Annotated in this window: 103 protein-coding genes, 2 pseudogenes and 1 riboswitch (2 of these 106 running past the window's edge); of the genes and pseudogenes, 44 read left to right on the forward strand and 61 right to left on the reverse strand. The window is 44.8% G+C overall.

Annotated features, from left to right (window positions below; all coding sequences use genetic code 11):
* Window positions 1-625 carry the 5' portion of a glycine betaine/L-proline ABC transporter ATP-binding protein gene (locus R7Z10_RS05505; protein WP_318104248.1) on the reverse strand. 605 nt of this gene lie to the left of the window's left edge, so the window shows 625 of its 1,230 coding nt (coding positions 1-625); the start codon lies at window positions 623-625; the stop codon falls past the left edge of the window.
* The gene (locus R7Z10_RS05510) at window positions 618-1,517 is read right to left on the reverse strand and encodes a proline/glycine betaine ABC transporter permease (protein ID WP_318104251.1); all 900 of its coding nucleotides are present in this window, start codon (window positions 1,515-1,517) and stop codon (window positions 618-620) included. The genes R7Z10_RS05505 and R7Z10_RS05510 overlap by 8 nt, the downstream gene beginning before the upstream one ends.
* A gap of 500 nt (window positions 1,518-2,017) precedes the next feature.
* Here R7Z10_RS05510 and R7Z10_RS05515 point away from each other — a divergent pair, with 500 nt between their 5' ends.
* Genes R7Z10_RS05515 through nqrM form a run of 3 tightly spaced genes read left to right on the forward strand, consistent with a single transcriptional unit; the run spans window position 2,018 to window position 3,022 of the window.
* Window positions 2,018-2,308, forward strand: a complete 291-nt coding sequence (locus tag R7Z10_RS05515) for a DUF134 domain-containing protein (protein WP_005373924.1) — start codon at window positions 2,018-2,020, stop codon at window positions 2,306-2,308.
* Window positions 2,305-2,811 carry a NifB/NifX family molybdenum-iron cluster-binding protein gene (locus tag R7Z10_RS05520; protein WP_005373923.1) on the forward strand — a complete coding sequence of 169 codons (507 nt, stop codon included), beginning with the start codon at window positions 2,305-2,307 and terminating at the stop codon, window positions 2,809-2,811. The genes R7Z10_RS05515 and R7Z10_RS05520 overlap by 4 nt, the downstream gene beginning before the upstream one ends.
* 1 nt (window position 2,812) lies before the next feature.
* The gene (nqrM, locus tag R7Z10_RS05525) at window positions 2,813-3,022 is read left to right on the forward strand and encodes a (Na+)-NQR maturation NqrM (protein WP_005373922.1); all 210 of its coding nucleotides are present in this window, start codon (window positions 2,813-2,815) and stop codon (window positions 3,020-3,022) included.
* Here nqrM and R7Z10_RS05530 read toward each other — a convergent pair.
* Window positions 3,000-3,812, reverse strand: coding sequence for an aminoglycoside phosphotransferase family protein (locus R7Z10_RS05530; protein WP_085569197.1), 813 nt, complete (start codon window positions 3,810-3,812; stop codon window positions 3,000-3,002). The genes nqrM and R7Z10_RS05530 overlap by 23 nt on opposite strands.
* 187 nt (window positions 3,813-3,999) lie before the next feature.
* Between R7Z10_RS05530 and R7Z10_RS05535 the strand changes: the two genes are divergently transcribed.
* Entirely contained in the window at window positions 4,000-4,194 is a 195-nt protein-coding gene (locus R7Z10_RS05535) for a hypothetical protein (protein ID WP_005373920.1), read from the forward strand.
* Window positions 4,195-4,269: 75 nt separating this feature from the next.
* Here the strand turns inward: R7Z10_RS05535 and fusA are convergent, their stop codons facing one another.
* The 5 genes from fusA to R7Z10_RS05560 all read right to left on the reverse strand — a co-directional run bounded on the left by fusA (window position 4,270) and on the right by R7Z10_RS05560 (window position 10,981).
* The gene (gene fusA, locus R7Z10_RS05540) at window positions 4,270-6,294 is read right to left on the reverse strand and encodes an elongation factor G (RefSeq protein WP_029853012.1); all 2,025 of its coding nucleotides are present in this window, start codon (window positions 6,292-6,294) and stop codon (window positions 4,270-4,272) included.
* Window positions 6,295-6,587: 293 nt separating this feature from the next.
* The gene (gene dgcA, locus R7Z10_RS05545) at window positions 6,588-7,580 is read right to left on the reverse strand and encodes an N-acetyl-D-Glu racemase DgcA (protein ID WP_318104258.1); all 993 of its coding nucleotides are present in this window, start codon (window positions 7,578-7,580) and stop codon (window positions 6,588-6,590) included.
* A gap of 50 nt (window positions 7,581-7,630) precedes the next feature.
* Complete coding sequence (dgcN, locus tag R7Z10_RS05550) at window positions 7,631-8,635, reverse strand: N-acetyltransferase DgcN (RefSeq protein WP_318104338.1); 1,005 nt, start codon at window positions 8,633-8,635, stop codon at window positions 7,631-7,633.
* A 101-nt stretch (window positions 8,636-8,736) separates the two neighbouring features.
* Window positions 8,737-9,618 (reverse strand): LysR family transcriptional regulator, encoded by an 882-nt coding sequence (locus R7Z10_RS05555; protein ID WP_005387199.1) that lies wholly within the window; start codon window positions 9,616-9,618, stop codon window positions 8,737-8,739.
* 154 nt (window positions 9,619-9,772) lie between these two features.
* Window positions 9,773-10,981, reverse strand: coding sequence for an MFS transporter (locus R7Z10_RS05560; protein ID WP_017635140.1), 1,209 nt, complete (start codon window positions 10,979-10,981; stop codon window positions 9,773-9,775).
* Between the two features lie 201 nt (window positions 10,982-11,182).
* Here R7Z10_RS05560 and soxR point away from each other — a divergent pair, with 201 nt between their 5' ends.
* The gene (soxR, locus tag R7Z10_RS05565) at window positions 11,183-11,617 is read left to right on the forward strand and encodes a redox-sensitive transcriptional activator SoxR (protein ID WP_005373898.1); all 435 of its coding nucleotides are present in this window, start codon (window positions 11,183-11,185) and stop codon (window positions 11,615-11,617) included.
* A gap of 9 nt (window positions 11,618-11,626) precedes the next feature.
* Here soxR and R7Z10_RS05570 read toward each other — a convergent pair whose 3' ends face one another.
* Window positions 11,627-12,022, reverse strand: coding sequence for a DUF2391 family protein (locus tag R7Z10_RS05570; protein WP_005373896.1), 396 nt, complete (start codon window positions 12,020-12,022; stop codon window positions 11,627-11,629).
* Window positions 12,023-12,035: 13 nt separating this feature from the next.
* On the reverse strand, window positions 12,036-12,881 hold the full coding sequence (locus R7Z10_RS05575; protein ID WP_005373890.1) for a tetratricopeptide repeat protein: 846 nt from the start codon (window positions 12,879-12,881) through the stop codon (window positions 12,036-12,038).
* A 200-nt stretch (window positions 12,882-13,081) separates the two neighbouring features.
* Between R7Z10_RS05575 and R7Z10_RS05580 the strand changes: the two genes are divergently transcribed.
* Window positions 13,082-13,552 (forward strand): ASCH domain-containing protein, encoded by a 471-nt coding sequence (locus R7Z10_RS05580; protein WP_017635141.1) that lies wholly within the window; start codon window positions 13,082-13,084, stop codon window positions 13,550-13,552.
* Between the two features lie 54 nt (window positions 13,553-13,606).
* Here R7Z10_RS05580 and R7Z10_RS05585 read toward each other — a convergent pair whose 3' ends face one another.
* Window positions 13,607-14,194, reverse strand: coding sequence for a bifunctional 2-polyprenyl-6-hydroxyphenol methylase/3-demethylubiquinol 3-O-methyltransferase UbiG (locus tag R7Z10_RS05585; protein ID WP_215810474.1), 588 nt, complete (start codon window positions 14,192-14,194; stop codon window positions 13,607-13,609).
* A 91-nt stretch (window positions 14,195-14,285) separates the two neighbouring features.
* On the reverse strand, window positions 14,286-15,803 hold the full coding sequence (locus R7Z10_RS05590; protein ID WP_318104265.1) for a phospholipase D family protein: 1,518 nt from the start codon (window positions 15,801-15,803) through the stop codon (window positions 14,286-14,288).
* A 518-nt stretch (window positions 15,804-16,321) separates the two neighbouring features.
* Between R7Z10_RS05590 and R7Z10_RS05595 the strand changes: the two genes are divergently transcribed.
* The 4 genes from R7Z10_RS05595 to R7Z10_RS05610 all read left to right on the forward strand — a co-directional run bounded on the left by R7Z10_RS05595 (window position 16,322) and on the right by R7Z10_RS05610 (window position 22,486).
* On the forward strand, window positions 16,322-17,479 hold the full coding sequence (locus tag R7Z10_RS05595; protein WP_025767993.1) for an efflux RND transporter periplasmic adaptor subunit: 1,158 nt from the start codon (window positions 16,322-16,324) through the stop codon (window positions 17,477-17,479).
* Window positions 17,480-17,492: 13 nt separating this feature from the next.
* Complete coding sequence (locus R7Z10_RS05600) at window positions 17,493-20,651, forward strand: efflux RND transporter permease subunit (RefSeq protein ID WP_318104268.1); 3,159 nt, start codon at window positions 17,493-17,495, stop codon at window positions 20,649-20,651.
* 324 nt (window positions 20,652-20,975) lie between these two features.
* Window positions 20,976-21,242 (forward strand): hypothetical protein, encoded by a 267-nt coding sequence (locus R7Z10_RS05605; RefSeq protein WP_191115800.1) that lies wholly within the window; start codon window positions 20,976-20,978, stop codon window positions 21,240-21,242.
* Window positions 21,243-21,637: 395 nt separating this feature from the next.
* The gene (locus R7Z10_RS05610) at window positions 21,638-22,486 is read left to right on the forward strand and encodes a DNAase (protein WP_318104271.1); all 849 of its coding nucleotides are present in this window, start codon (window positions 21,638-21,640) and stop codon (window positions 22,484-22,486) included.
* Between the two features lie 498 nt (window positions 22,487-22,984).
* On the opposite strand, the gene R7Z10_RS05615 is transcribed toward R7Z10_RS05610, so the two are convergent.
* The 9 genes from R7Z10_RS05615 to R7Z10_RS05655 all read right to left on the reverse strand — a co-directional run bounded on the left by R7Z10_RS05615 (window position 22,985) and on the right by R7Z10_RS05655 (window position 33,507).
* Complete coding sequence (locus R7Z10_RS05615; RefSeq protein ID WP_318104274.1) at window positions 22,985-26,086, reverse strand: efflux RND transporter permease subunit; 3,102 nt, start codon at window positions 26,084-26,086, stop codon at window positions 22,985-22,987.
* Window positions 26,083-27,411 (reverse strand): HlyD family secretion protein, encoded by a 1,329-nt coding sequence (locus tag R7Z10_RS05620; protein ID WP_318104276.1) that lies wholly within the window; start codon window positions 27,409-27,411, stop codon window positions 26,083-26,085. Before R7Z10_RS05620 ends, R7Z10_RS05615 begins: the two co-directional genes overlap by 4 nt.
* Window positions 27,398-28,054, reverse strand: a complete 657-nt coding sequence (locus tag R7Z10_RS05625; RefSeq protein WP_213891515.1) for a TetR/AcrR family transcriptional regulator — start codon at window positions 28,052-28,054, stop codon at window positions 27,398-27,400. The genes R7Z10_RS05620 and R7Z10_RS05625 overlap by 14 nt, the downstream gene beginning before the upstream one ends.
* A gap of 192 nt (window positions 28,055-28,246) precedes the next feature.
* Complete coding sequence (locus R7Z10_RS05630) at window positions 28,247-28,906, reverse strand: HAD family phosphatase (RefSeq protein WP_017633566.1); 660 nt, start codon at window positions 28,904-28,906, stop codon at window positions 28,247-28,249.
* A gap of 2 nt (window positions 28,907-28,908) precedes the next feature.
* The gene (locus R7Z10_RS05635; protein ID WP_318104278.1) at window positions 28,909-29,928 is read right to left on the reverse strand and encodes an ABC transporter ATP-binding protein; all 1,020 of its coding nucleotides are present in this window, start codon (window positions 29,926-29,928) and stop codon (window positions 28,909-28,911) included.
* Window positions 29,925-30,713, reverse strand: a complete 789-nt coding sequence (locus R7Z10_RS05640) for an ABC transporter permease (RefSeq protein ID WP_017633567.1) — start codon at window positions 30,711-30,713, stop codon at window positions 29,925-29,927. The genes R7Z10_RS05635 and R7Z10_RS05640 overlap by 4 nt, the downstream gene beginning before the upstream one ends.
* Window positions 30,714-30,715: 2 nt before the next feature.
* Window positions 30,716-31,606, reverse strand: a complete 891-nt coding sequence (locus R7Z10_RS05645) for an ABC transporter permease subunit (protein ID WP_017633568.1) — start codon at window positions 31,604-31,606, stop codon at window positions 30,716-30,718.
* Entirely contained in the window at window positions 31,603-32,427 is an 825-nt protein-coding gene (locus R7Z10_RS05650) for an alkaline phosphatase family protein (RefSeq protein WP_005373854.1), read from the reverse strand. Before R7Z10_RS05650 ends, R7Z10_RS05645 begins: the two co-directional genes overlap by 4 nt.
* 12 nt (window positions 32,428-32,439) lie before the next feature.
* Window positions 32,440-33,507 carry an ABC transporter substrate-binding protein gene (locus R7Z10_RS05655; protein WP_005373851.1) on the reverse strand — a complete coding sequence of 356 codons (1,068 nt, stop codon included), beginning with the start codon at window positions 33,505-33,507 and terminating at the stop codon, window positions 32,440-32,442.
* Between the two features lie 210 nt (window positions 33,508-33,717).
* On the opposite strand from R7Z10_RS05655, the gene R7Z10_RS05660 reads away from it, so the two are divergent.
* Window positions 33,718-34,446, forward strand: coding sequence for a UTRA domain-containing protein (locus R7Z10_RS05660; RefSeq protein WP_318104281.1), 729 nt, complete (start codon window positions 33,718-33,720; stop codon window positions 34,444-34,446).
* Window positions 34,447-34,508: 62 nt separating this feature from the next.
* Here R7Z10_RS05660 and R7Z10_RS05665 read toward each other — a convergent pair whose 3' ends face one another.
* Window positions 34,509-36,095 (reverse strand): BCCT family transporter, encoded by a 1,587-nt coding sequence (locus R7Z10_RS05665; protein ID WP_005373846.1) that lies wholly within the window; start codon window positions 36,093-36,095, stop codon window positions 34,509-34,511.
* A gap of 303 nt (window positions 36,096-36,398) precedes the next feature.
* Here R7Z10_RS05665 and R7Z10_RS05670 point away from each other — a divergent pair, with 303 nt between their 5' ends.
* Window positions 36,399-38,807 carry a glycoside hydrolase family 2 protein gene (locus R7Z10_RS05670; protein ID WP_318104285.1) on the forward strand — a complete coding sequence of 803 codons (2,409 nt, stop codon included), beginning with the start codon at window positions 36,399-36,401 and terminating at the stop codon, window positions 38,805-38,807.
* Between the two features lie 101 nt (window positions 38,808-38,908).
* On the opposite strand, the gene R7Z10_RS05675 is transcribed toward R7Z10_RS05670, so the two are convergent.
* Entirely contained in the window at window positions 38,909-39,163 is a 255-nt protein-coding gene (locus R7Z10_RS05675; RefSeq protein WP_005387084.1) for a hypothetical protein, read from the reverse strand.
* A gap of 166 nt (window positions 39,164-39,329) precedes the next feature.
* Between R7Z10_RS05675 and R7Z10_RS05680 the strand changes: the two genes are divergently transcribed.
* Window positions 39,330-39,695 carry a DUF6559 family protein gene (locus tag R7Z10_RS05680; RefSeq protein WP_054576155.1) on the forward strand — a complete coding sequence of 122 codons (366 nt, stop codon included), beginning with the start codon at window positions 39,330-39,332 and terminating at the stop codon, window positions 39,693-39,695.
* A gap of 137 nt (window positions 39,696-39,832) precedes the next feature.
* Window positions 39,833-40,867: a PotD/PotF family extracellular solute-binding protein gene (locus R7Z10_RS05685; RefSeq protein WP_064369399.1), complete on the forward strand. Its 1,035-nt coding sequence runs from the start codon at window positions 39,833-39,835 to the stop codon at window positions 40,865-40,867.
* A gap of 107 nt (window positions 40,868-40,974) precedes the next feature.
* On the opposite strand, the gene tyrS is transcribed toward R7Z10_RS05685, so the two are convergent.
* The 4 genes from tyrS to ppsA all read right to left on the reverse strand — a co-directional run bounded on the left by tyrS (window position 40,975) and on the right by ppsA (window position 46,639).
* Entirely contained in the window at window positions 40,975-42,234 is a 1,260-nt protein-coding gene (tyrS, locus tag R7Z10_RS05690; protein WP_318104288.1) for a tyrosine--tRNA ligase, read from the reverse strand.
* A gap of 82 nt (window positions 42,235-42,316) precedes the next feature.
* Window positions 42,317-43,123, reverse strand: coding sequence for a response regulator transcription factor (locus tag R7Z10_RS05695; protein WP_021707696.1), 807 nt, complete (start codon window positions 43,121-43,123; stop codon window positions 42,317-42,319).
* A gap of 193 nt (window positions 43,124-43,316) precedes the next feature.
* The gene (locus R7Z10_RS05700) at window positions 43,317-44,096 is read right to left on the reverse strand and encodes a hypothetical protein (protein WP_005373824.1); all 780 of its coding nucleotides are present in this window, start codon (window positions 44,094-44,096) and stop codon (window positions 43,317-43,319) included.
* 170 nt (window positions 44,097-44,266) lie between these two features.
* On the reverse strand, window positions 44,267-46,639 hold the full coding sequence (ppsA, locus tag R7Z10_RS05705) for a phosphoenolpyruvate synthase (protein WP_005373822.1): 2,373 nt from the start codon (window positions 46,637-46,639) through the stop codon (window positions 44,267-44,269).
* Between the two features lie 251 nt (window positions 46,640-46,890).
* Between ppsA and R7Z10_RS05710 the strand changes: the two genes are divergently transcribed.
* Window positions 46,891-47,727, forward strand: a complete 837-nt coding sequence (locus R7Z10_RS05710; RefSeq protein ID WP_005373820.1) for a pyruvate, water dikinase regulatory protein — start codon at window positions 46,891-46,893, stop codon at window positions 47,725-47,727.
* Between the two features lie 76 nt (window positions 47,728-47,803).
* Here R7Z10_RS05710 and ansB read toward each other — a convergent pair whose 3' ends face one another.
* Window positions 47,804-48,868: an L-asparaginase 2 gene (ansB, locus tag R7Z10_RS05715; RefSeq protein WP_054702553.1), complete on the reverse strand. Its 1,065-nt coding sequence runs from the start codon at window positions 48,866-48,868 to the stop codon at window positions 47,804-47,806.
* A 370-nt stretch (window positions 48,869-49,238) separates the two neighbouring features.
* Entirely contained in the window at window positions 49,239-50,495 is a 1,257-nt protein-coding gene (locus tag R7Z10_RS05720) for an adenylosuccinate synthase (protein WP_017819812.1), read from the reverse strand.
* 105 nt (window positions 50,496-50,600) lie between these two features.
* On the opposite strand from R7Z10_RS05720, the gene R7Z10_RS05725 reads away from it, so the two are divergent.
* From R7Z10_RS05725 to R7Z10_RS05735, 3 genes are all read left to right on the forward strand, one after another.
* Window positions 50,601-51,470, forward strand: coding sequence for a LysR family transcriptional regulator (locus tag R7Z10_RS05725; protein ID WP_005373812.1), 870 nt, complete (start codon window positions 50,601-50,603; stop codon window positions 51,468-51,470).
* A 19-nt stretch (window positions 51,471-51,489) separates the two neighbouring features.
* Window positions 51,490-51,882, forward strand: coding sequence for a ribosome recycling factor family protein (locus tag R7Z10_RS05730; RefSeq protein ID WP_017819813.1), 393 nt, complete (start codon window positions 51,490-51,492; stop codon window positions 51,880-51,882).
* A gap of 77 nt (window positions 51,883-51,959) precedes the next feature.
* On the forward strand, window positions 51,960-52,574 hold the full coding sequence (locus R7Z10_RS05735) for a LysE family translocator (RefSeq protein ID WP_017633575.1): 615 nt from the start codon (window positions 51,960-51,962) through the stop codon (window positions 52,572-52,574).
* A gap of 93 nt (window positions 52,575-52,667) precedes the next feature.
* Here the strand turns inward: R7Z10_RS05735 and R7Z10_RS05740 are convergent, their stop codons facing one another.
* The 6 genes from R7Z10_RS05740 to doeA all read right to left on the reverse strand — a co-directional run bounded on the left by R7Z10_RS05740 (window position 52,668) and on the right by doeA (window position 59,335).
* Window positions 52,668-53,189, reverse strand: coding sequence for a DUF2058 domain-containing protein (locus R7Z10_RS05740; RefSeq protein WP_054574550.1), 522 nt, complete (start codon window positions 53,187-53,189; stop codon window positions 52,668-52,670).
* A 172-nt stretch (window positions 53,190-53,361) separates the two neighbouring features.
* Window positions 53,362-54,765, reverse strand: coding sequence for an aspartate aminotransferase family protein (locus R7Z10_RS05745; RefSeq protein ID WP_053304591.1), 1,404 nt, complete (start codon window positions 54,763-54,765; stop codon window positions 53,362-53,364).
* Window positions 54,766-54,806: 41 nt separating this feature from the next.
* Window positions 54,807-56,327, reverse strand: coding sequence for an NAD-dependent succinate-semialdehyde dehydrogenase (locus R7Z10_RS05750; protein ID WP_213987123.1), 1,521 nt, complete (start codon window positions 56,325-56,327; stop codon window positions 54,807-54,809).
* A gap of 155 nt (window positions 56,328-56,482) precedes the next feature.
* Complete coding sequence (locus R7Z10_RS05755) at window positions 56,483-56,962, reverse strand: Lrp/AsnC family transcriptional regulator (RefSeq protein ID WP_005387046.1); 480 nt, start codon at window positions 56,960-56,962, stop codon at window positions 56,483-56,485.
* 123 nt (window positions 56,963-57,085) lie between these two features.
* Window positions 57,086-58,093, reverse strand: coding sequence for a N(2)-acetyl-L-2,4-diaminobutanoate deacetylase DoeB (gene doeB, locus R7Z10_RS05760; RefSeq protein ID WP_115386511.1), 1,008 nt, complete (start codon window positions 58,091-58,093; stop codon window positions 57,086-57,088).
* Between the two features lie 54 nt (window positions 58,094-58,147).
* Complete coding sequence (gene doeA, locus R7Z10_RS05765) at window positions 58,148-59,335, reverse strand: ectoine hydrolase DoeA (RefSeq protein ID WP_318104293.1); 1,188 nt, start codon at window positions 59,333-59,335, stop codon at window positions 58,148-58,150.
* A gap of 271 nt (window positions 59,336-59,606) precedes the next feature.
* Here doeA and R7Z10_RS05770 point away from each other — a divergent pair, with 271 nt between their 5' ends.
* A complete protein-coding gene (locus tag R7Z10_RS05770) occupies window positions 59,607-61,040 on the forward strand; it encodes a PLP-dependent aminotransferase family protein (RefSeq protein WP_081248204.1) in 1,434 nt (477 codons plus the stop codon).
* Between the two features lie 68 nt (window positions 61,041-61,108).
* Here the strand turns inward: R7Z10_RS05770 and R7Z10_RS05775 are convergent, their stop codons facing one another.
* On the reverse strand, window positions 61,109-62,083 hold the full coding sequence (locus tag R7Z10_RS05775) for an AraC family transcriptional regulator ligand-binding domain-containing protein (RefSeq protein WP_318104295.1): 975 nt from the start codon (window positions 62,081-62,083) through the stop codon (window positions 61,109-61,111).
* Between the two features lie 131 nt (window positions 62,084-62,214).
* On the opposite strand from R7Z10_RS05775, the gene R7Z10_RS05780 reads away from it, so the two are divergent.
* From R7Z10_RS05780 to R7Z10_RS05790, 3 genes are read left to right on the forward strand one after another with little or no spacing between them, the layout of a single operon-like run.
* A complete protein-coding gene (locus tag R7Z10_RS05780) occupies window positions 62,215-62,976 on the forward strand; it encodes an SDR family NAD(P)-dependent oxidoreductase (RefSeq protein WP_132937006.1) in 762 nt (253 codons plus the stop codon).
* 40 nt (window positions 62,977-63,016) lie between these two features.
* Window positions 63,017-63,529, forward strand: coding sequence for a 2,4'-dihydroxyacetophenone dioxygenase family protein (locus R7Z10_RS05785; protein WP_132937007.1), 513 nt, complete (start codon window positions 63,017-63,019; stop codon window positions 63,527-63,529).
* A gap of 4 nt (window positions 63,530-63,533) precedes the next feature.
* Window positions 63,534-64,592, forward strand: coding sequence for a zinc-binding dehydrogenase (locus tag R7Z10_RS05790; protein WP_318104299.1), 1,059 nt, complete (start codon window positions 63,534-63,536; stop codon window positions 64,590-64,592).
* An 82-nt stretch (window positions 64,593-64,674) separates the two neighbouring features.
* Here the strand turns inward: R7Z10_RS05790 and R7Z10_RS05795 are convergent, their stop codons facing one another.
* Both R7Z10_RS05795 and grxB read right to left on the reverse strand, forming a co-directional pair.
* Window positions 64,675-65,799, reverse strand: a complete 1,125-nt coding sequence (locus R7Z10_RS05795; RefSeq protein ID WP_005498138.1) for an alkene reductase — start codon at window positions 65,797-65,799, stop codon at window positions 64,675-64,677.
* A 10-nt stretch (window positions 65,800-65,809) separates the two neighbouring features.
* The gene (gene grxB / locus R7Z10_RS05800) at window positions 65,810-66,439 is read right to left on the reverse strand and encodes a glutaredoxin 2 (protein ID WP_104980458.1); all 630 of its coding nucleotides are present in this window, start codon (window positions 66,437-66,439) and stop codon (window positions 65,810-65,812) included.
* A 198-nt stretch (window positions 66,440-66,637) separates the two neighbouring features.
* Between grxB and R7Z10_RS05805 the strand changes: the two genes are divergently transcribed.
* Entirely contained in the window at window positions 66,638-67,573 is a 936-nt protein-coding gene (locus R7Z10_RS05805; protein ID WP_170893103.1) for a LysR family transcriptional regulator, read from the forward strand.
* Here R7Z10_RS05805 and R7Z10_RS05810 read toward each other — a convergent pair.
* Window positions 67,526-68,437, reverse strand: coding sequence for a LysR family transcriptional regulator (locus R7Z10_RS05810; protein ID WP_171342633.1), 912 nt, complete (start codon window positions 68,435-68,437; stop codon window positions 67,526-67,528). The genes R7Z10_RS05805 and R7Z10_RS05810 overlap by 48 nt on opposite strands.
* Before the next feature lie 220 nt (window positions 68,438-68,657).
* Between R7Z10_RS05810 and R7Z10_RS05815 the strand changes: the two genes are divergently transcribed.
* The gene (locus R7Z10_RS05815) at window positions 68,658-71,537 is read left to right on the forward strand and encodes a Six-hairpin glycosidase-like protein (protein ID WP_318104304.1); all 2,880 of its coding nucleotides are present in this window, start codon (window positions 68,658-68,660) and stop codon (window positions 71,535-71,537) included.
* 106 nt (window positions 71,538-71,643) lie between these two features.
* Here the strand turns inward: R7Z10_RS05815 and R7Z10_RS05820 are convergent, their stop codons facing one another.
* Window positions 71,644-73,212, reverse strand: a complete 1,569-nt coding sequence (locus R7Z10_RS05820; protein WP_318104307.1) for a DEAD/DEAH box helicase — start codon at window positions 73,210-73,212, stop codon at window positions 71,644-71,646.
* 286 nt (window positions 73,213-73,498) lie between these two features.
* Window positions 73,499-74,209 (reverse strand): lipoate--protein ligase, encoded by a 711-nt coding sequence (locus R7Z10_RS05825; RefSeq protein ID WP_238762621.1) that lies wholly within the window; start codon window positions 74,207-74,209, stop codon window positions 73,499-73,501.
* Window positions 74,210-74,433: 224 nt separating this feature from the next.
* Here R7Z10_RS05825 and R7Z10_RS05830 point away from each other — a divergent pair, with 224 nt between their 5' ends.
* Window positions 74,434-74,760 (forward strand): DUF4156 domain-containing protein, encoded by a 327-nt coding sequence (locus R7Z10_RS05830; protein ID WP_025767966.1) that lies wholly within the window; start codon window positions 74,434-74,436, stop codon window positions 74,758-74,760.
* Between the two features lie 79 nt (window positions 74,761-74,839).
* On the opposite strand, the gene R7Z10_RS05835 is transcribed toward R7Z10_RS05830, so the two are convergent.
* Entirely contained in the window at window positions 74,840-75,868 is a 1,029-nt protein-coding gene (locus R7Z10_RS05835) for a hypothetical protein (protein WP_158173391.1), read from the reverse strand.
* A gap of 411 nt (window positions 75,869-76,279) precedes the next feature.
* Entirely contained in the window at window positions 76,280-77,428 is a 1,149-nt protein-coding gene (locus tag R7Z10_RS05840) for a PLP-dependent aminotransferase family protein (protein WP_017819834.1), read from the reverse strand.
* A gap of 125 nt (window positions 77,429-77,553) precedes the next feature.
* Between R7Z10_RS05840 and R7Z10_RS05845 the strand changes: the two genes are divergently transcribed.
* Both R7Z10_RS05845 and R7Z10_RS05850 read left to right on the forward strand, forming a co-directional pair.
* Window positions 77,554-78,423: a GyrI-like domain-containing protein gene (locus R7Z10_RS05845; RefSeq protein WP_005387011.1), complete on the forward strand. Its 870-nt coding sequence runs from the start codon at window positions 77,554-77,556 to the stop codon at window positions 78,421-78,423.
* An 80-nt stretch (window positions 78,424-78,503) separates the two neighbouring features.
* Window positions 78,504-79,406 carry a LysR family transcriptional regulator gene (locus tag R7Z10_RS05850; RefSeq protein WP_318104312.1) on the forward strand — a complete coding sequence of 301 codons (903 nt, stop codon included), beginning with the start codon at window positions 78,504-78,506 and terminating at the stop codon, window positions 79,404-79,406.
* Window positions 79,407-79,483: 77 nt separating this feature from the next.
* Here the strand turns inward: R7Z10_RS05850 and R7Z10_RS05855 are convergent, their stop codons facing one another.
* On the reverse strand, window positions 79,484-80,287 hold the full coding sequence (locus R7Z10_RS05855) for an SDR family NAD(P)-dependent oxidoreductase (protein WP_182015827.1): 804 nt from the start codon (window positions 80,285-80,287) through the stop codon (window positions 79,484-79,486).
* 228 nt (window positions 80,288-80,515) lie between these two features.
* On the opposite strand from R7Z10_RS05855, the gene R7Z10_RS05860 reads away from it, so the two are divergent.
* A complete protein-coding gene (locus R7Z10_RS05860; RefSeq protein ID WP_005373737.1) occupies window positions 80,516-80,755 on the forward strand; it encodes a YdcH family protein in 240 nt (79 codons plus the stop codon).
* Window positions 80,756-80,828: 73 nt separating this feature from the next.
* Here the strand turns inward: R7Z10_RS05860 and R7Z10_RS05865 are convergent, their stop codons facing one another.
* Window positions 80,829-81,500 (reverse strand): cupin domain-containing protein, encoded by a 672-nt coding sequence (locus R7Z10_RS05865; RefSeq protein ID WP_171345898.1) that lies wholly within the window; start codon window positions 81,498-81,500, stop codon window positions 80,829-80,831.
* Between the two features lie 208 nt (window positions 81,501-81,708).
* Here R7Z10_RS05865 and R7Z10_RS05870 point away from each other — a divergent pair, with 208 nt between their 5' ends.
* From R7Z10_RS05870 to fabG, 4 genes are all read left to right on the forward strand, one after another.
* Window positions 81,709-82,851, forward strand: a complete 1,143-nt coding sequence (locus R7Z10_RS05870; protein ID WP_171345897.1) for a hypothetical protein — start codon at window positions 81,709-81,711, stop codon at window positions 82,849-82,851.
* The gene (locus tag R7Z10_RS05875) at window positions 82,841-83,767 is read left to right on the forward strand and encodes a metal ABC transporter solute-binding protein, Zn/Mn family (protein WP_171342629.1); all 927 of its coding nucleotides are present in this window, start codon (window positions 82,841-82,843) and stop codon (window positions 83,765-83,767) included. The genes R7Z10_RS05870 and R7Z10_RS05875 overlap by 11 nt, the downstream gene beginning before the upstream one ends.
* A 3-nt stretch (window positions 83,768-83,770) precedes the next feature.
* Window positions 83,771-84,565 (forward strand): metal ABC transporter permease, encoded by a 795-nt coding sequence (locus R7Z10_RS05880; RefSeq protein ID WP_318076048.1) that lies wholly within the window; start codon window positions 83,771-83,773, stop codon window positions 84,563-84,565.
* A 300-nt stretch (window positions 84,566-84,865) separates the two neighbouring features.
* Window positions 84,866-85,585: a 3-oxoacyl-ACP reductase FabG gene (fabG, locus tag R7Z10_RS05885; RefSeq protein WP_206970363.1), complete on the forward strand. Its 720-nt coding sequence runs from the start codon at window positions 84,866-84,868 to the stop codon at window positions 85,583-85,585.
* 257 nt (window positions 85,586-85,842) lie between these two features.
* Here the strand turns inward: fabG and R7Z10_RS05890 are convergent, their stop codons facing one another.
* The gene (locus tag R7Z10_RS05890) at window positions 85,843-87,447 is read right to left on the reverse strand and encodes a S8 family peptidase (RefSeq protein WP_318104316.1); all 1,605 of its coding nucleotides are present in this window, start codon (window positions 87,445-87,447) and stop codon (window positions 85,843-85,845) included.
* A 394-nt stretch (window positions 87,448-87,841) separates the two neighbouring features.
* Between R7Z10_RS05890 and R7Z10_RS05895 the strand changes: the two are divergent.
* The 5 genes and pseudogenes from R7Z10_RS05895 to R7Z10_RS05915 all read left to right on the forward strand — a co-directional run.
* Window positions 87,842-88,108, forward strand: a pseudogene (locus tag R7Z10_RS05895) (IS1-like element transposase); the annotation flags it as partial.
* A 253-nt stretch (window positions 88,109-88,361) separates the two neighbouring features.
* Window positions 88,362-89,315, forward strand: a complete 954-nt coding sequence (locus R7Z10_RS05900; protein WP_017819843.1) for a LysR family transcriptional regulator — start codon at window positions 88,362-88,364, stop codon at window positions 89,313-89,315.
* 151 nt (window positions 89,316-89,466) lie between these two features.
* A complete protein-coding gene (locus R7Z10_RS05905; protein ID WP_318104318.1) occupies window positions 89,467-91,410 on the forward strand; it encodes a TonB-dependent receptor in 1,944 nt (647 codons plus the stop codon).
* Window positions 91,411-91,442: 32 nt separating this feature from the next.
* Complete coding sequence (locus R7Z10_RS05910) at window positions 91,443-92,321, forward strand: alpha/beta hydrolase (protein ID WP_017819845.1); 879 nt, start codon at window positions 91,443-91,445, stop codon at window positions 92,319-92,321.
* Between the two features lie 740 nt (window positions 92,322-93,061).
* Complete coding sequence (locus R7Z10_RS05915; RefSeq protein WP_318104339.1) at window positions 93,062-94,435, forward strand: carbohydrate porin; 1,374 nt, start codon at window positions 93,062-93,064, stop codon at window positions 94,433-94,435.
* Window positions 94,436-94,498: 63 nt separating this feature from the next.
* Here the strand turns inward: R7Z10_RS05915 and R7Z10_RS05920 are convergent, their stop codons facing one another.
* Window positions 94,499-95,485, reverse strand: a complete 987-nt coding sequence (locus R7Z10_RS05920) for a LacI family DNA-binding transcriptional regulator (protein WP_017633789.1) — start codon at window positions 95,483-95,485, stop codon at window positions 94,499-94,501.
* A 235-nt stretch (window positions 95,486-95,720) separates the two neighbouring features.
* Between R7Z10_RS05920 and R7Z10_RS05925 the strand changes: the two genes are divergently transcribed.
* The 3 genes from R7Z10_RS05925 to R7Z10_RS05935 all read left to right on the forward strand — a co-directional run bounded on the left by R7Z10_RS05925 (window position 95,721) and on the right by R7Z10_RS05935 (window position 99,735).
* Complete coding sequence (locus R7Z10_RS05925; RefSeq protein WP_025767958.1) at window positions 95,721-97,160, forward strand: sucrose-specific PTS transporter subunit IIBC; 1,440 nt, start codon at window positions 95,721-95,723, stop codon at window positions 97,158-97,160.
* Between the two features lie 165 nt (window positions 97,161-97,325).
* Window positions 97,326-98,249, forward strand: coding sequence for an aminoimidazole riboside kinase (locus tag R7Z10_RS05930; protein WP_017819849.1), 924 nt, complete (start codon window positions 97,326-97,328; stop codon window positions 98,247-98,249).
* Between the two features lie 31 nt (window positions 98,250-98,280).
* Complete coding sequence (locus R7Z10_RS05935; RefSeq protein ID WP_132937021.1) at window positions 98,281-99,735, forward strand: sucrose-6-phosphate hydrolase; 1,455 nt, start codon at window positions 98,281-98,283, stop codon at window positions 99,733-99,735.
* A 64-nt stretch (window positions 99,736-99,799) separates the two neighbouring features.
* On the opposite strand, the pseudogene R7Z10_RS05940 reads toward R7Z10_RS05935, so the two are convergent.
* Window positions 99,800-99,919 (reverse strand): annotated as a pseudogene (locus R7Z10_RS05940) (dihydrofolate reductase); the annotation flags it as partial.
* A gap of 253 nt (window positions 99,920-100,172) precedes the next feature.
* Here R7Z10_RS05940 and yghU point away from each other — a divergent pair.
* The 3 genes from yghU (at window position 100,173) to R7Z10_RS05955 (ending at window position 104,006) form a co-directional block, all read left to right on the forward strand.
* The gene (yghU, locus tag R7Z10_RS05945) at window positions 100,173-101,030 is read left to right on the forward strand and encodes a glutathione-dependent disulfide-bond oxidoreductase (protein ID WP_130546397.1); all 858 of its coding nucleotides are present in this window, start codon (window positions 100,173-100,175) and stop codon (window positions 101,028-101,030) included.
* 1,186 nt (window positions 101,031-102,216) lie between these two features.
* A complete protein-coding gene (locus R7Z10_RS05950) occupies window positions 102,217-103,386 on the forward strand; it encodes a D-alanyl-D-alanine carboxypeptidase family protein (protein ID WP_053304564.1) in 1,170 nt (389 codons plus the stop codon).
* Between the two features lie 212 nt (window positions 103,387-103,598).
* Entirely contained in the window at window positions 103,599-104,006 is a 408-nt protein-coding gene (locus tag R7Z10_RS05955; protein WP_005373701.1) for an SPOR domain-containing protein, read from the forward strand.
* Between the two features lie 50 nt (window positions 104,007-104,056).
* Here the strand turns inward: R7Z10_RS05955 and R7Z10_RS05960 are convergent, their stop codons facing one another.
* From R7Z10_RS05960 to R7Z10_RS05980, 5 genes are all read right to left on the reverse strand, one after another.
* A complete protein-coding gene (locus tag R7Z10_RS05960) occupies window positions 104,057-104,530 on the reverse strand; it encodes a peroxiredoxin (RefSeq protein WP_005373699.1) in 474 nt (157 codons plus the stop codon).
* Between the two features lie 126 nt (window positions 104,531-104,656).
* A complete protein-coding gene (locus R7Z10_RS05965) occupies window positions 104,657-105,673 on the reverse strand; it encodes an adenosine deaminase (protein WP_017819853.1) in 1,017 nt (338 codons plus the stop codon).
* Between the two features lie 89 nt (window positions 105,674-105,762).
* A riboswitch (purine riboswitch) is annotated at window positions 105,763-105,862 on the reverse strand.
* Window positions 105,863-106,099: 237 nt separating this feature from the next.
* Window positions 106,100-106,240, reverse strand: a complete 141-nt coding sequence (locus tag R7Z10_RS05970; protein ID WP_017633782.1) for a PA3496 family putative envelope integrity protein — start codon at window positions 106,238-106,240, stop codon at window positions 106,100-106,102.
* A gap of 50 nt (window positions 106,241-106,290) precedes the next feature.
* A complete protein-coding gene (locus R7Z10_RS05975; protein WP_005373692.1) occupies window positions 106,291-106,500 on the reverse strand; it encodes a hypothetical protein in 210 nt (69 codons plus the stop codon).
* 239 nt (window positions 106,501-106,739) lie between these two features.
* Window positions 106,740-106,949, reverse strand: a complete 210-nt coding sequence (locus R7Z10_RS05980; RefSeq protein ID WP_005373691.1) for a cold-shock protein — start codon at window positions 106,947-106,949, stop codon at window positions 106,740-106,742.
* Window positions 106,950-107,350: 401 nt separating this feature from the next.
* Between R7Z10_RS05980 and R7Z10_RS05985 the strand changes: the two genes are divergently transcribed.
* On the forward strand, window positions 107,351-108,199 hold the full coding sequence (locus tag R7Z10_RS05985) for a pirin family protein (protein ID WP_017635146.1): 849 nt from the start codon (window positions 107,351-107,353) through the stop codon (window positions 108,197-108,199).
* Window positions 108,200-108,341: 142 nt separating this feature from the next.
* Here R7Z10_RS05985 and R7Z10_RS05990 read toward each other — a convergent pair whose 3' ends face one another.
* The 8 genes from R7Z10_RS05990 to R7Z10_RS06025 form a co-directional block, all read right to left on the reverse strand.
* Window positions 108,342-109,190 carry a patatin family protein gene (locus tag R7Z10_RS05990; protein ID WP_213963456.1) on the reverse strand — a complete coding sequence of 283 codons (849 nt, stop codon included), beginning with the start codon at window positions 109,188-109,190 and terminating at the stop codon, window positions 108,342-108,344.
* 257 nt (window positions 109,191-109,447) lie between these two features.
* Entirely contained in the window at window positions 109,448-109,786 is a 339-nt protein-coding gene (locus R7Z10_RS05995; protein ID WP_017635147.1) for a hypothetical protein, read from the reverse strand.
* Window positions 109,787-110,478: 692 nt separating this feature from the next.
* Window positions 110,479-110,910, reverse strand: a complete 432-nt coding sequence (locus R7Z10_RS06000) for a YccF domain-containing protein (protein WP_005373685.1) — start codon at window positions 110,908-110,910, stop codon at window positions 110,479-110,481.
* 218 nt (window positions 110,911-111,128) lie between these two features.
* Entirely contained in the window at window positions 111,129-112,061 is a 933-nt protein-coding gene (locus R7Z10_RS06005) for a Gfo/Idh/MocA family oxidoreductase (RefSeq protein ID WP_318104322.1), read from the reverse strand.
* Between the two features lie 123 nt (window positions 112,062-112,184).
* On the reverse strand, window positions 112,185-113,840 hold the full coding sequence (locus tag R7Z10_RS06010; protein ID WP_085569161.1) for a phosphoethanolamine transferase: 1,656 nt from the start codon (window positions 113,838-113,840) through the stop codon (window positions 112,185-112,187).
* 21 nt (window positions 113,841-113,861) lie between these two features.
* On the reverse strand, window positions 113,862-114,218 hold the full coding sequence (locus R7Z10_RS06015) for a diacylglycerol kinase (RefSeq protein WP_318104325.1): 357 nt from the start codon (window positions 114,216-114,218) through the stop codon (window positions 113,862-113,864).
* A 127-nt stretch (window positions 114,219-114,345) separates the two neighbouring features.
* Complete coding sequence (locus R7Z10_RS06020; protein WP_005385575.1) at window positions 114,346-114,738, reverse strand: hypothetical protein; 393 nt, start codon at window positions 114,736-114,738, stop codon at window positions 114,346-114,348.
* Between the two features lie 119 nt (window positions 114,739-114,857).
* Window positions 114,858-115,343: the 3' portion of an ATP-binding protein gene (locus R7Z10_RS06025; protein WP_017819858.1), read on the reverse strand. The gene runs 813 nt beyond the window's last position; the window shows 486 of its 1,299 coding nt (coding positions 814-1,299); its start codon lies off the right edge, out of view; the stop codon is at window positions 114,858-114,860.

Below are 115,343 nucleotides of genomic sequence, written 5' to 3' on the forward strand. Positions count from 1 at the left end.
CCAACTGATCTTGCATTTCGCTCCGAATCAGAGGGTCCAATGCTGAGAAAGCCTCGTCCATCAACAGTATTTCGGCGTCGGTAGCCAGTGCCCGTGCAAGGCCCACACGCTGTTGCTGTCCACCCGATAGTTGAGCAGGATACTGGTGCTCATAACCCGTCAGTCCAACGGTTTCTAACCATTCATTTGCTTTTTCTAAGCGCTCCTCTTTACTCATTCCCTGAACTTCCAAACCATATGCGATGTTGTCGATAACAGTGCGATGAGGCAGCAAGCCAAAGCGTTGGAACACCATAGACATCTTGTGACGGCGAAACTGTTCAAGTTCTTTGTTAGAAAGTTGCATGACATCCACCCCTTCTACCAAGATCTGCCCCATGGTTGGATCGATTAATCTATTGAAGTGGCGAATCATGGTGGATTTTCCAGAACCGGATAATCCCATAATGACAAAAATTTCACCCTTTTGAATTTGCAGGTTGATGTCTTTTAGTCCGACCGTGTGGCCCGTTTCCGCTAAAACCTGCTCTTTACTATGTCCCAACTTAACGCGCTCAATCACGCTATTGGGTTTGGGGCCGAAGATTTTATAAAGACCGCTGATTTCGATAAGTGGACTAGTCATTTTTTGAATCTCCTAAATGAGCTTGAGTGCGTTTCGCATACGCTTGTGAAGCACGATCAAAAAGGATTGCTAGGGCGACAATTGCTAAACCATTGAGAAGACCAAGAGTGAAATATTGATTGGTAATAGACTTTAGAACAGGCTGACCTAAACCTTTTACCCCAATCATTGATGCGATGACCACCATTGACAGTGCCATCATGATCGTTTGGTTAATTCCCGCCATGATGGTTGGCATTGCAAGCGGAAGCTGAACTCCAAAAAGCCGTTGCCGAGTGCTGGCACCAAATGCGGTTGCGGCTTCCAATACTTCTTTATCAACTAGACGAATGCCCAAATTGGTTAAACGAATAACCGGTGGAATCGCGTAGATCACTACTGCGATAAGGCCAGGAATTTTCCCGATGCCCAATAACATCACAACTGGAATGAGATACACAAATGCCGGCATGGTTTGCATGACGTCGAGTAATGGTGTTACCACCGACTGAATGCGATTAGAGCGCGCCATAGCGATGCCGATAGGGATACCAAGTGCGATGGCAAGCATGGTACATACAGTGATGATACTGAGCGTGCGCATAGTGTCTTCCCACATTCCAAAATAGCCAATCAGAATCAGCGAACCAAAACATGCAGCGGCCAGTTTCCAAGAGCGGCTGGCGGCATAAACGAGAGTGGTGCAGACACCTAAAATAATGAACCAAGGTGTAGAAATCAGAAGTTTTTCAAACCAGACAAGAAACGTAAGGAGCGGATCAAACAGAGACTCAATGAGTTCACCATACTCGCGAGAGAAATCTCTGTAGGCGCCGTCGAGTGTTTTGCGAATCGCCCTGAGATCAGAGGCATCCATTTCCGGGAATTCGCTGAGCCAATTTGAGTCAGACATATGTACTTCCTTTTTCTGATATACCTAAGCGCTCTCAAGAAACTTAATTTGGCAAGAAGAGTAGGGCACCTAGGCCAAGTAATGGTCGTTCGACAGGTTCTGTATCGAAAGTATTACCCTTTAAGCTCAGGCCAATGTCGTCAAACTTCTCTTTTTCGTTTCTTAGGTATACATCCTTTTAAATAAAACAATCATTAGTGTTCAAACTAATGATTTGCTTGGATTATAGTTTTTCTTCTTCAATAAAATGAACACATTAGCGTGTATTTGTATGAAAAATCTGCGCAAACTAACGTTTTTATTATCCGGTTAATTAGAATTGATCTTTTTGTTCGTTTGTCATCAAAATTCCTAAATTATTAGATGTCTAATTAATGCTGATGTATTACGTATTTGTCGTGTTGATTTTTGCAAACTTAGTTTATTGGCATATGCTAAAAATGTTATTGGCATATGCCAGTTTAAGGCGTAATTTGACTCTGTGTTTTTGAGGGACAATGATGGCAAGACCAAAGATAGAAAGACGAATATGCGGACGTGCGGCTCACCATTGCTTTAAGCCCAATGGCATTCCATTTAATCAGTTGGAGCAAGTCGCCATATTACCAGAAGAGTTAGAAGCGCTACGTTTAGCCGACTTAGAGGGGCTTAGCCAGCAGCAAGCTGCGGAGCAGATGGGCGTTTCTAGACAAACTTTTGGTAACACAGTAAAAAGTGCAAGATTGAAAGTCGCAAAAAGTTTAGTTGAAGGTCATGCATTAGTTTTTCCGAATGAGGAGTCAAACTTATGATTTATGCTATTCCTAATGATGGTGAGCGGGTGGCAAACCACTTTGTAAAAGCACCATACATTGCTATTTATTCTGATACTGACGGTATGCTAAAAAACTTAGCGAACATTGCTTCTATGCCACAAGCGGGTTGTAATGCGAAGTCTCAGTTGATTCAGTCTCTACAAGGGTACAATGTGGATGCTGTTCTTGTGCGAAATATTGGTGAACGTGTATTGGCAAAGCTACTTAGCAGTGGCACGCCAGTATTTAGGCTGTCTACTCGTAGTTCATTGGAAGATGTGCTTGCGGTTCCAAGAGAGCCTTTGATTGAGCCCTCTCAAGGACGCCCATCAAACAATCATAAGAAAAGTGTTCACAAACAAAAAGGCGGCTGCGGCTCCTGTGGTTGTGGTGGCCAAAAATCAAAAACCTCCTTGTTGGCAAGACCTAAAGCGCTACTCAAAGCAACATCTAGCCCTGCTATACTTAAGCTAGAGTCGATGGCTAATAAGGCAGGCTAATATGGTTTGGTTATTTACCTTTCTTGGTTTTCTCGCAATCATTTTGTTGATGTCACTTGGCGTCATTTTTCATAACAAGCGTATTCAAGGAAGTTGCGGCGGTTTAAACAACGTCGGTGTTGATAAAGTATGCAACTGCGAAACCTCATGCGCAGAACCTGAAAGGCGTTTATATCAAATCTCAGAGCCTAACTCATCACCTGAGCACTAAGGCTTTTGGCCCATTGCGGCAAGGTTTGCCGAAACCAGTCCAAATATTTGCTGGTCTGCGGATTCTCTCTGGAGACCAGTATGTTGACTACCTCGACAACGATCCACGCTTTTGCTAGTCCGATATCGCGCGCCAATTCTGTTGTTTCACCTCTCTCTGCGCACTTTATATATTTGTCTGCTACGTTCAAGTAATCATCAAATGTGCCCATGCCCTCGATGAGCGGCGCTAAATCTATCGCGACATGCCCTGTAGAAAAGCGCTCCCAGTCGAACAGCACCAGCTCGCCATTTTCGCGCTGTCCCCAGTTTCCTGCATTGGTGTCTCCGGAGATCAAGTTCCGCCTATCAAAAAGGTGCGCCGATCGTTGTTGTAGCTGGTGGAAGAACTGTTCTGTCTCTGAGCCCAGCTTAAGTGTAGTGAGTGCTTGTTGAGTCGCTTGTGGTGTCCACTGGTGGCGGTGATAAACACCATCTGATGTTGGTGGAAGTTGGTGCAGTTTGACGAGTTGTTCAATGACTCGATCATCTTCAAGTAAGAATGCTTGCTCGACTGCGTGGGGAACGTATTCAATGTGCAGAACGTTTTTCTGGTCGTCGAATTGAATCAAGCGCGGTACGTGTATTCCAAGCGCGTTAAACTGTTCGGCATAGCGTTGATAAAACGCGACTTCTATTTGAGTAGGGTTACGTTTTTCTATTACTTGGACGCCATCTTTTTCGATGAGAAAAACTTTGGCACTGCCCATTTGGTTGAGTTCTTGCTGCGACACCGGACTTCCTGTCTTCATGTAGAGAGAGCTCACCTTAATCGCTGCACTCACGTTTGCCAATAGCCACGACAAAGTGCCTCAAAAATATTAAATGCAACTGTTTAAATATGATTTTGTCGTTGGTGTCTAAATTTTACACAGTTACGCCTGTACTCCGATAAATTCGTTCTACGCTTACTATTCGTCTTAATAAAGGAGAACCAAAATGGCTGTAATGAAGCAGGATATTCCAAATCGTGTAACGGTTTACCATGACAATATCGATCAAGAACAAGAGCTGAAAAATGCGATGCTGCCAGAGAAACCGCGCTACTTTAACGGTGCTCCGACTTACAAAGCGAACAGCATCGAAGAGTTTGAAAGCAAAATCAGTCAGATAGGTTTGTCTCTCGATAAATAATTTTTCTTTTACCTAAAAGCGCCCTCAAAATGAGGGCGCTTTTTTGTTTATGTGATTGATTTGAATCTTAGGGAATTAACCTTGTTGTGTACTGCCTTGGCAGACCTGTTTTTGCACTGCTGGTGGCGCAGGCTCGTAATGGCTTAAGGTCATACTAAAGCTGCCTTCACCACCAGTGATAGAGCGTAATCGACGAGCGTAATCTTGCAGCTCGTTTACAGGTGACTTGGCTCTGAGTAAGGTGAAGCTGCTGTCGATTGGCTCGGTGCCTTCGATTAAGCCTCGGTTTCCAGATAAATCTCCAGAAACATCGCCAACGTTCGCGGTTGGGATGTGCAGTTCCATCTGGACAATGGGTTCTAGCACAATAGGATCTGCGTTGTTAATCGCATCTAAAAAGGCTTTCTTACCTGCGATGACAAACGCAATTTCTTTCGAATCGACGGAGTGATATTTACCGTCATAAACGGTGACTTCCACATCCTTAATTGGGTTGCCAGAAATCGCGCCTTCCTCTAACGCTTGCAAAATACCTTTTTCTACAGCAGGAATGAGCGCGGTTGGAATGGCGCCACCCACCACTTTGTTGATGAACTTAAATCCGGCACCACGTTCGAGTGGACGAACCTTCAATTGCACTTCACCAAACTGGCCTGCACCGCCACTTTGTTTTTTGTGTCGATAATGCCCTTCGGCAGGTTTGGTGATGGTTTCAAAGTATTCGACGCTTGGTTGGCAGGTTTCGACGTCCAGTTTGTACACGTTCGCCATCTTTTCTAATGCGACTTTGAGGTGAAACTCCCCTTGGCCGCTGATGATGGTTTCGTTGGTGCGAGCGCGATGTTCGATGCGCAGCGAAGGATCTTCACTGGCAATTTTATTCAGCACATCTCCTAATTTTTGCTCATCTCCACGCTTAAGAGGCTTCAAGCACAAAGAATACATGGAGTCAGGAAGGTCCAACGTTTTGAGTTGAACTCCATCTTCTTCGTGAGAGTCATGAACGATTGAATCGAATTCGAGATCATCCACTTTGGCTAAAACGCAGAAGTCGCCTGCAAGCGCGCGAGGGATCTCGGTTCTATCTTTGCCCTGCAGTTGATATAAGTGCCCAACTTTAAATGCCTTGTTGCTTTCGCCAATATAAAGCTGGCTGCCCGCATTGATTTCACCCTGATACACACGTAAGTAGGCAAGTTTTCCCATATATGGGTCGACGCTGACTTTGTACACGTGTGCGACGGTGTGCTCTAAGGTTTCGCAATTTACTTTGATTTTTTTGCCGTTCTTTTCCAGTAGAGGAGGGTTACCCTCGTTTGGCATGGGCATGATCTCCGCCAAGGTGCGCAGCAGCAACTCGACGCCCGCGCCGGTTTGTGCTGAGACAAAACAGACCGGAATCACATGTCCAGTTCTCAGTGCTTCTTCAAACGGATCATGCAGTTGCTCTGCGGTGAGTTCGGAGCCTTGTTCCAGATACAGTTCCATCAGTTCTTCATCGACTTCGATGACTTGGTCAATTAAGGTCTCATGAGCTTCATCTACCGTTGCAAGTAAGGTTTCTCGTCCCAATTCTGGTTCGAAATAGCAGTCAACTACAGATTCCCCGTCAGCCGAAGGTAAGTTGATCGGCAAGCAGTGGTCACCAAAATGCTCAACGATGTTCTCCATCAATCTTTCTAACTGATTACCGTGGTTATCGAGCTTATTGATAATGATCATCTGACATTTTTGCTGCTCTTTAGCAAAGGTGAATAAGCGATCGGAAGTTTGGTTAAGTGGGGTTTGAGGGTCGATGACAAGGGCAGATGTTTCAACGGCAGGAAAAACGCTGATAGTACGGCCAAGTAACTCGTTTTGTCCCGGAGTGTCGATGATATTGAGCCGGTGTTTATTCCAGCGCAGTGCGACTGGCGTTGCTTCAATACTGTGTTGATATTGGATGGATTGAGGGTCGAAGTCGGTAACGGTATCGCCTTTTTCTACGCTGCCTAAATGGTGCGTGGCATCGCAGGTGAAGAGCAGTTTTTCTATCAGCGTGGTTTTACCGGTCCCGGTTTGGCCGACAAAAGCGATATTGCGTATTTTGTTGATAGGCATAGAGCCTCCTTGCAAGATGGCGTGAAAAACCTACGAATTGCTAGGAAGTGGGTTGTTATAGAAACCCACGCACTGCATTGGAGTAGGGCGGGATTACCGCCTATTCGTTTTCCACGTCATTTTCCGGATGACTCGATGCATAAGACCACCTTCTTGGACTACTGGAATCTTAGCATGCCTCAATAACCATATAATTTATGTGACTTATTTCATGATGGAGCTGATTGTTTTTTAATCGAGATCATAAACTCAGAGGTTCTGACTTTTGGAGCAAAACCTCTGGATTGTTTAGGCTATTTGGAAAGAACGATTTCGCCGTCGCAATAAACCAAGCTTGGCGTTACATCTTGTCCGAGCAGCAACGGGCCATCAAGATCGACAACGCTTGCCTGAGCAGCAATGGGTAAGGCAGCACGCATCGCAAGCGACGTCCCCAACATACAACCGGACATGAGGCGAAAACCGAGTTTTTGGGCGTCGTCGGATAATAATAGTGCTTCAGTGAGCCCGCCAGTTTTATCTAGCTTAATGTTCACCATTTCATATTTGCCAACCAACTGATGCAATTGCTCTCTGGTGTGACAACTTTCATCGGCGCAAAGTGGAATGGGGTGCGGAATGCTGGCGAGTACGTCGTCGCAGTCTTGTGGCAACGGTTGCTCGATCATGGTGATATTAAACGGTTCGAGTTGAGCAAATACCGTCGCGAGGTCGAGGTTTTGCCACGCTTCATTCGCATCTAAGACAATTTGTGCGTGCGGCGCGGCATCGCGTACTGCTGCAACGCGCTCAATCACGTTTTCACCATCCAGTTTTACCTTAAGCAGTTTTGCGCCTTGGCTAAGGTAAGCTTGTGCCTGTTTTGCCATCGCTTGCGGCTTGTCGATAGAAACCGTCATCGCCGTCACAATCGCCTCGGGCAACGTAAAGAGGTCGTGAACCTGCTGCTTTTGGCTCAAAAGCGCGTGAAGATGCCAAAGGGCGCAATCCAATGCATTTCTTGCCGCCCCTGCGGGTAATAACGATTGAAGCTGGCTTTTGAGAACCATGACATCAGCTTCGCCTTTGGCATACAAACTTTGCAGTTCATGTGCGGCGTGAGAAATCGCCTTAATCACCGATTCAACCGATTCACCATAACGAGGGTATGGCGTGCATTCACCTTGGGCGGTCATGCCTCGATGTTCAATTGTCACTCGGACTACGTGGCACTCTGTCCGACTGCCGCGAGAGATGCGAAATGGTGTCGCCATGGCAAGCGTGACAGGTTCTACATGAATTTTCATCTCACTAGTTTTCCCTAAACCACAGTTATTTTCTAAACCGTAAATGTTTCTTAAATCGTAAGGAGCCTATCTGCAACCGCATCAACGCCAAAACGTACAGGGTCGGTGACGGGCACTTGGTATTTGTCGCTCCAATCCTGGCATAACTGGGCTGCATCTTCTTCGCTGAGCGCCGAAGTGTTTAAGCAAATACCCACTAATTGAGCGTTTGGATTTGTTAGGCGAGCAGCGGCCAGATTCGCTTCTATCGTTTGTTCAATGGTTGGCAAGCTCGCATGTGGTAAGTTGCGGATGTGCGGGCGACCAATCTCATGGCACAGTATCAGAGCGTCAGCTTGTGCGCCGTGAAGTAAGCCCAAACTTACGCCAGCAAACGAAGGGTTAAACAATGAACCTTGCCCTTCGATGATGTCCCAATCGTGATCGGTGAACTTAGGGCTGATCGCTTCTACTGCGCCGGAGATAAAATCGGCAACTACGGCATCAATCGAAATGCCACTGCCTGCGATGAGAATTCCGGTTTGACCCGTTGCTTTGAACTCTGCACGACAGTTTTTACGCTTCAATGCATGCTCAATGGCAAGGGCAGAGTACATTTTGCCAACGGAGCAATCTGTCCCTACAGTAAGTACTCGCTTGCCTGCACGAGCTTTGCCATTGCCGACCTTGAGCGGGGCATCATAATGGCGAACATCATACAGTTTGGTTAATCCGCGTTGTTCTAGATCGGCAAGAGGAGCAAATTCCGCCAAACGTTGGTGCATGCCCGATGCAATTTCAAATCCCATTTCTGCGGCTTCAAGTAAGGTTGTTTGCCAAGCTTCGGGAATGACGCCTCCTGGATTTGCAGTGCCAAGCACCAGCGTTTTTGCTCCTTGCTGCTGCGCTTGTTGTAGTGTCATGTCGGTTAAACTAAGCGATACGGTTTCTGGCGTCAGGCGGATTTGGCCAAGACAAATCTCAGGTCGCCATTGATATATGCCACGCGCGGTTTTTGCTGCGAGTGGATCGGTTACATCGCCAAGAAAAAGTAGGTAAGGTTGAGCAATTTGCATGATGGTTCCCTTCGTCATCGTTATTGCTCATTAATGTAGCCAGACTGATTTAGGAAACCGAATGCTTATTTGTTAGGCAGGTATAACTTCAGGTTATACCTTTAAACCATCTGTTGTTTTAGGGCGGTGATAAATTGCTTTGTCGCAATGGATTGAGGTGTGTGCTCTGCGAATAAAATAGAGACAGAGAAGGACATATTTGGCTCCAAAGCATGCACGGAAACGGCATTATCTTGGCGATATTGTTTTGCAGTCCAAGGGTCTACAATCGCGAATCCTGCTTCGTTTTTCACCAGTTCAGCCGCCGCGGAGTAGCTGCGGACGGTAATGGCATGTTGATAATGCTCGTCACGCGCTGACAAGGTTTGATGTAACAGCAAGCCCAGAGGGTCTCGGCTATCTAAACCGATAATGGGTAAATCGTGACTGATGAGTTCTTCTAAAATGACGGTTTTTTCTGCGGGTATCGCTGCGCTTTTAGGAGCGATCAGTGCTAAGTTTTCTTTCAATAACACGTGCCCCATGATCGCTGGTGGTGTTTCTTCACCGAACGCAATGGCGACATCCAGTTCATGTTTCAGTAAACCTGAGCACAGCTCATCGCGATTGGCCGTTAAGAGCTCAAAGGAGATGCTGTGCTCTTTCGATAACAACGCGACAGTCGGCGCTAACAAGTGTGCGGCCAAAACAGGCGGAGCACCAACTCGTAAATGTTGAGTTCCCTGTTTGACTTTGTTGGTCAGAGAGCGAAATTGTCCGAGTTGTTGATAGACTTTTTCAGCCTCTGGCAATAAGGCTTTGGCTTCTTGAGTGGGAACGAGACGGCCCTTTACACGCTCAAATAAAGCGAAGCTCAGTTGTTGTTCTGTATGGGCGAGAACTCGAGTGACATTAGGTTGGGAAACGTGCAGTAAGCGAGCCGCGCCTGACACCGTTCCTGCTTGCATAATGGCGTAAAAGACTTCTAATTGCCTTAAGTTCACTGCGATTTCCCCCTGCTCATGTTGGTCACTTCAGAATACCCAACCTTGCTGATAAGCGATAGAGGCAAAAGTGCTGGCGTAAAAAATAGGAAGACGATGTTGGTTGCCTTCCTATCTCGCTTTTTCAATTTCTCAACTTCTCAATTTCTATGCTTCACTTTGCTGCTGCATGAAGGGGCAGGTCGTTAAACGGCTCGACGTCTCGACTGAGTAATCCCATCAAAATCACTGCTAACACCATGACAGCAGCTGCGATTGCAAAACCGTATTGTGTTAGTTCGTAATGACTCAACATTGCAATCAGGACGTAACTGAGAGATTGAATGGTGGTGGCAAACATGCTGATGCCGCCATCGACGCGACCTCGTTGATGAACCGCTACGGTGTGATGCATCCAGTTGACTCTCGCAATGCGATTTAGCGCGTTAAATACGCCAAACAGCGCCGTAAACAATAAGATGGTCAGCGGGCTCATCGCAAAACTCATCCCGATAAGCGCAAAAGATACCATAACCATCGAAGCGAACATAATGTGGCTATGGGAGGCACGGCTTAGCACTTTGGTGACAATAAAGCCGGTTAGCAACGAACCGAGGCCAAAACTGATGTTGAACCCTGCAAACCAATCGCCAGAGATGCCTTGTTCAGAAAACCAAATCGGCACCAGTTTGCTCAAATACGTCAATGCAGGATAAGAGAGGCAAGAGAGCAGAATAAAGCCATAAAATCGGGGTTCGAGACGGAATATTTGTTTGCTCTCTTTGAGTTGCGCGATGAAAGCAACGGATTTTGACGCCCTTAATTGTTGGGTATAAGGCGTCAGAATATAGAACATCGCTGCTAACGCAGAGGCGCTGGCCGCAAACAAAGCAAACTCTTTCATACCCCACATTTCAAGCAAAACAATACCCAACGCGCCAGCTCCGAGGGTTGTGGATTGCATTACAATTTCTTGCTGACCCGAAATTTTCGCATACTCATGGTGCTGATAATTTTCTTGGGTGAAGGCGTTGTTGGTCGTCCATGCAAAATTACTCGAAACCCAATACACCAATTGCGCAAAAGCCAGCAACCAGTGTGACTCAAACCCTAACCAATAAGCAATGAACACCACCAAAGCCATACCCGATTGAATCCATTGATTGAGCACGAGTAGTACTTTGCGTGAATGTCGGTCAATTAAAGTGGAAAAGAAAGGCGTTGCTAGAAAAGAAATCGCGGTGCAGCTCAGAGAAACTAAAGCTACGAAAGTGCCCATGTTAGGTTCGGAAAGCATGACCCATGGCAGCGCCATCATGAATAAGCCAGAGGAGATACTGTCGAAGAAGCGGCCAGCTAAGTACGGCTGAGTTTTATTTTTCATTATGTTTGCCTCTAACTCCCGATGGATTTCAAAAGGTTGATGTCCAACTGTCTTGTGGTTAACAACCAAGTCGTTCGCGCTGAATACATTATCTTGAGATCGCCGGGGTTTAGCGTTAATTAAGATGGTGCAACTTTAAAACCTCAAGTAAACTTGAGGTAAAGCATTTTTTTAACAAAATTGATACGCAGGGAGTCAAGGATGGAAATCAGCGTAGGAGAAGTGGCAAAACGTTCTGGAGTGAAAGTATCTGCCCTACATTTTTACGAGCAAAAAGGACTGATTTCGAGCTGGAGAAATCAAGGTAATCAGCGTCGCTACCATCGCAGTGTGTTGCGCCGTGTTGCGGTGATCAAAGCAGCGCAGCAAGTTGGGTTGTCGTTAGAAGAAATTAAACATGCGTTAGATGAACTGCCGAAACACCAAGCCCCTAACAAAGCGCAATGGGAAGAAATGGCAAGCCATTGGCATGAACAGTTAGAACAAAAGATTCAAAAACTTAAAGCGTTGCAAAACGATTTAGGCGGATGCATTGGCTGCGGGTGCTTGTCGTTAGAAACCTGCGCACTGCGAAACCCAGAAGATGTATTAGGGAAAGACCACTCGGGGTCGAACTTAACGTTAGAAGAAGAGTAGCGATTATCTCTATTCTTTGTCGAAACTGTCGACTACGATCGCGCCCATCGAAGCAGGCATTGTGATGACGATAACGCGCTTTATCGCAACCAAAGGCTCATTCATGAGTGGCAGCTTATCAAGACAGAAAAGAACTAACGCTACCACAACGGCCGCAATGAGGTACGCGATAACCACACGAAAAATAAAGATGGATACGCGATTCTTGATGTGGCTTTGAAACACGCTTTGATACGCGAAAAAACTGAGGAAAATGACAGAAAGACTTAACAGCATGAGCAAGTTTGCCATTGGTAGGCTCTCACCCAATCGCCACGCCTCCTCCGAAAATGAGATCGGGACTGCTAGGGCAAAAGCACCAACCAATACTTGGCTAGCGTCTTCTAGATTAAAGTGGCTGCTCATGCTGTTTATTCCATTATTCGCTTGCTAGATGTAAGAGCTTTTCAAAACGCTCATTACCGTGCAGCAATTCGAGGTCTCGTTCTTCGGCAAGTAAATCACGAATGGATGGGCTGTATTCAATTGCGCGTTCCAAGTCTTCAATAGCTTGCTCTTCGATACCAAGGCGAGAGTATGCACACGCGCGTTGATACAGTGCAGGGCCGTTGGTGTAATCGACTTCAAGTACGCGGTTACAAATGCTAAGTGCCCAATGGTATTCGTTGATTTCCATCGCTGCGTCGGCTTTGTAAGTCAACGCTTCTAAATCACCTGGACGAATTAATAAGATTTCATCATAGATTTCAATACGTTGTTCTGGAGTTTGAGAGCTTTGTGCACGTAGCCATAAGTTATGGATCTCGTTGATTTTCTCAATCTCTTTGTTGTTTTCACTGATAATGCGAGTTTTGCGTTTTAAATCTCGCTCAAGGGCGACAAACTTTTTCTCGTATTCTTGGGCGATCTTCTCCAATCGTTTATCAGCCATCTCTTTGGTGTTGTGTTTAAACTCGCGCAGAGATTGCCATCCGACAAAGGCAATCAGCGATGCGACACCAGCAATGATGTAGAAGAAGTATGTAACGGTCACGTTGGCATAGTTCAACGATTTATCTGCGACCGTTAGCTCGCGATCGGTGATCTCTGTGATCATTCGCTTTTCTAGGCTTTGATAGTCCTGACGTAGCGCTTTTAGTTCATCTAAAATATAGCGTTCCATTAATGGTCTATCTAACAGATCCGATTCTGAATACTTTTCCTCCGATGCCATTGTTGGCAAGGCAAGTATCAGCGAGAAAAAAATACCAATAAATAAGCGCATATAACGTCCTTTCACGAGAAGAGTACAGATAGACCATGCAACAATAGCAAATAGCACAAACGTTTAGCAAAGTTATTACAAAAGAAATAACAGTCGTCTACGTAGAAGTCATATTCTTGTTGTTTTTCAGTTTGTTCCTGGTGGTTATTTGTTGTGATATCTTTTATCCTCCTTGCGAATTTATGATTAATGGAGTGAGCATGGACGCGCGAGCTAAGGATTACTTAGAACAATTCCTAGAATTATTATCACCAGAACAAAGGGAAGCTGTACCATCAGTCAGTGCTGACTATTATTGTGCCGACGAATACAACGCGAATGTATGCGCAGATTTGGTTCGTATTGGACAGAAAACAGCATCGTGCAGTTTGGAGCTTTGGTATCGAGAGCATGGTGAAATCATGCCCCAAGTCGGTCATTTACAAGTAGTGACGAATTGGGATGGGGACCCGGTTTGCGTGATACGAATTACTGACGTAAGTACATGCAAATATGAGGATGTAACCGCAGAGTTTGCCTTCGCAGAAGGCGAAGGTGATAGAACCTTAAACTGGTGGCGTGATGCACATACTGCATTTTTTAAAGCTGAATGCGATGAGTTGAACATCGATTGGCATGAGAAACGTACGCTGGTTTTAGAGCGTTTTGAAGTGGTGTATCCCGTCAATTAATCTCTGATAGCAGCACTGATTTGAAGTGCTGCTTTCTTTATTGAGAGACCATTTTTAGCGCTTTCGAGCGGTCACACTAAACATGTGCCAATGTTTTTGGCTTCCTACTACAGTGGTCCCGTCTTCATCTCTTTCATGCAATGAAATGAGGCCGTAACCCTCGAATAAGCTTTCCACTTCCTTTTTTGTTAATGCGGTAATGTTTGGATGCATTTCGGAGGTAACCCAGGAGTCTTTCACTCCCAAGAAATCGCCGCAGAAGATACCGCCTGGTTGTAATGCGCTGTCTATTTTTGTCCAGACTTGTTTGAAGCCTGTGTCAGGGCAAAAGAACAAACTGGCATTTGCGATAACCAAGCTGCACTGAGGATAATTAAATTCAGTAAAACAGCACTGCGAAACCGAAAATCGTTTATTACCTTCAAAGCGTGTTAAACAAGTTTTTACTGCATCTTCATTGCTATCACATGCGTGAACCTTAAATCCTTTTTCGAGGAGGAAGTGGCTGTCTCGACCTATTCCGCAGCCAATATCGAGAGCGACTTTGCCTTCTACCTTAAGTAGGTTTACGGCATTTTCCACGTTTGGGCGGTGAGGTTGGCTTAAAATCTTCTGATAGTATTCATTCCATTGCGCTGGCATTGAACTTCCTTATGTTGGTTGTGTCCCCAGCCCCAAAACTAGCGTCCATTTTGTTTTGCGTGACTGGGGAGATTTGCAGTATTGGCAACTGTTATAGCTGATCTTCAATTGGTAATATTCCGGAGAACCAAGCGCCCATTTTTCGCCATACTCCTGCTTCTGGTTCGGAGTCGTATTCTTCGCCTGTTTTTACGTCGGTCCAGACAATGTCCCCGTCGCGCAGAGTTAAGGCATAGGCGTTACTCGACAGTTGATTCGGCAGTTGTTCTAGAAACATTTGCACATATTCTGGCTGTTCGATAACAACGGCCATTTCGGTATTCAAAGCTGCCGAACGTGGGTCCCAGTTCATTGAACCAACGAAAAGTGTTTTGTTATCAATCGTCATTGCTTTAGCGTGTAAACTTGCTCTGCTACTCCCCGTGAGGCTCCACTTACTTTTGAGTTTTGCGCTCGCTTTTACTTCCCAAAGCTTGATTCCAGCTTCGAGTAGATCTTTTCGATATTTTGCGTACCAACCATGCACGGCAAACACATCGTTAGACGCGAGGCTATTGGTCACAATCGTGATATCAACGCCTCGCTTGGCCGCGTTACTTAATGCTTGAGTACCTACTTTAGTTGGAACGAAATAAGGAGAAATGAGCACAAATGAATCCTCAACACTTTTAACCAGTTCCGACAAATTATCAATAAGTTGGCTCTCTCGGGTTGCGACTTTATCGGGCAGATCAAACCATACTTTCGCTTCTCCCCAGTAGAGCTTGAGTTTGCCTTGTTTTAGATCTTGGTACATATCCAGTTGTGTGAAGTCATAGCGGCCGGTTGAAAACTTTTCCTCTAACCGGAGTTTATTGACCTGCTTTTGAATCGCTTGGTCGGTAATTTGCTGTGAATTCGGTGTAATCCATTCCATTGGTATCGCATAGGCGCTATTCCAGTAGAGGTCGAACTGATCGGCAGTTTGTTGTACCGCCTCACCATAGAGCAGAAGATCAAAATCACCAAACTCAACTTGCGATTCAAAAGAGAAGTATTCATTGCCGATATTTCTACCTCCGACAATGGCGGAAACACTGTCTGCAATCAGAGACTTATTGTGCATACGACGATTAAGACGTTCAAAATCGCTAGCAAGAGCGAACCAACGGGAGTCGCGATACTGATGCGGGTTAAATAAGCGGATTTCTATATTAGGATGTGCATTGAGGGCAGCCATCACATCGTCGTTTCGCTTTTGCATATCGTCAAGCAACAGCCTTACTCGAACACCACGCTTTGCCGCTTCATACAAGCGCCACGTTATTAGCTGACTCGTTTCGTCACCACGGTAAATATAGTATTGAAGATCAAGGCTTTTCTGGGCGGACTCGATCAAAGAGGTTCGAGCAAGAAGGGCATCGTGTCCCTGATTTAACGGTGCAAAGCCAGTTATGGACTTAGGGTCTCTCCCGTAAGCTTCAAAGTACTGCGCAAGAACAGAATCCTTTTGATAACCGAGCTGAAAGCTGGTGGACTTTTCACTGGCGTCATTCAACGATACGGATGAGCATGCCGATAAAATAGTGAGCAGCGAGGGGAAGAGCAACTTGGCGAGCGTTTGTAACAAAGCACATTTCCTTGTCTTACAGAGTGTTACCTACTCCAAATTATAGACTTAAGCTGACGCCACATGCACCCAGAACCGTTTGATAACGAGCGATTAATCAATGAATTGCCATAGAGCCTGCACTAAGTTCAACTTTTAGAGCGCAGATAATCATTTATTTTAATTATCATTATGGCCGTATTGGTCATAATCACTAATATCTGGTGATTATGACCAATAGCACACTGGATAAAATAATGCTTTTCATATAACCATATGATTTTTAATAAATAAATGCTTGGCATGTCATTTGCTGTTTAGAACAAAAGTTAAGTCAGAGCAACTTGCGCAGTTGGTTAATTTTTTGTTAATTTTATTAACTTTGAATTGGCAATAACTATCTAGTTCGCTGCTTAAAAGACTAGGCAAGCGCCGCTTTGATGTTTATTCAAATTCAATTCTCTCATCACCATGCTTACCGGGAGCAATGGACTGAATAAAAGTGTGGTGTTGAAAACAACAATAAAAAAGGATTTTCGATGTTAGCAAAACCCATATTACGTTGGCTTTTACCCTTCGTCGTCGTTGGAGGCTCTTATGCAGGATATGCTGCAATTGCCGCAACTGCGCCGGAAAAAGAGTCAACCAAAGATGCAATTACAGAACCTACTGTTCAGGCTTCTTCTCTTTTTCCTACTGATCACAAAGTGGTGATTACCAGTCACGGTGAATTAGTCCCTTTTGAAAAAACACACCTTTCCGCGCAAGTCAGTGGTGAAGTGATAAGTTGGCACCCGAATTTTGTAACGGGTGGCATCGTGAAACGAGGAGAGGTTCTTTTCACAATTGAAAGCGACAACTATGAAGCGTCGGTTTTACAAGCTGAAGCCGATTTAGCTAGTGCACGCGCAAACTTGATTGAGGAACAAGCGAAAGCCGAAGTGGCAAAACGTCAGGCAAAGAGACTGAGCGATAAGCAAGTGACGGATCTGTATTTACGCAAGCCTCACGTTTTGAGCGCACAAGCGCAAGTAAAGTCGGCTCAAGCGGCACTCAAACGAGCAAAAAGAGAGTTAGAAAATTGCAAAGTCGTTGCACCTTACGATGCGCTGGTTGTTGAGCGTGATATTGGTGTTGGTCAATTTGTTACATCTGGTTCTCGAGTTGCCACGTTAAACAACATCGAAGTGGCAGAGGTGCACGTACCCATTGCCGGTTTTGATAGTGCATTTTTACCCGAATCCATTGGTGAACTCACTGCGACAGTGACGCAGCAAGGTGTGTTTTCTACCACTAGAGAAGGTCGAGTAGTTCGTGATTTAGGCATGATTGATAGCGCTACCCGAATGATTAACATGGTCATTCAAATCGCGGACCCATACGGTGTCGATAACCAGCAGCCTCCAATTAAATTCGGCTCCTACGTTGAAGTGAGTTTCACTGGTAAGGAACTTAAGCATATCTATCGCTTACCACAGGAATTAGTTAAAAACCGTACCGTGTGGGTGGTGAATGGCGATAATCAACTTCAACCCAGAACTGTCACGGTTTTGAGAGCAGAAGGTGAGTTTTTGCTGGTGGGCGAAGGCTTAGAGCAAAGTGATAAGTTGGTACTGACCTTACCAGAGTACCCTCAAAAAGGCATGGCGGTACAAATCGCAAAAAAGAGTGACGACTCCGAAACCGTCGTACAGTAAGTAGGAGTTTGTCATGGAAGATACTAAACAAAAGGGCTTAATTGCCTATTTTGCGAATAACCCCGTCGCTGCCAACCTTTTGATGGTGTTCATCATTATCATGGGTGTGGTGAGTTTTCTCTTTATTCAAAGGCAGATGTTTCCGAATATTGAGGTGAACTACATTGATGTTCGTGCGGCTTATCCTGGCGCTTCTCCTCAAGAGATAGAAGAGAGTATTCTCGTTAAGGTCGAGGAATCGATTAAAGACGTCACCGGGATTAAAAAAGCAGTCTCAACGGCCTCTAGAGGTAGCGCGTATGTTTCTATCGAGGTAGACGTTAATGCCGATATCAAGCGTGTCTTAGATGATGTAAACCAACGTATTGATACATTGTCTAACTTACCAACGGGTATGGAACCAATCAATGTTTACCAAGTTGAATGGCGCCAAGATGTAATCGAAATGGGGTTAGTTGGGGACCGACCGCTCGAGGAGCTTAAACCGCTTGCTAAGCAAATCGAAGATGAATTACTTCAGTTAGAAAACGTCATGCTGGTGTATCTGAGTGCGCCAGAAGAAGAAATAGCGATTGAAGTTGACCCACTTGTTCTTCGTAAATACGACCTGACGTTGAGCGATATCAGCAGCGCGATCAGCCGTTACTCAGCCAACTTTTCTGCGGGCGAAGTAAAAACAAACTCAGGGATGATTGCAGTAAGGATTGAAAACCAATACTACCGTGGTGATGAGTTTAGAAATATTCCAGTAAAGCTTGGCGCAAATGGTGCAAAGGTTCTGTTGCAAGATATTGCCACAATAAAAGATGGCTTTACGGAAGAAGAGCGCTACTTTGAATACTCAGGTCAGAATGCGATCTACATGTCTGTTGAAGCAACTCGTGACCAGAACATTATCCCTGTTGCACAGTCCGTTCGTAATTATATTGAAGCAAAAAACAAGACATTACCGCAGGATGTTAAGCTCAAAGTCTTAGTTGATACGACTTATTATTTAAATGGGCGTCTCGACATGATGTTGAAAAACTTGCTGCAAGGCGCTGCATTAGTCGCGATTATGCTGACCATTTTCCTACGTTTCCGCTTGGCTATGTGGGTAATGATTGGGCTACCTGTCTGTTTTCTCGGTGCCGTAATGATGATGCCTGCATTAGGGATCACGGTAAACATAGTGTCTCTTTTTGCCTTCATTATGGTGCTCGGTATTGTAGTTGATGACGCCATCGTGATGGGAGAGAGCGCTTACAGCGAAATTGAAGAAAAAGGCGGTGGCGTCGAAAACGTGGTTCGTGGTGTAAAACGTGTTGCCACACCAGCCACTTTCGGTGTGTTAACCACAATTGCTGTGTTTGCCCCTTTCTTGTTGTCTAGTGGTATTGATAGTGCCTTCTTTTATGGTATCGCGGGGGTCGTGATTCTTTGTTTGATCTTCAGTTTGATTGAATCGAAGCTGATCCTTCCTGCACACCTTGCGCATACTCATTTTAAGCCAGTTAAACCAGGTGGCTGGCGTGACCGATTCAACCAACGTTTCTTCGGCTTTGTAAACGGTCTGTATCGTAACTTTGTAACAACATGCACCCATTGGCGCTGGACAGTGTTTGCGGTGTTCTGTGGTTTACTGCTGATCAGCGCGGCTTTGATCAACGCGAATTATGTTCGGGTGATCCCTAACCCTAAAGTGCCGACTGACTATCCTGCGATCACTATTGAAATGAATGATACCGTTTCAAGTGAGCAGACAATCAGTGCACTCAAAACCATCGAACGTGTCATGCAAAAGATCGAATCTGAGACCATTGCAAAACATGGTCAAGGAATGATTCGTGATGTGCTGTCGTACAACAGAAGCCGCACCGAAGGTCGTGTATTAGTACCTTTGGTTGATGAAGAGTTACGCCCGTTCAATACATTTGAGCTGGCTCGACGTTGGCGTGAAGCTATGCCTGTTATTCCAGGTATGAAGAGCATCAAAATCCGCGAGCAGAGTGCGGGTGGTGGTGACAGAGATGAGTTTGGCTACTTGTTGTTTGGTTCTAACATCAATGAGCTCAACGAGGCTGGGCGTTACTTGATAGAGCGTTTACAGCAGGAAGAAGGGTTATATGATATTTCATCTTCTATTGATTCTGGAAGCAAAGAAGTACTCCTGTCTCTTGCGCCTGTAGCGTACGATCTCGGTCTGGATCTCACCATGATCGCAGAGCAAGTTGGTGGCAGCTTTTATGGTGGAGAAGCACAGCGCATTATTCGTGATGGTGAAGAAATTAAAGTTATGGTGCGTTACCCGCAACTGACGCGTGAAGCATTCTCATCATTGCGTTACGCTGTGATTACCACACCAGCAGGTAAGAAGGTCATGTTGGGTGATGTGGTGAAGATCAATGAGCAGCCGGGCGTGAGTAGCATTCGACGTGAAGGCGGGTATCAAACCGTTTATGTCTATGGTTCGATAGACGAAGAATTGGTTGAACCTCAAGAAATCGTGAAGGTCATTGACGACAATATCTTACCGGATATGAAGCAAGCGTTCTCGAGTGTGAAAACAGAATTGGGTGGTGATATTGAAGAGCAGGCTGCGCAGCGTAATGAACAGATTTTGTTCTTTATTGCAGGCATGATCATCGTCTACATCTTGTTAGCTGTACCGTTAAAAAGTTATACCCAACCTTTGATTGTAATGTCCGTCATTCCGTTTAGTCTGACGGGGGCGATTTGGGGCCATTTCTGGCTAGGTTTAGACATCAGTATGATGTCGACATTTGGTTTGATCGCCGCTGCTGGCGTGGTTATCAACGACTCTCTGGTTATGACAGATTACGTAAACCAAGTGAGAGAAAAGGGTATGAACATCAAACAAGCGGTTGTTGAGGCGGGTTGTGCTCGTTTTCGAGCTATCACGCTCACCTCAATAACGACGTTTGCGGGTGTATTGCCGATAATGTTTGAAACGAGTTTGCAGGCGCGTTTTGTCATACCGATGGCTGTCGCTTTGGGCTTTGCGGTGTTGTACGCAACGGTTCTGACTTTAGTGTTGGTGCCTTGTTTGTATTTAATGCTTGAAGATATTAAAAATATTTTCAGATCGATTAAGAGGTTTATCCATCGTTTGATTAATCGTTTCAGAAATTCACCAGTGACGTCGAGCGTTGAGGCAAGCGTATCGAGTTAACAAGCTTGATGTTAACGATTAGGAGCAGCTTTCGGGCTGCTTTTTTGTTTCCGCATTTTGATTCAAAGTGATTTTTTAGTGGGCAGTTACGTAATTATCTGATGAGAAAACTGCCTGACAAAGCATTTCTAATGTGTATGTTTCTAATGTTTTAAATTCGTATGGTTAATTTAACACTTGGTTAGCGAAATTTACCAGACGAAGATAATGTTGAATATGAGGTTTTATTTAAGTTATTGAAAAATAACAAAATAAAAGTTGGCATCGTATGTGCAATATATAAATTGTAATTAAAATTAACTGCTAATCCTCAAGGAGCTTATTATGAAAAGCGTATTTCTATCTACTCTAAGTCTTATTGCTGTAATGTCATCACCAATCGCTGCTGCTAACACTTTAGACAAAGAGGAGTGGAGCTCAGATTTACGTCAGGACTTTTCTGAAATGAAACATGAAACTATAGCAGATATTCAGCAAATGAACATGGATGCCATTCACGCACGTGATGAGCGTATCGTGAAAAACATTAAAGATGAGCAAGAACAGTTAGTAAAGGTAACGTGCCACAAAGAGAAAGCAAGCAAGTCATAAACGCCGATAAAAGAGACTAACAGACGAAAATGAATCCAATACGAGTTCGGTGTTAGTTAGCAGTAAGCACTGACCTTGTTGCTCTACTTGCCAGCCTTTTAAGGCTGGCTTTTTTGTTTCTCATTTCATGGGTGGAGATCAGATCCTCAAGCTTATTATCAATAGTTGGCGTGTTTGATGAGCTATTGCTGGATGGAGCGGATGTAACTTTCAAAAGTGTAGATTTCAGTAAAGTGGAGGTGATGTTAGATATTTAAAATTTAGAAAAGATCCGATCTCCTTTTTGACCTTCATACTACCTTAGTATGTGGCTTACCTTTACTTGAATTAGAACTCATATTGCAGGCTCTCGTTTAAAGGTATTGATGCATATTTGAAGAATAAGAGATAGACATATGAGTTTTATTAAAATGTGTAAAGATGGTTTTAGAGGAAAGCCGGATTTCTCTAATTTATTACATAATGCGTTCCAGATAGATGACTTAGTGCTGTCATTTGAGTGTCCGAACAACATATATGAAGGACATGTATACCAGGATCTTGTTAATTTAGAACAGTTCGATGTTGAATCAAAAATAGAGAGGCATGAAAGGTTTGTAAAGTTAGCTACGGTATATTTTTTGTTTCAGAAGAAAATATTAAACCCTTTGCTTCCTATTAACAAACAAGGTGGATTATATATTAGGCTACGGGTTAAATCTACTGGAGAAGATATTGATAATATTAGTCAATTGTCCTCATTTTTAGAGAGAGAATATTATGATTTTTATCATGCCCCGGAGCAAAGTGAAGGCTCTATGAGGGGGTATCATACAGACTTGATGAAAGAATTGACTAAGCGTGCGAATAAACAATGGGGAGAAATTCCAGAAAGTGAAGACCGAAAAAGAGAAAAAGAAGAATATTTAATTAGAGGTTTCTTAAGTGGTTATCCACCAATAAAGTGTGAGCTAGTTGAAGTTGGAAAAAACAAATACTCAAAATACTCAGAAGGTAATCTTAAGTATAAGAGTGAATTACGAAGAGTATACAATTTACCCATAAAAAATGAATTCTACCTGAGCATCGAGTTTTGGTATAAGTACGAATCGATGTTTGCTAAGCAGAAGTTTTTAGATTGGGTGAGAAGTGCTGATGAAACTTTTGAAAAAAAAGTATTGGAATTACTGGACTTGTCTCCGGTAATCGAATCGTATACGGCTGGAAAAACAGAGAGATTGAGCAAAGAAACTAACGCAGATTAAGTCCATTTCAGTGGGAAGAAAAAAGCCCGCGAAGAATGCTTTCACGGGCGAAAAAAGGGCACCAAATTGGGTGTCTATTCATTTTGGAGATGGTCGAACGTCCATATAAAACTGACAATAGGCTTGGTGAGAGGCTTACCACCAGCGCGACCAACGAGGCTAAAGTTAACATTGTTGTAATGATTGTTAAAATGTTAATTCTTCAATCAATGTTTTCATTATCGTGAGTTTAAATTGTGAATGTGTTGCCTACGTGTATTTTTACTCTGTGAAATTCCGTTTTTGACAATAAGACATATTATAAATCTTGTGTTGGTTATTTGATTTGGTTATATAAAACTCAACATACTTAATCCTTAACTGTTCATATTCACACTTAATAAGACACAATAACCCTCTGTTTGTTAAGTGATTGTGTGTTTTTTAACGCATTGGTATTGAACAAAAAGCGACCTAAGCCGCTCTTGTGCATTTTGATAAGTTTACTTATCAGTCGTTTTAGATTTCTTCGTGCTTATGGACTAGGCCGAAGTCAGCTAAAATGGCATACGCAGCAGGGATCATAAACAACACCAGCAGAGTGGATGCGAAAATACCAAACACGATAGAGATAACCAGTGGTTGGATAACCTGTGCTTGCAAACTGGTTTCAGTCAGTAACGGAAGCAAACCTGCTGCAGTGGTCATTGATGTCAGGAATACTGCTCTAAAGCGTTCCCGACTGGCTTTGACTACTGAGTCGTGCACATTATCCCCTTCATCGACATGATGGCGTATGTACTGAACTAACAGAATCGAGTCATTCACCACAATCCCCGCTAGTGAGACAAAGCCCATCATACTCGGCATACTTAATGAGTGACCGAGTAGGATGTGTCCCCATACCACGCCAATAAAGGCGAGTGGAATCGCAAGCATGACCACGAATGGTTCCAAATAACTGCGGAATTGGTAACTCAGAATCGCAAACACGCCAAACAAACCAAGCAAGAAGCCTTTACCCATTGATGCGCCAGTTTCAGCGGTATCTTTGGCTTCGCCTTCAAAATCAAAGCGAAGACCAGGATACTTTTGCATAAGCTTTGGCGCTTCATCCTGTTGGAACTGACGAATAATGGCGGTTGAGTTGGCTTTCGTATTGTCGATATCGCCGAATACGCTCACGGTGCGCAAGCCATCAATGCGCTGGATTCTTACGTAATTACGTTGGAAATCCAAAGTAGCAATGGTCGCGAGCGGAATTTGACTTCCATCGGACAAGATAATTGGGAAGTTTGCCAATTGCTGTAAGTCACCAGCTTGCGCTTTATCAAGGCGAACTTCGATGGAAATATTTTCTACTCCAACTTGGATTTCGTCTGCGGTTTGGCCAAAGAAAGCCGCGCGCAATTGATTGGCGATGAGTTGGCCGTTAATCCCATAAGCTTCCGCTCCCGGACGCAGTTTAACCAAGACTTCTTCTTTACCCATACGCATGTCATCCAACACGCCATGGACACCGTCAAACTCATTCAAGTATTGCTGAATGTCGATAGAGGCTGCTTTGAGCGCATCAAGATCATCATGTTTCGCTCGAATTTCAATCGCTCGTCCACCCGGCCCCATAGTCGGTTGTTTAAATACCAGTGAGATAGGATCGGCAAGTTCACCAATGTCTTCACGCCATGCATCGATAAATTCATCGATGAGTGTGTTACGACTCTCGGCGCCCAGCAAATCCAGACGTACCGTCGCAATGTGAGGGCCAGATTCGTTCGCGTCGGCGTTAGCATTGAATTGACTAGTGATGTGCAGAACCAATGGATTGCCGTCTTCCACGTTCTCTGTCCATTCTTTATCTAGCTTTTGAGCGGAAGCGACGATCTTATCGACGACAGCTTCCGTTTGAGACAGAGAAGAACCCGGAGGAAGAATAATGCGCGCTTCTGCAATATCGCCATCCAACTCAGGGAAGGGTTGAAACTTGAGCAAACCACCTACTAACGTGGCAGCGGAGATAAGAAGCAAGGCAACCACACCACCCATAAAGGCATAGCGATACTCGACCACTTTATCCACTGCGTTGACCAAGGTGGTGTTGCGAAAGTTTTCAAAAGAAGCGAGCAGCTTTTGTTTGAACTTCGGTGTTTTTCGCTCTTGCTTTTGTTTATGTAGCGAATGAGAAAGGTGGTTAGGTAGGATCAAGAAGGCTTCCACCAAACTCAAACTCAAAACGAGGATCAGAACTTGAGGAACTGCTTTAAGTACCGCACCCATTTCACCTTGCAGGAATAACAAGCTACCAAAAATACACACCGTAGTTAGGAAGGAAGAAATTACCCCTGGCAGTACCTTTTTCACTCCTTTGATAACGGCATCATCGATCTCTTCTCCTCGGTCGAGGTGAGCGGCAATCGATTCGGCAATAACGATGGCGTCATCCATCATGATACCGATGGCCATGAGTAACCCGACCAAAGACATGATGTTGATGGACAGGCCAAGTTGCGCCATCAAAAATAACCCACCTAAGAAGGCAACAGGTAAACCAGCTGCGACCCAAAAAGAGTAGCGAAAACTAAAGAACAACCACATGGTGGCGAAGACCAGAATGATACCTTGCCAACCGTTTTTGACCATCATGGTCAGGCGATCCCAAAGCACGGATGAAAGGTCATTGGTCATTTGTAGCATCACACCGTCTGGCGCGATGGCTTGTTGTTCTTCGACAAATTGAGCAACACGTTCTTTAATGCGCAGTGCATCGTCTTCTTTGTTTTTGCTGACTTTTAGTAGGGCAGAAGGGTGACCATCAAAGAGGACTTTCTGTTCGTCCAATTCAAATCGGTCGGTAATCGTCGCAATGTCTCTTAGACGGATGATTGACCCATTTGGACCAGAGCCCACGACGATAGTCTCAAGCTCTTCTGGCGTCACGCGTCGTTCGTCAAAGCGGATCAGAAAGTTCTTATCTGGCGTTTCGACATTACCACTTGGCAACTTGACGTTCTGACGACCAATCTGCTCAGCAATATCACCAACACTCAAGCCAAGTTGTCGAATAGCTTGAGTATCTAATTCTACTCGGTATTGGTGGTCAGAGAAGCCTGCAACTTCAACCAAAGACACATCGTAATCGATTTTTAACGTGCGTTTAAGCTGTTCGGCATACGCTTTTAGCTCTGGCCATGTGGTATCTGCGGTGATGGCGACATCCACAACTGGCTCGTTCCAATCGAGCTCTTGGACCACAGGAGATTCAATCTCTTGTGGGAAGTCGTTTATCGAGTTGATCTGGGTTTGAACATCAACCAACATGCGCCCAATGTCGGCTTCTTCATTCAGTTTTAAGATAAGACGCGCAGAGCCTTCTATCGCCTCACATTGCGTTTCTTCAATGTTAGCAAGGCCATCAACAGCATCTTCCATTCGGACACAGATACTCTCTTCGACTTCTTGCGGGGAAGCTCCTGGGTAGACTACACCAGCTAGGATGTAGGGCGGATCAAACTCAGGAAAAGTTTCACGCTTAATCGTGGAAAGTGAAGAAATCCCCAATATCAGCAGCGTTAGCATCAGCAAGTTGGCTGCTGTTGGATGCTTGGCGAAGAATCGGATCATGAATCAGACTCCTCAATAGTGGCTTCTGACTGTTCAGGTGACTCTTTCAATAGCATGCCGTTAATTGCGGGCAGCAAATCGTTGATGATCAGCTTCTGACCTTGCTCTAGTTCACCATCGATCACCACTTGGTTATTGCGACGATATAACACTTCAACCGTGACGACTTGCAGACGGTTGTCATCTCCCATCAGGTAAATCTTATCGCCATGAAGCGCACGCTCTGGGATGACCCAACTCGGGTTCTCTTGTCCCTCAATCAAGGCACGCACAAACATGCCGTTCACCAATGGAGGCGCAGACGTTGGGTTTAATGCACGGTAGTCTTGTTCAATTTCCAGAATCACACCGGCAGTCGCTTGGCTTGGATCAACCGTTTCACTGATGCGTGCAACTTTCGCAGGCCAGCTTGCAGAGAGGTTACCGCTGCTGAGTTCAATGTTGGCATGAATCGCATTCATATCAGGTTGTGGAATACCAGATTCATCGCGGACAAACTCACCGATGCTCGCCGCCAAAGTTTGCATGTCATGAATGGATAGTTGAGCTTCCACTTCCATGACATCAATACCATGTCCTGTCACCATGGTTTGTTGGAGGTTAACCACTTGCTTTTTCTCAATTTCTACGTCAGCAATACGCAAATCGTAAGGAAGCGTGATGATGGTTTTATCAAGCGAGCGTTCGGCCTCATCCACTTTTGATGCATTAACTTTAACTAGGGCTTCCGCGACTCGTTTCTCATCCGGCATCAAACCAATTTGATTTTCAATATCCAGTACTAACTTACGTTGAGAGAGCGCGCTTTGCTCTTGCTGATCTACATCCGATTGAGACGTTAGGCCTTTTTTACGTAGGTTTTGCTTACGGTCTAACTCTTTGTTGGCGATGACCAGACGGTTGGCTTCTATCTTGAGGGTGCTTTTGAGATTCGCTTCTTCTTGGTTCAGCTTAGCCAGAGAGGTTTGGGCAGATTTGAGATCGGCTTGAGCTTGAACCAGTTTCAGTTCGTAATCGAGTGGGTCGATTCGCAAGATTTCCGTTCCTGCTTGCAGCACTTGTCCTTTTTCCAGTTGCGGATGACGGTAAACCACTTTGCCGGTCACTTCGGCTATCGCTTTCCATTCAACTTTCGGAGCGATTTTACCAAAGCCAATAGCAACAGGTGCAATTGCTTTGAGCTCAAGAGGAATTGTCTCGACCAACCTTGCACGATCACCCGCAGGCTTTACGGGCAAATCTGGCTTGAGGCTAATCGCTAAAAACAGAATGACGACCCCAACAGCAAGGGCAGGAAAGAACAGCAGCTTTTTATTCATTTTCATATTGGTCGCCCGAGTCTAAAAATCCATGTTTCATCAGTTGTATGTTGTGTTCGAATAATCGGTTCAAGAAGGCTTCTGAAAGTTCAATGCCATGAATGGCGAGCAGTGCTGGTGGTGCCATAAAAGGAAACACCATTAAGCTTATGTAAGAGACGCGACAAAGTTGAGGGTCGGCGTCTTTTCGTAAAACGCCACTGTCGATCAGCTTATCAAAGATCACGCCTTGCATTGGCTTGCTGATATCTGCGAAGACCTTTTCGAGCAGTTTGCGTTGGGTTTCCGATGGGGGCATATTCATAACTTGGGCAACTAAGCGTGGGAACTGTGGTACCTTGATCATTTCGCGGTAGTAGGTACGCATTAGATCGAGAAAGTTTTGCTCGTTACTGTTGGATACCAACGTCTGCATCTGCTTTTGCATCGGTGACAGTGTTTCGCGCAACATGGTCTCGAACAAGCCTTCTTTGTTGCCAAAGTAGTAACGAATCATCGCCACGTTCACGCCTGCTTTCTGCGCGACTAGGCGAGTAGAGACCTTGTCATAAGCCATAATGGTGAAGAGTTCGCGCGCATGGAAAATCAGTTTTTCCCTTGCGTCGATATTATCTGTGGGTCTTCCCGCCCTTCGATGCGCTTCCGTCACAATCTTCTCTCAAAATATTAAACATTTGATTAATTATAAGACGCTGATTTCTCATGTGACATGTGAAAAATTAATCAGTATTTAATCAAGTGATTAATTTGTGATGAAGAGAAGTAAAAAAGAGCAGAAAGAACTGCTCTTTGAACAAATAGAAAAGTATTTACTTAGGAAGAACGGTCTTGTGAGGCTATATCACCCCCAACTTAACACACTCCAATTCGGTCTGTTGGCGTGTTCTTTTAGTTGTGGGCATGGATTTACCAGATAAGCGTAGTTCGCGTATTCACAAAGCGGTAAATCGTTGATTGAATCGGTATAGAAATGGATTTCGGAATAAGGCTCAGGCTGATTTTCTAGCCACTGTTTTAATCGCGTGACTTTGCCTTCACGATAACTCGGGATACCGTCGATTTCAGCAGTATAACGGTTGTTTTTCTCGATTAAATCAATTCCGAGTGCGGTTGGAATATTAAGACGGCGACCAACGGCTTCCACCAAAAAAGTGACGCTGGCAGAGATGATAACCATATCTATACCATCACGAGACAGTTGCTCAATCAGGGTTTTGGCTTGAGGGAACTGTTTAGGCAAAATATGGCTTTCAACACATTCTTCAACCAAGGCGTTTACTTCTTCAATCGGCATGTTTTCTAGTGGCTTCATGGAGAACGCTAGGTAATCTTCCATGTCCATTTTGCCTTCAGAGTACAAGGCCATTAGACGCTGATCTTCCATAATAAATAAAGGATCAGTCGCGATGCCTTTCTCAACCATAAACTCGTTCCAAATCATTGCGCAGTCAGCGTTTATTAGGGTTTCATCCATATCAAAAACATACAAAGGTTTGGACATGTTTAGGCTCTCACTGGTTGAATTTCGTTTAGGTTAAAGAGTAGCTCTAGTTGGCTGCCATTCGCTAGTAAGCGTTCTGAAGAGCGGTTAAGCAAGTCAACAGTGAGCTCACACTCTTCAACGTTCACTTGATAGCGAATAACATTACCTAGAAGCTGGTGGTTGGTGATCGTACCTACTTGTGGCGCTGAGATGTGGCTATCATATTGACGACCTTGCTCTTTTACATATATAGACTCTGGGCGAATCGCCACTTTCCATTCGGTATCAATGTTGAAGAGTTGCTTGGCTTTATTGGCCTCTACAAGGTTGTAGTGCCCCATGAAACCGGCCACAAACTCGTTAGCAGGATGAGTATAGATTTCTTCAGGTGTTCCTGCTTGAACAATTTCTCCTTTACTCATTAGGAAGATACGATCAGACATAATCATCGCCTCTTCTTGGTCATGAGTTACGAAGATAGTGGTGAGATTCATCTCTTTCTGAATATCTCGGATTTGCTGACGAAGGTGTTTGCGGATTTTGGCATCAAGCGCAGAAAGTGGTTCATCAAGCAATAATATGCGAGGTTTCACCACCAACGCTCGAGCGAGTGCGACACGCTGGCGCTGACCGCCAGAAAGTTGATGCGGATAGTGTTTTTCTTTACCTGTCAGATCCACCAGTTTGATGACTTTAGCCACTTCACGTCGAATATCATCATTCGCAAGCTTTTTCATTTTTAAGCCAAATGCAATGTTGCCTTCGACGGTCATATTGGGAAACAGCGCATACGATTGAAAGACCATCCCAATACCACGCTCTTGCGGGACTTGATGCGTGATATCTTCTCCGTTTACCCAAATCTCGCCTCCATCGACAGGGTTAAGCCCAGCAAGGCTGCGAAGTAGTGTCGATTTACCACAACCGCTAGGGCCTAAAAGCGTAATGAATTCACCTTGCTCGATGTTAAAGTGAATGTCCTCAAATACGGTGTTATCACCAAAACGTTTAGTCAGATTTTTCGCTGTTACGTAGCTCATTGTTTGACTCCTCGGCTGAAACGACTTGCCAACCAAGTCAGTAAAAAAATAAATAGGAAGTAGGTCATCACTAAGGCAGACGTAAAGTGGCCGCTCGTCTGACGCATGTTATACAAGTAGATTTGCAGGGTTTCATAACGTGTGCCGACTAAAATATTGGCGAACACAAACTCTCCCAATAGAAATGAAAATGAAAGGAAAAGCGATGCCATCAGTCCTTTTTTGAGGTTAGGTAAAATGACCATCAAAAACGCTTTGGTTGTGCTTGCCCCTAGCAAGTGTGCAGCGTCCATTAAATCGTTAAGGTTAATTGCTTCGAAGCTATTAGAAATCGCACGATACATGAACGGTAACGCGATGGTGAAGTAAGTACCTACTAGAATCCAAGGAGTACCGATAAGGGAGATTTCACTGTCAGCATAAAGTTGAAGCAAGCCGACGGAGGACACCACTGGTGGTACAGCGAATGGTAGCAAAATCAATACGTTCATGAGCTTATCGAGCTTCGGAAAGTAGTAAAACACCACGAATATCGCTGGCAGAACCAGAAGCACACTGAGGGTTAGCGAAGCAATACAAATAAACAGCGAACGCCCAAACGCTTGCAAAAAGCGTGGGTCGGTCAGCAATTTAACGTACCAATCAAAAGTGAAACCATCTGGAAGCACCGTGGCACCCCAGCGTGATGAAAGCGAATAGACAAAGGTCGCTAAAATCGGGATGAGCATGATCCCAACAATGGAATAAACCACCGTTTTATGGAATCGAGTATTAACGTTGTTCATGACTACTTCCTACCTGCATAGCTTTTCGAAATGAGCCATTGGTTAATCACTGTGATAAAGGCAAGTAACGCCATTAGAATCACTGAAATTGCAGCGGCGAGATTAGGTTCAAGGAACAGGTCTCCCGATACCAGACTCGCAATTCGAATTGTGATGACGTTATAGTTACCGGAGGTCAGCGCATAAACACTCGCATATGCGCCGATTGCGTTGGCTATTAAGATAATAAAGGTACCGAATAAGGCTGGTGAGAGCACTGGCAGAGCGATTTTCGCCCAATACTGTGATGTTTTGGCTCCCAGTAGCGCAGCAGCTGCTTGCCAATCATCACTCAACGCATCGAACGCAGGGTAGAGCAACAACACCGCCAGCGGGATTTGGAAGTAGATGTAAATTGCCAGCAGGCCCCATTTACCATAAAGGTCGAAATCACCGAGTAAGCCATACTGCTTGAGCAAAAGGGTAATCGCCCCATTGGTGCCCAAAATAATAATAAAAGCGAATGACAGAGGTACGCCTGCAAAGTTGCTGCTCATGTTCGTAAACGCAATCACACCGTCGCGGACTTTAGAATCGACTCTGCGCAGAGAAGAGACCAACAGAGTCGCAATGGCTAAGCCAAAAATGCTCGACCACACAGCTAACCACAAACTGTTGCCAAACGCCTGCATCATAAAGGCGGAGTCGAGCACTTCAATGTAGTTATCGAAGGCAAACTCGCCATCGTAGATAAAGCTGTTTAACAGCACCCAAATCATCGGTGCGAGTTGAAATAGATAGAAAAACAGTGCGAAAGGTGCCAACCAAATGGCTGGCTTAAAGCGCTTTAACCAAGTACTTGCCAAATTTGAACGTGATTCGCTAGAGCTTGGGGAGAGGACTGAACTGCTCATAGTGCTAACAATTCCTGAGTGTATGGCTTCGTGTGGTCAAGGTTTAGCAATTGACAAACGGTGCCACAAATATCAGTTTGCTTAATATGACAATCTTGATGGGTAAACTTATCACCAATGACAAACAGGGGAACTTCTCGTTCTTCAGGTAAAATCCCACCGTGAGAAAGATCGTTGTTCATGCCATGATCGCTGGTCACAATGATTTGATACCCATCAGCAAGCCATTGATCGATGTAGTTGGAAAGAATAATGTCTGCACCTCGCGCACAATTGCGGTATTGGCGAGAGTCTAGGCCAAACTTATGTCCTGTATCGTCGATATTCATCGGATGGATCAATAAGAAATCAGGTTGATAGTTGCGGCGTAAATACTCTGCGTCCAGGAACAAGGCTTCATCAGGATAATGATCCCAATGGTAAAAGCAGCCGTGCTGGATATTCAGGGTTTCATCATGCGTGAAACGATCGCGAACAGGTTCAAATGGCGCGCGATTATAAAGCTCACTTACCCAGTGGTAGGCAGCCGCAGCGGTCACTTTTCCTTGGGCTTTTGCCAAACTGAAAATGGAATCGTGTTTGGATAGACGAACGATATTGTTGTTTACGATGCCGCTTTCTACAGGGCGAACGCCCGTTAAAATGCACTCATAAAGTGGGCGAGACATAGAGGGCAGCTCACACTGCACAGGATAAAGCGTTGCGCGAGTTTCTTGTTGGGAACGACTTTGTTCTAGAAGACCATTGAGGTAGCCCATGCAATCACGGGCTACCTGATAGTTCAGTCCATCTAGAACAACAAGGATGACCTTATTGCTCATAACGACTTACTCTTATTGCTGGTGGATTAAGACACTTTCTTGCCATTGACGTGGCAGCTTACGTGCGGACTTTTCCCAAGCTGAGAAGTCAGTCACTGGGTGAACATTGCTGTATTGGTCATTAGCAATTAGCTTGTCTTGCACTGCTTGAGGCAGTGTGATGTTGGTGCGGATTGGACGCGCATAACCTTCTGCTAAGTTGATTTGCCCTTGATCGCTGAAGATGTATTCACGAGCAAGTTTTGCTGCATTAGGGTTCTTCGCGTATTTATTGATTATGGTTGTATAACCAGAAATCACAGAGCCATCTTGAGGAATGCTCACTGTAAAGCGGTCGCGGTCAATTTTGTCGCGGTAGTTCAATGCATTGAAGTCCCACATGATCGCCACTTCCACTTCGCCTTTTTCTAGGTTGGCGATGTTCGGATCGGTAAATGAAAGACGACCTTGCTTCGCGAGTTCAGAAAAGAATTTGAGCGCAGGCTTGAGGTTGGATTCGTCCCCACCGTTGGCGAACGCTGCGGCGAGAACCGCGTTGTTTGCCTGTGCTGCTACGCCTACGTCACCTACGGTCACTTTGTAGTCGCCTTTTAATAGGTCATCCCACGTTTTTGGCGCGTCTTTTACGAGGTTATTGTTGGAGATAAAAGAAATAGTGCCAGTGTAAGCAAGTGCCCAATGACCATCTTCGTCTTTTGCCCAATCTGGGATGTCATTCCAAGTTGTTGGTTTATATGGCTGAGTGACGCCTTTTTTTACCGCTACACGTGCGAAGGCAAAGCCTACGTCACCAATGTCTGCGGTCGCGTTTTTCTTCTCAGCTTCGAATTTTGCGATTTCTTGAGCCGAGCTCATATCCGTGTCTTGGTGCTTAAGGTTGTAATTTGACTTTAAATCAGCCCAAGTGTCTTTCCAGTTTGCCCAACTGTCAGGCATACCCACACTGTAAACCGCCCCTTCTTTTTGTGCTGCTGCTACCAAAGATTCAATATCGGCTTCTTTCGCTACTGTTGGCGTAGCGAGCGTTACCGCAATGATTGCCGCTGGTGCGGTAATTGAACGACTTAGCAAAGTTTTCATTGTCTCCATCCTTCTGGACTAGGTCAGTAAGTTCGCTTTGTATGCTATGGATGGAATGTGACGATTTAGCGCAAGTAATTTGACAGTTTTGCTGATTTTATATGGCACTTATATTTCATACGTTCAGTATGTGTTCTGTTGATTAATGTCATATTTTTGTTACTTAAACGCCTTATGTTATTCGTCAAATTATCCTTGGACTAGATCAGAATGAGAGCGACAGGCACCGGACAATTTGGTACCCAATTAGGAAAAATTAGAAGCAGCTTAAAACAGCAGATTCTTTCCGGCATCATGTCGGAAGGACAAAAACTGCCGTCAGAGAGAGAGCTCAGTGAGCTGTTTTCTACAACTCGAATCACTATCAAAGATGCGTTGGTGTCTTTAGAAACTGAAGGTCTTATTTATCGAGAAGAGCGCCGGGGTTGGTATGTATCTCCTGAGCGTATCTGTTACAACCCGTTGTCTCGTTCTCACTTCCATCAGATGATTCGAGAGCAGCATCGTATTGCAGAAACTAAGTTACTCAACGTGCGAAGTGAAATGGCCGCAGGTGAGTATGCCAAATCGTTAGAGGTGGAGCGAATTACCCCAATTTATGTAATTGAACGGTTACGTTTTATTGATGGGCGAGCGGTATTGTTTGTTGAGAACGTGCTCAAAGCGGCACTGTTTGAGGGTATATTGTCTGAGAACCTCACCATGTCCCTGACGGGCATTTATCGTGAGAAGTATGGTTACGAGACAAAGCGCTCTTGTTTTGATGTGATTCCCACGTCAGCTCCTGCTCATGTCGCTAGGGCGTTGAACCTAGCTGAAGGACAACCCGTTCTGAAAATTCGGCGGGTAAACTACAAACAAGATGGGCATTTAATGGACTGCGAATTCGAGTATTGGCGTCCAGACGCAGTGATGATTCGCATTGATAGCGTAGGATAAAGCGCAGAATTAAAAAGAGCCCAATGAAGGGCTCTTTTTCGCATATTGGTTAGAGAGGCGGTTTAAACGAGGCCTTGCTCTTTCGCCATTCTGCTTGCAATGCCGGGTGCTTTCCAAATGCTTGGCAGCAAAATGAAAGACACAGGCACGGCGGTAATCACAATGAAAGACTGCAATGCAGAAATACCACCAGAGCCCATTGAGATGAGCGCAATAGCGACAATACCCATAATCAGACCCCAGAACGAGCGAATCACTGCGTTTGGTTCTGTTGAGCCCGTCATCACTACACTGATTGTGTAAGTCATCGAGTCACCCGTCGTCACGATAAATGTTGTCGTTAAGATCAGGAACAGAACCGAAATGATCATTGGGTAAGGTAATTCACCAGTAATCGCTAGCAGTGCTGCAGGCAAGTTAAAGCCTTCAAACGCAGATGAAATCAAACCAGGGTTATCAAGTTCAAACGCAAGGCCACTGCCACCAACGATACTAAACCAGAAGCAAGTAATCAGCGGTGCCGCGATGCTAATTGACATGATTAATTGGCGAATTGTACGACCACGAGAGATACGAGCAATAAAGATCGCCATCATTGGGCCATAACCGATAAACCAACCCCAGAAGAATACTGTCCACCAACTTAGCCAGCCTGTATCACCACGGTAAAGTGCCATAGGGAAGAAGTTATCCACCATACGACCAACGCCTTGCACGTAGCCATCAACGATAAAGCTTGTCGGCCCGAAGAACAGGATGTAACCAATTAATAGTACAGACAAAATGATGTTGTAACGACTGACGATTTGAATACCCTTGCTCAAACCGCTCAGTGCGGAAAGGGTATACATCAGGATCGCCGCCATGATAACCATGCTTTGCGTTACGAACGTATCTGGCAGGCCAAACAATGAGTTTAGCGCGTAGCTAATTTGTAAACCTAAGAAGCCGATAGGACCGATGGTTCCTGCTGCTACTGCAATGATGCTACATGCGTCAGCAACATCACCAATCCAGCCTTTAATGGCTTTATCACCAAACACAGGGTAAAGCAGAGTACGCGGCTTAAGAGGCAGGCCTTTATCGTAATGCAAGTGCATTAAGACAATGGAAGATAGACCACCAAGGATCGCCCAAGCTAAGAAGCCCCAGTGCATAAAAGACTGAGATAGGGCATTGATTGCGGCAGTTTTCGGTGAGGCTTCCCCGTATAGAGGCGGAGCAGTCACAAAGTGCGCGATAGGCTCAGCTGCGGCCCAGAACACACCACCACCTGCAAGTAGAGTACAGAGTACGATTGACAACCACTTAAAGTTATCAATATCAGGTTTCGCTAGACCACCTAGGCGCACATAACCAGTGCGACCAAACGCAAGAGCCAAACCAATTAGGAAATTCAGAAGAAGCAGTACTTGCCAGTAAGCTCCGAAATATTTAGTAGCAAAGCCGAAGCCGGTGTTAACCATTGCGGTTAGAGAGTCGGTATTCGTTAGAGCAAGTAAAACGAATAGAGTGAGGAAGCTACCACTTAACCAAAAGACAGGATTGGTGAGTTCGAGGCGCTTGAGTAAAGATGGGGGATGAATAGCAGAATAGTCAGCATCCTGAATAGGCGCTGTGTGGGAGGCGGCATTCGTCATATTTGACATAATTACTTCGCTTTTTAGGGCTATGAAGCCGTGCATTTCCCCTCACATCGTTTCAACGAAAAGTGTGAGGATGTTCAAAAAGCCGATGATGTTAACATGTCGAAGTTGCAAATATAACCTTAGATTTCGATTAATTTTTAACAGGTTAGCCAAGTTGCTGATTTTTGGGTAGAGATCAAAAGAAAGAGTTTTTACGTGAAATGCACCGCATTTCGTATGTAATTAACATTTCCCTTGTTTTTGCATGGGATTGTCAGGATTACATTGAGAAAACATGTTTTTCCCAAGCTAAGGTTTAACTCGATGGCTCACTTCGAACTTAACGGGCAGTGGATGCTTACCTCGCCACAGCGTCCCAATCTTGAAATTCCAATGTTTATTCCGGGCGATAATGTGTCGGCGCTTTTACAAGCAGAGCAGATTCCAGATCCTTATTTTGCCGATAATGAAAACAAAGTTCGATGGATTGAAGAGTGTGAGTGGCATATCTCACGTGAGTTTGAAGTCGACGCGTTTACGTTGTCTGCCAAGCAAATTTGGATGACGCTAACTCGTGTAGATACCTTGGCAACCTTCTATGTTAATGGTGAGCTAGCACTAACTTGCAGCAACATGTTTACCCAGCAACGTGTGGATATTAAACCGCATTTAAAGCAAGGTACTAACACGATTCGGGTTGAGTTTGCTCGGGCGGATTTAGAAGGTATCGCAAGAGCAAAAAAACTGCCATTTCCTATTCCGTCGGCAATGGGCAACAACCAAATTCCACACATGAACTTGATCCGCAAAACACAATGCCATTCCGGATGGGACTGGGGCATTTGCTTGATGGTATCGGGTATTTACGACCCCATTCAAATCGACATTGTGAATGAGCTTTGGCTCAAAGGCTTCTCGACAGAGCAGCAATGGCAAGCCGATGGGAGTGTGTTTCTTGATGTAGTAGTTGAAGTGGAAACGGACAGTCAACGCCATGAAATGATGGTTGAATTTAATGGTGAGCGTCAATGTATTCAAACAAAAGGAAGTGGTCACTATCATTGCCAGTTCCACATTTTGGAGCCTCAACGCTGGTGGCCATCGGGTTATGGCGAAGCGTATCTCTATCCCATTACCATTTCTTGCAGAGAGCAAAAGTTAACGCACAACATTGGTTTGCGTCAGCTAACTCTAAATAATCAAGCTGATGAGCACGGCTCTGCAATGGAATTTATCGTCAATGGCGTACCGATTAATGCTAAAGGTGCCAACTGGATCCCTATTGACGCAATGCCGGGGCGAGAGTACGAAACACGTTATCGCAACCTTTTGCAAAGTGCGGTTGACGCCAACATGAACATGATTCGCGTATGGGGCGGTGGTCAGTACGAGAGTGAAATCTTTTATAACCTTTGTGATGAACTTGGCTTGTTGGTGTGGCAAGACATGATGTTCGCCTGCTCGTTGTACCCATCAAACGACGAGTTTTTAAAAGAGGTAGAAGAAGAACTTAGATTCCAAATCCCTAGGCTCAAGGAGCACCCATCAATCGCACTTTGGTGTGGTGACAATGAAGTGATTGGAGCTATTGGTTGGTATGACGAATCTAAGCGCAGTAAAGTCAAATACACGGTTAACTACGATCGCCTCAACCGCATGATTGAGAAGGAGATTACCGAGCAAGATAGCACTCGCCGTTTCTGGCCAAGTTCCCCATGTAATGGTGAACTGGATTTCGGTGATGCGTGGCATGATGATAGTAAAGGCGATATGCACTTTTGGGACGTTTGGCATTCAGGAAAATCATTCAGTGCCTACCTTGACGTGAATCCTCGTTTTTGCTCTGAGTTTGGTTTTCAATCTTGGCCATCTTTTGCTGAAGTTAAGCGGTTTGTCCCTGAGCAAGACTGGAATATTACATCCCCAACTTTCGAACAACATCAGAAGAACCCTCGAGGTAATAGTATTATCACAGAGATGTTCACGCGCTATTTTCGTTTTCCCTCTGGATTCGAGAGCATGCTGTATTTAAGTCAAGTTCAGCAGGCAATCGCGATCAAAACTGCATGCGATCATTGGCGTGCCATTTCTCCAGTTTGTCGCGGCATGCTGTACTGGCAACTCAACGACAATTGGCCTGTCAGTTCTTGGTCTAGTTTGGAATACAGTGGTCGATGGAAGCAGTTGCACTACCATGCGAAGCGATTTTTTGCGCCGCAGTATTTGGTATTTTCCGAGCATACAGGCAAGTTGAGCCTACATTTGCTCAATGATGCCAAAGAGTCCGCAAGCGTCAACGCACTGCTTAAGTGGGTAGATTGGCAAGGGGAAGAAAAGCAATGTTGGAGCTTAGAACAAACAGTCATAGCAGACAGCAATACGATTTTGTGGCAGTTGGATGAATTGATCGAGAAGGATGAACTTACGTCAGGCTTCTTCTATGTTGAAGCGCAAATCGGTGAAGACAGAATAAGCAACACATGGTTTAGTACTCACGAGCTAAAAACCTTGCCGATAGTGAAAGCCAATATAGATGTCTCTATTGAAGGGAGGCGAATTACATTGATTGCGGATAAGCCTGCGTTTTTTGTTCATTTGGAGAGTGATGCTGATGGAAGATTCAGTGACTCCAGTTTTACTCTGTTGGTCAACGTTCCAATGACGGTTGAGTATTTAGGTGATGATGTTTCAGGTATGCAGCAGTCGTTGAGGGTATACCACCTTAATGATTAAAGCGGGCATAGAACATCTATATGCTGATAACTAAAAAGGGAGCGTTTGCTCCCTTTTTAGTTACCAAGTATCCGTTATTAAGCTCAGGTTGAGACAGAAGACTATTTAAGTTTCTGATGGACCCGATAGCTAACGACAAAGCCAATGTAGAATAGTGCAGCAAGAGTAATCACTGCCGTCGCGTACGCCAGCAGGCTGTTTAACCCTAAACCAAAAGCCAAAGTGAAGGCGATACCATGAATGGCTTCCGCAGGGATTCGGTACCAAGCAGCGTGGACGGAAGATCCGAAGAGGATAAAGGTACTAAGTAAGACAATCGTGCCGCCTATAAAGCCGACCCATCTGCTGTTGTTCATGTTGCAGTCTCAGGGGTTACCGAGGTAACGTAACAAAATATTTCAGGATCGTATTATACAACCGATCATCGCGAAAAGCGCTAGAGAAATTTCGCGGATAAAACAGAGTGTTTTAATTCGAACAAAAGAATACGACATAGCCAACTTAATACAGGAATAACAAAACATGTTGAGATTTATACAACGTCGCCGCATTAAGAAAGTGATTAAGCTAATGAGTACCAGATTGATAGTGGGATACGGCAGTCGTGAGTACTTTTCGGTTGGTCAGGTAAAGACGAGCACCAGCGAGTTAAGCTTAAGCGCGTGCCAACAAAAAATTGCGTTGGCGTTGTATGCGAATCCGCAAGATCTTGATTTGGAAAACCAACCAGAATTGCAAGCAATACGCTCAGACGTGGCGCATGATTTCTTTTCTGGTGCCGATTATACCGCTCAAGATGTGCTTAATTTACTCGGCTCTGGTGGCTGGAAAGGCGGTCGAATGGAAGATGGAATGTCTCATCATTTTGGTATGCACAGTCGCTATTAAAAACATGCGTTAATTTTATAAATTCGATAAATATTTTTGCTGTTAAAGATTAATTAAATTTTCTTTCAATTGGGTAACAATTACCTAATTATGCACCCGAATCCCAGCGCGTCGCTGGACTGGTTGGATTGCATACCATGAAATTAATCATCAAAGGATTGGGGCTGAGTGCTCTTGTGCTCAGCATGTTTGCTCATGCAGATAGCAAAACGTTGAACGTTTATGCATGGGGTGGCTATTTGCCGGAATCATCGTTAAAAGCGTTTGAAAAACAAGAAGGCGTTACGATTAATTATTCGACCTTTGAGAATAATGAATCAATGTACACCAAGCTAAAATTGCTAAAAGGTTCTGGCTACGATGTGGTTTTTGCTTCTGCGTACTTCATTGAAAAAATGGGGCGAGAAGGGCTGCTTTCGAAAATAGATCACGCTCAAGTGCCAAACATGCAAGACACAATGGACGGTTTACTTGGCCAAGCGCACGATCCGAAAAATGATTACTCGCTGCCTTATATTTGGGGCATTACCGGGATCAGCTACAACGAATCCATGGTTGAGCAACCAGTGACCAAATGGGCAGACTTATGGGAGTCTCAATACGAACAACAAGTCATGTTGATCGATGACGTGCGCGATGTGTTTGGTATGGCGCTGAAGAAAAATGGCCATAGCGTGAATACAAAAGACGAAGCTGAAATCGAACAGGCTTTTGATTCTCTAGTTGCGCTGAAAAACAACGTATTACTGTATAACTCAGATGCGCCGCAAGTCCCTTACGTGTCCGGTGAAACATCGGTCGGCATGCAATGGAACGGCAACGCATTCCAAGGGCAGGTTGAAATGCCTGAACTGAAGTTCGTGATGCCGGAAGAGGGCGCGGTATTGTGGATGGACAACTTCACTATTCCGTCTGGCAGTAAAAACAAAGCATTGGCGCATAAATTTATTAACTTCATGTACCAATCAGAGAACCAAGCGGAAATCGTGACCAGTTTGGGTTATGCGTCGGCAACAAACGCTGGGCGTGACAAATTGCCAGAAGAGTTGAAAAATAACCGTACTATTTTCCCTTCATCAGAAGACATGAAAAAAGGCGAGTTTATTAATGATGTTGGCGCAGAAACGTTAGCGATTTACGAAAAGTACTGGCAACGTTTAAGAACGCAATAAGCAACGTCTTTGCCTATTGTTAGGCTTAAAATCGTTCAAATTTGGATTCCCCTCATCACGAAAGTGGTGAGGGGAATTTTTTTATAGGTTTTGTACTGCGAGTGTTGCTACGCGGAACGCTTTACGAGGCAGAAGTGCTTTTTACCGCGTTGCAGTAACCAATATTGATCAAACAGTGGGAAGCTTAAACTCGGGTTATCAGCCGCCACTTTTTCACCGTTTACACTGATGGCGTTGTTGCTGATGTGTTCGCGTGCAACACGCTTCGAACTTGCTAAGCCCGACTCAATCAACAGCTCAACCAAATCTTGCTGTGCGCTCTCAATGCTTGGTAAACCATCCAACTCTAATTGTTTTAATTCACCCAAACTCAGTTGTTGCACATTACCGCTGAATAAAGCTTGAGTGATGCGCTCGGCACTGGCGAGGCCGTCTTCGCCATGAACAAATCGCGTCATTTCTTCAGCGAGAATACGTTGTGCTTGTGGCTTGCTTTGGCTTGCTTGGTCTTGCGCTTCAATGCTGGCAATTTCTTCGCAGCTCAAGAACGTGTAGTAACGCAGGAAGTGGTAAACGTCGGCGTCTTCTGCGCCAAGCCAGAACTGGTAGAACGCGTAAGGAGAGGTTTTGCTAGGATCTAGCCATACTGCGCCGCCTTCGGTTTTGCCAAATTTGGTACCATCGGATTTGGTGATCAGCGGCAGAGTTAAGCCAAATACTTGCTCACCATTTTGACGGCGAGTTAAATCGATCCCGCTGACGATGTTTCCCCATTGGTCATTGCCACCGATTTGCAAACGGCAACCGTATCGACGGTTTAGCTCGGCAAAATCGTACGATTGCAGTAAGGCGTAGCTAAATTCGGTGAAGGAGATACCTTGGTCAGGTCGTTGCAGGCGTTGTTTTACCGATTCTCGGTTGACCATAGTATTGATCGAGAAGTGCTTACCCACATCGCGGAAGAAGTCGATCACATTGATCGCTTTCATCCAGTCAGCGTTGTTCACCATGATCATCGGCTTGGTCAGTTGGTGATTCATCAACTGATGAATTTGATTAGAAAGATCGTTAACCCAGCCTGAGACGATTTCCTCTGAGTTCAGACTGCGCTCAGTCGCTTTAAAGCTTGGGTCGCCAATCATGCCCGTTGCACCGCCAATCAAGGCAACAGCTTGGTGTCCGGCATCTTGAAAGCGCTTAAGCATAATCAAAGGCACGAGGTGGCCGATATGCAAGCTGCCAGCTGTAGGATCGAAGCCGCAGTAAACGGTTTGTGGCTGTGAGAGAAGTGTCTGAATTTCTTCCAAATCGCTGGCTTGTGCAATCAAGCCACGATCTTGTAAATCTTGCAGTAATGGTGTCGTCATTCTTTTTGTCTGTTTTAGTGGTTGTTGTATTCAGACTAAAACGCGACACCTTTTCTCGATATATCCCTTAAGGGACAGTTTTTTATCTTGAATGGAGAATGAGGTGATTGAGGAAAAGCTGGAATAACTCACTCAATGAAGACACATTTAATTGCGAGTAAATTCGCTTTCGATGATTTTTGACCGTGCCTTGAACTAAGTGTAACCGCGCGGCAATTTCTTTGGTGTCAAACCCTTGAGCGAGAAGCGAAGCCACCTCTTGTTCGCGACGGGTGAGTGATTCTACGCCAAACGTTGCTAAAGCTTGCTCAATGGCTAATCGCATACTGCCAGAATAAGCACTCTGTGCAAAAACAGGCTCAGAAAAGGTAAATTCCGTTTGTTTCCAATGCTGCTGACAAAGCGACTGAATTATCGGGAAATAGGGCTTTAGCTTATTGATTTGTTGCTGAGAAAAGTATTTTCCATCAGTCATATATCCGAAGTACAGCATGACCCAACGGCCAGATTCAACTTCGACTAGCATGCTAAGCTCGTCTTTCCACCCTGTTTGATGATAGAACTGCTCGCAGTATGAGGTGAAGTCAACGCCTTTACGCGCCACGTCTTTGAGCGTAAATACGCCTTGTTGCTTTGTCTCGTTTAGTTTGAGAAAAAAAGGGTCATTTTGAAATGAGTCAGTAAGGTAGCGTTGAAAAAGTAACTCTCGCTCGTTCTCAATTGAGTCGTAGAGATAAATAGGATGTTTACCTTCTCGGTAACCTAAAATAACTGCGCAATCAAAATGAAAAAGAGTGCGAATGACACGCATAAGTTTAGGAGTAAAGTTAGGCGTGTTAAGAGCAGAAATTGCTTCTGCTAGCAGATTATTAAAGTTATTGTCAGGCATGGGATACCGAATTGCAGGTGGTTTTGCGCAAGCATAACCAAAAGCAATCCAACGAGAAAGGGAAGTCGCCATCTTCTGGTGACTTCCATAGAGAAAGTTGCGTAAGTGCTCAGTTTTGAGGAATCATATCCCCGTTAACTTATTGATAAGGGTGCATAACAACGGTTTTATTTAAGCGATTAGTTGCTATGCATTACTGCGAGTTAGTGAGCTCTTCGTTAACCCAATATTTAGAACCAGACACGTTAGCATCGATGAGCAAACCTTTAGCGTTCAACTGATAGACGGCGACGCCGCTGTTAAATTGTTTTGAAAGTTGCTCTGAATCTTCGCCCGCAACAGCAGAGGCTTCACTTGTGGCCTCCCATCCTTCGTTGACGAACGTATCAAAGTCTTCTTTGCTCTCAAACAGAACCACTTGTTGGTAAAATTTGCCGCCAGCCCCAAGTGCAACGCCCAAACCAAACATATTCATATAAGTGCGTTCTTCTGTTTCCTTATTCACTGCGACTCCTGACCCTGAGTTGGTGTGAAACAGCAAAGATAATTTACGAGAATCAAAGACCGCGTAGCCGTACGCGTTGTCGTAAATAGCTTTTGCCTCCGGCTTTTCATTAAATAACTTGAGCAAAGCGCTATCTGCCATTAAGTCCACGGCTTGGCGAGCTTCTTCTGGCGTATCGCCTTCCATCAGCTCATCAATTTTTTTGTCGGCAGCATCTATCCATTCTTTGCTCTTCTCGATGCTGGCTTCTGTCCATTCGCCTGCGGTATTGATCGCTTCCTCGGACCAATTCGTGAAATCTTGCCACGCTTGTTTTGAAAACGCTTTGGTGTCGTCCCAAGCATCTTGTGCAGTATCAGAAACTGCGTCGCCAAGCTCAGACATTTTATTGGAAATTTCATCCCAATCGGCATAAGCAGGGGATGCCAGGAGCATCAATGTAGTAAGGAGTGCGATAGGCTTTTTCATCAAATTCTCTCTGGAGTTATCGATATACCATTCATTTTAGGTCATCAGACTTTGATAATGAAATTGACTAAATGACGAACTTGAGAGAGGAATCACGAACTGATTGTGAAATGACGTGTGAATAACAAAGCCCTCACAAGGGGAGTGTGAGGGCTAGAGTTTATCGTGTGTTACTTGCTGCTAACTTTACCTAGTTTTAACCAAGTATCGATAACCGTATCTGGGTTTAGTGATACAGAGCTAATACCTTGATCCATTAGCCATTCCGCTAGGTCGTCGTGGTCTGATGGGCCTTGACCACAAATACCAACGTATTTGCCTGCTTTTGTTGCTGCGTCAATCGCCATCTGAAGCATCACCTTAACCGCTGGGTTACGCTCATCAAATAGATGTGCAACATCGCCAGAGTCACGGTCAAGACCAAGCGTTAGCTGAGTCATGTCGTTTGAGCCAATCGAGAAGCCATCAAAGTACTTTAAGAACTCATCGGCAAGGACCGCGTTGGATGGCAGTTCGCACATCATGATGACTTTAAGACCCTGATCGCCACGGCGCAGATCAAACTTCGCTAGCAAATCAATCACTGATGCTGCTTCGCTTGGTGTACGAACAAATGGGATCATGATTTCAACGTTTTTCAGACCCATTTCGTTACGAACGCGTTTGATTGCTTGAGTTTCTAGCTCGAAGCAGTCTTCAAACACTGGAGAAATGTAACGAGACGCGCCACGGAAGCCAAGCATTGGGTTTTCTTCATGCGGTTCGTATGCTTTACCGCCAACCAAGTTGCTGTATTCGTTAGACTTAAAGTCAGACATACGAACAATAACGCGTTTCGGCCAAAATGCCGCAGCAATGGTTGCGATACCTTCTGTCAGCTTGCTTACGTAGAAATCGATAGGATCTTTGTAACCACGAATACGCTGAGTGATTTCTGCTTTTAGCTCATCGCTTTGTGCATCAAAGTTAAGTAATGCTTTCGGGTGGATACCAATCATCTTATTGATGATGAATTCAAGACGAGCAAGACCAACACCTTCATTTGGAATTTGTGCGAAGTCAAACGCGCGATCAGGGTTACCCACGTTCATCATCACTTTTGTTGGTAGCAGTGGCAGTTCATCAACAGAAGAGCGTTTTACGTCAAACTCAAGTTCACCTTGGTAAACGTAGCCCGTTTCACCTTCTGAACAAGATACGGTCACGGTTGCGCCATCGGTTAACTTGCTTGTCGCATCGCCACAGCCAACGATTGCAGGAATACCAAGCTCACGAGCGATGATGGCAGCGTGGCAAGTACGGCCACCACGGTTGGTTACGATTGCAGATGCTTTTTTCATCACTGGTTCCCAATCTGGGTCAGTCATGTCTGTAACTAGCACGTCACCTTCTTGGACTAATGACATTTGGTCCAGAGAGTCAACCAAGCGAACCACGCCTTTACCGATGCGCTGACCGATTGCACGACCTTCAACCAAAACATCCGCTTTGTTTTGTAGCTCGTAGCGCTCAATCACGTTTTGTTCCGTTTGTGAACATACGGTTTCAGGACGCGCTTGAACAATGTACAGCTTGCCATCAATGCCATCTTTTGCCCATTCAATGTCCATTGGACGCTGATAGTGCTTTTCGATGATCATTGCTTGTTTTGCGAGCTCTTTAATCTCGTCGTCGTTCAATGAGAACGTGTTGCGCTCTTCATCAGAAGTATCAACGATATCAACTTGTTTGCCGATTTCTTGGTTATCTGAGTAGATCATTTTGATCAACTTAGAACCAAATGTTTTCTTAACGATTGGGTGTTCGCCTGCTTCAAGCATTGGCTTGTGAACGTAGAACTCGTCAGGGTTTACTGCACCTTGAACGACCATCTCGCCTAGACCCCATGAAGAGGTGATGAAGACAACTTGGTCGAAACCCGATTCAGTGTCTAGTGTAAACATAACACCCGACGAGGCTTTATCTGAACGCACCATACGTTGGATACCCGCAGATAGCGAGATGCCACGGTGGTCGAACCCTTGGTGAACGCGGTAAGAAATCGCACGGTCGTTAAATAGAGAAGCGTAAACGTGCTTAGTTGCTTCTAGTACTGCGTCGATGCCTTTCACGTTCAAAAACGTTTCTTGCTGACCAGCAAAAGAAGCATCAGGTAGGTCTTCTGCCGTAGCAGATGAACGAACTGCGACTGAAAGCTCAGGATTGCCTTCGATCAGTTCTTGGTAATTTTCACGAATTTCTTGTTCAAGGTCCGCAGGGAAAGGGGCCTCTAATACCCATTGACGAATGTTTGCACCTGTCTTACGCAGAGCTTCTACATCTTCAACGTCTAGTTCATCGAGTAATTGGTGAATACGCTCATCCAAACCTTCGTGGTCAAGGAATTGGTTAAACGCGTATGAGGTTGTCGCAAAACCATTTGGTACAGAAACGCCTGCGTTCGCTAGGTTAGAAACCATTTCGCCAAGTGAAGCATTTTTACCGCCGACTTTGTCGACATCATCCATGGATAGGCCATTGAACCAGAGGGTGTTCTTTTGCATGTCTTTCTCCAGAAACATTGCAGCTTAGTAGGGGGACTTAAATCGATCTAAACAATCGCATGTTGGCTGTTATTACACGTTGACCATACATTGCTTCATTCAGATTGATATCAAAGGCAAACGATTACGTTCTGGCTGAAAAAAATTCAAACGAATTTTTAAAGCTGTGGTGAACCTAACTGAAAGCCAAACTGATTTATTAATATTATGTGTACCATCCTACTCAAAAGATTTTGAAAAATTAAACAGAAATGCAAATAAATAACCAAAGTCGTGATGTGTTCTATGTTTCTGACGGTACGGCGATAACATGTGAGACATTAGGGCATGTTGTTCTCGGTCAATTTCCGTTCATTCCTAACGAAAAAACCTTTCCGTTTGTTGAAAGCCAGGACAAAGCTACTGACGTAGTCAAAGAAATTGAAACTTCCTACCAGCGCAATGGCGTCAAACCTCTGGTCTTTTTCTCAATTGTCGTTCCAGAAGTACGTGAAATGCTGCTTGAAGCGCCAGCATACAGTTACGATGTGTTGGAGAGTATTGTGCAGAAAGTGCAAGACGACATTCAGATGGCACCAAAGCCTAAGTTGCAGCGTTCTCGCAGCGTGGGGAAAGATTCCGACACCTATTTTGACCGTATTGCGGCTATTGAATACACATTGGCGCATGATGATGGCATCACACTAAAAGGGTTGGAGCAAGCTGATATCATCTTACTTGGCGTGTCGCGTAGTGGAAAAACGCCGACTAGCTTGTATATGGCGATGCAATTTGGTTTACGTGTTGTGAACTATCCGTTCATTGCGGAAGATGTGAAGATGATGCGTTTGTTGCCTGAATTTGAGATCCATCGTCATAAGTTGTTTGGGCTGACTATCGATCCCGAGCGCTTGACTGAAATCCGTGAAAATCGTTTGTCTGGAAGTGATTACGCTAGCACAGAGCAGTGCAAGCTGGAGCTAGACACTGTTGAGGCGTTGTTTAGAAGAGAGGCGATCCCATATATCAATACGTCCTCTCTGTCTGTTGAGGAAATTACTACGCGTATTCTGGAAAAAGCAGGAATGAAGCGTCGCTTGTTTGGCTAACAAGAGACGCTCATGTCGCTATGTGTAAGAGGAGGTAAGATGTATACCTCCTCTATCGAATGAACCTTAGACAGAATTAATAGTATTGGAACATCTTTTGGATGTCTTGATAGTTTTTGGTCTGAGTCAGTGACAGCATCAGTAAGATACGTGCTTTTTGTGGGTTCAATGTACCAGCGGCAACAAAGCCGTATTTTTCGTCATCAATTTCAGCATCCAAAGTGGTTGAGCCGCTAGGCGTTCGGGAGCTTCTTACAACAACAACGCCATCTTTACTCGCTTTCTCTAGCTCATCAAACACAGTGTGGTACAAGTTACCATTACCGACACCAGCACTTACGATGCCGTCAAACTTCGCATCCACAAAGGCTTTCACTGGCAAATTGGAGGCATTTGCATAGTTATAAACAATACCGACCTTAGGCAACTTAGTAAGCTTTGATACATCGAATGGGGTTTCTGTCGTATGTTTACGTTCTGGGCTTCGTTGATATTTGGCATCGCTATTATGAATGTAGCCGATAGCACCAAAGTTGGGTGACTGGAAAGTGCTGACGGAGGTTGTATTGGTTTTTGTCACATCTCGCGCATCGAAAATCGTGTCATTCATTGCGACTAGCACGCCACGTCCTTCTGAATCTTCATCGGTGGCTGTTACGACTGCATTGTATAAGTTGACTGGTCCATCAGCACTCATTGCGGTGGAAGGACGCATTGCACCGACGATCACGACAGGCTTTGTGCTCTTGACGGTCAGATCAAGGAAGTAAGCGGTTTCCTCTAACGTATCCGTACCATGAGTAATGACGATGCCGTCAACATCATCTTGAGCGAGTAGCTCATTAACTCTTTTCGATAATTTTAGCCACACTTCATCATTCATATCTTGTGAACCGATACTGACCACTTGCTCTCCAGAAATATCGGCAATCTTGGTCATACTCGGCACCGCAGAAATCAATGATTCAACGCCGACTTTACCTGCTGTGTAGTTTGACTCGGTTGCAGATTGACCTGCGCCTGCAATGGTGCCGCCAGTGGCAAGAATTTTAATGTTCGGAAGATCGGATTGCGCGAAAGACAAAGAACTAAGGCACAAACCAAGGGTTATCGTACTGAGGCGGAAAATGTTTTTCGTCATGGGAATCACCTGCTGTTAGGTTGGATGTTGGGGAACTCATCTATCCTAAAAACAGCGGGTTAGATTTTTTGAGTACTAGTTCAACAAATTGCAGATGAAGATCGTGATCAACTAATCACTTAAAGAATATCAAATCAACCAGTTAACCTAATTGACGTGCTTCTTTAACAAGTGAGATGTGCTAGTAACGTGCACAACGTGTTAAGCCCTATAATTTATTGATTTATAAATAAAGGAGGTAGGAGTCTCGTGATGAGGTTACTAAACATGAATTTAACCGTGCAATTTTTCAAAGTTTACAGTGTAAAAAAAAGCGGCTTTACCCCGGAACAGATAAAAGCCGCTTGCCAATGATGTGTTAATTCACATCTTATCGCATAATCATTTGTTCACGACCAGGACCCACAGACACCATTTTTACTGGTACGCCCATGAGTTCCTCAATGCGTAGAACGTATTTCTGTGCTGCTACTGGAAGCTCTTCAAACTTACGACAACCAGTGATGTCCTCGCTCCAGCTTTCCATCTTCTCGTAGATTGGTGCAAGAGAGGCAGTTTGAGGCCAGATTGGGTTTTCGTTGTGGTCGCCTTCGTAGCCAACACAGATTTTCAGATCGTTAAGGCCAGTCAAACAGTCTACTTTAGTTAGCGCAATTTCAGTTGCTGCTTGCAGTTCAACACCATTCTTAGTAGCGACTGCGTCGAAGTAGCCCATATCGCGTGGACGACCTGTAGTTGCACCGAACTCGCCTGCAAGTTCGCGGAAAGCATCTTGCTCTTCCATTGCAGTGATCAACGTACCAGTACCTACTGATGAGCTGAATGCTTTTGCAACCGCAATAACGCGCTCAGGGCGAAGTGCCGGAAGACCACTGCCGATACCCGCGTACATTGATACAACGTTAGAAGATGTTGTCCAAGGGTACTCACCGTAAACAAGGTCACGACCTGCGCCAAGCTGTGCTTCGAACAATAGTGTTTTGTCTTTCGCTTGTAGTTCTTTTAGAGGAAGCGTTACGTTGCAAATTGAATCGCGCCAAGGTGCAGAAACTTCTAGCAGCCAGTTCGCCAGTTCTTCAGCGGTTTGTTCAAACTCGAACGTCGGGTAAAGTGCACGCAGTTGCGGCAGTTTCCAATCCATCATGAATTGAAGGCGTTCAACCAATACTTCTGGTTGCTTCAACCAACCAACTAGGATGCCTTTCTTCATTACGCGGTCACCGTACGCAGGTGCAATACCTTGACGAGTTGAACCGTATGCTTTGTCGCCTAAACGTTGTTCTTCTAGCGTATCTTCTAGTGCGTGTAGAGGTAGACACAGTGTTGCGCGATCAGAGATGCACATATTCACTTTTACGCCCGCTTCTTCAACTTCCGCAATCTCCTGAGACAGCAACGCAGGGCTGATAACCATACCCGGACCTAACACTGCCAAACAATCTGGGTTGAATACGCCACTTGGTAGCTGGTGCAGCTTAAACGTACCTAGATCGTTAACCACGGTGTGACCCGCGTTGTTACCACCTTGGAAACGAATGCTCGCAGAAGCTTGCTCTGCCAAAAAGTCAACGATGCGGCCTTTGCCTTCATCACCCCAGTTTGCACCCACAACAACGATAGACGACATAATTTAATCTCCAAAAACAGATGCAAAAATCTTAAGACGTTCGCCATAATAAGAGAAATTAATTATACTCATTAACTTGATAAGAATTTCATATCGGAATTGGCAATGTTAGATTTGAACTGGCTGCGAACCTTCGTAACTCTTGCAGAGGTAAAACATTTCGGCAAAACAGCGACGGAACTGCACATGACGCAGCCGAACGTAAGTTTGCATATCAAGCAGTTGGAGCAAGCCACGCGCACGAAATTGATTGAGCGAAATCCCGTGCAGTTGACGCAAGCGGGGAAGCGTTTGTTAGCTACGGCGCAGCGGATGCTCAATGAGCTGCAAATTTGTCAGTCGGATCTCAATGCCATCAACGATCTTACGCAGGGGACGCTTTCTATTGCGGCGAGCGATATTGTTTCACGTTTACTGCTTATCAAACCATTTCAGCAATTCAAAAGTGAATATCCGGGGATCGACTTGGCATTGTTCAACACCACATCTTCTCAAGCGGTGGATTTGGTGAAAAGTGCGCGTGCCGATATCGGCTTTGTTATCGCACAAAAAGAGAGTCAACCGCTGCATTTTACGCCTCTCACGCAGATTCACTGGTGTGCGTTTGGCGATAACATTTTTGAGTGGCAAGACAATCGAAAAGAGAGCCAGACGCTGATCCTGCTAGGGCACGATACTCGAACCCGAGAGCTGATTGATGCGTCTTTACCTGAACTAAATCTGCCTAAGCATCGCGTGATGGAAGTGGGCAGTGTGGAAGCACAAATTGACTGGGCGGAAGCAGGGTTTGGGACTGCTATTGTGCCGGATTTCTCGCTCGATCCGAGATTAAAGCTTTCTCGTGAAGTTACGCCTTTGCCAAGTTTTCCAAACACTGATTTCGGCTACATCGTGCGTCAAAATCAGGTGTTATCCAAAGCGGCAAAACAGTTGTTGGCTTGGGTTGGCGAGAATGTGTCGGTGGTTGAGGGCTAAGGCGATGAAAGAAAAAGCCATGAAAGAAACGAAGATTACGATTTCGCTCCCATCCTTGATTCACCGTATTGGGGGTGACCATGCCAAGCGAGCGAAAACACTCGCAGCAGAAAAACAGTGCGATCTTAAGAGAATTAGACGATCTCGTCACTGGCAAATCTCAGGCGAGGCTTTGGATGTAAAAGCGTTTTTAGAGCATCTCAAAAACGAAGAAGCAGAGACGATGCGATTTGCGATCAACAAAATCGAACAAGCTCTACTTGCTCACCAAGACAAATTGGAACCTTTGGACGTGAAGTTGATACGTTTGGTGAGACAAAACCCAAACATCACCTTAGCGGAGCTGATGGCTGAAACGAACTGCACGTTAGTTCAAGCTCGCACGGCACGATTTGATGCTGAGTTGCTTTAAGATCGGTTTGTGGTTTACTCACTTTATTAACAGATGTTAGGGTACCGATCAATATCACTCACTAAGACCATTTTATTATGGATATTTGGCAGCTTCTCCTTTTTATTCCTGCTTGCTTCGCTCTAAATATGGCTCCAGGCCCAAACAATTTATTGGCAATGAATAATGCGCGTTGTTACGGCTTTAGGGCCGCGTTTACGGCCAGTTTAGGCAGAATTGCCGCTTTTTCAGCAATGATTGCGTTGTCTGCATCAGGTCTGGCTGTGATTTTGTATACGTCAGAAATGCTATTTTTGGCAATAAAGCTGGTAGGGGCGCTGTATCTACTGTGGATTGCGTTCAACCTTTGGCGTTCAGAGTCCAGTCCGATCTCTGACTTGGACAATTCGCGCAATTACGCAGGACTTGCGAAGCAAGAATTTACGCTTGCTGCTGGCAACCCGAAAGCGATTCTTATTTTTACTGCATTCTTGCCGCAATTTGTTGATGCCAATGCCAACGTTCAAGAGCAGTTTTTTGCCCTTGGCTCGACGTTTTTGATATTAGAAATGGTCGCCATTTCAATCTATGCCATCTTTGGTTTGTACTTGAGACACTGGTTTTCAAATCCAAAAATGGCGAAACGTTTCAATCGCGGATGTTCGTTGTTTTTAGCTGCATCAGGTGCGAATTTGCTTCTAAGTAAGCAATAACAAAACATCATCTCTGTAGATTATTTTTCTATAAAAAAAGCCGCTGATGTTACATTAGCGGCTCTTTTCGTTGATGTATCGATTAATTTATTGTTACCACATCAAATCGTCAGGCACGACGAAATCTGCGTATGGATCGTCTTCTGCTGGAATGTCCGATTCAGGTTCTTTTTGTTCGATGATTACGGACTCATCACGTTGAGTAATTTTATTCGCTACTCCACGTGGAATGACAACATAGCTTTCACCAACAATTGCGATTGCCAAAATACCTTTGATCAACTGCTCGCGGATAAGTGAATCTACATAAAGTGATTTCACTAGCGTACCGTGAGTGAAGTTGTATTTGATGTCGCCATCTTTTAAGTCGATCTTGTTCATCTCAATCAATTGATTGATCTGCGCTTTGATCTCTTTATTTAATCGCTCAGCATTTTGTTGCTCGCTCAATTGTTTATCACGCTCTAACTGTTGGCGTTTATTCTCTTCAACCGCCGCTTTTACTTCGCGTGCTTGAACGCGTGATTTTTTAGAGCCTTTCTTCGCTTTCTTTAGTTTCTTTTCATTAACTAAGCCAGCTTTCAGCATTTGTTCTTGAAGGGTAAGTTTTGCCATGTTTTATCCAGTTAGTGCGCAATTTTGGGCATTTTACCCACTATTGCCACTTGTAGTAAATAATAGTGCTTTCTATGGGTCTAAAATGTTTGGTTGGCTTGTTATCTCTTTAATGGAAAGTGCAAAGCGGGCCTTCTCCAAAGCCCGCGAGCATTACTGAAATCTAGGTGGGTTATGGTTGCCACTGTTTAGATGTGACGAGGTTATCCATCACTTTGTTTACCGCTTGATGCGCTTTGTCGACAATGGTGTCTATATCGTTGCGATTCGCGATAAGCGGTGGAGCAAAACCGAGGATGTCACCATGTGGCATAGCGCGAGCGATTAAGCCTTGCTCTAAACAGGCCGCCGCGATTTGCGGGCCTACTTTCAAGTTTGGATCAAAGTGTGCTCGGCGAAGCTTGTCTGAAGAAAACTCCAACGCATGCAACAAGCCAACGCCACGAGTATCACCGACTAATGGATGATCGTTAAACGTCTCTGCCATACGTTGCTGCAAGTAAGCGCCGACTTCGGCCGCGTTTTGCACTAAGCCTTCACGTTCAATGATATCGAGGTTGCAGTTCGCGGCTGCCGCTCCCATTGGGTGACCAGAGTAGGTATAACCGTGTCCGATAGCGCCCCATTGGTCGGTGCCGTTTTCTAGCACACTCCAAACTCGTTCACCGACGATCACGCCAGACAGCGGTTGATACGCTGAGGTTAACCCTTTCGCTACCGTGATGAGATCTGGTTTCATGTCGTAGTGGAGTGAGCCAAAATCGGAGCCGAGGCGACCAAAGCCACACACCACTTCATCCGCAATCAAGAGTACATCGTATTTGTCGAGTACTTTGCGAATCGCCTGCCAGTACCCTGCTGGTGGTGGCACAATACCGCCAGTACCGAGCACTGGTTCCGCAATCATTGCTGCTACCGTTTCTGGGCCTTCTTCCAAGATCATCGCTTCGAGTTGATCTGCGCAATATTGAGAGAATTCAAGCTCAGACATACTCTCGTCTTCACGGCGATAATAATATGGCGCGATGGTGTGTTTGATACGCTCAAGTGGTAAATCAAAATGGGCGTGGAACAACGGTAAACCTGTCATTGAACCGGACGCGATACTTGAACCATGGTAGCCGCGGTCACGCGAAATGATTTTTTTCTTCTCTGGTAGACCACGAGCATTGTTGTAATACCACACCAACTTAAGTTGAGTTTCGTTCGCGTCGCTGCCTGACATGCCGTAGTAAACTTTGCTCATGCCTTCAGGCGCCATTTTGATGATGCGATCTGACAGTGTCACGAGCGCTTCGTTCGTATGACCGACGTAAGTGTGGTAGTACGCCAGTTCTTTGGCTTGCTCATAAATCGCATCGGCCATTTCGGTCCTGCCATAGCCAATGTTTACACAATACAACCCGGCAAAGCCGTCTATCAGCTCGATGCCTTCTGAATCGGTGATGCGTATTCCGCTTCCGCTCGAGATAATTCTTCCCGGAAGCTCCCCGGCCGCATACTGCTTCAGGTGGGTTGAGGCATGAAATACTCTCTGACGATCGATCTCTAAAAGTTGTTGGGTTTTGTTACTCATGATCCTTCTCCTCGAATAATTGGATATCCATATTTCGTGCCTCAACTGCCACTGACGGTTGGTAAAGCGCCTAAGCAGCAGTATTTGATTTCACTGTATTCTTCAAATCCGTGACGGCTTCCTTCTCGTCCAAGACCAGACTGTTTCACGCCGCCGAATGGGATAGGGTGCCCTGTCATTTTGACGGAGTTCACGCTCACCATGCCAAACTCCAAACCGCGCATGCAGTGCCAAATTTGGTGAATATCGTGACCATAAACATAGGCAGCTAAGCCGTACTCAGTGTCGTTGCTCATTTCAATCACGGTATCTAAGTCTTGGTAAGGCAATACGCCTGCCACAGGACAAAAATTCTCTTCGCGATACACCGCCATTTCAGGGGTGACATCGGCTAGCAATGTCGGCGCGAAGAAGTTTTCGCCTGGTACGGGCTGGTGGTATCCCGCTACCAATCGTGCGCCTTTGTCGAGCGCGTCACGCACCAAATCATGCGCTTTATCCACCGCAGTGCGATTAATAAGCGGTCCCATGGTGGTTTTTTCGTCTAAGCCATTGCCCAAAACGATGTGGCTCATTTTTTTGGCAAATGCTTCCAAAAATGCTTCGTACTTATCGTCAGGGACGAAAATACGGTTTGCGGCCAAGCAGTCTTGTCCTGCGGTTTGAAACTTCGCATCCACGGCGGCTTTGGCTGCTTGCTCGACATCCATATCTGGCAGCACGATGAAAGGGGCGTTACCACCTAGCTCCATACTGCACTTCTTCACGGTTTGTGCCGCGTCGCGTAGCAATAGTTTGCCTACTCGAGTTGAGCCTGTGAACGAGAGCGCTTTGACTTTATCGGAGTGGCACAAGGTTTGTGACACCATCACCGCATCGCCAGTGATCACGTTAAATACACCAGGTGGAAAGCCAGCTCGGTCTGCTAACTCTGCCAACGCTAACGCAGAAAAAGGCGTTTCACTGGCGGGCTTAATGATCACCGGACAGCCTATTGCTAGTGCGGCAGCGGCTTTGCGTGTGATCATGGCATTAGGAAAGTTCCAAGGCGTAATCAGTGCTGCGACACCAATTGGCTCGCGCACCGTTGATAGCTGCGCATTCGGAATATGACTTGGGATGGTTTCGCCATAACAGCGGCGTGCTTCTTCGGCAAACCAACGAACAAAGGATGCGCCGTAGTCAATCTCACCTACAGCATCACCTAGTGTTTTTCCTTGCTCCATCACCATCAAATGGGCAAGATCTTGCTTTGATTCTAGAATCAGGTCGTGCCAACGCATGAGAATTTCAGCGCGCTCTTCTGCTTGCATTTTTCGCCATTGACGAAAGGCTTGGTCGGCTTCATCAATCGCTTGATAGAGTTGTTGCTGAGATAGCTTAGTGATGTAACCGATGACCGTGCCATCTGCTGGATTATCCACCGGATGAAATTGATCACCACTTACCCATTTGCCATTCACGTACGCTAAACCTCTCACCAAACGTACGTCTTTCATTATCGCCATCATGTCGTGCGAGGCTTTTAATTCTTCAGCGTGTAAGCTGTGCAGTGCTGTCATGAGTCCTTCTCCCAGCATCGTTGTCCATAATGAAACTGTAATGGAGAAGTGACCGAAATAATTTCTGATACCGAGGTTTAAAACGTCAGAACTTTCTTTTTAGTGCCGTTAAATATGGTGTTTTTTCTGTTCACGCCTGATACGCATTTTCCCTTTTATAACAAAGCGTTTTGGTTTACTTCGAATGTGCCCGCATCACGTTTGATTGTTTTTGTCACAATGTAAGTAAAGTAGCGCTCAATGCCCACATCTGAGTCTAACCAGTTGTCGATAAGCCGCTGATATTGGTCGATATCTTCTGACTGAATTTTAAGGATGTAATCGATACCACCGCCCGTGGCATAGCAATCAGTGACTTCTGGTGAATGTTGAACCAGTTGCTCGAAGCGTTTGAACGCTTGGGCGTTGTGTTCTTTGAGCGTAACTTCAACCATAACCGACGTTCGTTTGAACAAAATATCGGTATTTACTTTTGCTCCGTAACCTTCAATGATGCCTGCTTCTTCCAGTTTTTTGACGCGCTCCCAGCAAGGGCTCACGGATAGGTTGATGGCCTCGGCAAGGTGAGATTTGGTGATACGACCATTATCATGAAGTATTTGTAGAATTTTTACGTCGTAGCGATCGAGGCGCATTATGAGTCTCCCTGTTGAATACTAATCATTTCATAAAGGCTGATGACTGGTCGCTGTTATAAGGTGCTTTCCAGTTTGCTTCTGGTATGCCATTTGTTTTGATTTCTTTAGTTGGCTTTTCAATCAGCCTATCTCGCCGCAGTCTTCGGCTATAACTGCGATAGTGTCACCGATATTCACCATAGCAGGAAAACGACGTGCCGCGAAAATACCATTGCGCTGTGACTTGTACTCAACGGGGGCGGTACCTGTGCGCTCGGTCGAGAAGATTCTCACTAATACATCTCCCTTTTTGACGGTATCGCCAAGATCAAATAAGTATTCTGTGATGCCGTGGTGCTGGCTTTGCACATAACAACTTGCATCAGGCATATCTAATAACTTAGTTGGTTGGGTTGGTTGTTCGTAGTCACCGGGCAAGTTGCCTGAGAAGCGCAAGAAGTTGCGAATGCCACGGTCGGAATAAGCGATTGTTTCTGGAGTGCTTGTTCCGCCTCCTCTGAGTTCGGTGGTAACAAAGATTTTTCCCTGAGACTCCACGGCAGTGTCATACAGGCTGGTGGCGTCCATTTCGAGCAAGATCATGGTGTAAGGTGCGCCAAACAGTTTTGCACCTAATATGCAGGCTTCTTCTTGATCGAGATTGTTGAGACGATGGGCAGCGGCGAACGGAACGATATCTAACGTTTTACCACCTGAGTGAATGTCTAACGCAAAATCGCACTTAGGAACTAGGTAACGAGTAAAATAATCCGCAATTTTCTCGGTCACTGTGCCTATGGGGTTGCCGGGAAAGCTGCGATTTAAATTCCCCTTATCGATAAACGACGTACGTGAGGCATTTTGTACCGCAGGTAAGTTCATCATGGGTACAATAATGACACGACCTTGGATTTGATCTGCCTGAAGCGAGTTCGTCAATTTTAGCAGGCTGGTGATGCCTTCGTATTCGTCACCGTGATTACCGCCAGTAAGCAGTGCGGTTGGTCCGTGACCATTTTTGATCACGGTGATAGGTATCATAATACTTCCCCAAGCGGAGTCGTCATGTGAATAGGGCAGCGTTAAAAAGCCGTGCTGTACACCTTCTCGGTCAAAGTCTATGGTGGCTGTGATCGAGCTTTTTTGCATATCAAGTCCTTTTAGTTCTCAGACCTGGCTCAACAGAGCTTAAGGTTTGAAAAATTAGTGTTTAACAAATAAGTGGCGTGGAAAATCACACAATGTTTTTGCTCCATCATGGGTAATGACGATACTTTCCGTTGTTTCTAACCCCCAATCTTTGAACCACAGCCCCGGCATAAAATGGAATGTCATACCTTCTCTCAAGATGGTTTTATCGGTGTTTCGCAAACTCATGGTTCGTTCCCCCCAATCTGGCGGGTAGCTCAAACCTATTGGATAGCCACAACGGGCGCCTTCGCGTGAGAATCCCGCTTTATCGAGAACCTGGTTTAGTGCATTGGCGATGTCGGCGCAGGTATTTCCGGGCTTTGCCACTTTCAAGCCCGCTTCAAGTCCTAGAGTTAGGGCTTCGTCGGCTCGTTTGAACTTGTCGTCAGGCTCGCCAAGAAAAATAGTGCGTGAGAGTGGGCAATGGTAACGGCGGTGCGCCCCTGCGATTTCAAAAAACGTCCCTTCGCCTTTCTTGAAGGGTCTGTCATCCCAAGTCAGGTGAGGTGCGGAAGCATCAGAACCTGATGGCAAAAGCGGCACAATCGCGGTGTAATCGCCAAAGTGGTCTTCATGCCCGAGCACGGCTTGGCGGTTAATCTCGGCAACAAGGTGGTGTTTCGGTAATCCTGGTTCAATCATGTCGAACGCGACACGGTGCATATTTTCAACAATGCGAGCGGCACGGTACATGTACGCCAGTTCTTGATCGGATTTAACGGCGCGGCACCAGTTGACTAGTCCAGTTGCATCGAGAAGTTGAGCATTCGGTAGGTGCGTGGTGAGTGATTCGTAAGCGGTGGCGCTAAAGTAATAGTTATCTTTTTCTACACCGATGCGACCACGATCCCAAAGGCGCGGAGCCAGTACGGCTTCGACCAGGAAATCCATCGGGTGTAGCGGCGGATTCATTACATAATGGTCTGGATAGTAGGTGATGTTTTCTGCCGACATATACGCAGTCCTGTATGCTCCGTTGGCATCTTGGCAGCGTCCAAACCAAACTGGCTCATCAGATGGACCAACAACGACACATTGTGGCACGTAAAAAGACCACCCATCATAGCCTGTCAGCCACGCCATGTTAGAAGGGTCATGAATGATAAGGACATCCAATTCTCTTTCTTCCATCGATTGCCGGACTTTCGTTAACCGATCCTGGAACTCATCCAGTGTAAAATGCAAAGCAACGCCTCTCATATTTTCTCCTTGTTAGAAATCCGACGCCTTATGGGCCTTCGGAGACGCTGAGGTATTTCTACCTTCTACCAGCTAGCCAGATCTGCGTTAAAAATGATTGCAATTTACCTCTGGGGTTGTATTTGGATTAAACGATGCTGTTTAACATGTTTGTTTAACCCATACATTTCATGTCAATCATTACAATTGTGGTTTATTTTTGTGCATTTCACCTCGTTTTGTGAGTTAAAGTTCGCCATTTGTTAAATGTAAGTTACAATTAGCGTTAAAAATGAATCAATTAAAATATTGTGTCATGACAATTTCTTTGAACCCGATCATTCGGCCAGGCACCGCTAAATACATCTCCATTGGTAACTATCTTGTCGAATGTGTCCGCAGTGGTTATCTAAAACCGGGGACTCGATTACCCACACATCGTGAGTTTGCAGAGCAAATTGGCGTCAGCGTACAAACGGTGAGCCATGCATATGGTTATGCAGAGAAAAAAGGGGCGATCGAGTCTTGGGTTGGGAATGGTACTTTTGTCAAATCAGGTTTTGTGGATGAAAGTACGGACACGGAGTTCATGCTGACACAAGAGATGAAAGAAACGCCGGATGAAATTGATATGTCGATTGCACATCCAGTGGTGACCGATCGCCACATTACGCTTTTTAATCAGGCGTTAATGGAGATTGCTGGGCAAACAAACAATCGTGGTTTGATCAGTAAAGCAAAGCCGGTAACAGGTCAGCCTCATCATATTGAGTCAGGAGCACGATTTCTAAGTAGCCAAGGGCTGGATGTAGGTGCCGATCAAATATTACTCACAAATGGTGCATGCCATGGTTTAACGTTGGCTTTAAGCACAGTTGTTGAACACGGTGATGTAGTTGCTTGTGGTCACTTGGTTGATCATGGCTTGATCTCTCGCTCGAGAATGCTTGGATTTAAGTTGCAACCACTTGAAATGGATGAGTTTGGTATAACGCCGGATGCATTTGAATGGGCATGTAAACACAAACCAATCAAGGTATTGTGTTGCACACCGAGCATGGCTAACCCGACTAGTGCGCATATGGATGTTGCACGCCGAGAGGCGATAGCGAATATTGCGCAGCAATACGACATCTATGTAATTGAAGATGACGTGTATGGAGCACTAGAACCTAACCGTGTCCCACCCCTTGCCACATTGTTACCCGAACAAGCTTTCTATGTCACCAGTTTAACCAAAGTTGTAGCGCCAGGCATGCGCACTGGCTATCTGACGGTCCCACGTCATTTTTTGCAGCACGCGATTGGTCGTTTAGCGGCAACGAGTTGGTCTGCGACTCCATTACCATTTGAAGTCGCTCATTTGTGGATCGAAAACGGTACGTTAAATCGACTTATTCGCTTTCAAGTCAATGAGTTTGCTAAGCGACAGCGAATAGCAAAAGCCGCTTTAGAAGGGCATGTTTATAGCTCGCACCCGAATGGACAGCACATTTGGTTGAGACTACCCGAGCAGTGGAATAGCGATGACCTGGTTGCTTCGGCAAAGCGTTCAGGGGTGCAGATCACTGGATATAAACCGTTTGTTCTCGATACTAATCAGCCAATGCCTTACGTGCGAATCAGCTTGGGAGCAGAAACAAACCGAGGCTACATCAAACACGGGTTATCTGTGATTGCTGAAATTCTCGATACCAACCCTCCCACCTCACACTTTTTGGTCTGAGCGATAGGTTATCTATGCTTTTATCTGATGGGCTTAAACGTTTGTAACTGAGTTTTTTCTTGTCGCCATTATCTCGGCGATTTCCCCGTCCAACGGCGAAAGTGGCGGCTGAAGACCGCAGTTTCTGCATAGCCCAGTTGCAACGCGATATCGGTAATACTCTGAATATTCTCATGCAATCGCTGTTCGGCGAAATCCTGACGCACTTGTTGTAAAAGCTGCCGATAATTTGTGCCCTGTTGTTTCAGCTTGTTTTGCAGCATTCTCGGATGCAGGTCCAATGCTCTTGCAACGCGCTCAACGCTGCATTCTCCGGTTGAGAGCAGACGGCCAATCATGTTTGCTGCTTGGTCACTGAGATTGTTGGGGTAACGGGTTTGCAGCTCTTTGAGGTGCTGTTGAAAATGGCGCTCTAGTGCGTCTTCATCTTGGTGGTTCTTAGCGTTAAGCAGAGTCGCTTTAAGTAGGATACCGTCAAACTTATCACTGAAACGCAGTTTGTTCTGCTGGGCAAACTTGCTTTTTTCTACTTCCAATGTTGCGTGTTGAGTCAAATGTAGCGCGAAGTGACTTGCTTCAATATCAAGCAGACTGGCAATAAACATCGCCAGATGCGACACACTGAGCTGCATCAGCTGTGCGATACCTCGTTCGCTGTGCACATCAATATTGAGCGACAACCGTACCCAATCATCTTGTGGCGTCATGTTGAGAGTGACCCCTGACGAATGCAGATAGAGAAAATCATTCACCCGCGCCAAGGCTTCACCGACCGTTTGCGCCCGGGAAACCAGCATTGGCAAGTCTCCCAAGCTCTGTAGGTTTTGACGCTCGGCGAGCAACACGCCAAACAGCGGTTGCTGACAACGAGCAGCCGCTTCCTCCAGCAATTCAGCCAGCCTAGGGTAGGCGAGATACGTATCGGGATTGCGAAACTGCGCCGCAGACAGCCCGACGGCAGCCATAATCTCAACCGGATTCTGCCCCAGTTCGGAAACCAAGCTATCAAATTTATCGGCAGCGCCACTTCGTACGATATACATGTCTCGATTTTTAAATGTTAACAGGTTGTAAATCGTAATGTATCAAATTTACTTCGCAAAAGGTCAAGTGAGTGTCAGTGAGTTGATCTAGGTTACATTTTGATAACAACAACGCGTGGATGAGAAGGTGTATGGAACTTATCAATAAAACGGCCATTGTGACTGGGGCAGCTGGTGGAATTGGCCAAGCCATCATTGCAAAGCTGAGAGAGCAAGGAGCCAAAGTGCTTGCTGTCGATATTTCAGAACAATCACTGCAAATGTACACAAGTTTTGACCCAAAGCAGTTGGGAACCTTTGTCGCGGACGTCACCGATTACCAACAAGTTGAAGCTATGGTGAAGTACGCGGTTGAACAGTTTGGCTTGCTTGACATCATGGTTAACAACGCGGGCATCGGTGCACCGAAACCTCTGCTTGACCACGACCCAATTGCCGATTTTGAGCCGATCTCTAAGGTCAACCAAAATGGCGTTTACTACGGCATTCTTGCCTCTGGAAGACAATTCCAAGCGCAAGGCACGCCGGGCGTGATCCTCAATACTTCTTCTGTTTACGCACGAATGGCGTCTGAGATGACCTTTACCTACAACGTCAGTAAAGCCGCAGTCGATATGATGACCAAATGCGCCGCATTAGAACTCGCACCATTGGGTATTCGTGTTTGCGCTGTCGCTCCGGGACGCGTTGATACTCCGATGTTAAGGCAATACGAAGAGATTGGCCTGTGGGACCACATCCGCAAAGAACAGATGCGTCAAAACTTCACACAACCAGAAGAGATTGCTGATGTGGTGGCGTTTCTGGTCAGCGAGAAAGCCAACTGTATCAACGGCTGCACCATTAGCGCATCTGACGGTTTCGAGAATTTTAAGTACCCACTTATGGGATAGGCGAGTACGCCACATTACAGCAATAGCGAGGATGTAAGTTATGTCATTACCAGAAGTTATTCAGCACCAAGATTTCTTATTAACTCTTAATACCAATGAGGAGTCGCTCATCAAAGACGCGTTACCGGGTGTGGATGTTTACCCGTTGTTTCTTGACCCAGAAAACGGTACTTGGGTGATTCGTGCCAAATTCAAGCCGGGCGTGACTTTACCTAAGCACTTCCATACTGGTGTGGTGCATTTCTATACACTGAGTGGCGCTTGGCACTACATTGAATACCCAGACCAAGCCCAAACCGCTGGTAGTTATTTGTATGAGCCAGGTGGTTCGATTCATACCTTTCACTGTCCAGAAGAGTCGGGTGGTGCTGATGGCTTTATGGTGATCCAAGGTGCGAACATTAACTTTGACGAAGAGGGTAACTTCATCAACATTATGGATGCAGGTTGGATTGAGCAAGTGGTGGTTGCCGCTGCCAAAGCGCAAGGCTTCACTGCGCGCTATATCAAACCGGGTGCGATTGCTGGCCTAAGCGATGAGCTAGCGGAGTAACCCCATGCAACAGATGAACAGTATTGTAATGCAGGATGGCCGAGTCCGCCTGCAGCAAGTCGAAATCCCTCAACCCGAAGCGGGACAAGTGTTGGTTCGCAGCCTTGCCTGTGGCATTTGTGGCTCCGACCTTCACATTACTCGACACGCGGATGAGGTATTTGATGTATTCCACCAGCTCGGGTTGATGCCTGATGAATCCGGTGAGCACGCTCAAGTGATGTTAGGGCACGAGTTCTGTGCGGAAATTGTCGAATACGGTGCCGGTACGCAGCAAACGTTGTCCGTTGGTAGCCGAGTCACCTCTGTGCCGATGTTGCTCAGTCAAAATGGCGCAGGCGTTGGTGTTACTCCGGGTACTTATGGTGCTTACTCTGAGTACTTCCTGCTTGATGAAGCGTTATTGCTGCCTGTCCCAGACGAAATGCCGTCTGAGGCGGCGGCGTTAACCGAGCCGCTGGCGGTCGGTTTGCACGCGGTCAATCGCAGTGAAATCGAAGCGGAAGAAACCGCGCTGGTTGTCGGTTGCGGCCCTATAGGGCTGGCGGTGATTGCTGCACTGAAACAACGTGGCGTGAGCAATATTCTTGCGGTCGATCTTCAGGAAGAGAAACTGCAACTTGCTAGTGAGTTTGGCGCAAATCGATTGATCAACCCGACCAAGGAAGACGAGATCGCCGTTGGTGAGCAGTACGCGATGAACTCACGTCTGGTCATTTATGAGTGTGTGGGCAAGCATACCTTGATTGACGATTTTCTGCGCCGCGCCCCTGCCCGAGCGCGAATCGTCATCTCGGGTATCCATACGACACCCGCAATCATTAACTACGCGTACGCGACGGTAAAAGAGCTCGATTTGAGATTCTCTTACTACTACCAACCGCACGAGTTTGAGCAATGCCTACAAGCGATTGCCGAACATAAGTTGCCTTGGCAGAAAATGCTCACCGCCAAAGTGGGAATCGATGGTGTCGAAGACGCATTTACAAAGTTAATGACGCCAAATGATCACATCAAAGTCGTTATCGAACCTTGGCGCAGCGGCGCGTTAGAAGTGATTTAACTCTTAGCCAGATTAAGCTAGCTAAAACCAATTTTAGTTTGGTGACAGCCCCAACCGTAGCAGCTAGGTTGGGGCTTTTTTGTTAGGCCTGTTCTGCGCATTCCTGTTGCAGAGCAGGGTAATCGGTGTAGCCTCGTTCGTTTCCGCCAAACAACGTTGAGCCATCGAGTTCTGCCAACGGATGGTGATGTTGCAATCGAGAGACCAAGTCTGGGTTTGCTACGAATGGTCGTCCGAATGCGACAAGATCCGCGTAGCCTTTCTCTAACACTTCGTTTGCTCGTTGAGGATTGTAGCGACCTGCGACAATGATAGCGTTGCGAAAGCGCTTTCTAAGTTCGATTCGGAACGTCTCTGGAATCGTTGGTGCATCGGCCCAATCGGCCTCGGACAAGTGCAAGTAGGCAATGTCGCGCTCCTGTAGCTGTTTTGATGCCTCTAAGATCGTTGGCACGATATCTGGGCAGTCCATATCTTTAAACGTAATGAATGGTGCCAATCTCACTCCAACTCGATGCGCACCAACAGCGGCGATAACTGCATCCACTACTTCGATAAGAAAACGGATACGATTTTCTCGTGAACCGCCGTAGTTGTCTGTTCGATGGTTTGAATTGGTTCTTAAGAACTGGTCTATCAGATACCCATTCCCGCCGTGGATTTCTACACCATCAAAACCCGATTCAATAGCGCGTTTGGCTGCGTTCGCGAAATCACCGACAACTCGGTTGATATCCGCTTGTGTCATGGCGCGTGGCTCAACACAATCGACCATATTGCCGTTGCCTTGTTCATCTGCAATCCAAACTTGCGTCTCTACCGGAGCGAGCGCAGATGGCGCGATAGGCTGTTCACCATTTTGGAATGTTGGGTGAGACACTCTGCCCACATGCCATAGCTGACAAAACATCGCTGCGCCTTGTGATTTGACCGCTTGGGTCACACCCTGCCAGCCCGCCACTTGCGCATCGGTGTAAACGCCAGGGGTGAACGAATAGCCTTGAGAATCGTCCGAAATTTGCGTGGCTTCGGAAATGATCAGCCCGGCAGAAGCGCGCTGTTGATAATACGTTGCCATCATCTCATTCGGGATGTTGCCCGGCTGAGTGGTGCGTGCGCGAGTCATTGGTGCCATGACAATACGGTTTTGTAGTGACAACGCTTTCAGTTGAGCTGGTTCAAACAGCTTATTTGTTCTTTGTTTCATGATGCGCTCCTTAGATAAGTACTGGCACGTTGGTCGCTTTACGAGCGGTTGCCATCCAGTGAAGTACGGCTGGATCCCATTGCACTTCGGGCGCACTGAAAAAACCGCGTAGAATGGAAAACATAATGGCTTGATCAACCAGTGACGTTTGCTTTTCTGAACTTAGGTTGAGCAAGGGTTTAGTTTGTTCTATCAAAGCGGCGACTTCTTTCGCAATCGCTGGTGTATCGTTAATCAAGGCTTCAAAATTTAACGCTTCGGTTTCTTTTTTTGCACGCCATGCTTGTTTAGCGCTTTCTGTTGCAAATTCCGGTAACGTCATGTTTGACCAACGCGGATACCCGACTTTTTGTAGCGGTAAAAACGCTTGTTTTTGCCAGTCTAAAACCGGTGCTGAGGGTTGGCTGCTTTCATTGGAAGATGCCAATTCAAGGAAGTAGTTGATGATGTCTAAGCTTTCCGCCATCGCTTCACCATCGTCTTTGATCAAAAGAGGAACTTGTTTAGCGCCGATGATGTTTGTGGTGGTGCTCTCGTCGTCATAAGCAATGTTGATGACGTCGAGCTGAATATTCAGCATGCCTGCAACAAAACGGACGCGGGCGCTAAAGGGGCAATGTTCATAAATGTACAGTTTCATGTTTTGTTTCCTATCTCTGGCTGGGCAGGGCGTGTTGTTGTGCGTTGTACAGCGTTACGGCGTTTAACTTTGCCCTGTCACATAACGTTCTGGGTCTAAACAATGTCGATAGGGCCAGTATATGGATTCGACTTAATTTGATAATTGGGTAATATCTGAATTGATTATTCAGTTTCTCTAAACAATAAGGGCGCGAAGATGGATAAGTTTTCGGATATGACGTTGTTTGTCAGCATCGTTAAACATCAAGGTCTGGCAGCGGCGGGAAGGGAGCTAGGTTTATCTCCAGCGACGGTAACGGCAAGGCTGCAAGCGATAGAAGAACGCTATGGTGTAAAGCTGCTCAACCGAAGCACACGCCACGTATCACTCACGGACGCAGGGGCAATGTACCATCAAGCTTGTCTGAACATCATTGATAGCGTGAAAGAGACGGAAAACTTACTTCAAACTGGTATTTCGGAAGTGCGCGGAACGTTGAAAATTTCAGCTCCACGAGATATTGGCAAACAAATTATTTCGCCGATGGTGTCGGCTTTTTCTGAGCAATATCCGGATGTGACGCCTTATCTTTATCTTAATGACAATTTATCGAACTTGGCTGAATCGGGGCTCGATTTAGTGATTCGTTACGGTGAGTTAGCGGACAGCAATCTCATCTCGCGCAAGCTGGCGTCGAGTCAACGTGTGCTGTGCGCGTCACCTGATTATTTGGCGAAGCAAGGTGTCCCAAACTGTCCACAAGATCTCGCGGACCATCGCTGCTTAGCCATGGTCCGCAGCAATGAAGAATTAAAAACGTGGCACTTTAAAGATGAAGAATCTCACCAATCGATCACGGTCACGCCGAAGCGCTTTTCTGATGATGGTGAAGTGATCCGACAATGGGCGTTGGACGGTGCGGGGATTGCGTTGAAATCGATTTTAGATATTCAGCAAGACCTCAAAAAACAACGTTTAGTAACGGTTTTGGATGGGTATATGAAAAACTTCAGCGCCTTTTCGCAAGGCGCTGAAGCGGATCTACATGTCATTTATCAAAGCCGCCAATATCAACCGAAAAGAGTTCGCCTGTTTTTGGACTTTCTAGTTGAGCAATTTAGCGCGCTGAGTGATGCCAGCAATCAGATCTAGATGCGATTCAGAGGTTTCGCGGCGGTGGCGATAAATCCCGACGGTGCCAGGGTTTGGTTCGTTTTCCATGGTTAAGCATCGTAAGCCAAAGGATTCCAAATACGGTTTCAGGTGGCCGGTATAAGACATCACCGCGACGCTTTCTTTCAGTACATCAATACTGGCGAGCAGAGAATCCACTTCGTAAGTCGGTCTGTCATCCAGTTGCTGCCTTTCGCGTTCATTTTGCTTCGGGATTGGGTTATCGATGACGTGAGCGAATTTCTTAGCGTCATAAGTGACCGAAAGAGCGGGGTATTCGTGCAGCATATCTTCGGTGACGGTTTTCCCTAGAAGTGGGTGGTTTGGGGAAACAAAATAGGCATCAACCGTTTGAAATAGAGGAATAAACGTAACATCGCATTTAGACGACAATCCGACAATCTCGTGGCCGATGAAGAATTCAATCTGTTCGTTGATTAATGAATCCATCAAGCCTAAGTGGTTGCCAAATTCGACGTGCGTAGATGCCGAAGGCTGCTTGGTCAGATGTTCATTGAGTGCTTTTTGGACGAACAGCGGCCACCACGCATCGCCAGTACCCATTTTAATTTTTCCGACTTGGTATTGTTTCCGTTCATCAATGCTTTGCATCATTTGGTTGTATTCATGCTGCATCGCGTTGCTATGGCGATAGAGGATGCGTCCGTATTCGGTCAATACCATGCCATTAGGGTGACGTTCAAACAGCGTCACGCCGAGATTCTCTTCCAGCTTCTTTAAATTGCTTGTTACCGTTGGCTGGCTTAACCCTGCCATTCTTGCCGCAGCGCTGATGCTTTGGCAGCGTGCAACCAGTAAAAATTGCTGCAGAGATTTGTCCATTTTCTTTCCCCTCTAAGAACGAGGGGTATTTTGCACAATTTCATTTATAAATCACAAATCTGTAATCTCATTTGATTGAAATTATGCGCATTTCATAGATCTACATCACTGTTGGGGTTTGACGTATAGATGTTATCTATAGCTCGCTCCTGACTTCCTATTTTCCCCTCAAAAGGGTGTTCTTTAGACTGTCGCCAAAACAACAATCTAAGGGATGAACATGAAACCGAGTTTTATTGCGCTTGCTGTCGCGTCTTGTATTGGTCTTGCTGGATGTGGGTCAGATTCCTCTGATGCGCCTGTGCCGGTCGACAAACCAATTATTTCAGCCGACTTATATTTACGTGGTTTAAATGGGGATTGGGGCACGGCAGAGCATGCCAAGCTAAACTATTTGGGTAATAACGAGTACGAAACCGTACTGCGCGTCGCCCGAGGTAGCAATCAGTTCAAGATTGCTGATCCGGGTTGGCAGATCCAATACACCTATTTTGAGGAGCCCGCGGCGTTCGATAAAGCTCAAGAGTACCTGCCAAAACCAGACACGAATGAAGCGTGTATGAACGATGATTGCAACTCTGAGATCACGTTTGAAGACAAAGGGTATTACAAGTTTTCTGTGAGCTTTGCCGATGAAAGTCGCGCGACAATGACTGTGACGAAAGCAACGCAAGAAGAAGCGGAAAAATACTACTCTGATGCGATTCTCGACCCTGCAATGGTGCATGAAGGGCATCAGAGCAGAGAAGTGAAACTGTTCGCCAATTACGATGACTCGAGTGATACCGTGATTTTCTCGGTGAAAGATCCTAAAGCTGAACTGCGTGAATTTGGTATTTCAACGACGACAGAATTGCGTGATGCGCTCGACCAAGGCTTAGTGATTAATGAACAAACAGGGCCGCGAGTGGTGTCGGATGATGTCGCGTTTGATGCGTTGTTTGCGTTGACGATGAAAGAGCTAGACCAGCTTGCTGTTTCTGAAATCAAAGACGGCAATTACAACTACAACAACCCAATCAAAGCGGAAGTTTTTGAGACGGGCGCGAAGTGGCATTACGTGTGGACGCGTGATTTGGCGTACGCAGCAGACCTTTCGCTTGCATTGATGAATCCAACTCGCGTGCAGAATGGTTTGAATTTCAAATTGTCTGCTTTCCGCGACACGACCGATCAGCAATACGATGGCGAGCAGATTGTGCAAGATACGGGCACTGGCGGCAGCTGGCCAATTAGTACCGACCGCACGACTTGGGCGCTTGGTGCTGAACGCTTACTTTCGGCATTAGATGGGGAAGAGTACAACCAATTTGCTGAGCGCGCTTACAAAGCGATCAGTAATACACTTGAAGCCGATCGCCTGGCGGCTTTTGATGCGAAATCCGGTTTATACACTGGTGAGCAATCATTCCTCGATTGGCGTGAGCAAACGTATTCAACGTGGACGCCAAACGATGTCAATACGATTGGGAGCAGCAAAGCGTTATCGACAAACGTGGCTCACTACCGCGCGATTCAGCTCGCGGCTAAGTTGGCAGAGAAGTACGATTCAACCAACGCGGTCAAATACACCGATTGGGCTGCACAGCTAAAAACCGCTATCAACGAGCAGTTTTGGAATGCCGAACGCGGTATGTACGTAAGTTATTTGTTTGATAATGGCAAAGACATCGCGGTCGACAAATATGACATGTTGGGCGAAGCACTTGCGATCATCAGTGGTGTGGCAAGTGATGCGCAGGCGAAACAAATCATGGCCAATTACCCACACAGTGAGTTTGGCGTGCCGGTTTACTTCCCTCAGCAACCGGACGTGCCTGTGTACCATAACCGCGCAATTTGGCCATTTGTTACCGCGTACAGCTTGCGCGCCGCGCATCAAACACAAAACGTGGCAGCAGTGAACAATGCCATTCAATCGTTGGTTCGTGGTACGGCAACTAATTTATCCAACATGGAAAACTTAGAGTGGCTTTCTGGTAAGTCATTCATCATCCATAGTGATCATGGCGAAGATCCGAGCTTGGATGGCCCAGTGATTAACTCTCAGCGTCAGCTTTGGTCTGTGGGTGGCTACTTGAACATGGTGGTAGAGACCCTATTCGGCATCCATACCGAAACAGGCAAGTTGGAAGTGAAGCCATTTATCACAAGTTGGGTGCGCAATAATTTGTTGGCTCAGTCTGAACAAATCACGTTGGAAAACTTTGCCTTCAAAGGAAAGAACTACTCGGTAACGATTGACTTGCCTGAAGTAAGCAAAGATGAAACAGGTTACTACCCAGTTGAAAATGTCACGATGGACGAAGAGGGGCATTTCCACGTGACACTGGGCGCGCTTGTGAATGTAGATAGTAGCATTACTTTAGTTTCTGGGGTGAAACCGTATGTGAGTGAAGATAGCCGCGTATATTCTCCGCAAGAGCCAACATTGGTGGTAAAAAGCGTTGATAATTCGGTTTCGATTGACGTGACGAGCAAGTACAACGTGAACTTGTATCGCAATGGCGAGCTGATTCAAAAGAACGTGATTGCTCAATCTTATTCCGATACGCCAACAGGTTTTGCTTGTTATTTGGCTGAAAGCATTAACGATAAAGGCTTCCGTTCTAACCCAAGCCAACCAGTTTGTGTCGGTGAAGAGATCCGCATCAAACTTGATGGCGAATATCAGCCACTCAAAGACAATATCTCAGTGGTTACGGTGAGCAAAGAGAGTGGCGTTGTAAAAGGTTCAGAGTCGTTTACAGCCCCTGTAACGGGCACTTACCAGTTTGATGCTTGGTACAACAATAACCTAGGGCAACTTAATACTGGCATCACGAACACCGTGAAACTGTTAGAGGTATTGGATGATGCAGGTAAAGTGGTTGATCAAGGTTACTTGCAGATGGGCCATATTGGTGAAAACCAAGGTATGCGTTACTCAACGCCAATAGAAGTGACGTTGGAGCAGGGAAAAACCTATCAGATCGCGTTGAAGGACCACTTCAATATGAGTTACCTCAAATCGAATGAAACCTACATTTACGCTGGTGGTATTGAGGGTGAAAAAAACGAAGCGCAAATCGCAGATATTCGAATCACACCTTTAATGTAGGCTGTTTTAACAAAGCAGTGTTCTAGAAAACTGTGTTCTAAGAAAGACAAAGCCGCTGAGATTATCAGCGGCTTTGTTGTATTTGCTATCGGTGGCCGTTTACAGATTAGTTTGCAGCCTGCGGACGAGGCTTACGGCGCTGACCTGACGGTTTGTTTCCTGCAGGCTTAGCATTGTTTGGCTTGCGGTTACCAGACGGTTTACCAGCGTTGCCACTCTTATTACCGTTTGGTTTATTTCCATTCGGTTTATTACCATTTGGCTTGTTGCCGTTAGGTTTGCGGTCATCTGGTTTACTGTTTGCACGACTTTGGCCTTCACGGTTGCCTTTAGGCTTGCCTGCACCGCCTTGGTTGGTGCTGTTTTTGTTGCCGTTGCTACCACCGTTGAAGCGACGTTTAGGTTTGTTTGCACCATTGCCTGCTTTCTTTTCGGCTGCTGGGGCATTTTCACTTGCAGCATTTGGCGCTTTTGGTTTTTTCGGCTTCTTAGGTTTTTTCGGTTTGATTGGGCGCGTATCCAGTTTGGATTCTGGCACCACATTGGTTGGTGCAAAACCTTCCAACTCTTTACGTGGTAGCACTTCTTGAATCAAACGTTCAATCGCAAACAACTCAGATGCTTCTAGCGCACACACGAGTGAAATCGCTTTACCTACTTCGCCCGCGCGGCCAGTACGACCAATACGGTGAACGTAGTCTTCTGCCACTTTCGGTAGCTCAAAGTTCACCACTTGCGGCAATTGAGGAATATCGATACCGCGCGCAGCAATGTCCGTCGCGACCAACACACGACTTTCACCCGATTTAAAATCCGCCAGTGCTTTGGTACGCGCGCCTTGGCTCTTGTTGCCGTGGATGGCTGCAGCCGGTAGGTTTTGTTCGATCAGGAACTTCGCTAGACGGTTTGCGCCGTGTTTCGTTTTCGTAAACACCAGCACTTGCTTCCAATCGCCGTCTTTGATCAATTTAACCAACATCGGTGCTTTCTTCTTCACGTCTGCAGGGTAGATGCTTTGCTCAACCGTTCTCGCCGTCGAGTTTGCCGGGTTAACGGAAATCTCAACCGGGTTGTTCACCAAGCCTTTCGCAAGATCGCGGATTTCATCCGAGAAAGTCGCCGAGAAAAGTAGATTCTGACGCTGTTTTGGTAGCAGGGCTAGGATTTTGCGAATATCGCGGATAAAGCCCATATCCAGCATGCGGTCTGCTTCATCCAGTACCAGAACTTCTAGTTGGTCGAACTTCACTGCATTTTGGTTGTACAAATCCATCAGGCGGCCTGGTGTTGCTACCAGCACATCCGCACCTTTGCGAAGACGCAGCATTTGCGGGTTGATCTTCACACCACCAAAAACAACCGCACTGCTTAGCGGAAGATGACGGCCGTACATAAACACGTTTTCTTGCACCTGAGCCGCCAGTTCACGCGTTGGCGTCAGGATAAGTGCACGAACTTGGTTAGCACGAACGCGAGGGCCGTTCGATAAACGCTCAAGAATCGGTAGCGTAAAGCCTGCGGTTTTACCTGTACCAGTCTGCGCTGCTGCCATTACGTCTTTCCCTTCCAAAATAGCAGGAATTGCTTTTGCCTGAATTGGCGAAGGGGTGTCGTAGCCTTTCTCTTGAATAGCTTTAAGGATTGGAGCAGATAGACCTAACGAGGTAAAACCCATATGTATGATTCTCAATTGTAGAGTTAGATAACAACGCGCCGAAAAACAAATCGGTGCGAAAAGTGCGACATTCTGAGGCTTTTACGCGCAGGCTTCAACTAATTCCGTCATGGATAAATATTTGAACTGGATCTCATTTCTTTTTGGCAGGCAAAACTGATAACTGGTTTGGTCGATCGATTGAATGGTTTTACGTTGGCGATGCCCATTCTTACATCGCTATCACGGTATGCAGTTTTAGTTTATCAAATGCTTTTCGGAGCAAGGGGGACGCTTGATCCTTTCATTACTCCGCTTTTGCATGCATTAAAAACGCGCTAGTTAATTGCTGAAAGAGCGAATCTACCGATGGGCGATCGGATATATGATGGAAGAGCGGTGTGTGGACATCACCACGAATATCATCGCTGTGACCGCAAAGCTGATTACACATTCGTACTGGTTCGACAATCTTCTCGACGTCGGCATCAATCAGAATGCATGCTTGTGATAACACCACTTGTCCGCCGCCTTTTTTAAGTAAAACACGCTGTGCGGTTCCCACGATTTTTTGCCCGCCAATGTTGAGGTTGTACTCGCCATCACAGTAGGAATAAGGCGTCGCATGAACATCCACTTTCACGCCGAGCTGTTTAAAGAAAACCGTTAATATCGCACATAAATCGAGATACGCTTTTTTGATGTTGTAAGGCTCGCCTTCTGGCCAGTGGTAAATGTGGGATAGATTGATAATACCTGGCACCTGAGGGACTGGGGCACCACCGGTTTTACGAGAAAAGAGCTTCCAGCCAGACGTATTTAACGCATGTTCTAACTCATTAGACACTGGCCACTTCTTACCCGCGGGAAGCACGAGCGTTGGGCTTTTTACTTGCCAAAGCAATAGCACTTGCGAGAGTTGGGTGGACTGAACTTGTTTAATGAGCTCATCTTCTTTGTCAAATGCATCAGCGACTTCCGTAGCTGTGTAGCGAATTAGCTTATTTTTAGCAACCAAACTCTATCCCTCGCGGCTATTTAATCGTTACTGTTGTATCTCAGATACAGCTTTATTGCTAGGTCTGAGTGATTAGGCTTTTGCTCGCTAGCTGCATGATCATCTTTTGGATCTTTTCCGTTGTCCATTAATTCTGCTTGAACACGCGATAAAAAGTTTTTGCTAGTCATCACATCAGCCATTCATAAAATCTGCCATCTATGAAAAATTTTGGCGATATAAGTATGAAAAAGCGAGTGATGACTCTCGCGTTAGCGGCATCATTAACGGGATGTGTGACGTTCCCAACTCAAGAATCTGAGCAAGTACAGGTGCTTTGGGACAATGTGAATGCGATTGAAAACTGTGAACTAATGGGTACCGTGATCGGTTCAGAAGGACACTTTTACGACTATTGGCTTCACGCAGATAAAGACATGGTTTGGGGTACGTTAAACCAAATGCGCATCAAGGCGGCAGATTTAGGCGCAGATACCTTGTACTTATATCAACCGTTGAGCTTTTCTACGTCAGTGACGATGTTTGCAAATGCTTACAAGTGCAAACAGTAGCTATTGGCTTGATCATAATTGAAAGACAGGCGCTGCTCGCCTGTCTTTGATGCGTTCTACAAATACTGGCTACTTCACGTTAATTAACGTTTGCTGTCGCCACCGCTGATGTATCAGAAAACGACAATGTAAAGTCTCGCTCGGTATTAAGCACTTTGGCTGGAAACTCTAAGCTCAACTGCGTATGTGGCGCGACTTCTGAAGCAATGCTAGTAACGAATTTTCGGGTTTCTCCAGGAGAGATCGATATGTCACTTCCACCTTGTGATGAGAGCTCAGCGATACCCATTGTTTCAAGTGTGTTACCTGCAGTATCCGCCAGGTGTAATAAAGATTCTGATTTGTAGATTAATTCTCCACTTTCTGTGCGATATGCATTAAACGAGTTGAAATTTGGTTGCAATGATCCTTGTGAACCAATATTAGTAACGGAAAATATCACATTAGCGCCATCAAAGTTCTCGACTCTTACAAGTACGTTACTGTCTTGGTAACGAGCGGCTGCTGCCGCAGTTGCTTGCTGTTTCTGCCTCTGTTTCTCTTTTTCAATGTCGCTTAACTGTTTCTGCTCATTAGCGATTCGATTCTTTGCCATGTAGTACGACTGATCGACCATTGCTATTAAAGCGGGGATTGAATACAAAGTGAGGCCTTCCAAATGGTCAAAGTCGATTTTGGCATGTTGAGTACGTTTATGATTAGAAAATTGGCAGTAACCATCAATCAAACTGATGAAAGCCACTTCAAAAGTGCCTTGTAATCGGCTTACTTCCTGTGCTGCTTTCTCTAGATTTGAGCGGACTTTCCGAATCTCTTCCAAACTCTTTTGTGAAAGACGACCGTTTGGCGATACGTCGTTAGAAACCGAAACCAGTTCTTCGGTCACAAATGGATTGTTTTCGGCTGGAATCACCGTAGTTATACGGTTGGATTTGGTGATGTCTTCGCCCAATAAAACCATCATTTTTTGCGATGCGGCGGTTGTGTTGCCCGCTAATACGTCACTACAGTTTGGCGACGTATTGGCATACACTGCGAATGCGGTAAAAAGTGAAAGTGTAACGGACCAGCCGATGGTGACGAGTCCTGTCGTGGTTCGAGTATTCATCCTGATAACCCCTCTGTCATTTGGTGCGATTCACTGACGTAATTGCCAATCAAAAGATTGGCTCGCGACATTCAGAATGGTTCTGGTCAACCCTTCGTAGTGGGTATGCCCACAGATGCTTTTTTAGTCGTTTATCAACCGCTAAGCCACGATTGATAAAGTGTCTGAAATTGAGAGCATTAACGCTGCGAAGTTGATGTCTTTGACTGAAAGATAGACGTAACTTTTCTAACCATCAAATACGTGATTGAGTTCTCATTTTTATATGAGTGAGAGGTTCAAGAGAAAACAGGCACTTACTGTAGAGAGTTGATTTGAAGGAAAAATATAAATTTTTTTGGGGAACTTTTTTGATGCTGCCTTTGAGACTTTTTTTGAATCTCAAAGGCAGGTTCTTACACTCGCGTTCAATTACAACGTGTTGAGGACATCCGCGAGTCGAGAGACAGCTGTCGTCAGTTCTTCTGGTGTAGCATTGGTAAAGTTAAGACGCAGAGCGGCTTTTACCTTTGAACCTTCTGGATAAAAGACCGGGCTCGGCACTACAGCAACCCAGTTTGCGAGAAGGTTTTTCGCCAGTTCGAAGGTGTCGCATTCTGGAATCTCGACCCAAACGAACATACCACCATCGACGGGTTTGAGTACGCAACTTTCTGGCAGCTGTTTTTGCAGTTCAGCAAACATGACATCGTAACGTGATTTGTAAAGAGCACAGATGGTTGAAATGTGCGTTTCGAAGTTGTCATGTTGCAGTAGACCATGCAGCAAAGCTTGCATAGGAATACTAGAGTGCAGATCGGCACCTTGTTTAATTTTGATGAGTGGCTCAAGGTAGCTGCTTTTGCCCGTAACTACACCAATACGCAAGCCTGGTGAAGCTATTTTGGAGAAAGAGCGCAATACGATGGAGTGCTGTGGGCAGAAGTCCGAAACCAGTGGAAGCGCTTCACCAGAAAAACGCAGCTCGCGGTATGGCGCGTCTTCGATGAATGCCACGTCGTATTGTATACAAAGCTCGGCAACTTTTTGGCGAGTCTCTAGCGCCCAGCATACGCCCGTTGGGTTGTGAAAATCGGGTACGGCGTAGAACATTTTTGGTTGCTGCGTGGCAAAGCATTGTTCGAGTTCTTCTAGGTTTGGGCCACACTCGGTTTGTGAAACGGTCACGATGTTGGCTTGCACTAGACCGAATACTTGCATAGCACCAAGGTAGCTCGGTGCTTCCATCACCACTTTATCGCCCGGATTTACGTACGCACGCGCAATCAAATCTAGCCCTTGCTGAGAGCCCGTTGTGATCATCGCCAAATGAGATTCCGGCAGCTGGTAATAATCGGTCAAAAAGTTAAGTAGCGGGGCGTAGCCTGCTGTTGCGCCATATTGAAACACCTCTGGCATATTAGCGAGGTTTTCGAGCGTCGGTTTCATTAAGTCGATCGGGAAGGTTTTTTCGTCCGGCAAGCCACCTGCAAGAGAAATGACGTTCTTATCGCTCGCTGCTGCGAGGATCTCTCGGATGTAGGATGACTTAGTTTGTTGTAATGACTGTGCGATTTCCATGTGCTGTGCTTCTCGTAATTGTCTTTTTTTATGTCAGAAATAGTATAGGTAAATTGCCAAGCTTGGTGTGTCCATTTATGCTGTTAAACATGTCCATTTATGCTATTTAAGCGAAAGTTTACTCCGTGAGCCATCAACAAGTTTCCAGAATCAATGACGTGCTGTTTTACATTCACCAGGACATTAGCAGAGATTTATCGGCTAAAGAGCTAGCAGATGTAGCAGCCTATTCTGAACAGCACTTCCATCGTATTTTTAAAGATGTGGTAGGGGAGTCTGTCCATCAATATATCCGTCGAACAAGAATGGAATACGCCGCCAATCAACTGATGTTTGATACCAGCTCATCGGTGTTAGACATTGCTAACAAGTGCGGCTTTAGCTCGGTATCTTCTTTTAGCCGAGCGTTTAAAGCAACGTTCGCTATGTCTCCTGGCGCGTGGCGAAAGCATGATTTACAAGTCGCAGAAAAGCCGTATCTAAAAGATCCAGAAGTGGCTGCGGGTTATCATCGGGTTGCGAAACGCGAGTTGCCAGAACCTAAAATTATGGAGGTTCCACAACGCTTTGCGGCTTATGTGCGGCATGAGGGTTATAGCCGTTCCATTCGTAATGCGTGGCTGATTTTGAAGGCGTGGGCAAGCTCTGAGAATCGGGACTTTTCGGTTCAATACGGTTTGCATCACTCCAACCCCGCTTGGGTTGAGCTCGATAAGTGTCGCTATGTGGCTTGTATGGCGATTGATAAGCCGCTTAAAGTACGCGGTGTCGTGAATCAAATGACGATTCCGGGTGGTTTGCATGCTGTTTTTCGCTTAACAGGGGTATATGGAGAGCTTCTTCCTCAATTGAGTATGGTGTTAGAAAAGTGGTTGCCGAATTCAGGCTTTAAGCAGCGTTCTACTCCCGCTTATGTTCACTATCATAAAAACCATTTCCTTAGCCATGATGAGGCGTTTGAGCTGGACTTCTATCTGCCCATCAGTTTTTTCTAACTGGAGTATTTATTTACTATCCGTAAGGAAGAAAATGCTAAGCTCTATATGGTGATTTTTTACAAATAATTGAAAATTAAATGAACATCGATCATGTAAAGCTATTTGTCCGTTTGGCTTCGACACACAACATCAGCATGGCTGGTCAGGAGCTTGGACTTTCTCCTGCTGTCGCTAGTGCGCACATCAACAAACTTGAGGACAGCTTAGGAGTTCGTTTAGTTCATCGCACCACACGCAAAGTTTCCTTAACTGAAGAAGGGCAGGCTTTTTTACCTCACGCGGAGGAGGTCCTTGCAACAGTGGAGGCAGCAAGGGGAGCTGTTGGCTCAGGGCAGAGTGCGCCAACGGGAGTATTACGTATAACCGCCTCTGCAACTTTTGGTCGCTTGCATATTGTGCCCGCATTAAAAGGTTTTATGGCGCGTTACCCAGGGTTAACCGTGGACTGCCGATTTTCTGATTCCATTATTGATCTGGTTGAGGGAGGTTTCGATGTCGCCATTCGTGTCGCTGAGTTGAAAGATTCTTCATTGGTCGCAAGAAAGCTTGCGCCAGATCGTCGTATTATCGTTGCATCACCAGATTATATTGAACAATTTGGGAGACCTAACAAGCCCCAAGACTTGACGAATCATCAATGTATTAACTTAGTTGGAATGAATAATTGGTCATTCAATACAAAAGATGGAATGGTCAATGTAAGAACTTCTGGTCGTTTTAAAACTGATAATGGTGATGCGATGAGAGACGCGACGGTAAACGGGTTAGGTATTTCTATCAACTCGGTTTGGAGTGTTTATCAAGAATTACAAAGTGGTCAGCTAGTGGAAGTACTCGAAGATCACCCTTTAGCGATGGATGCTGGGATTTGGACTGTGTACCCAAGCTCTCGTTTAATTGCGCCTAAGGTGCGTGCCTTTATTGATTACTTTGCTGAATACTATGGTACGCCACCTTATTGGGAGTTTGCGGAAAAGTGATAACAAGTTTCACTTATCGAATACATTGTTTTTAAGGTCCGAATAAAAACGAACCTCAAGATAATTCTTAATTGTTATTAATAGAGTTTGCTTAAGATTAATTCAATAGTATCAATTATCTGCTGTGTTTTGCTTTGATCTAATGCATCAGGGTGTGGGGGCGCGAATGCTTCAATGTCATTATCGAAGTACATACCATGCGCTTGAGCAAACTCTTCTGATAGCGCAGCGCGAGTTAGAATATCTGCTCCTAAGCGGATATCACCACCAGCAACCCCATAAGCATCTTTAACCATCTTACTACCTAGGAATGATTTTGGGTTTACTGATACCAACATAGGGCCAGTGTTCTTAAGCTTTAGTCCGATTGCTCGTGACCACATCGTTAATGCCAATTTGCTTTGGGCATATGCTTCGCCATCTGACAATGGTTTGTTACCGAGTAAAGCGCTAGTGTTTACTGTTGTTTGTGCAGCTGAAGACAAATTAACCACACGACCCGTATCTCCGAGCAACGGCAATAGCTCTCTAGTGAGTAAGTAGGGAGCAATGGTGTTGACTGCGAAGCGTACATCAAGACCCTCTTTAGTTCTTGGATTTGGTGTTGCGTACACACCAGCATTGTTAATGATGACGTCTAAATGATTGAACCGTTCTGTTATCTCCATCACTATCTGTTTTACCGCATTGGGAGAGGATAAATCAGCAACAAGGCTTTCAACTTTACCACTTTTCATCTCCCTCAAACTTTGCTCAACTTGTTGAATTTTCTCTATATTCCGGCCATGGATTATTACGTGTTGTTCACGGTTAATTAACATTTTCGCGGTTTCTAAACCAATACCGTCAGTAGATCCAGTAACTAGAATTGTCTTTCGCATGATCGCTCTCATTGTTGAGGGTTATTATAGAACGATCATAGTGGCATCTTTTGCATTCGACTATTGAGACTAAAAAGAAAACACTTTCTAGGAAAAATTGAAAATAACTTTGTTGTTCTTTTTGTGGACGGTGCGACGAATTAACGTCTCATTAGATGCTACGGTTATACATGTGGTGCTCAAAAATTAGGCACTATTTTGTACTCAAATAATAGCCAAGAGGTCTCTATGTTAGGTGAAAATCACTCATTAACTCATGAATTCCCAGAACATTTGGATACCATTACTCAGCTTACCGAAAACGATGCATCATTTGCTGAAACCGTTAAAAACTACAATGCTTTAGATAAGGAAATCCGCGTACTAGAACTTCAAGGAAGCCCGATTGATGATCACGAAATGAACGTGTTAAAACATAACCGGGCTGAGCTCAAAGACTGGCTCCACTCGCGAATAATGGGTTCTTAGTGACGAAATGATCATCGGCTCGTAAATTGCGGGCCGATTTTAGTTCCAATGGACGATGCCAAGTGTGCAAACATTAGGAGTGCTGAGCAGGAGCTTGGAGCGGCAGGTGACCAGTTTTTACCCAAATGATCGTTTCTTGCTCTACAAAAGGAAAATGCTCGCTCATATGTGGGCTTCGAATCCAAGAGAGAGCGGGATAGGTACCTAGCTCGTCTCTAAACTCTCCTGACAATACGAAAATTTCTTCACCACCAAAGTGACGGTGTGGTTGAAACTTCTCACCTTTTGGCCATTTAACCAACGCGACATGTTCGTGCTCAAAATTATGCAGCGGCATGACTTGCAACCCACCGACACCACTCTGCCAGCTCGCTTGGTTTGTATTAATGCGAACTGTTTCAAGATCCTCAGATTCGAACTGATTTAGTTTAACTAAAATCACACAGCCTTCTTCGCTAAATGGTGCGTGTTGACTTCCTGGAGGGTTACGAAGGTAAGTGCCGGCAGGGTAGTCACCGTATTCGTCAGAGAATACCCCCTCGAGCACCAATATTTCTTCTCCTTGAGGGTGAGGATGAGTCGAAAACTGCGAATTTGGCTCGTACTTAACGACGCTGGTGGTATGCCCTGATTCTTCGGCTTCTCGTTCCAAAGGTTTGCGCCACACACCTTTGGAAGGGCTGGCGATCCATTCCTGTTGAGCAGTATCTATCACGATTCTTTTTGAAAAATCCATATTCAACATATTGAAATTCCGTTACTTATTTAATTACTAATTCTCATTAGTATACGTATAAAAAACATCAATTGATTCATTTGTTGATAGCCCAATTCATGGATTGAGTACGAACATGAAATCGGAGCCTAATTTAAATTTCCGCTTGTGTAATGAGAATTGTTATATTATAACATCGAAAAATTAAATGTTATAACATAACAAAAAGGAAAAAGTAGTGAATAAGAAATTGGTGTCTCTCGTGATCGGTAGCATTTTTGCATCCCCTGTTTTTGCCGACACACTATCGAACCCACAGATTGGTGTTGTTGTTGATGGCTACTACCAAGATGGCCAACGTCATAATTCTGAGCGCGAAGAAGGCTTTGGTCTAGGCCATACGGAATTAAACTTCTCATCAAATATCGACGACAAGTTTTACGGCGCATTGACCGCGGTTCTTGAAAGTCATGGTGATGATACAGAATTAGAGCTTGAAGAGGCATTCATCGAAACTTTGGCATTGCCATATGGTGTAAATGTGCGCGCTGGCCGATTCCTATCTGACTTTGGTTACCTGAATAACCAACACATGCACACCGATAGCTTTGTTGAGCGTCCAATTGCTTATCGTACTTTCCTTGGCTCGCACTACTACGATGATGGTGTACGTGCAAACATCGTGTTGCCAACCGACCTTTACGTAAAACTTGGTGTAGAAGCGCTCAGTGGTAGCAAAATGTCTTCTGTTGAAGATGGTTCTGAAGTTGGCGTGTACACCACGACGCTGAAGCTTGGTAGTGACTTCTCCGAATCTTCAAGTTGGCAGTTTGGTTTAAGTTACCTGCGTAACGAAAACGGCAAGGTTAAAGAATTCGAAGATCACGACCACGGTCATGAAGAAGAGCATGAGCACGATCACCATCATGGCGCAGCAGTGACAGGTGCGAACCTTTACGGTGCTGATTTTGTTTGGAAATGGGCACCAGACGGTAATTACAAATACAGCAACTTCACGCTATCGGCTGAATACATGCTGTTAGACGGTGTGGTAGACAGCAAATATAAAAACGATGCAGAGTCACCAGACAACTTAAGCGCTTACTATGTTTCGGGTGTTTATCGCTTCAACCCAAGCTGGTCAGCAGGTCTACGTTACGGCGAAGCAGAAAGCTACGATGGTCATGCACACGGCGACCACATGCATTTCACTGAGCTGAATGATAAAGAAATGGATGCGATGATCGCATGGGATTCTTCTCATTTCGGTACTATCCGTGCGCAATACACTCGCATTGATAACCAAGACAGCGAGACAGACAACGTGTTCACTCTGCAATACGTGATGACATTTGGAGCGCACGGTGCTCATGCGTTCTAAGCTGACATTGAATAAATGCAGTTTGGTGATGATGGCAGCAGGAGCTGCCATCATCTCTTCGCCTGCTTTGGCTCTAAACATTTTCGTTTGTGAGCCAGAATGGAAAGCCTTTCTTGAAAGCCACGCGCCAGATGCCAGTATTTATTCAGCGACAACGGCTAAGCAAGACCCACATTACGTACAAGCTCGTCCTTCTTTGATTGCGAAGATGCGCCAAGCGGACATGGCAATGTGCTCGGGTGCAGAACTAGAAGTGGGGTGGTTACCTATGCTGCAAGTTCGTAGCAGCAATGCGGCGGTGCAAAATGGTGCGCCGAGCATGATCTACGCGACGGACTTCGTGCGCATGTTAGATACTCATGCTCACGTTGACCGTAGCATGGGAGATATACACGCTCACGGTAACCCACATGTTCAATTTGCGGCAAATGACATGATTCCATTATCTCGTAAAGTCACGGATCGCCTAAAAGCGATTGATCCCGACAACGCACAAAGTTACCAAGTGAATGGTATGAAGTTTCGTGCTCATTGGCGTAAAAAGCTTAAAGAATGGAATGAGAAAGGGGCTGCTTTAAAGGGTAAGCAAGTTGTCGGTTATCACGCGACGTATCGTTATTTGTACGATTGGCTCGGAATGAAGCAGATTGCCGATCTCGAACCTAAACCGGGCATTTCACCGACCACATCTCACCTGCAATCACTTACCAAGTTAGATGCTGACAGTTTTGATGCGATTGTTTACTCCTCTCATCAGGATCAGCGTCCAGCGAACTGGTTGCAAGATCATACTGACAAACCTGTGATTCAACTGCCATTGACCGTTTCTGAGGGTGAAAACTTGGATGAGATGTACGATCAAGTCATTGATGATTTACTGGATGTGTTAGTGCCGCCCGTTCCTGTGAAGATCTGAGCCATGGCTGATTATGCATGGCTTTTACCTGCGGTTTTGTGTGGTTTAATTGCGTTAGTTGGCAACATCGTTCTGGGGCAACAAGTTCTTAATCGTCAGATCATCTTTATAGATTTGGCGGTGGCGCAAGTCGCGGCATTGGGGGCAGCACTTAGCCACTACTGGTTGAGCCAATACGCGCTGTTCTCAGGCTCATTCTTTGGCGAAATGATTGGCCCTTGGGTGATGTCTTTGATGCTTTGCGGTTTGATCGCCCTTATGGAGAAACGATACCAGCAGCATTTAGAGCCCATGATTGGCAGCTTGTTTGTCGTGTCTGCATCGCTGGCAATCCTGCTGGTGAGCAAAGACCCACACGGCGGAGACTTTATTCAAGGCATTCTTAATGGGCAACTGTTATGGGCGACTTGGGCAGACGTCTGGCCTTTGGCACTCATTACCGCTGCGATGTTGCTATTGGTTTGGTTAAAACCTGCGTTTATGCACGGTAGTGGTTTTTATCTGATCTTTGCTATTCTGATGCCCATTACGGTCAAGTTAACCGGCATTTATTTAGAATTTGCTTTGTTGGTGATTCCAGCTTTATGTGCGGCAGCATTGAAGGGAACTCGATTCTTTGTCGCCAGTATCAGCATTGGTATTGTTGGGATCTTATCGGGTATTGCCGCATCGGCTCGCTATGACTTACCGAGTGGTGCGAGTATTGTGATCACCCTGTTTATTGCTGGCATGTTGTTTAATCTCTTGCTTCAGCCTTTTCTGGTGAAAATAACAAAACCAGCTTTTGTAAGAGATTAAGAGACAAGTAATATTGGTCTGATGAAGTAGTATTTGATTAATCAGACCAATACTTTTCTATCCAAGCCCTCCAATCGTGTAACTTTGCGCCTTCCAACACACTTTCTTACGTTGATCTTGCCATAGTCATCAAGTTGCCTTGATTAGTTCACATCCGACTCCCAGACTGTTTCTATAGTTTTTATAAGATATAAAAGACCCTGCGTATGAGAAGCGCAGTTGTAACGCGACTAGGCATAAAAACAAAAAACGCTAGGGATACAAGCGAATTTGTAATCTCAACATTTAAGGAAGACCAAGATGAAACCGGAAAAAGTAGCAGTAGTCACTGGTGCGGCTCGTGGTATTGGCCAAGCGATTTGTGAACAATTACTGGAGGATGGATTCCATGTTGTCGGGCTAGATATAGCGCCCGTGGAATGGAGTCAGTCGGCGCAGCTAAGCAGTTATCAAGTCAACTTGTGTGATGCCGAAGCCGTCAGTGAAGTAGTAGAAAGTGTTGTAGAGCAGCACGGAAGAATCGATGCTCTGGTTAACAACGCGGGCATCACTCGAGATGCATTGTTGCCAGATATGTTAGAGCAAGACTGGGACAGCGTGATCGACGTGAACCTAAAAGCGGTGTTCTTACTCACCCAACGTGTTGCTCCTGTCATGCTAGAGCAGGGCACAGGCAGTATTGTTAGCATTTCTTCTATAGTGGGAACGGATGGTAATATCGGCCAGAGCAACTACGGCGCAAGTAAAGGCGGCGTCATCTCAATGAGCAAAGGCTGGGCGAAAGAACTTTCAAGAAAGGGTGCACAGATACGCGTCAACTGTGTCGCGCCAGGCTTTATCGCCACCGACATGACCAAGAACCTGCCAGAGAAAGTCATTCAAATGATGGAAGGCAAAACCCCATTAGGGCGCATGGGCTCAGTTCAAGATATTGCCAGTGGCGTCTCTTTCCTAACCTCAGACAAGAGCGCCTACATCACAGGCCAAGTGCTCAAGATTGACGGTGGGTTGGTATTATAGCTCGTTAATCAAAATCTAAAATAAAAATGCCTTTTACTTATGTAAAGGGCTTTTTTGTTTGAGGAACCCGACTTATGCGAGTACTACTAACTAATAGAAAGCTTCGATGCCGCTTCGAGTTGAGTTTTTGAAGCAAAAGGCCAATACGTTTGAATAGCGTCTCCTCTTAAACACTGCATTCCCTAAAGCACCGTATTCCCAAAAGAAAAGCCCACCGAAAAGCGGGCTTTGTTCTCTTTTAGTAAAGAGAAGAATAACTAGTAGCTCGCTTGAATGCTGACACCGCTATAGTTTGAGTAACCTTGAATCATGACGTGATAACGTCCACTTTGCGTCGCACTGACCGTACATGTTTCATTGTTACCGTATTTGAAAGGTCGGCAGTCCCATGCATTCAGTGCTGGTTTTGCTCCAAAACGGAGATACAAATCCGCATCGCCACTGCCACCATACATTTGTACGGTTAAGCGCTGCCCAGTTTCTACATCAACATAGTAATACGCTACTTGACCAGTTGAACCACTTAAACCACTTACTGGCACGCCCGAGGTTAATTTGCCTTCTGGGTCCGGTGTTGGATCTGGGCCACCGCAGTCTTGGCCACAATCTGCATCCGTTAAGCTATAAAGTAGCTTGTTCACGCTGCCTCTTGTGTCCGTCACTTTTCCGCTAGTTGCGCGGCTAACGATCAAGGCCTCTACTTGGCTTGGAGACAGTGAACTGTTTTCTTGAAGATACAATGCTGCTACACCCGCCACATGTGGCGTCGCCATCGAAGTGCCACTAATGGTTTTGTAGCCACCGTCATACCATGCAGATTTGATTTGTGAACCTGGCGCAAATACATCCACACAACTGCCCCAGTTTGAAAAACTCGAACGTGCATCCGTGCTAGTGGTCGATCCGACAGTTACTCCGGAAGCAACGCGTGCTGGAGAATAGTTACACGCATCGGCGTTGGAGTTACCTGCTGCTAGCATAAAGCTGACACCTGACTGAACCGCACTTTGCACCGCACTATCCAGAGCGACGGATTGACCGCCGCCTAAACTCATGTTGGCGACTGAAGGTCCGGAAGCGTTCGCAGCCACCCAGTCCACACCGGCAATAACACCAGAAGTAGAACCCGATCCGGTACAGCTCAATACTCTCACGCCGACAAGGTTGACGTTTTTCGCAACACCATACAAGCTGCCGCCAATGGTGCCCGCTACGTGTGTGCCGTGTCCATTACAGTCACTTGCATCTGCATCGTTATCGACAAAGTCATACCCTGAAACTGAGCGACCACCGAACTCAACATGCGCGTTATTCACACCAGTATCGATAACATAAGCCGTTACCCCAGTCCCATCAAAGTTGGCACTGTAGTTGTTATCGAGTGGCAAGTTTCGTTGGTCGATTCGGTCTAGTCCCCAAATGGCATTGGTTTGATTTGCGTCTGCCGAGACTATTGGGTCAAGCGATAGGATTCTGTCTTGCTCAATGTAGTCCACACGAGGATCAGAACGCAGATCTTTTAGTTGCTCAGGACTCAAGTTAGCGACAAATCCACTTATCGAGTGGTCAAAAACCGACTCCACTTGTATCGAATACAAACCAGACATGCGGTCTACGGATTGTTGCGTGAATTGCTCGAATTCCGTTGAATTGCTCACCATCATTTGCGGCTGTTGAAATACCACAATATAGCGATCTGCAATGGCGATGTCGTCCGGTGCAAGCATCAAAGTGGCAGGCAATGTGTTGGGAGCTTGTTGTAACTCTGCACTGTCCGCAAGCTCATTGGGTTGCGAAAAAGCGAGAGAAGAATGAAAACAGAGCGCGGAGGTGATACAACAACTTAGTAGTTTCTTTAACATAAAATGTTCCTCGAAATCATAGTCTTGTTGATTTTTACCTAGTACCAAACTGTCAACACGAAAACACAGACAATCAGCGTAGTGCGTGCTGAAGTGACGTTACACAAGTCAAACTAGACAATGAGCAATCATATGCATAACTGATAATAATTCGCATACTCAGAAACATGATCAATAACCAAGCTTTATTGAAATTGAAATGCAAAGATTCATTTAGACTTAGAGCAAAATCCCTAAAATAGAATAATTCTACACACCTGAAATATTGCCTGTTATATGACTTCATCTTACCGATAATTTACGCAATAAAAACCTAACTATCCTTTTATTGGTCATAACTCAAATCGGTTGATAGATGTTAATATAGCCACCTGATTTCTGATGTTTTTAACTCATGGTTACTATCCAAGTTCAATATCGTTTCTGTAATAAAACAGAGCCCGTTCGTGAACATGGAAAAGGGCATTCTGGCTCTCCTCGCTCCAGATGTATCGAGTGTCGAAAGAGCTTTAACTCGATTACGTTTACGAAGCCCGCAAGCCAGATGTAAAAGAAAAAACTGTTGATATGTCAATGAATAGCTCTGGCGTTAGGGAAACAGTACAAGTGTTGAATGTCGTATACAACACAGTATTGAGTACTTTAAAAAATCTCGCCAAGGTAAGTAACCTCAATGCCTTTCGATAAAGCAAATATAAGACTAATTTGTAAACTTGAAAGGCTAGCTGTATTGGTTGAGGTATATGAGGAAAACACTTCCCCATTTAAGAACTGAAACACACTTTTGCCCCTTTTCGTGTTAGCACGGAAACTGTCCTGCTACCAGACTTGTGTTTCAATAGTGCCTTGTAGTATCGAAAACACTTACCACAAACTCTAGAGATTTATGTACTATACCACCTACTGGAAGCTTGATGGGTGGTATTGACGTGAACTTATCTCAAATTGATCTGAATTTGCTCTTTGTTTTAAAGCACTTGCTCGAAGAGAAGCATGTATCTAACACCGCTATGGCTTTAAATATGAGCCAGTCTGCGGTAAGTCGAGCACTGCAAAAAATGAGAGTTTTCTTTAATGACGAATTACTGGTGCGCAAGAAATACGGCTATGAACTGACTCCAAAAGCAGAGTCAGTAAGGCAAGACATCAATAATGTGATTACCAGTTTAGAAAAACTTGCCCATAGAGACTCGTTTGATCCGAGCACTGTATCAAGCACCGTTAAGGTTTACGGCCTTCTTCCTCAGATTAATACCTTAATGCCTAAGGTTATCGCTAAGATTCGGCAAGAGGCTCCAAACCTTAAGGTCAGTTTGGACTCAGCACCAAAACGTCATTTTGATGCGTTGGTGGCTGGAGATGTTCATTTCGCACTTTCCTCTCATCAACCGCCAAGCTCTGAGCAAAATATCTATCGAATGGTTGTTGCTAAGCGTACTTTCCGTTTGCTTATGAGCCGCTATCATCCACTGGCCGATTTAGAGCTAACTCCAGAGCGTTTGGCCGAATTTGACTTTGGACAAGTCTCTTTGCAGGGTGAGAAGCGATTGTCGTTTGAGCATAAATACCAAGAGCTAGGGTTAGCGAACAAAAAAAAGCGTTTATCAGCGCCAGTGCAACTGAATAACTTTAGTTCTGCTCCAAGTATCGCTGCGGAGACTGAGATTATATTTCATCTACCGACACCTTTTGCAGAGGCAGCTTGTCAAGACCCTCGCTTGATCGTTCGAGAAGTACCTGCCGAGCTACAGTTGGACTTTCAAGAAGTCTTCCTATATTGGCACAAACGCTTTAACGATGATCCTATGTGTGAATGGGTACGAGAGATCTTTAAACAGCTCTATGTTGGAACCGATACTTTAGCTTAAATGCTTATATCGGGTAATTCGTGGTTAACTATTCGTATATTGGATAGTGATATTCTCTTTTCTCGATAGTGATTAACTTGTCAGTGATTATGATAATCAGGTTTAATTGATAATAATTATTAAATGCAATTACATTTTAAGCCTATTCAATATGAAGCCTCTTTTCACATACTCTCTATTTTCTACATCAGTTGTTTCTGCTTGTATTACTGTACCTATGGTCGTTGTTGCAAATGACCAGTTACCTGAGACTGGTATCAATACAACAGCAATGGAAACCGTAGTGGTTACAGCCTCTGGTTACGAACAGAATGTCACAGAAGCGCCAGCAACAATAAGTGTTCTCACCCGAGAGCAACTTGAAAATCGCTCATATAAAGATTTGACTTATGCTTTAAGTGATATACCTGGGGTAACCGTTACAGGAGGTGGTGATGGCCAAGATATCTCAATTCGAGGTATGCCTGCTCAATATACGGCCATTCTTGTTGATGGCAGGAAGCAGTCTGGTCGAGAAACTCAAACTAATGGTAGTACGTTTACTGAACAAGACTGGCTTCCCCCGTTGAGTGCAATTGAACGTATTGAAGTTGTACGTGGCCCTATGTCAACCCTTTATGGGTCTGATGCTTTGGGGGGTGTGATTAATATTATTACGCGTAAAAATTATCAAGAGTGGCACGGAAGCTTGCGTGCAGAAACGACGCTTCAAGAAAATTCAAAATCTGGAAATAGCTATCAAGGGCAGCTTTACCTTGCTGGCCCTGTCATTGATGGTCTGTTGAGTACTTCTTTGACTGGACTGTATCAGGAAAGAAAAGAAGATGAAATTGAAGGTGGTTATGCAGGTAAGACACTCGACAACTATCGAGCTTCTTTGTACCTCACACCTACCTCGGATGACACTTTTACTCTGGAGTTCACCAATCATAACCAAGAGCGAGAGACCACTCTAGGTAAATCAGTGGAGCGAGAGTCTCAAGTTGCAGTACGAGAATATGAACGCCAATCTATTGGTTTTAGCCACGACGGAAACTACTCTTGGGGTACAAGTTCTTCATTTATCAGTAATGAAACAGTAAAAAATATCGGTGCAGATAAAGAAGTCGAGAATAGTCAAATTAATACGCAATGGGGTCTGCCTCTTAATGCTCACTACTTAACACTGGGCGCATCTTTCGAGCAAAAGGATCTGACTGATAATAAACTGTCATTGACCTCTAAAAACAAGCAATGGGCAGTATTTGCTGAGGACGAGTGGTATCTCACGGATACATTCGCTCTCACCCTTGGTTTACGTTACGACGACAATGAGATCTTTGACGGGCAATTTAGCCCAAGAGCTTACGGGGTCTGGTCTATTGACCCTAGTTGGACGCTAAAAGGTGGTGTGTCTACGGGTTATCGAGCACCTAGTTTGACACAAATGGACGAAGAGTGGGTTCAAGAGAGCTGTAGAGGGCGTTGTTCTATTTACGGTAATCCAGACTTAACAGCAGAAACCTCCATCAATACAGAGATGGGACTGTATTACGTTAATGAGCGAGACCTTTCTGCAAACATTACTTTGTTTTACAGCGACTTCAAAGACAAGATCGAAAGTGAGTTTGTCGATCCGACGTGTACTGATAGCAGAAGTTGCGACCGCACTTACGTCAACATTGATGATGCGAACAGCTATGGTGCAGAAAGTTCCGTATCTAAGGGTATTACAGAGTCAATTACACTAAGTGCAACCTACTCGTATACTCGTAGTGAAAAGAACACTAATGACGATGATGATGGCTTGCCTCTTGTACAAGCACCTGAACATATCTTCTCACTTAATGGTGATTGGGCAGTGCGTGATGATGTTGCTTCATGGGCCCGCATGAACTATCAAGGCAAAGAGAAAAACAACATCACTAGTGATAGCACAAGAACGTTGGCACCTTCTATTACTTACGTGGATCTCGGTGTGAACTGGCGTGTAACTAAGAATGTGAAGTTAATGGCAGCGGTTTATAACTTGTTCGATGAGCAAATCACAGAGGAAGAGTTTGGCTACATTGAAGATGGCCGACGCTACTGGTTAGCTGCTGAAGCGACTTTCTAATCTACTTACTTTTTTAAGCGAATAACAAAACAATGAATACGAAAATTAAGTCTGCGATGACCTCTCTGCTACTTATGCCCTTTGTCTGTTTGGCTGGGGAGTTCAATGTAGAGAAGGATATCTTGTTCAAAACTGTAGGTGAAAGAGAGATTAAACTCGATCTTTATACTCCTTCGGTTGAATCAAATACTCAGTACCCGTTATTAGTCTGGGTACATGGTGGTGCATGGAAACGTGGGAGCAAAGACGCCATCCCAGAAAAGAACCCATTATTACTTCAGTCTGTGTTGAATGAAGGTTATGCGCTAGCTTCAGTTGATTATCGTTTAAGTGGAGAAGCGATCTTTCCTCAACCAGTACAAGACATTAATGATGCACTGAACTATTTGTACGACAATGCTGAAAAGCTCGGTATTAAAGCGGACAATGTTGTGATAATGGGACGCTCTGCTGGCGGGCACCTCGCTGGCTTTATTGGTGCGACTAACTCGGCATACAACCAAGTAGATTTCTATGAGCCACCAAAGTACAAGGTCTCAGCCGTAGTAAGCTTTTTTGGCCCTACCGATTTACTTGAGTTAAGTAATAAAGGTGGCAAGAAAACCAGCAAAAAATCGTCTGTATCTCGTTTCTTAGGAGATATTCCAAACAATATTCCAAAGCTTGCCAAGAAAGCATCAACGACGAGTTATGTGAATGAAAATACTCCACCATATATACAGTTACACGGCACCTTGGATAAGCGAGTGCCTCTATCTCAAAGTGAGATACTTAAGGCTAAGCTTGATGAGCATGGAGTTACCAACCAACTTTTCATTGAAGAAGGTGTAGGACACAGTGCACCTGTCTTTGATACCGAGAAGTACGTTACTCATGTTTTGGACTTCTTAAATAAACACTTTCCGAACTAACGCTCTAGTCAATATAAGGCTTAAAAGTTCAAGGGGAAATACTGAGCCAACTGTGATTACAGTTGGCTTTTTCATGTATCTCTATTGGGCATTTTATCATTCTGATTAATGGGAGCGGCTGGCTCATTTTCAGGCAGTGGTTGAATAAATCTATGACTACTTTAGGGTATGTATTCTAACGTACTTCTGTCCAAAAAAGTGTTTCGTTAGCTTGAATTAGAACAACAAAGCGCTCTTCACAGAAAATGAAGGTCGTTTATCTCGTCTTAACAGCCTTTCAAGTTGTTTGAAATGAGGTATCGAGATCCGCTTCGCTCTTAGTTACGTTCAACCTTAGCTGCTACTTTTCATCAATAAATAGAGATGAGTTACTATCAAGTAGCATAGGGAAGCGAGGAAGTATTCTCTCAAATGAACATTAAACTCCTTCTTTGTAGCCTGTCACCTTCAAACTACTTCCTCTAGCGCTAACAATTAATTCAAATGTGCGCTGGTTAATGATTTTTCTGTAAGTAACACAATTGAACGTGATAGAAGTAACAAAATGGCCTCTTAAAGGTAACGTTCCCGAAAAGTTTATATATTATCGCCCTCATTGATATAAGTAGTAGAGACGCTCTGAGTACGAGCGCTCTGAAATTCAGGCTTTAGATGGACATTTAAAGTCACCATAAGTTTGCGATTTTTCCTTGGGAACGTTTGCAATATGCCTAAGTATAAATTTACGTGAGACTATGGAAATGAAACTACACACTTTGACGATGGCAGTAGCGCTTGGAATGGTTACTGCACCTGCATTCGCAGCAACAGATGTTGACGCTCTTGAAAAGCGAATTAATGAATTAGAACAGAGACTTGAGCAGACAGAAAAAGCATCCACAGAAGCAAATGAGAAAGCCTCAAGCTTTGAGTTTCATGGCTACGCTCGTTCCGGGCTACTGATTAATGACGATCTGAATGGTGCAGTGGGTACTGGTCCTTACATGACGGCAGCTGGTGCTATTGGCGCTCCAGTTGGGCGATTAGGGGTAGAGGATGATCATTATGTGGAAGCAAACCTTATTCACAAACGTTTTGCAGATGATGGTTCCAGCGCATTGTTCCGAATCATGTTGGCAGATAGTACGGAAACCAATAACGAATGGACGGCGAGCGAGAGTCAATTAAACGTTCGTCAGATATATGCTGAGCTAAACAAGTTGAGCATGTTCTCTGAATCAAGTGCGTTTGCTGACGCGACGTTTTGGGCTGGTAAACGATTTGACCGTGATAACTTTGACATTCACTTCTTTGACTCGGATATTGTTTTCTTATCTGGCACTGGTGCTGGTGTGTATGACGTCCAAATGAGCGAATCATGGAAAGCAAACTTCTCGATCTATGGTCGTGATTTTGGTGAGATTGATAGCTCGTCAACGGATGTTGAAAACTATATCGCGACAATGAACAACCGCTTCGGTAATTGGCAATTGATGCTGAGCGGCATGACGTCAGCTGATAATAATGATCGCGTAGAAGGAGCAGCGGACAAAGGTTTACATGCGATGTTTGCCTACCATGGCGATAACTTCTTTGGCATGAGTGAAGGCTTCTCTAAAACCGGTATTTTGATGGGTGATGGATTGGGTGCGGAACTTAAAGGCATCGGTTCAAACGGAGATTTGTTAGAAGACGCAAAAGCCGTACGCTTGTTTAGCTATGGTGTAACACGCATCGGCGACAACTGGCGTGTAGCACCTGCGTTGCTAGCAGAACACAGCCAAGATCGCTTTGCTAAAAATGATGAATTTACGTGGGCATCGTTCAACATCCGCTTAGCGCAAGAGTTTACGCAGAACTTTGAGATGGTTTATGAAGGCTCATACCAATACATGGACCTAGACAATGCGATTGATAAAGCAAGTGGCAGTTTTTACAAAGCGACAATTGCACCAACGCTTAAGATGTCTAACGCTGCAGGTTTCTTTGACCGTCCGGAGCTACGTTTTGCAGTTAGCTACGTTGATTGGAGCGAAGACTTGAATGGCTACTCGATTAGCCAGGATGCGGGTGCTGCAACGATGGGTGATGGTGGTGAAGTTCTGTTTGCACTGCAAATGGAAACTTGGTTCTAAAGGGACCTAACCTACAAAGAGTAATAAGAAAAGCGCCAACTGATTTCAGTTGGCGCTTTTTCATTAACAGGACTGACGCTCAATAGTTTTGAAGGTTAGTACCATCTTACTCATTTCAAAACTTCTGTTGGCAATTCTATCTAGTAACAGTTTCGCACCATTTTCCCCTGCTTTATCAAATGCATAGTTAAATGTTGATAAGGTTGGGGTGCACACTGATGCGAGCTCATCATCACCAACGCCTAGCACTAAAACGTCTTTACCCGGTGTTAACCCGAGCTCTTGAATCGCTCTCATCGCACCGATAGCAATACGGTCTGTCGCACAGAACAAGCCATCTAGCTTAGGGTTCTTTGTTAAGTGTTGTTTTGCCAATGAATAGCCAGAATCGATGGTAAAGTCACCACGAGCATGGAAGGCGAGCTCAAAACCATGATGCTGTAGCGCTTGAACAAATCCCTCTGAGCGTTGCTTATCTACCGCGATATCGTCACCTTGCACACCAATAAAACCCATAGTTTGGCAACCTTTTGCAACCAGTCTATTTCCCGCTTCAAACCCTACTCGTGCGTCATCATGAATGATGCTTGGAATGTTAAACATGGAACCATCTTGACCGACGAGCACAACTGGAACGGCTGAGTTTTGAATTGCTTTTACCAGCTTGGAATCGAGGTGGGTGGCGTAAAGAATGATCCCTTCAACCCGTTTTTGGTTAAAGATCTGAATGTATTCCAGTTCTTTTTCGTGGGCTTGGTGAGTGCTAGCAAGTAAGACATGTTTCCCAGCTTTTTCAAGGACATCTGTTAATCCATCGACACCTTGGGATGTGGCATGAGAGGAAACCCGAGGAACAATGACACCAACCAGATTGGTCTTTTGAGATTTTAGATCTTTAGCGACTTGGTTCGGCACATAGCCACACTCCGCTACTGCTTGGCGGACCTTCAGTTTTGTCGCTTCTTTTACGCCATATTCATCGTTTATAACCCGTGACACTGTTGATTTTGATACGCCAGCCAGACGGGCGACATCATGCAGACTCGCCATTGTTCCTATCCATTCTGTTTTTCGTTTTTGGGATTGTTTGCAAAGAGAAGATGAAAAGCTCTTTGATAAGTATCGATTCTAACCTCCTATACTGCTCTTAGGGAGAGAATTTGACGATCATTCTCACATTCTCTCTGCTTTATCTTTGATCATTTGGTTTTATTGAGCAAAAATCCATTTTGCAAACGTTCCCTAAAATTTCGCAAGCTCAGATAATAATCCAATGGGGTATGAAATGAATTATCCGGCAGTAGCAAAAGAGTTGTTAACTCTATTAGGTGGTAAAAGCAACATCACCGCACTTGCGCATTGTGCGACACGCTTACGCCTTGCCGTTGCAGATGAGCAAAAAATAGATGAACAAGCGATTGATAGCCTTGAAGGAGTAAAAGGGCAGTTCAAAGTTGCGGGTCAGTACCAAATCATTTTTGGATCAGGCATCGTAAACCAAGTTTATGCAGAAATGGCGAAGTTGACGGGGATGAGTGAAATGTCCACCAACGACGTTGCGTCTGCTGGCGCAGAGAAACAAAACATTGTTCAGCGCGCGGTGAAAGGGCTGTCTGATATTTTCGTCCCAATCATTCCCGCAATCGTCGCTGGTGGTTTGTTGATGGGTATCTATAACCTATTGACTGCTCAAGGCTTGTTCATTGATGGCAAATCTTTGATTGATGCCAACCCAGGACTGACAGACTTGGCGAACATGATCAACACGTTTGCGAACGCGCCGTTTGTTTACCTGCCTATTCTGCTGGCATTTTCAGCCAGTAAGAAGTTTGGCGGTAACCCATATTTAGGGGCGGCGCTAGGTATGTTGATGGTTCACCCTGACTTGCTGAATGGTTGGGGATTCGGCGGCGCATCTGTGTCTGGCAACATTCCGGTTTGGAATATTCTTGGCTTTGAAATCCAAAAAGTGGGTTACCAAGGTTCGGTGTTACCGGTTTTGGTATCGGCATTCATTCTTGCGAAGGTTGAGCTAGGCTTACGTAAAGTCATACCTTCTGTTTTAGACAACCTTTTAACGCCATTACTGGCGATTTTCATAGCGGGTTTGCTGACGTTTACTGTCGTCGGTCCGTTCACGCGTGATATCGGTTTCCTATTGGGTGATGGTCTGAACTGGCTATACAACACTGCTGGCTTTGTTGGTGGTGCGGTATTTGGTCTTATTTATGCTCCGTTTGTTATTACTGGTATGCATCACAGCTTCATTGCGATTGAAACTCAACTTCTTGCGGATATTGCGACGACGGGCGGCACCTTTATCTTTCCTATTGCGGCGATGTCTAACGTTTCTCAAGGAGCGGCAGCGTTGGCGGTGGGCGTGATGAGCAAAGATAAGAAGATGAAAGGTATTGCGATTCCATCGGGTGTTACGGGTTTGCTGGGTATTACAGAGCCAGCCATGTTTGGTGTTAATCTAAAACTACGTTACCCATTTATTGCGGCAGTTTGCGCTGCGGCGTTATCGAGCGCGTTCATTACAATGTTTAATGTGAAAGCTCAGGCATTGGGTGCAGCAGGTCTTCCAGGCATCATTTCTATTACGCCAGAGAAGATTGGATACTACATCGCGGGTATGGTGATCGCGTTCTTGACCGCATTTGTTCTCACCATTGTTCTTGGTATGCGTGACCGCGCTAAAGTTGGTAGAAAAGCAGCGGCTTAATCTGAACTCCTTAAGGGTGGAGTCCCCCAAAATCCACTTCTTTTCCTAAATGTTTGGGGTGCTAGCCAAGCACTAATGGCTTGGCTAGCCTTTTTCAATTTTTACTTGGTAGTGAAGGTGTTCAACACGTTGGACTATCAGGGCTTTAATTTCAAGGTAAGCAAGATGAATCAAGTGTGGGTAACTGGTGATGCTGTTGTCGATCTAATACCGGAATCTGAGACTTCTTTACTCAAATGTCCCGGTGGTGCACCAGCGAATGTCGCCGTAGCAATTGCTCGTCTATCTGGTAAGAGTGCGTTTTTTGGACGTGTAGGTGATGACCCATTTGGTCGCTTCATGCAATCAACGCTCGATCAAGAGGGCGTGAGCACGGAGTTTCTCGTTAAAGATCCTGAGCAAAGAACATCAACAGTGGTGGTGGATTTAGACGAGCAAGGTGAGCGCAGCTTTACGTTTATGGTAAAACCGAGCGCTGATCAGTTTATGTCTGTTGAAGACATCCCAAACTTTAAGCAAGGTGACTGGCTACACGTTTGCTCAATTTCACTGGCAAATGAGCCAAGTAGAAGCAGCACATTTGAGGCGATCAAAAGAGCAAAAGCCGCTGGTGGTTTCATTAGCTTTGACCCTAACTTGCGTGATGAAGTGTGGCAAGATCAATCAGAAATCCAAGCTGTCGTGATGAAGGCTGTAGCGATGGCCGATGTGGTTAAGTTCTCTGAAGAAGAGCTTTTGTTCTTAACTGACTCAACGTCGATGGCGCAAGGTTTACAACAAATAGCCTCTTTGAATATTGCTTTGGTCTTGGTGACACAAGGTGCGAAAGGTGTTTGGCGCGTCTTTGAAAGTCAGAGTGAACTGATCACAGGTCAAGTCGTTAGTCCGATTGACACCACAGGTGCGGGTGATGCTTTTGTCGGAGGGCTACTGGCATGCCTGTCTCGGCATGACGATTGGAAAAATCATCCTGTTGTTAGCTCTGCGATTCAATGGGCAAATGGCTGTGGTGCATTAGCGACGACGCAAAAAGGCGCAATGACCGCGCTTCCGACCCAGACAGAGTTGCTGCAATTTATTGGGCAATGATCTTCAGATCCAATTTCAGTTGAGAAAAATTATGAGCTTAAACAACCGTTGGACTGTAAAGCAAAGATATCGCCGACTTGAGCAAATCCCTCAGTGTGATATCGAAGAAATGACACTTTTACGTCAGCAAGATAAAGGCTTTCCTAGTTTTCATATCGCCCCTAGATTTGGGCTGTTAAATGACCCAAATGGGTTGTGTTATTTCAATGGTGAGCACCACATCTTTTACCAGTGGACGCCTGTGGGACCAGTCCATGGAATGAAGTATTGGTATCACCTTTCTACTAAAGACTTCATCCATTTTACTGATCATGGCGTGGGTCTTCATCCTGACCAAGACTACGATTCACATGGTGTATATTCGGGCGGCGCTTTGGTGGAAAACAACAAGGCTTTGCTGTTTTTTACTGGCAACAAGCGTGACCAAAACTGGAATCGAATCCCAACACAGTGTTTTGCCACCATGGATTCAGACGGCAACATTGAAAAGTATGGTGTGGTCATTGAGAACGAACATTACACGGAGCACTTTCGTGATCCAAAAGTTTGGAAGAAAGGCGACGACTATTTGATGGTGGTGGGTGCTCAAACCAAAACCGAGCATGGTTCAATGGCGCTCTATCAAAGCAAAGATTTGAAAACGTGGCAGCATAAAGGTCCTATCAAGACCAAGTTTTCTGACCTTGGGTACATGTGGGAGTGTCCTGATTTCTTTGAGATTAATGGTCAATCGGTGATGCTGTTTTCTCCACAGGGCGTGAGCAGTAATAATCCTTATGATTTCAAAAACATATATTCTGTTGCGTATATCGTGGGTGATCAGTTGAACCTAGAGTCGATGATTTTAGAAAACCACCAAGATATTTTGCAGCCAGATTATGGGTTTGATTTCTACGCCCCACAAACCTATTTAGATGAGAATGGGTGTCGCATTCTTATTGCATGGATAGGGTTGCCAGAAATCGACACGCCATCGGTCACACACCAGTGGGCAGGAATGTTGTCTCTTCCTAGAGAACTAACGTTGAAAGATGGTTTTCTTGTTCAAACTCCACTCCCTGAATTGGAGAGTTTAAGAAAAGAAGAGGTGGTCTTTGCACAGTCCCATACACTGGAAAGCACAAGTTGTTTGATCCAATTAGACCTTGAGGGCGATGGCTTTGAACTTGAGCTGAGTAACCTCAAAGGTGACAACATCGTCTTTAGTGCGACAAAGCACGAGTTTATGCTGGACCGTCGTCACATGTCTCATTTGTACGCAGAAGAATTTGGTAGCATTCGAAAAGCACCAAGATTGGACGCTAAGCAGACGATTGATATATATATCGACAATTCTGTCATCGAGATTTTCATTAATGGTGGCAAACACACGATGACCAGTCGTTTCTTTATTGATGACCTGAATACGGTAACGTTGAGAGGGTTGGAGCAAGCAAGGCTTTTCCCTTTGAAAGGTATTTCTGGTTTGTTTGAATCAGCTAAGTAACGGTTTCGAATACATTAAAACGCCCTTCATTGATTTAGTGAAGGGCGTTTTTCTTTCTAACTATCTAACTTAACTGCCTATCACGTACGTAAGTGGTTTGAACTAGGGTATCCAAAACAACGTCACTCTTGGTGACTTTGAAGTTCAACGGTTGCTCCAAATCCCCAAACAGAGGTGCGCAGCCGAGTGTCGCTTACTCATCGTTGGCATCTCGAACCTAGTTCACATTATCGCGACGTTTTTACTTATAGCGTGAAAGAAAATCCCATAACCAAAGGTTCTAACTAAAAGAGATTGCAGGACTTTTATTTAGCGAATTCGACCTAATATCTTGAGTATGCCTAATCGCAGTTGGCGAAGAGGTGATGTTAATAATGCTTGCTGGCGCGTAAGACCCGTCAGTTTGAAGATGCATTCAAACACAATAAGGGAAAACAATGGCTAACAAATACATTCCACCAAAAGTTTGGACAAACGATAATGAAAACGGCGGTCAGTGGGCGAGCATCAACCGTCCGGATTCTGGCGCACGTCATGAGCAAGAGCTTCCAGTTGGTGAGCACCCATTCCAACTTTACTCAATGGGTACCCCAAATGGTCAGAAAGTGACGATCATGTTTGAAGAGCTTTTGGCGGCTGGCGTAACGGCAGCAGAATACGATGCGTACCTGATTAAGATTGGCGATGGTGACCAGTTTGGTTCTGGCTTTGTGGCTGTTAACCCAAACTCTAAAATTCCGGCATTGGTTGACCGTTCGGGTTCTGAGCCAGTGAACGTGTTTGAATCTGGCAACATCTTGTTTTATCTAGCAGAGAAGTTTGATCATTTCTTACCAAAAGAAGGCGCTAAGCGTGCTGAGGTAATGAACTGGTTATTCTGGCTGCAAGGTTCTGCGCCATATCTAGGCGGTGGTTTTGGTCACTTCTACGCGTACGCACCAGAGAAGTTCGAGTACCCAATTAACCGCTTTACAATGGAAGCAAAACGTCAGTTAGATGTATTAGACAAGCGTCTTGCGAACAATGAATTCCTAGGTGGCGATGAGTACAGCATCGCTGATATCGCAACATGGCCATGGTACGGCAACCTTGTGTTGGGTCGTGCTTACGATGCGGCTGAATTCTTAGACGTAGAAAGCTACAAAAACGTTGTACGTTGGGCAAAAGTAATTGATGAGCGTGAAGCGGTAAAACGTGGTCGAATTGTGAACCGTTCATGGGGTGAGGAATGGGAGCAGTTACCTGAGCGCCACAGCGCAGAAGATATTGATAAAGTATTGAAACTTAAACCATAAGCAATCTTGGCCTAGCTACGTCAAATGAGTTTAGTTTTATCTATGCTTATACAGTGACCTCAATCAAATCTATAGCGCACCATATTCTTCGGTGCGCTATTTTTATTCTCATCTAGTCTCGAAATTCTAATTTATATCACCTCTTGAAGAGCATTTAGTTCGTAGATGAATCTTTAATGTATTTATATATTATGATGCAAAACAAGACTCACATTTCCATATTAAATATGGACTGATTATTTTGACTTCTAATAATTAAATTATTAGAAATTTATAAACTGATTTTATATTTATTATAAATAAAATTAATGATAACTAATAATTGACATAACCACTAAATTTGTGTGGAATATGCGGGTTGATTTGTTTTGATGAAATAAAATTAATTTCTAATACTTTTATTTATGACAAGCTTAGCTTTTAGCGATGTTTAATTATTAATGCTTATATCATGAAAGAGGATATGTGTGATGTCGTCGTTTGAGTCGTACTGGGTTGGGATACGTCAAAGAATAGCCGCACAAACCGAAGGTAACCGCAGTTTAAAGTCTCTAGTCATTAAAAAGCAGCGTGTGAACTTAAATAACAGTGGGTTATCCTTTCGCGCTAAGTCCGGATGTCTTATCCCTCACTGTTATACCAAGTTCTCTGATGAGATAAACCTAAAAACATCGAAAAAATCGTCTCTTAGTTTTAAAAAAGGAAAGCTGTATTTTTCTCCAGTTTAATAATAAATGAAATTTGCATAAATTATAATATTAGGTTTTTAAGTTTATCGATAATTAATTACGATTTTATGATGCGTTTTCAATATGTTTTCTTGGTAAATAATTAGCTGGGCTTATTTTTGATTGTTTTTGTTGTTTCCTATTTAGATATGGATAAAAGCTCAACTACTTTTCCTATACCAACTTACTCCCTGAATTGGCTTGCGCGCTTTTTCTCCCCTCTCAAAAAACATAGCGTTACGGAATTATTTTCGCTCCTGTTTCATTCTTCAAGACGAAAGCTCTACCTACCTCTCATTATTTTCGACAAACATTGAGTAAAAGTAACCAATCGTAACAAGGTGGCTGTAACTGAGCGCCGTTTCAATATACTCGTTTTTTAACTAGGTAATCCCGCGCTTTGAATTCATTCGGGTACCGTTTGTAAGCCTTAAATGCTACTAAGATAAGATGTCATGATGAGAAAAAGTACTATATTACACACAGTGTTAATTACAGGGTTCGCTGCTGTATCCTCGTTGGCTTATGCTGCGCCTTCAGTTGTGCCAAATGCGCCAGAACTCAGTTCTCGTGGTTATGTTTTGATGGACTTCCATACGGGGAAAGTACTGGTTGAACGTGATGCCCACAAACGTTTAAACCCTGCGAGTTTAACGAAGTTGATGACTGCTTATGTAGCTGGTCAAGAAATTAATACAGGCAATATTACGTTGAATGATGAGGTTGTCATCAGCAGAAATGCTTGGGCAAAAAATTTCCCAGATTCTTCAAAAATGTTTATTGAAGTCAATACTTCCGTTTCTTTGTCTGACTTATACCGTGGTCTGATTGTTCAATCTGGTAACGATGCCAGTGTCGCTATTGCTGAGCATGTTGCGGGAAGTGAATCAGGGTTTGTGAGTTTGATGAATAGTTGGGCCGCCAAGCTTGAATTGTCTAACACGGCATTCACCAACCCTCACGGCCTAGACAGTGACGGTTTATATTCGACACCTTATGATATTGCCAAATTGGGCCAAGCGATTATTCGTGACTTACCTGATATCTATCCGCTGTATAGCGAAACCTCGTTTACTTACAATGGCATCACTCAATACAACCGTAATGGCTTGCTTCGTGATCGTAGTATGAATGTCGATGGCATGAAAACTGGTTATACAAGTGGTGCGGGTTATAGTCTAGCGACTTCTGCAACACAAGGTGATATGCGTTTGATTGCTGTAGTGATGGGAGCGAAGAGTGAGAATGTTCGTGAATCAGAAAGCAAGCAGCTGTTAAGTTATGGCTTCCGCTTTTACGATACGGTAATGCCGACTGAGGCGGGTGCGGAACTTGCGAAAGCTCGAGTTTGGATGGGCGAAAAAGACGAGCTTACTGTCGGCGTAGCTAACGATGTTTATCTCACTTTGCCAAAAGGAGATGTAAAAAATCTGCAAGCGGAAGTTGAATACAACGGTGATTTAGTTGCGCCAATTTCTGAGCAACAAGTGGTTGGTAAAGTGCTTTACAAAGTCGAAGGTAAGGTCGTAAATGAAGCCGAGCTCGTTGCATTGGAGTCCGTGGAGGAAGGCAGTTTATTCAAGCGAATTTTAGACTGGTTTAAGCAATTGGTCGCTAGCTGGTTCTAAACAGTAGCGAACTTCTGTCTATATCACTCTATCTTGTTAATGTTCTATTAAATCAATTTACTAAGGCGACCAACGTGGTCGCCTTACGTTTTTGGAATACTCGTTGCGTTAAAACACAGGCCCTCTTGTAAGGGTGTGTTTTTACCTGACCAAGAGCGTTTTGTGTTTTTGGGTGCGAGAGAAAAGAAACTAGAACAAGAATGGAGTGACACGTGCACAAGATTTTATCTTTGACATTGATTTTATCGCTCATGGGCTGCGCTATGCCTTACCAGCAGGAGGTCGATAGCGGCCAATGTGTTGGAGTCATGACCTCTCAGGATGCATATGGTTATTTAAACCCAAACCATTACACGATGCAGGTACTCGCGCTAAAGCAAGAAAAAGATGTGAAAGATTATATTCGCTATATCGATCCTAAGCATCCGGTTTGGGTTAACTGGAAAAACAGCCGAGGCACGCGTTGGTATACGGTAACTGTTGGTGATTTTAAAACGAAACAGGATGCCTACAATGCGCTTTCTTCATTACCAAGCCGTGTAAAGCAGTCATCCCCGTTTGTGCTGACTTTTGCGGAAATGCAGCGTAAGCAACAAACGAGTGTTGTGAGAATGCGTTAGCCAACAAAAAACGGAAGCGATGGCTTCCGTTTTTGTATTTAGGAGTAAGCTTAAAGCGCCGCTAAAATCGTTTCTGCTTTGCTTGCTTCAAACTCTTTTGGCTCTTCAACGTTAAGCTTAGTCACTGTGCCGTTTTCAATGATCATCGCGTAACGTTGTGAGCGAATACCACCAAAGCCGCCTGTATCCATTTCAAGACCTAATGCTTTAGTAAAGCTAGCGTCGCCATCACCCAACATCAGAATCTCAGAAGCGTTTTGAGCTTCGCCCCACGCTTGCATCACAAATGCATCGTTTACAGAAACGCACGCAATTAAATCAACACCTTTTGCCTTTAGCTCATCAGCTAATACCACATAGCCTGGTAGATGAGCTTCTGAACAGGTAGGGGTGAATGCGCCAGGTACAGCAAAGAGTACGACTTTCTTGTTCGCAAACAGTTCTGTAACGTCGTGGTTAACCATACCATCGGCAGTCAACTCACTTAGAGTTGCAACTGGTAGAGCTTGGCCTTGTTGAATCATGATTATATTCCTTTTTGTGTGCTAGTTTAGCTTTCTCAGTCTAGCGTTTATAAATGCGGTTAACCACAGAGTTTTTGTAGGGTTTTAATACCTACGCGTTTGACCTAAGGCGTGGCGCTGATGCCTTTATTGCAACGCTTCGTGCTGGTTTACGTATTGGCTAACAAGGTGACGATATTTCGCCTTTAACTCGTTATCGATAAAGCTGGCATCAATCGCGTTCATTGTAAATTGGGCAAGTTCACTCTTACTCATTGGATGTGCGTTGTTGACGGCCAGAAAGTTATCCGTCATGTAGCCACCAAAGTACACAGGATCGTCTGAGTTAATCGTTACGGCGACACCTTTTCGTAGCAAATCCACAATATTGTGATCTTTCATATCGTCGAATACACATAGCTTAAGATTCGATAACGGACACACTGTCAGTGGCATTTGGCTTTCGATTAAGGATTCAACTAATGCTTCATCATCAACACAGCGAACACCGTGATCCACGCGGCTCACGTAAAGCATTTCAATTGCATCGCTAATATTTTGTGCGGGGCCTTCTTCACCTGCGTGAGCAACGGTAAGTAAGCCTTCTTCTACTGCTTGTTTAAATACGCGCTTGAATTTAGCTGGCGGATGACCTTGTTCTGAAGAATCTAGTCCAACACCAATGATCTTATCACGGTGTTTCAGAATAGCCTGTAGGGTCTCTATGGCGCTCTCTTCTGAAAGGTGACGGAGAAAACACGCAATAATTTGCGAGGTAATGCCAAGTTTTTCGTGACCATCTTTTAGCGCGCGAGCGATTCCATTGATAACAGTGTCAAAGTCTATGCCGCGTTCTGTGTGTGTTTGAGGGTCAAAAAAGATTTCGGTATGAATAACGTTGTCTTCTTTACAGTGCAGTAAGTATTCCCAAGTGAGATCGTAAAAATCTTGCTCCGTACGCAGAACTCCCGCTCCTTGGTAATAGAGGTCGAGAAATGATTGTAAGTCTGTGAACTGATATGCGCTGCGTAGTTCACTCGGAGAAGAGTAAGGGATCTCGATGCCGTTTCGTTTTGCTAATTTGAATAAGAGTTCCGGCTCAAGTGAACCTTCGATATGTAAGTGCAGCTCTACTTTTGGAAGACCTTGAATAAATGCGTTCATATTCCACCTTATGTGTATTGTGGATGCAGTTACTCTAAGAATAGGTATAGATAGAAATAAATCGAACGCTATCACAAAGAGTAAGACCCACGATGATCTCAACTCTTCGTAATCAGCACTTTGCGGGAACTGGTAGAGACCCCCAAACCATATCATTGGGGTTATACGAAGCAAACGAGAGGGATTATACGCAAAAATATCGCTTTGGCTATACGCAAATAACCTAGCTGTCATTAGTCACGGGGTTTCCTGTGAGCGAAACGACTATTTGCAAGTCACTTGAGTATAGAGGAGCCAGTTTTTTTTGCGTGTGTGAGAGGCACGTGTAATTAGAAGAGTAGTCTAAAAGAGTGGAGATTCGTTTGAGCCAAGGTAGGTGGCGGTACCTTGCACAACGATAAAGGCAGAGAAAGCACTAGAGAGCATTTATAGATCGAATAACTTATCAAATTCTCTTTGTTCCATAATGTCTTCTATGCGGCGTCGAGTTTTCTGCTTTACCGCCGCCGCGTTTTGTTCAGACTCTTTTTTGTCTTTTTCTGACTGCTTCTTACTTTTTCTAGCCATTGGATACCTTCCAAATTAGTTGCATTATCCATTAATGCATGAAAACTGAATCAGTTAACAGTAAAACTTCCTAACTTTGAACCTGAATCACAGAGAATAGTTCCAGATTGCGTTTTCTCACAATATTCAAAATCGATCATAAAGCTATGAGAAAGAAGTTTCGGTAATACGTGTCTTCGTAAAATATCACCATTTAATTGATGTATTTTAGCGTTCCAAGAGGTTTGAGGTTGTTCTAAATTAAATTCAATTTCTAACATTTATTCTCCTGTTTTTAGTGATTTTCTCTTTGTTAAGTAATTGATACCAATGCCTTTGACGGCCAGTTCTTTTTGAGGACATGATTTTTCCTATAAATAATAAATTAAGCAGTACTATTCAGTTTATTTTAGATAGCACAAAGCAATGCCTAAAATTAGGCTGAATGATTGATGAAAGAATATTTTTGAAGGAGAGAGGTTTGGTGCAGCATGGGCATGCTACACCAAGAAAAGCAGTCTTATAGAGGAGTTACTTCAGTCGCTTGAGGACCTTTTTTACCTTGCTCTACATTGAAGCTTACTTTCTGACCTTCAGTCAGTGTTTTGAAACCGTCAGAAACGATAGCGTTAAAGTGTACGAATACATCTTGGCCGCCGTTGTCTTGAGATAGAAAACCGAAGCCTTTAGTTTCGTTAAACCATTTTACTGAACCAGTTACTTTAGACATAAAAATACCTTTGAATTAAACATAAAAATTATGATTTGTTTTGTGGATCTTTTCTAAGCTATTGAATGTTCAATCAAGAGGAAGTTGTACGCAGGTGTCTGAATTGGGGATTCAAGATTTTACTGAGAGGAAACTTAAACTAAATGTTGCATTAACAGCTCTCTTCTAAGAGCCAAGGCACACTATACACCTTGTTTAGAAAATAGCTACATTTATTTTAGATAAATTAAATGTGCTCATTATTAACTCGATAAATTGTATTGTTCGAAAAAGTTGAATAAGTAGAACGAATAGTATGGCTCATAATTTTAGCTCATCAACCTAAAATAGAACCTTATAGATAGCCATAGATTAAACATGCGATTTGCAAGCGGTCACAAAGATAAACTAGGAGAACTAGTATGAGTACATTCAGAGAAATTCGTCAGCTTATTCCTGCGCAACCTACTGCTGATGGTGATGGAGTGAAAATTCGCCGAGTAGCGGGTTTCAATCATGCTAGTTTTTCTCCATTTTTGATGATGGATGAACTCAAATCAGAAGACCGCGCTGACTATATCGGCGGTTTCCCTCCGCATCCGCACCGAGGTATTGAGACGCTTACTTATATGTTGAAAGGTCATTTCCAGCATCGTGATCATATGGATAATGTTGGTGAGCTTCGTTCCGGTGGTGCACAGTGGATGGCGGCAGGAAGAGGCGTCATCCATAGCGAAATGCCTATTATGAAGGAAGGCGAATTGCATGGTTTCCAAATTTGGATTAACCAGCCTGCGAAAAATAAGATGCAGCCAGCTCAATATCATGACTTTCAACCTGAAACGATCACTGAGTTTGATACTCCGAATACGGGGGTTGTACGTTTGATTGCGGGTCATATGACTATAAACAACGAACGAATTCAGGGGCCGCTAACAGAGACAGGTGTTGCTGCCACGGTAGCCGATTGGAGAGCGATGGGGGGGCAAGCTTTGAATTTGAACACGGATCAAGACAACAACATGATGCTCTATGTCTATAAAGGTCGTATTCAATTAAAAGGTCGTGAGATCAATCAAGGCGAAATGGCCATTTTATCGAAAGGTGAATGGGTTGAATTGCAGGCCGAAAAAGAGAGTGGTGCACTGATCTTTATTGGTGAGCCAATTAATGAACCCGTGGTGCATTATGGCCCTTTTGTCATGAATAGCATGGAAGAGATAGAACAAGCCATCCAAGATTACAACTCTGGGTTGTTTGAAACTTACTAGTTTGGACTGCCTACTCGCTTTTTCAGTTAGCGAGCAAATTAAAACAGTTTTGAGCCTGAATATTGGGCTCGACCAGAAGCAAATACGATAATCCACTGCCATCGAATTTGCGTTAGCCACGTTTAATCCACGTGGCTTTTTTCTACTTCTGACTCCAGCGTATGATGGCTTCCTTTCCTGCTTCAATTCCTAACTCATAAGCATGACGCAGTGGTGCTGGCGATCGACTCAGCCGTTTCAACTTGAATGTTTCAGGAGGACACACTTGAATGATTTCGATACCAGGTGGTGGGTTGTTGATCAGCGCTAAGGTCTGATTGTAGCGAACTTCACGTGTCAACATAGGTTCAATTAATCCGGGCGTTTCTTTCAACATCCTCCTAGTTAGGGCGCTGAATCTTCCTCTTGGCTTTTGATAGCTTGCGGGCTGACTGCGTAAAACCATAATCTTTTTGGCTCCTCGCTTTATTGCTTCTGCAACAGGAAGTGCGTCTGAGACGCCACCATCAACGTATTGAATTCCGTTCAGTGATACGCCATTTCGGTAAAGTACAGGCAGTGCGCTGCTGGCTTTCATTGTTTCTGCCAAGTCGTCGACATCAGGAAGGTGGTACTCCGCTTGCCCATTGTCTTGACGCGTCACGCCTAAAAAGAAAGGTCGTGAATCAGCTTTGAGCGCAGATTTATCGATGCCAAGTTCTTCGAGGGTGACATTCCACATCCAGTCTAAGTTCATCATATCACCACCACGTAGAAGTTGAGATGGAGAGAAAAATTCTTTTCTTAAGCTGTAATCGAGGTAGATTTTTAAGTTACGTCCGGGCATTTTAGCTAAGTAGGCAGCCAAGTTGCTGGCACCCGCAGACACTCCCCAAAAGCTATCAAATGGAGAGAACTCGCTAGCAAGAAAATGATCGAGTATGCCGCATGAAAATACGCCTCGCATGGCTCCACCTTCGACAATCAATGCTCGAGAGCCTACTTTTTCCATCACTTCGCTCCACTCTTTATCAATCGGATAATAGCGTGCAGCTTAACGCATAATGGTTTTATACCCAAGTGGGCCAAAGGTCTAGGTTGCGTTCCTTTGAATAAAAAGGGCATCAACGGATGCCCTTGTCACTTTTAGCCTATGGAATTGCGGGTAATTGAGTCGCTAATTTAGTGAAGGAGACCGAGCCAATTAGCCCCCTTACATAGAGCCATACCTGTAGTCCCATACTGATCGTTGTTGGAATAGTTTGATGATCACTTGTTAAATAGGCATACAAACACTATCCAGAGCGTTGTAAGCAAAAGTAATGGGGTGAATACTTTCTGGATAGAAGCGCCATCAGTTAAATTGTAAATTTTGATGGATTCATTATAGAACGCTCGTTTGAATTCTTTGAAGCTAATGTCGCTCTTCGCATGCGACTGTTCATAGTGCTGGTGCGCTGCGTCCGATAGTTGGTATTCCAAGTCTTGGAGCTCGTACTCCTTGTTAAAAAACGCATCCCAAGCCGAAAGGCGGGCTATCGTTTTAGGAGATGGATCTCCATTTAGTTTCTCTAGACGTTTAGCATAAGCTGCTTGATATTTGTCCACGGTATATTCCTGTCTGAATAGACGTTGAGTTAGAACATATGTAAAAAAGAAAAATAAGTAATAAAAGGTTTTTTACGTTCTATACCTGTGATAAATGCTAAAAATTTCAATGCTCTAGCACTCCGATGTCGCAAATGATATTGATGGAATTGCTCTGCGACAAATAAAATAATTACTCTAGATAACAACGAATTTTTGTTGTTTTTTTTAAAAACTGATCATGAGATTGAGTGGGGATTTTTACCGAGAAGAATTTCGCTACTGTAACTGTCTATATTTACTCAAAAAGAGAAAATCTTAGAAGCTTTCTTTGATTGATGTGAGATATTTTAGGTCGAAAAGCATTAATTTTGGCTATGCTTATAGTTCGTCTTTTTTGTTGTTGAACTCTACTTCGAGGGGGAAAGAACCCATATTTCGAGCATAGGATAGCTCGCTTTTTCGTTACGTCGTTCTTGGAGTTTGAATCAGTGACGACGCTATGAGTCTAGCATCTTGAACTCACTTGGGTGTATTGATTAATTATAAAAGTAAAGCAGTGCTGAGCTAGGATAAACTTCAACGTAAAGGTGACGGTATGAATATACAATCAGCCATTATTGAATATGCGATAGCGATTATAGGCTTACTTTTGACGGGCGTTACCCTCTGAGCATGACTGCCCAGAGGATAGAAAGCGCATTAGCTTTTTGCTAACGATTGATGTTGTATCGAGCCATTGCAGCTTCTTCTGACGATACAACCGTTTTACCAATTGGTGCGAGTGAAATAACCGCTAGCTTGAGGTGTTGGAGCGCAAACGGAATGCCGATTATGGTGACAAAGCATGCTGCTGCAGAAAGTACGTGACCGATAGCTAACCAAAGGCCTGCAAATACAAACCAAAGGACGTTACCAATAACGCCGAGCGGACTCGTGCCAATGTCCATTTCATTGGTCAATTCATCGCGTGAGATGGCCTCTTTACCGAATGGGAAAAAGGAAAAATTACCCATAACGATACACGCACGCCCCCAAGGTATTCCGATGATGCTAATAAAGGCCAAAATACCAAAAAACCACCATAGCAACCCCATAAATACGCCACCAAATACAAACCAAATGATGTTACCAAGTGTTCTCATTCTATTTCCTTTATTCTTGAATGTGATGATTCAGATACCTGAGAGCACCGTAAAACAAATCTAAACCGTCTGTTTTGTCGATGTGTGCTTTTGTGCCCTCATTCACCTGATTGATAGAATAATCGCCGTAGTCTTAACAGAGAATGAATGCCTTCCTTAATGCAAGTCTTTTTAGTATAGAGCGTAATACTCAATCAAGCATATAGCCAAGAATCGCATTATCTAGAGACAACTTTCTCGAGATATTGACAAGTTTGCTCTGCCAATCGATGGCTAGCAATGTTGCGTGTTACTACTTCATCAGCAATATTTCCAGACTCAACGACGCCAAACCAATCGAGCAACATCGAATGGAAACCTTTACTCGTCAGCATTGGCGTCCAGTCTTTCAAATTGATTTTTTGCTCTTGGTTAGCTTGCCATAGTTTGCCTTCAACGAAGGAGTCGAACTCAACTGCCTTGTTTGCATAACAAGCTTGAACGCGCTCTGTAGTGATACCGAAGTAGCGATTCATCGAGGCGTGGAGCAAAGTATCTCCATGTTGCCACTGAATATCTAAACGCGCCAACTGACCACCTTCAAGTTGATGAGTTACATAAGCATCTTTTAGATCGGCTTTGGCTGTGACGTTAACGCTGTCTAATGGGTGAATAAAATCATCAAATATAAAGGTACGAACATCCCCCGGTAGTTGGTGACGGTTCTTTTCCCAGCGTAACGACTTTAAGTCAGATATGTTGCCTTGCTGCACTTGTGGCATATGTTGGTTGTAAAGTGGAATGTGACGACGGTTAAAGCCCACATAGAGTGGCTGTCTCTCTTTTTCGGCAATGTCGTACAGCTTTTCTACGTCATCAGCACTATTTGCTAATGGTTTGTCGACAAAGGTTGGAATTCCATGCTGCAGAAAAAATGCCGCTATTTGAGGGTGTACGCTTGTTGCCGCATGAATCATGACGGCATCGACGCCAAAGTGCAGAAGTTGCTGGTAGTCTTGGCAGATCTCTGAGATTCGATACTGCTTAGCCAGGCTCTCAAGTGTGTTTGGGTTGCGGGTACAAAATACAAGTTCGATATTTGGAAGCTGAGTGATAACAGGAAGGTATGCTTTCTGAGCGATATCCCCTAGACCAATAATACCAATTTTCATCCTAGTCCTTATCTCGATGTATGGATCGCGGACTGTCAGTATAATGCTTGGCGCGGCGATGAGTTTAAATACCTTGTTAGAAAAAGCCTGATTCACACTTTGAGCCAGGCTTTATTGAATGATTTAGGAAACGGCTCGGCAGGCTTTGAATATATCTAACTTGCTATCGTAGGCTTGAGTTTGTACATCCATAATGCCTAATAAAGAGTGGAACACGTTATCATGTGAGTATTGGCCTGCATTCTGTGCTTGTTTATACAAACAGTCGGTATTGATCTGCTTCGCTTGTTTAAAGCCCGAAGACAGCCACATAATCAAAGGAACGCGTTTTTGGAAATCTGGTGCAAGGCCATAAGGCATACCATGTAAGAACAATCCGTTTTCGCCTAGTGACTCACCGTGATCCGATATGTAAATTAGCGCAGTATTATACTCAGACTCTAACGCTTTAAGTTTTTTGATGGTTTCTGCCAATACAAGATCGGTGTAGCGTATTGTATTGTCATATGTGTTCACTATTTGTTCGATGCTACAGTTTTCGATATCTGCACGTGGACAGTCTGGTTTAAAGAAGGCGTTGTCTCTTGGGTAACGCTGAAAGTAGGTCGGACCGTGGCTTCCTATAAGGTGCATGGCGACCACTCGGTTACCGTGCATATCCGCGACTTCCTGATCAAAATGATCTAATAGCGCCATGTCGTAACAAGTTTGGCCATTACACATAGGGCTTACTTGCTTTCGATCAACTTCGATTTTCTTGATCTTGTGGGCTACTTCTTTATCCCCACCGTCATTTTCTTTCCAAATGAGGTCAACCCCGGCGCGCTGCATTATATCGAGAGCATTGTCCTGGTTATCCGCTTTTGCGCGTTCAAACTCGTTTCGCGTGAGCTGTGAAAACATGCAAGGCACAGATACAGCAGTAGCGGTGCCACAAGACGCGACGTCTTGAAATGAGATAACATCCAGTTTACTAGTATAAGGGTTTGTCTCTCGTGTATAGCCATTGAGTTGGTAGTTCTGAGTTCGAGCGGTTTCTCCTACGACAAAAACCAGTAGTGTTGGTTTGCTCTGTGCTTGCTGTACGGCGCTATTTGACTGCTTTGCATCTGTGCCGATTTCTCGATATGGCTCTGGCGTGGTGAAATATTTCTCCTTCACATACCCGGTCGCGCTGTAAACGAACTGGGTGGGTATGATGATTTTTTTTAGGTGGCTATTGTTGCGCCCTACAGATGCGTAGTCTTGATAGTACACGCTGGCAATGACGGCGATGACAGCTAGCGACGACAGCATCGATACTAATTTGGTAACAGAGAAGTACAGTAATTGGTGACGTTGAGATTGCAGCTTGACCTTAAAGACAATTATCGCTGGGATAACTCCCATAATCAGCGTCCAAATTACAGAGTGAGCACTCAGGTAAGAACTCGCCTCGCTCGAATCGGTTTCAACAATATTGGCAATCATTCCAGAATCGAAAAGTGTGCCATAGTTATAGCTTGCGTAGCTCACCATACTTGAAACAATGATTAAAATTATAAAGAACGGCTTGCCGATCCAAGGCCAACTAAATAAATTAAAAAGGAAATTGAGCGCGGCAAGAAAGAAAATTGGTATTGTGATAATAAATCCAATCTTGACATTATCTAAGTGTGTAAAGATGCCGATCAGTTCTTTATAAATAGGGATATTTACGACGAGAGCGAAATACAGCGCCAACAGGAAAGTAAAGGTAACGTAAGAGATACCTCTCTGTTGTAAATCATGTGTCTTCATAATGAGTGTCTTGAATAAAAATTAGAGCAAGAACGAAGCCCAAATAAAAAGGGCAAGAGTTAACGCAACAAATACTGCTGCTGAGCCAATATCTTTGGCTCTACCACTGAGCTCGTGCCAGTCATCGCTAACACGGTCGATAACCGCTTCTACGGCGGAATTAATGAGTTCGACGATCAATACCAAGAACAGGCTACTGATCATCAGCACTCTTTCGTATGTGGTGACAGGAAGGAAAAAAGCACAGACGGAAAGCACCAAGGCGAGAATCAATTCTTGTCTAAAAGCGGCTTCGTGTGTCCATGCGGCTTTCAATCCTTGAAATGAATAGCCGGTCGCATCCATGACACGGCGTATACCTGTTTTACCTGGCTTCAAAATATGACCTTACTATTTAAGCATTGGGATGGAACACATATCCCAGAGAGGTAACGAGATTAATCGTTACAGCGTGAAACATTTGTGAATAGAATCCATCGCGCGATAATTTAAGAAAAGTGCTTATTTAATCAAGATCGTAGACGGTATAGCCTTTGTGCTGGAGGCATTTACGCAATACGAGAGATTGAGTTTTGGTTGAATCATTTGTTCCACTCAAAGCACCAGCTCCAGCTCCTACAGCACCGCCGGCAGCAGCACCGACAGCCGCTCCACCTAATCCGTCTTCTAGCGCACCAGCAGCTGCGCCGATCAATGCGCCTGTAACTGCCCCATTAGTGGCTTCAGATTTCGCTGCCTCTGATTTGTCGACATTTTCTGCATAGCCTTGGCAGTAAAGAAAGTCTTGTTCATATGTACTAGGGTCGACATTGGTCATGTCGACGACAGGTTTTTGGTTGTAGGCGCAAGCTGTAAGCGTAGAAGTAAGCGCCATAATCAGGATAAAAGATTTATACATGAGTACTATCCATTTAGTGTGTGAATCTTATGGATTAAATGTACACTGTTTTATTGTTGGGCTCTGTCGCTTGAGTGTATTGAAGTGTCGTCTTCTGTAAACGGGGTAGGAAGGTTAAGTTAACTGTCTGATTTTTTGAGGCTAAGTGTGAAGCAAGCTCCTCCAAGTGGGCTATGGCAAATCGAAACTTCTCCACGTTGAAGCTCCATTATCTGTCTGACAATCGCCAAACCGAGCCCAAACCCGCTCGTCTTTTTGTTGCGAGATTCATCCGCGCTGTAAAATGGTTCGAATAGATGAGGCCAATGCTTTTCTTCAATACCTATGCCATCATCATGAACATTGATGAAGCAGCGGTGTTGATCGTGTTTTATCTCTACTAAAATCTGCTTATCTGCGTACCGCATTGCATTGCGCAGCAAGTTATCTAAGGCTCGCTTTAACAATTTTGGGTCAGCAAACGCGAGAACGTTTTCTGAGTTTACTTCTTGAAGCGAAATACCGAGCGTAGTCTCTTTTTGCCATCTCTGTCGTAACTCTTTGACTAAGTTGAATAGGACGACTTCTTCTTGAGTTTGTAATGCTGTGTCAGGACGCTCCATCTT

Origin of the sequence: Vibrio sp. Vb1018 (assembly GCF_033338775.1) — a bacterium.
GTDB lineage: Bacteria > Pseudomonadota > Gammaproteobacteria > Enterobacterales > Vibrionaceae > Vibrio > Vibrio alginolyticus.

Bases quoted from the DNA above. Each gene is read 5' to 3' on its own strand.
- R7Z10_RS05510 (WP_318104251.1), bottom strand. From the start codon at position 1,517: ATGTCTGACTCAAATTGGCTCAGCGAATTCCCGGAAATGGATGCCTCT.
- R7Z10_RS05515 (WP_005373924.1), top strand. From the start codon at position 2,018: ATGGCAAGACCAAAGATAGAAAGACGAATATGCGGACGTGCGGCTCAC.
- R7Z10_RS05520 (WP_005373923.1), top strand. From the start codon at position 2,305: ATGATTTATGCTATTCCTAATGATGGTGAGCGGGTGGCAAACCACTTT.
- nqrM (WP_005373922.1), top strand. From the start codon at position 2,813: ATGGTTTGGTTATTTACCTTTCTTGGTTTTCTCGCAATCATTTTGTTG.
- R7Z10_RS05530 (WP_085569197.1), bottom strand. From the start codon at position 3,812: ATGAAGACAGGAAGTCCGGTGTCGCAGCAAGAACTCAACCAAATGGGC.
- R7Z10_RS05535 (WP_005373920.1), top strand. From the start codon at position 4,000: ATGGCTGTAATGAAGCAGGATATTCCAAATCGTGTAACGGTTTACCAT.
- fusA (WP_029853012.1), bottom strand. From the start codon at position 6,294: ATGCCTATCAACAAAATACGCAATATCGCTTTTGTCGGCCAAACCGGG.
- dgcA (WP_318104258.1), bottom strand. From the start codon at position 7,580: ATGAAAATTCATGTAGAACCTGTCACGCTTGCCATGGCGACACCATTT.
- dgcN (WP_318104338.1), bottom strand. From the start codon at position 8,635: ATGCAAATTGCTCAACCTTACCTACTTTTTCTTGGCGATGTAACCGAT.
- R7Z10_RS05560 (WP_017635140.1), bottom strand. From the start codon at position 10,981: ATGAAAAATAAAACTCAGCCGTACTTAGCTGGCCGCTTCTTCGACAGT.
- soxR (WP_005373898.1), top strand. From the start codon at position 11,183: ATGGAAATCAGCGTAGGAGAAGTGGCAAAACGTTCTGGAGTGAAAGTA.
- R7Z10_RS05570 (WP_005373896.1), bottom strand. From the start codon at position 12,022: ATGAGCAGCCACTTTAATCTAGAAGACGCTAGCCAAGTATTGGTTGGT.
- R7Z10_RS05575 (WP_005373890.1), bottom strand. From the start codon at position 12,881: ATGCGCTTATTTATTGGTATTTTTTTCTCGCTGATACTTGCCTTGCCA.
- R7Z10_RS05580 (WP_017635141.1), top strand. From the start codon at position 13,082: ATGGACGCGCGAGCTAAGGATTACTTAGAACAATTCCTAGAATTATTA.
- R7Z10_RS05585 (WP_215810474.1), bottom strand. From the start codon at position 14,194: ATGCCAGCGCAATGGAATGAATACTATCAGAAGATTTTAAGCCAACCT.
- R7Z10_RS05595 (WP_025767993.1), top strand. From the start codon at position 16,322: ATGTTAGCAAAACCCATATTACGTTGGCTTTTACCCTTCGTCGTCGTT.
- R7Z10_RS05600 (WP_318104268.1), top strand. From the start codon at position 17,493: ATGGAAGATACTAAACAAAAGGGCTTAATTGCCTATTTTGCGAATAAC.
- R7Z10_RS05605 (WP_191115800.1), top strand. From the start codon at position 20,976: ATGAAAAGCGTATTTCTATCTACTCTAAGTCTTATTGCTGTAATGTCA.
- R7Z10_RS05610 (WP_318104271.1), top strand. From the start codon at position 21,638: ATGAGTTTTATTAAAATGTGTAAAGATGGTTTTAGAGGAAAGCCGGAT.
- R7Z10_RS05615 (WP_318104274.1), bottom strand. From the start codon at position 26,086: ATGATCCGATTCTTCGCCAAGCATCCAACAGCAGCCAACTTGCTGATG.
- R7Z10_RS05620 (WP_318104276.1), bottom strand. From the start codon at position 27,411: ATGAAAATGAATAAAAAGCTGCTGTTCTTTCCTGCCCTTGCTGTTGGG.
- R7Z10_RS05630 (WP_017633566.1), bottom strand. From the start codon at position 28,906: ATGTCCAAACCTTTGTATGTTTTTGATATGGATGAAACCCTAATAAAC.
- R7Z10_RS05635 (WP_318104278.1), bottom strand. From the start codon at position 29,928: ATGAGCTACGTAACAGCGAAAAATCTGACTAAACGTTTTGGTGATAAC.
- R7Z10_RS05640 (WP_017633567.1), bottom strand. From the start codon at position 30,713: ATGAACAACGTTAATACTCGATTCCATAAAACGGTGGTTTATTCCATT.
- R7Z10_RS05645 (WP_017633568.1), bottom strand. From the start codon at position 31,606: ATGAGCAGTTCAGTCCTCTCCCCAAGCTCTAGCGAATCACGTTCAAAT.
- R7Z10_RS05650 (WP_005373854.1), bottom strand. From the start codon at position 32,427: ATGAGCAATAAGGTCATCCTTGTTGTTCTAGATGGACTGAACTATCAG.
- R7Z10_RS05655 (WP_005373851.1), bottom strand. From the start codon at position 33,507: ATGAAAACTTTGCTAAGTCGTTCAATTACCGCACCAGCGGCAATCATT.
- R7Z10_RS05660 (WP_318104281.1), top strand. From the start codon at position 33,718: ATGAGAGCGACAGGCACCGGACAATTTGGTACCCAATTAGGAAAAATT.
- R7Z10_RS05665 (WP_005373846.1), bottom strand. From the start codon at position 36,095: ATGTCAAATATGACGAATGCCGCCTCCCACACAGCGCCTATTCAGGAT.
- R7Z10_RS05670 (WP_318104285.1), top strand. From the start codon at position 36,399: ATGGCTCACTTCGAACTTAACGGGCAGTGGATGCTTACCTCGCCACAG.
- R7Z10_RS05675 (WP_005387084.1), bottom strand. From the start codon at position 39,163: ATGAACAACAGCAGATGGGTCGGCTTTATAGGCGGCACGATTGTCTTA.
- R7Z10_RS05680 (WP_054576155.1), top strand. From the start codon at position 39,330: ATGTTGAGATTTATACAACGTCGCCGCATTAAGAAAGTGATTAAGCTA.
- R7Z10_RS05685 (WP_064369399.1), top strand. From the start codon at position 39,833: ATGAAATTAATCATCAAAGGATTGGGGCTGAGTGCTCTTGTGCTCAGC.
- tyrS (WP_318104288.1), bottom strand. From the start codon at position 42,234: ATGACGACACCATTACTGCAAGATTTACAAGATCGTGGCTTGATTGCA.
- R7Z10_RS05695 (WP_021707696.1), bottom strand. From the start codon at position 43,123: ATGCCTGACAATAACTTTAATAATCTGCTAGCAGAAGCAATTTCTGCT.
- R7Z10_RS05700 (WP_005373824.1), bottom strand. From the start codon at position 44,096: ATGAAAAAGCCTATCGCACTCCTTACTACATTGATGCTCCTGGCATCC.
- ppsA (WP_005373822.1), bottom strand. From the start codon at position 46,639: ATGCAAAAGAACACCCTCTGGTTCAATGGCCTATCCATGGATGATGTC.
- R7Z10_RS05710 (WP_005373820.1), top strand. From the start codon at position 46,891: ATGCAAATAAATAACCAAAGTCGTGATGTGTTCTATGTTTCTGACGGT.
- ansB (WP_054702553.1), bottom strand. From the start codon at position 48,868: ATGACGAAAAACATTTTCCGCCTCAGTACGATAACCCTTGGTTTGTGC.
- R7Z10_RS05720 (WP_017819812.1), bottom strand. From the start codon at position 50,495: ATGTCGTCTATCGTTGTTGTGGGTGCAAACTGGGGTGATGAAGGCAAA.
- R7Z10_RS05725 (WP_005373812.1), top strand. From the start codon at position 50,601: ATGTTAGATTTGAACTGGCTGCGAACCTTCGTAACTCTTGCAGAGGTA.
- R7Z10_RS05730 (WP_017819813.1), top strand. From the start codon at position 51,490: ATGAAAGAAACGAAGATTACGATTTCGCTCCCATCCTTGATTCACCGT.
- R7Z10_RS05735 (WP_017633575.1), top strand. From the start codon at position 51,960: ATGGATATTTGGCAGCTTCTCCTTTTTATTCCTGCTTGCTTCGCTCTA.
- R7Z10_RS05740 (WP_054574550.1), bottom strand. From the start codon at position 53,189: ATGGCAAAACTTACCCTTCAAGAACAAATGCTGAAAGCTGGCTTAGTT.
- R7Z10_RS05745 (WP_053304591.1), bottom strand. From the start codon at position 54,765: ATGAGTAACAAAACCCAACAACTTTTAGAGATCGATCGTCAGAGAGTA.
- R7Z10_RS05750 (WP_213987123.1), bottom strand. From the start codon at position 56,327: ATGACAGCACTGCACAGCTTACACGCTGAAGAATTAAAAGCCTCGCAC.
- R7Z10_RS05755 (WP_005387046.1), bottom strand. From the start codon at position 56,962: ATGCGCCTCGATCGCTACGACGTAAAAATTCTACAAATACTTCATGAT.
- doeB (WP_115386511.1), bottom strand. From the start codon at position 58,093: ATGCAAAAAAGCTCGATCACAGCCACCATAGACTTTGACCGAGAAGGT.
- doeA (WP_318104293.1), bottom strand. From the start codon at position 59,335: ATGAGAGGCGTTGCTTTGCATTTTACACTGGATGAGTTCCAGGATCGG.
- R7Z10_RS05770 (WP_081248204.1), top strand. From the start codon at position 59,607: ATGAATCAATTAAAATATTGTGTCATGACAATTTCTTTGAACCCGATC.
- R7Z10_RS05775 (WP_318104295.1), bottom strand. From the start codon at position 62,083: ATGTATATCGTACGAAGTGGCGCTGCCGATAAATTTGATAGCTTGGTT.
- R7Z10_RS05780 (WP_132937006.1), top strand. From the start codon at position 62,215: ATGGAACTTATCAATAAAACGGCCATTGTGACTGGGGCAGCTGGTGGA.
- R7Z10_RS05785 (WP_132937007.1), top strand. From the start codon at position 63,017: ATGTCATTACCAGAAGTTATTCAGCACCAAGATTTCTTATTAACTCTT.
- R7Z10_RS05790 (WP_318104299.1), top strand. From the start codon at position 63,534: ATGCAACAGATGAACAGTATTGTAATGCAGGATGGCCGAGTCCGCCTG.
- R7Z10_RS05795 (WP_005498138.1), bottom strand. From the start codon at position 65,799: ATGAAACAAAGAACAAATAAGCTGTTTGAACCAGCTCAACTGAAAGCG.
- grxB (WP_104980458.1), bottom strand. From the start codon at position 66,439: ATGAAACTGTACATTTATGAACATTGCCCCTTTAGCGCCCGCGTCCGT.
- R7Z10_RS05805 (WP_170893103.1), top strand. From the start codon at position 66,638: ATGGATAAGTTTTCGGATATGACGTTGTTTGTCAGCATCGTTAAACAT.
- R7Z10_RS05810 (WP_171342633.1), bottom strand. From the start codon at position 68,437: ATGGACAAATCTCTGCAGCAATTTTTACTGGTTGCACGCTGCCAAAGC.
- R7Z10_RS05815 (WP_318104304.1), top strand. From the start codon at position 68,658: ATGAAACCGAGTTTTATTGCGCTTGCTGTCGCGTCTTGTATTGGTCTT.
- R7Z10_RS05820 (WP_318104307.1), bottom strand. From the start codon at position 73,212: ATGGGTTTTACCTCGTTAGGTCTATCTGCTCCAATCCTTAAAGCTATT.
- R7Z10_RS05830 (WP_025767966.1), top strand. From the start codon at position 74,434: ATGAAAAAGCGAGTGATGACTCTCGCGTTAGCGGCATCATTAACGGGA.
- R7Z10_RS05835 (WP_158173391.1), bottom strand. From the start codon at position 75,868: ATGAATACTCGAACCACGACAGGACTCGTCACCATCGGCTGGTCCGTT.
- R7Z10_RS05840 (WP_017819834.1), bottom strand. From the start codon at position 77,428: ATGGAAATCGCACAGTCATTACAACAAACTAAGTCATCCTACATCCGA.
- R7Z10_RS05850 (WP_318104312.1), top strand. From the start codon at position 78,504: ATGAACATCGATCATGTAAAGCTATTTGTCCGTTTGGCTTCGACACAC.
- R7Z10_RS05855 (WP_182015827.1), bottom strand. From the start codon at position 80,287: ATGCGAAAGACAATTCTAGTTACTGGATCTACTGACGGTATTGGTTTA.
- R7Z10_RS05860 (WP_005373737.1), top strand. From the start codon at position 80,516: ATGTTAGGTGAAAATCACTCATTAACTCATGAATTCCCAGAACATTTG.
- R7Z10_RS05865 (WP_171345898.1), bottom strand. From the start codon at position 81,500: ATGTTGAATATGGATTTTTCAAAAAGAATCGTGATAGATACTGCTCAA.
- R7Z10_RS05875 (WP_171342629.1), top strand. From the start codon at position 82,841: ATGCGTTCTAAGCTGACATTGAATAAATGCAGTTTGGTGATGATGGCA.
- R7Z10_RS05880 (WP_318076048.1), top strand. From the start codon at position 83,771: ATGGCTGATTATGCATGGCTTTTACCTGCGGTTTTGTGTGGTTTAATT.
- fabG (WP_206970363.1), top strand. From the start codon at position 84,866: ATGAAACCGGAAAAAGTAGCAGTAGTCACTGGTGCGGCTCGTGGTATT.
- R7Z10_RS05890 (WP_318104316.1), bottom strand. From the start codon at position 87,447: ATGTTAAAGAAACTACTAAGTTGTTGTATCACCTCCGCGCTCTGTTTT.
- R7Z10_RS05900 (WP_017819843.1), top strand. From the start codon at position 88,362: ATGGGTGGTATTGACGTGAACTTATCTCAAATTGATCTGAATTTGCTC.
- R7Z10_RS05905 (WP_318104318.1), top strand. From the start codon at position 89,467: ATGAAGCCTCTTTTCACATACTCTCTATTTTCTACATCAGTTGTTTCT.
- R7Z10_RS05910 (WP_017819845.1), top strand. From the start codon at position 91,443: ATGAATACGAAAATTAAGTCTGCGATGACCTCTCTGCTACTTATGCCC.
- R7Z10_RS05915 (WP_318104339.1), top strand. From the start codon at position 93,062: ATGAAACTACACACTTTGACGATGGCAGTAGCGCTTGGAATGGTTACT.
- R7Z10_RS05920 (WP_017633789.1), bottom strand. From the start codon at position 95,485: ATGGCGAGTCTGCATGATGTCGCCCGTCTGGCTGGCGTATCAAAATCA.
- R7Z10_RS05925 (WP_025767958.1), top strand. From the start codon at position 95,721: ATGAATTATCCGGCAGTAGCAAAAGAGTTGTTAACTCTATTAGGTGGT.
- R7Z10_RS05930 (WP_017819849.1), top strand. From the start codon at position 97,326: ATGAATCAAGTGTGGGTAACTGGTGATGCTGTTGTCGATCTAATACCG.
- R7Z10_RS05935 (WP_132937021.1), top strand. From the start codon at position 98,281: ATGAGCTTAAACAACCGTTGGACTGTAAAGCAAAGATATCGCCGACTT.
- yghU (WP_130546397.1), top strand. From the start codon at position 100,173: ATGGCTAACAAATACATTCCACCAAAAGTTTGGACAAACGATAATGAA.
- R7Z10_RS05950 (WP_053304564.1), top strand. From the start codon at position 102,217: ATGAGAAAAAGTACTATATTACACACAGTGTTAATTACAGGGTTCGCT.
- R7Z10_RS05960 (WP_005373699.1), bottom strand. From the start codon at position 104,530: ATGATTCAACAAGGCCAAGCTCTACCAGTTGCAACTCTAAGTGAGTTG.
- R7Z10_RS05965 (WP_017819853.1), bottom strand. From the start codon at position 105,673: ATGAACGCATTTATTCAAGGTCTTCCAAAAGTAGAGCTGCACTTACAT.
- R7Z10_RS05970 (WP_017633782.1), bottom strand. From the start codon at position 106,240: ATGGCTAGAAAAAGTAAGAAGCAGTCAGAAAAAGACAAAAAAGAGTCT.
- R7Z10_RS05975 (WP_005373692.1), bottom strand. From the start codon at position 106,500: ATGTTAGAAATTGAATTTAATTTAGAACAACCTCAAACCTCTTGGAAC.
- R7Z10_RS05980 (WP_005373691.1), bottom strand. From the start codon at position 106,949: ATGTCTAAAGTAACTGGTTCAGTAAAATGGTTTAACGAAACTAAAGGC.
- R7Z10_RS05985 (WP_017635146.1), top strand. From the start codon at position 107,351: ATGAGTACATTCAGAGAAATTCGTCAGCTTATTCCTGCGCAACCTACT.
- R7Z10_RS05990 (WP_213963456.1), bottom strand. From the start codon at position 109,190: ATGGAAAAAGTAGGCTCTCGAGCATTGATTGTCGAAGGTGGAGCCATG.
- R7Z10_RS06000 (WP_005373685.1), bottom strand. From the start codon at position 110,910: ATGAGAACACTTGGTAACATCATTTGGTTTGTATTTGGTGGCGTATTT.
- R7Z10_RS06005 (WP_318104322.1), bottom strand. From the start codon at position 112,061: ATGAAAATTGGTATTATTGGTCTAGGGGATATCGCTCAGAAAGCATAC.
- R7Z10_RS06010 (WP_085569161.1), bottom strand. From the start codon at position 113,840: ATGAAGACACATGATTTACAACAGAGAGGTATCTCTTACGTTACCTTT.
- R7Z10_RS06020 (WP_005385575.1), bottom strand. From the start codon at position 114,738: ATGTATAAATCTTTTATCCTGATTATGGCGCTTACTTCTACGCTTACA.